At 70.9% G+C, this 114762-nt stretch carries 100 protein-coding genes, 4 tRNA genes and 2 pseudogenes (2 of these 106 running past the window's edge); 61 read left to right on the top strand and 45 right to left on the bottom strand.

Translation table 11 applies throughout. From position 1 onward, the window contains the following. On the bottom strand, positions 1–1201 hold the 5' portion of the coding sequence (locus ACGF2V_RS03670) for an MFS transporter (protein WP_362620659.1). The gene continues 410 nt to the left of window position 1, outside the view; the window shows 1201 of its 1611 coding nt (coding positions 1–1201); the start codon lies at positions 1199–1201; the stop codon falls past the left edge of the window. Between the two features lie 331 nt (positions 1202–1532). On the opposite strand from ACGF2V_RS03670, the gene ACGF2V_RS03665 reads away from it, so the two are divergent. The 7 genes from ACGF2V_RS03665 to ACGF2V_RS03635 all read left to right on the top strand — a co-directional run bounded on the left by ACGF2V_RS03665 (position 1533) and on the right by ACGF2V_RS03635 (position 8727). Beyond that, positions 1533–2192, top strand: coding sequence for a TetR family transcriptional regulator (locus ACGF2V_RS03665; RefSeq protein WP_362620682.1), 660 nt, complete (start codon positions 1533–1535; stop codon positions 2190–2192). Between the two features lie 323 nt (positions 2193–2515). After that, positions 2516–3727 (top strand): alpha/beta hydrolase, encoded by a 1212-nt coding sequence (locus ACGF2V_RS03660; protein WP_362704433.1) that lies wholly within the window; start codon positions 2516–2518, stop codon positions 3725–3727. 97 nt (positions 3728–3824) lie between these two features. Then, positions 3825–4820, top strand: a complete 996-nt coding sequence (locus ACGF2V_RS03655) for a DUF4429 domain-containing protein (RefSeq protein ID WP_362704431.1) — start codon at positions 3825–3827, stop codon at positions 4818–4820. 144 nt (positions 4821–4964) lie between these two features. Further along, positions 4965–6365 carry a sensor histidine kinase gene (locus tag ACGF2V_RS03650; protein WP_392910625.1) on the top strand — a complete coding sequence of 467 codons (1401 nt, stop codon included), beginning with the start codon at positions 4965–4967 and terminating at the stop codon, positions 6363–6365. Positions 6366–6400: 35 nt separating this feature from the next. Then, positions 6401–7084 carry a response regulator transcription factor gene (locus ACGF2V_RS03645; RefSeq protein WP_362704426.1) on the top strand — a complete coding sequence of 228 codons (684 nt, stop codon included), beginning with the start codon at positions 6401–6403 and terminating at the stop codon, positions 7082–7084. 274 nt (positions 7085–7358) lie between these two features. Continuing rightward, positions 7359–7895: a VOC family protein gene (locus ACGF2V_RS03640; RefSeq protein WP_362704424.1), complete on the top strand. Its 537-nt coding sequence runs from the start codon at positions 7359–7361 to the stop codon at positions 7893–7895. Then, positions 7879–8727 (top strand): MerR family transcriptional regulator, encoded by an 849-nt coding sequence (locus ACGF2V_RS03635; protein WP_392910621.1) that lies wholly within the window; start codon positions 7879–7881, stop codon positions 8725–8727. The genes ACGF2V_RS03640 and ACGF2V_RS03635 overlap by 17 nt, the downstream gene beginning before the upstream one ends. A 192-nt stretch (positions 8728–8919) precedes the next feature. Here the strand turns inward: ACGF2V_RS03635 and ACGF2V_RS03630 are convergent, their stop codons facing one another. From ACGF2V_RS03630 to ACGF2V_RS03620, 3 genes are all read right to left on the bottom strand, one after another. After that, positions 8920–9939, bottom strand: a complete 1020-nt coding sequence (locus ACGF2V_RS03630; RefSeq protein ID WP_362704419.1) for an aldo/keto reductase — start codon at positions 9937–9939, stop codon at positions 8920–8922. After that, complete coding sequence (locus tag ACGF2V_RS03625) at positions 9939–10400, bottom strand: MerR family transcriptional regulator (protein WP_362620650.1); 462 nt, start codon at positions 10398–10400, stop codon at positions 9939–9941. The genes ACGF2V_RS03630 and ACGF2V_RS03625 overlap by 1 nt, the downstream gene beginning before the upstream one ends. 169 nt (positions 10401–10569) lie before the next feature. After that, complete coding sequence (locus ACGF2V_RS03620; RefSeq protein WP_362704416.1) at positions 10570–13686, bottom strand: BTAD domain-containing putative transcriptional regulator; 3117 nt, start codon at positions 13684–13686, stop codon at positions 10570–10572. Between the two features lie 159 nt (positions 13687–13845). On the opposite strand from ACGF2V_RS03620, the gene ACGF2V_RS03615 reads away from it, so the two are divergent. The 6 genes from ACGF2V_RS03615 to ACGF2V_RS03590 all read left to right on the top strand — a co-directional run bounded on the left by ACGF2V_RS03615 (position 13846) and on the right by ACGF2V_RS03590 (position 19146). After that, complete coding sequence (locus ACGF2V_RS03615) at positions 13846–14037, top strand: hypothetical protein (RefSeq protein WP_362620647.1); 192 nt, start codon at positions 13846–13848, stop codon at positions 14035–14037. 427 nt (positions 14038–14464) lie between these two features. Continuing rightward, complete coding sequence (locus tag ACGF2V_RS03610) at positions 14465–15013, top strand: MauE/DoxX family redox-associated membrane protein (protein WP_362620645.1); 549 nt, start codon at positions 14465–14467, stop codon at positions 15011–15013. Between the two features lie 26 nt (positions 15014–15039). Beyond that, positions 15040–15606 (top strand): hypothetical protein, encoded by a 567-nt coding sequence (locus ACGF2V_RS03605; RefSeq protein ID WP_362620643.1) that lies wholly within the window; start codon positions 15040–15042, stop codon positions 15604–15606. Next, entirely contained in the window at positions 15603–17720 is a 2118-nt protein-coding gene (locus ACGF2V_RS03600; protein ID WP_362704414.1) for an ABC transporter ATP-binding protein, read from the top strand. The genes ACGF2V_RS03605 and ACGF2V_RS03600 overlap by 4 nt, the downstream gene beginning before the upstream one ends. Before the next feature lie 31 nt (positions 17721–17751). After that, a complete protein-coding gene (locus tag ACGF2V_RS03595) occupies positions 17752–18252 on the top strand; it encodes a S26 family signal peptidase (protein ID WP_362704412.1) in 501 nt (166 codons plus the stop codon). Between the two features lie 72 nt (positions 18253–18324). After that, positions 18325–19146 (top strand): serine hydrolase domain-containing protein, encoded by an 822-nt coding sequence (locus tag ACGF2V_RS03590; RefSeq protein WP_362704410.1) that lies wholly within the window; start codon positions 18325–18327, stop codon positions 19144–19146. On the opposite strand, the gene ACGF2V_RS03585 is transcribed toward ACGF2V_RS03590, so the two are convergent. Then, complete coding sequence (locus ACGF2V_RS03585; protein ID WP_362704408.1) at positions 19106–19600, bottom strand: ATP-binding protein; 495 nt, start codon at positions 19598–19600, stop codon at positions 19106–19108. The genes ACGF2V_RS03590 and ACGF2V_RS03585 overlap by 41 nt on opposite strands. Positions 19601–19687: 87 nt before the next feature. Between ACGF2V_RS03585 and ACGF2V_RS03580 the strand changes: the two genes are divergently transcribed. Together ACGF2V_RS03580 and ACGF2V_RS03575 are read left to right on the top strand one after the other, a co-directional pair. Continuing rightward, positions 19688–20536, top strand: coding sequence for a helix-turn-helix transcriptional regulator (locus ACGF2V_RS03580; protein WP_362704405.1), 849 nt, complete (start codon positions 19688–19690; stop codon positions 20534–20536). After that, positions 20496–20762, top strand: coding sequence for a DUF397 domain-containing protein (locus tag ACGF2V_RS03575; RefSeq protein WP_362704402.1), 267 nt, complete (start codon positions 20496–20498; stop codon positions 20760–20762). The genes ACGF2V_RS03580 and ACGF2V_RS03575 overlap by 41 nt, the downstream gene beginning before the upstream one ends. A 482-nt stretch (positions 20763–21244) precedes the next feature. On the opposite strand, the gene ACGF2V_RS03570 is transcribed toward ACGF2V_RS03575, so the two are convergent. Further along, a complete protein-coding gene (locus ACGF2V_RS03570) occupies positions 21245–21616 on the bottom strand; it encodes a beta/gamma crystallin domain-containing protein (RefSeq protein ID WP_362704399.1) in 372 nt (123 codons plus the stop codon). A gap of 572 nt (positions 21617–22188) precedes the next feature. Here ACGF2V_RS03570 and ACGF2V_RS03565 point away from each other — a divergent pair. Then, positions 22189–24015, top strand: a complete 1827-nt coding sequence (locus ACGF2V_RS03565; protein ID WP_362704397.1) for a LamG-like jellyroll fold domain-containing protein — start codon at positions 22189–22191, stop codon at positions 24013–24015. 145 nt (positions 24016–24160) lie between these two features. Here the strand turns inward: ACGF2V_RS03565 and ACGF2V_RS03560 are convergent, their stop codons facing one another. After that, complete coding sequence (locus tag ACGF2V_RS03560) at positions 24161–24865, bottom strand: pirin family protein (protein WP_362704395.1); 705 nt, start codon at positions 24863–24865, stop codon at positions 24161–24163. Positions 24866–25000: 135 nt separating this feature from the next. On the opposite strand from ACGF2V_RS03560, the gene ACGF2V_RS03555 reads away from it, so the two are divergent. The 5 genes from ACGF2V_RS03555 to fabF all read left to right on the top strand — a co-directional run bounded on the left by ACGF2V_RS03555 (position 25001) and on the right by fabF (position 29901). After that, entirely contained in the window at positions 25001–26200 is a 1200-nt protein-coding gene (locus ACGF2V_RS03555; protein WP_362704393.1) for a helix-turn-helix domain-containing protein, read from the top strand. A gap of 89 nt (positions 26201–26289) precedes the next feature. Beyond that, the gene (locus ACGF2V_RS03550; protein ID WP_362620679.1) at positions 26290–27204 is read left to right on the top strand and encodes an ACP S-malonyltransferase; all 915 of its coding nucleotides are present in this window, start codon (positions 26290–26292) and stop codon (positions 27202–27204) included. A gap of 13 nt (positions 27205–27217) precedes the next feature. Beyond that, a complete protein-coding gene (locus tag ACGF2V_RS03545; protein ID WP_362704391.1) occupies positions 27218–28249 on the top strand; it encodes a ketoacyl-ACP synthase III in 1032 nt (343 codons plus the stop codon). A 63-nt stretch (positions 28250–28312) separates the two neighbouring features. After that, entirely contained in the window at positions 28313–28561 is a 249-nt protein-coding gene (locus tag ACGF2V_RS03540) for an acyl carrier protein (RefSeq protein ID WP_072483507.1), read from the top strand. 77 nt (positions 28562–28638) lie between these two features. Next, the gene (fabF, locus tag ACGF2V_RS03535; protein ID WP_362620622.1) at positions 28639–29901 is read left to right on the top strand and encodes a beta-ketoacyl-ACP synthase II; all 1263 of its coding nucleotides are present in this window, start codon (positions 28639–28641) and stop codon (positions 29899–29901) included. A 164-nt stretch (positions 29902–30065) separates the two neighbouring features. On the opposite strand, the gene ACGF2V_RS03530 is transcribed toward fabF, so the two are convergent. Then, positions 30066–30560 (bottom strand): DUF3145 domain-containing protein, encoded by a 495-nt coding sequence (locus tag ACGF2V_RS03530; protein ID WP_362620620.1) that lies wholly within the window; start codon positions 30558–30560, stop codon positions 30066–30068. Positions 30561–30950: 390 nt separating this feature from the next. Between ACGF2V_RS03530 and ACGF2V_RS03525 the strand changes: the two genes are divergently transcribed. Then, entirely contained in the window at positions 30951–31865 is a 915-nt protein-coding gene (locus ACGF2V_RS03525) for an SGNH/GDSL hydrolase family protein (protein ID WP_362620618.1), read from the top strand. A 122-nt stretch (positions 31866–31987) separates the two neighbouring features. Further along, positions 31988–33007, top strand: coding sequence for an aldose epimerase family protein (locus ACGF2V_RS03520; RefSeq protein ID WP_362704387.1), 1020 nt, complete (start codon positions 31988–31990; stop codon positions 33005–33007). Between the two features lie 189 nt (positions 33008–33196). On the opposite strand, the gene ACGF2V_RS03515 is transcribed toward ACGF2V_RS03520, so the two are convergent. Then, entirely contained in the window at positions 33197–35686 is a 2490-nt protein-coding gene (locus ACGF2V_RS03515; RefSeq protein ID WP_362704385.1) for a glycoside hydrolase family 3 C-terminal domain-containing protein, read from the bottom strand. Between the two features lie 263 nt (positions 35687–35949). Between ACGF2V_RS03515 and ACGF2V_RS03510 the strand changes: the two genes are divergently transcribed. Beyond that, positions 35950–36564 (top strand): helix-turn-helix domain-containing protein, encoded by a 615-nt coding sequence (locus ACGF2V_RS03510; protein ID WP_362620613.1) that lies wholly within the window; start codon positions 35950–35952, stop codon positions 36562–36564. 106 nt (positions 36565–36670) lie between these two features. Further along, the gene (locus ACGF2V_RS03505; RefSeq protein WP_362620610.1) at positions 36671–38656 is read left to right on the top strand and encodes an FAD-dependent oxidoreductase; all 1986 of its coding nucleotides are present in this window, start codon (positions 36671–36673) and stop codon (positions 38654–38656) included. A 105-nt stretch (positions 38657–38761) separates the two neighbouring features. Here the strand turns inward: ACGF2V_RS03505 and ACGF2V_RS03500 are convergent, their stop codons facing one another. After that, entirely contained in the window at positions 38762–39598 is an 837-nt protein-coding gene (locus ACGF2V_RS03500; protein ID WP_362704383.1) for an EI24 domain-containing protein, read from the bottom strand. Between the two features lie 153 nt (positions 39599–39751). After that, positions 39752–40771 (bottom strand): NADP-dependent oxidoreductase, encoded by a 1020-nt coding sequence (locus tag ACGF2V_RS03495; protein WP_362704381.1) that lies wholly within the window; start codon positions 40769–40771, stop codon positions 39752–39754. A gap of 160 nt (positions 40772–40931) precedes the next feature. On the opposite strand from ACGF2V_RS03495, the gene ACGF2V_RS03490 reads away from it, so the two are divergent. From ACGF2V_RS03490 to ACGF2V_RS03475, 4 genes are all read left to right on the top strand, one after another. Next, the gene (locus ACGF2V_RS03490) at positions 40932–41381 is read left to right on the top strand and encodes a MarR family transcriptional regulator (RefSeq protein WP_362704378.1); all 450 of its coding nucleotides are present in this window, start codon (positions 40932–40934) and stop codon (positions 41379–41381) included. Between the two features lie 168 nt (positions 41382–41549). After that, entirely contained in the window at positions 41550–42116 is a 567-nt protein-coding gene (locus ACGF2V_RS03485; RefSeq protein WP_362704376.1) for a hypothetical protein, read from the top strand. 184 nt (positions 42117–42300) lie between these two features. After that, on the top strand, positions 42301–43338 hold the full coding sequence (locus ACGF2V_RS03480; RefSeq protein WP_362620600.1) for a rod shape-determining protein: 1038 nt from the start codon (positions 42301–42303) through the stop codon (positions 43336–43338). 22 nt (positions 43339–43360) lie between these two features. Beyond that, positions 43361–45115: a GAF domain-containing protein gene (locus ACGF2V_RS03475; RefSeq protein WP_362704374.1), complete on the top strand. Its 1755-nt coding sequence runs from the start codon at positions 43361–43363 to the stop codon at positions 45113–45115. A gap of 90 nt (positions 45116–45205) precedes the next feature. On the opposite strand, the gene ACGF2V_RS03470 is transcribed toward ACGF2V_RS03475, so the two are convergent. Next, positions 45206–45637: an Lrp/AsnC family transcriptional regulator gene (locus ACGF2V_RS03470; RefSeq protein ID WP_362620596.1), complete on the bottom strand. Its 432-nt coding sequence runs from the start codon at positions 45635–45637 to the stop codon at positions 45206–45208. Positions 45638–45947: 310 nt separating this feature from the next. On the opposite strand from ACGF2V_RS03470, the gene ACGF2V_RS03465 reads away from it, so the two are divergent. After that, on the top strand, positions 45948–47432 hold the full coding sequence (locus ACGF2V_RS03465) for an AMP-binding protein (RefSeq protein WP_362704371.1): 1485 nt from the start codon (positions 45948–45950) through the stop codon (positions 47430–47432). A 63-nt stretch (positions 47433–47495) separates the two neighbouring features. On the opposite strand, the gene ACGF2V_RS03460 is transcribed toward ACGF2V_RS03465, so the two are convergent. Next, positions 47496–48830, bottom strand: a complete 1335-nt coding sequence (locus ACGF2V_RS03460) for an MFS transporter (protein ID WP_362704369.1) — start codon at positions 48828–48830, stop codon at positions 47496–47498. 18 nt (positions 48831–48848) lie between these two features. Beyond that, on the bottom strand, positions 48849–50777 hold the full coding sequence (locus ACGF2V_RS03455; protein ID WP_392910594.1) for an ABC transporter ATP-binding protein: 1929 nt from the start codon (positions 50775–50777) through the stop codon (positions 48849–48851). A 673-nt stretch (positions 50778–51450) separates the two neighbouring features. On the opposite strand from ACGF2V_RS03455, the gene ACGF2V_RS03450 reads away from it, so the two are divergent. The 6 genes from ACGF2V_RS03450 to ACGF2V_RS03425 all read left to right on the top strand — a co-directional run bounded on the left by ACGF2V_RS03450 (position 51451) and on the right by ACGF2V_RS03425 (position 59969). Continuing rightward, positions 51451–51909, top strand: coding sequence for a hypothetical protein (locus ACGF2V_RS03450; protein WP_362704367.1), 459 nt, complete (start codon positions 51451–51453; stop codon positions 51907–51909). 83 nt (positions 51910–51992) lie between these two features. After that, entirely contained in the window at positions 51993–53633 is a 1641-nt protein-coding gene (locus tag ACGF2V_RS03445; RefSeq protein ID WP_362704364.1) for a multicopper oxidase family protein, read from the top strand. Between the two features lie 263 nt (positions 53634–53896). Then, entirely contained in the window at positions 53897–55963 is a 2067-nt protein-coding gene (locus ACGF2V_RS03440) for a discoidin domain-containing protein (protein WP_362620586.1), read from the top strand. A 329-nt stretch (positions 55964–56292) separates the two neighbouring features. Further along, positions 56293–58353: an alpha-galactosidase gene (locus ACGF2V_RS03435; protein WP_362704361.1), complete on the top strand. Its 2061-nt coding sequence runs from the start codon at positions 56293–56295 to the stop codon at positions 58351–58353. Next, positions 58350–59612, top strand: coding sequence for an MFS transporter (locus ACGF2V_RS03430; RefSeq protein WP_362704359.1), 1263 nt, complete (start codon positions 58350–58352; stop codon positions 59610–59612). Before ACGF2V_RS03435 ends, ACGF2V_RS03430 begins: the two co-directional genes overlap by 4 nt. A gap of 111 nt (positions 59613–59723) precedes the next feature. Further along, positions 59724–59969 carry a hypothetical protein gene (locus ACGF2V_RS03425; protein WP_362704497.1) on the top strand — a complete coding sequence of 82 codons (246 nt, stop codon included), beginning with the start codon at positions 59724–59726 and terminating at the stop codon, positions 59967–59969. A 14-nt stretch (positions 59970–59983) separates the two neighbouring features. Here the strand turns inward: ACGF2V_RS03425 and ACGF2V_RS03420 are convergent, their stop codons facing one another. Then, positions 59984–60619 (bottom strand): TetR/AcrR family transcriptional regulator, encoded by a 636-nt coding sequence (locus tag ACGF2V_RS03420; RefSeq protein WP_362620580.1) that lies wholly within the window; start codon positions 60617–60619, stop codon positions 59984–59986. A gap of 61 nt (positions 60620–60680) precedes the next feature. Here ACGF2V_RS03420 and ACGF2V_RS03415 point away from each other — a divergent pair, with 61 nt between their 5' ends. The 3 genes from ACGF2V_RS03415 to ACGF2V_RS03405 all read left to right on the top strand — a co-directional run bounded on the left by ACGF2V_RS03415 (position 60681) and on the right by ACGF2V_RS03405 (position 64826). Next, positions 60681–62015, top strand: a complete 1335-nt coding sequence (locus ACGF2V_RS03415; protein ID WP_362704356.1) for a GH1 family beta-glucosidase — start codon at positions 60681–60683, stop codon at positions 62013–62015. Positions 62016–62956: 941 nt separating this feature from the next. Continuing rightward, positions 62957–63409, top strand: coding sequence for a hypothetical protein (locus ACGF2V_RS03410; protein WP_362704491.1), 453 nt, complete (start codon positions 62957–62959; stop codon positions 63407–63409). A 109-nt stretch (positions 63410–63518) separates the two neighbouring features. After that, on the top strand, positions 63519–64826 hold the full coding sequence (locus ACGF2V_RS03405; RefSeq protein WP_362704353.1) for a VanZ family protein: 1308 nt from the start codon (positions 63519–63521) through the stop codon (positions 64824–64826). A gap of 247 nt (positions 64827–65073) precedes the next feature. Here ACGF2V_RS03405 and ACGF2V_RS03400 read toward each other — a convergent pair whose 3' ends face one another. The 5 genes from ACGF2V_RS03400 to ACGF2V_RS03380 form a co-directional block, all read right to left on the bottom strand. After that, a complete protein-coding gene (locus ACGF2V_RS03400; protein ID WP_362704350.1) occupies positions 65074–65397 on the bottom strand; it encodes a hypothetical protein in 324 nt (107 codons plus the stop codon). After that, positions 65394–65537, bottom strand: a complete 144-nt coding sequence (locus ACGF2V_RS03395) for a hypothetical protein (RefSeq protein WP_362620570.1) — start codon at positions 65535–65537, stop codon at positions 65394–65396. Before ACGF2V_RS03395 ends, ACGF2V_RS03400 begins: the two co-directional genes overlap by 4 nt. A gap of 474 nt (positions 65538–66011) precedes the next feature. After that, positions 66012–66410 (bottom strand): hypothetical protein, encoded by a 399-nt coding sequence (locus tag ACGF2V_RS03390; protein WP_362620568.1) that lies wholly within the window; start codon positions 66408–66410, stop codon positions 66012–66014. A gap of 429 nt (positions 66411–66839) precedes the next feature. Next, positions 66840–67124, bottom strand: a complete 285-nt coding sequence (locus ACGF2V_RS03385; RefSeq protein WP_362620566.1) for a helix-turn-helix domain-containing protein — start codon at positions 67122–67124, stop codon at positions 66840–66842. Positions 67125–67973: 849 nt separating this feature from the next. After that, positions 67974–68057, bottom strand: a tRNA-Ile gene (locus ACGF2V_RS03380). A gap of 211 nt (positions 68058–68268) precedes the next feature. On the opposite strand from ACGF2V_RS03380, the gene ACGF2V_RS03375 reads away from it, so the two are divergent. After that, entirely contained in the window at positions 68269–68964 is a 696-nt protein-coding gene (locus ACGF2V_RS03375; protein WP_362620564.1) for a hypothetical protein, read from the top strand. Between the two features lie 39 nt (positions 68965–69003). Here the strand turns inward: ACGF2V_RS03375 and ACGF2V_RS03370 are convergent, their stop codons facing one another. Further along, positions 69004–69399, bottom strand: coding sequence for a hypothetical protein (locus ACGF2V_RS03370; RefSeq protein WP_362620676.1), 396 nt, complete (start codon positions 69397–69399; stop codon positions 69004–69006). 149 nt (positions 69400–69548) lie between these two features. Here ACGF2V_RS03370 and ACGF2V_RS03365 point away from each other — a divergent pair, with 149 nt between their 5' ends. The 6 genes from ACGF2V_RS03365 to ACGF2V_RS03340 all read left to right on the top strand — a co-directional run bounded on the left by ACGF2V_RS03365 (position 69549) and on the right by ACGF2V_RS03340 (position 73832). Then, positions 69549–70778: a helix-turn-helix domain-containing protein gene (locus ACGF2V_RS03365; RefSeq protein ID WP_362620562.1), complete on the top strand. Its 1230-nt coding sequence runs from the start codon at positions 69549–69551 to the stop codon at positions 70776–70778. A gap of 56 nt (positions 70779–70834) precedes the next feature. Continuing rightward, entirely contained in the window at positions 70835–71275 is a 441-nt protein-coding gene (locus tag ACGF2V_RS03360; RefSeq protein ID WP_362620560.1) for a hypothetical protein, read from the top strand. Then, entirely contained in the window at positions 71272–71463 is a 192-nt protein-coding gene (locus ACGF2V_RS03355) for a hypothetical protein (RefSeq protein WP_362620558.1), read from the top strand. Before ACGF2V_RS03360 ends, ACGF2V_RS03355 begins: the two co-directional genes overlap by 4 nt. Positions 71464–71596: 133 nt before the next feature. Next, positions 71597–72058 carry a hypothetical protein gene (locus ACGF2V_RS03350; protein ID WP_052270267.1) on the top strand — a complete coding sequence of 154 codons (462 nt, stop codon included), beginning with the start codon at positions 71597–71599 and terminating at the stop codon, positions 72056–72058. Between the two features lie 85 nt (positions 72059–72143). Next, positions 72144–72938, top strand: a complete 795-nt coding sequence (locus tag ACGF2V_RS03345) for a phosphotransferase (protein ID WP_362620555.1) — start codon at positions 72144–72146, stop codon at positions 72936–72938. A gap of 78 nt (positions 72939–73016) precedes the next feature. After that, complete coding sequence (locus tag ACGF2V_RS03340) at positions 73017–73832, top strand: hypothetical protein (protein ID WP_362620553.1); 816 nt, start codon at positions 73017–73019, stop codon at positions 73830–73832. On the opposite strand, the gene ACGF2V_RS03335 is transcribed toward ACGF2V_RS03340, so the two are convergent. From ACGF2V_RS03335 to ACGF2V_RS03300, 8 genes are all read right to left on the bottom strand, one after another. Continuing rightward, positions 73829–74572, bottom strand: a complete 744-nt coding sequence (locus ACGF2V_RS03335) for a hypothetical protein (protein ID WP_362620551.1) — start codon at positions 74570–74572, stop codon at positions 73829–73831. The genes ACGF2V_RS03340 and ACGF2V_RS03335 overlap by 4 nt on opposite strands. 30 nt (positions 74573–74602) lie before the next feature. Beyond that, the gene (locus ACGF2V_RS03330) at positions 74603–74995 is read right to left on the bottom strand and encodes a hypothetical protein (protein ID WP_362620549.1); all 393 of its coding nucleotides are present in this window, start codon (positions 74993–74995) and stop codon (positions 74603–74605) included. Further along, positions 74992–75381 (bottom strand): helix-turn-helix domain-containing protein, encoded by a 390-nt coding sequence (locus ACGF2V_RS03325; protein WP_362620675.1) that lies wholly within the window; start codon positions 75379–75381, stop codon positions 74992–74994. Before ACGF2V_RS03325 ends, ACGF2V_RS03330 begins: the two co-directional genes overlap by 4 nt. 119 nt (positions 75382–75500) lie before the next feature. Next, entirely contained in the window at positions 75501–75824 is a 324-nt protein-coding gene (locus ACGF2V_RS03320) for a hypothetical protein (RefSeq protein WP_362620547.1), read from the bottom strand. Further along, positions 75824–76183 carry a hypothetical protein gene (locus ACGF2V_RS03315; RefSeq protein WP_362620545.1) on the bottom strand — a complete coding sequence of 120 codons (360 nt, stop codon included), beginning with the start codon at positions 76181–76183 and terminating at the stop codon, positions 75824–75826. The genes ACGF2V_RS03320 and ACGF2V_RS03315 overlap by 1 nt, the downstream gene beginning before the upstream one ends. A 261-nt stretch (positions 76184–76444) precedes the next feature. After that, the gene (locus ACGF2V_RS03310) at positions 76445–77542 is read right to left on the bottom strand and encodes an AAA family ATPase (RefSeq protein ID WP_362620543.1); all 1098 of its coding nucleotides are present in this window, start codon (positions 77540–77542) and stop codon (positions 76445–76447) included. After that, positions 77539–78432, bottom strand: coding sequence for a bifunctional DNA primase/polymerase (locus ACGF2V_RS03305; protein ID WP_362620541.1), 894 nt, complete (start codon positions 78430–78432; stop codon positions 77539–77541). The genes ACGF2V_RS03310 and ACGF2V_RS03305 overlap by 4 nt, the downstream gene beginning before the upstream one ends. A 199-nt stretch (positions 78433–78631) precedes the next feature. Then, on the bottom strand, positions 78632–78829 hold the full coding sequence (locus ACGF2V_RS03300) for a hypothetical protein (protein WP_039657137.1): 198 nt from the start codon (positions 78827–78829) through the stop codon (positions 78632–78634). A gap of 106 nt (positions 78830–78935) precedes the next feature. Here ACGF2V_RS03300 and ACGF2V_RS03295 point away from each other — a divergent pair, with 106 nt between their 5' ends. Beyond that, positions 78936–79688, top strand: a complete 753-nt coding sequence (locus ACGF2V_RS03295; RefSeq protein WP_362620539.1) for a helix-turn-helix transcriptional regulator — start codon at positions 78936–78938, stop codon at positions 79686–79688. An 8-nt stretch (positions 79689–79696) separates the two neighbouring features. After that, a pseudogene (locus tag ACGF2V_RS03290) lies at positions 79697–80842 on the top strand (tyrosine-type recombinase/integrase); the annotation flags it as partial. 260 nt (positions 80843–81102) lie between these two features. Here the strand turns inward: ACGF2V_RS03290 and ACGF2V_RS03285 are convergent. The 3 genes from ACGF2V_RS03285 to ACGF2V_RS03275 form a co-directional block, all read right to left on the bottom strand. After that, a tRNA-Ile gene (locus tag ACGF2V_RS03285) sits at positions 81103–81176 on the bottom strand. Positions 81177–81540: 364 nt separating this feature from the next. Next, a tRNA-Asn gene (locus tag ACGF2V_RS03280) sits at positions 81541–81613 on the bottom strand. A gap of 5 nt (positions 81614–81618) precedes the next feature. Further along, positions 81619–81691 (bottom strand) — tRNA-Asn (locus tag ACGF2V_RS03275). A gap of 193 nt (positions 81692–81884) precedes the next feature. Between ACGF2V_RS03275 and ACGF2V_RS03270 the strand changes: the two genes are divergently transcribed. The 4 genes from ACGF2V_RS03270 (at position 81885) to ACGF2V_RS03255 (ending at position 87701) form a co-directional block, all read left to right on the top strand. Then, positions 81885–82190 (top strand): YtxH domain-containing protein, encoded by a 306-nt coding sequence (locus tag ACGF2V_RS03270; protein WP_362620537.1) that lies wholly within the window; start codon positions 81885–81887, stop codon positions 82188–82190. 114 nt (positions 82191–82304) lie between these two features. After that, positions 82305–83750, top strand: a complete 1446-nt coding sequence (locus tag ACGF2V_RS03265) for an FGGY family carbohydrate kinase (RefSeq protein WP_362620535.1) — start codon at positions 82305–82307, stop codon at positions 83748–83750. Positions 83751–84036: 286 nt separating this feature from the next. Then, positions 84037–85770 carry an ABC transporter ATP-binding protein gene (locus ACGF2V_RS03260; protein ID WP_362704346.1) on the top strand — a complete coding sequence of 578 codons (1734 nt, stop codon included), beginning with the start codon at positions 84037–84039 and terminating at the stop codon, positions 85768–85770. Beyond that, the gene (locus tag ACGF2V_RS03255; RefSeq protein WP_362704343.1) at positions 85770–87701 is read left to right on the top strand and encodes an ABC transporter ATP-binding protein; all 1932 of its coding nucleotides are present in this window, start codon (positions 85770–85772) and stop codon (positions 87699–87701) included. Before ACGF2V_RS03260 ends, ACGF2V_RS03255 begins: the two co-directional genes overlap by 1 nt. A 377-nt stretch (positions 87702–88078) precedes the next feature. On the opposite strand, the gene ACGF2V_RS03250 is transcribed toward ACGF2V_RS03255, so the two are convergent. The 4 genes from ACGF2V_RS03250 to ACGF2V_RS03235 form a co-directional block, all read right to left on the bottom strand. Next, complete coding sequence (locus tag ACGF2V_RS03250) at positions 88079–89224, bottom strand: RNA polymerase sigma factor (RefSeq protein ID WP_362620529.1); 1146 nt, start codon at positions 89222–89224, stop codon at positions 88079–88081. Between the two features lie 242 nt (positions 89225–89466). Further along, the gene (gene dnaG, locus ACGF2V_RS03245) at positions 89467–91389 is read right to left on the bottom strand and encodes a DNA primase (protein ID WP_362704341.1); all 1923 of its coding nucleotides are present in this window, start codon (positions 91387–91389) and stop codon (positions 89467–89469) included. An 83-nt stretch (positions 91390–91472) separates the two neighbouring features. Beyond that, complete coding sequence (locus ACGF2V_RS03240; RefSeq protein WP_362620525.1) at positions 91473–92732, bottom strand: FAD-dependent oxidoreductase; 1260 nt, start codon at positions 92730–92732, stop codon at positions 91473–91475. Positions 92733–93031: 299 nt separating this feature from the next. After that, positions 93032–94573: a deoxyguanosinetriphosphate triphosphohydrolase gene (locus ACGF2V_RS03235; RefSeq protein ID WP_362704339.1), complete on the bottom strand. Its 1542-nt coding sequence runs from the start codon at positions 94571–94573 to the stop codon at positions 93032–93034. Between the two features lie 145 nt (positions 94574–94718). Between ACGF2V_RS03235 and ACGF2V_RS03230 the strand changes: the two genes are divergently transcribed. Then, entirely contained in the window at positions 94719–95450 is a 732-nt protein-coding gene (locus ACGF2V_RS03230; protein WP_362704337.1) for an ElyC/SanA/YdcF family protein, read from the top strand. A gap of 473 nt (positions 95451–95923) precedes the next feature. Here ACGF2V_RS03230 and ACGF2V_RS03225 read toward each other — a convergent pair. Then, positions 95924–96025, bottom strand: a pseudogene (locus tag ACGF2V_RS03225) (hypothetical protein); the annotation flags it as partial. Positions 96026–96036: 11 nt separating this feature from the next. Between ACGF2V_RS03225 and ACGF2V_RS03220 the strand changes: the two are divergent. The 3 genes from ACGF2V_RS03220 to ACGF2V_RS03210 all read left to right on the top strand — a co-directional run bounded on the left by ACGF2V_RS03220 (position 96037) and on the right by ACGF2V_RS03210 (position 99086). Further along, positions 96037–96837, top strand: coding sequence for an aminotransferase class IV family protein (locus tag ACGF2V_RS03220; protein WP_362620521.1), 801 nt, complete (start codon positions 96037–96039; stop codon positions 96835–96837). Positions 96838–97532: 695 nt separating this feature from the next. Beyond that, complete coding sequence (locus ACGF2V_RS03215; protein ID WP_362704335.1) at positions 97533–98198, top strand: hypothetical protein; 666 nt, start codon at positions 97533–97535, stop codon at positions 98196–98198. Between the two features lie 324 nt (positions 98199–98522). Next, positions 98523–99086, top strand: coding sequence for a class F sortase (locus tag ACGF2V_RS03210; RefSeq protein WP_362704489.1), 564 nt, complete (start codon positions 98523–98525; stop codon positions 99084–99086). A gap of 35 nt (positions 99087–99121) precedes the next feature. Here ACGF2V_RS03210 and ACGF2V_RS03205 read toward each other — a convergent pair whose 3' ends face one another. The 5 genes from ACGF2V_RS03205 to dusB form a co-directional block, all read right to left on the bottom strand. Next, positions 99122–99913, bottom strand: coding sequence for a TSUP family transporter (locus tag ACGF2V_RS03205; protein WP_362620517.1), 792 nt, complete (start codon positions 99911–99913; stop codon positions 99122–99124). Between the two features lie 181 nt (positions 99914–100094). Beyond that, on the bottom strand, positions 100095–100508 hold the full coding sequence (locus ACGF2V_RS03200) for a VOC family protein (RefSeq protein WP_362620515.1): 414 nt from the start codon (positions 100506–100508) through the stop codon (positions 100095–100097). A 216-nt stretch (positions 100509–100724) separates the two neighbouring features. Then, entirely contained in the window at positions 100725–101699 is a 975-nt protein-coding gene (locus ACGF2V_RS03195; RefSeq protein WP_362620513.1) for a helix-turn-helix domain-containing protein, read from the bottom strand. A gap of 719 nt (positions 101700–102418) precedes the next feature. Then, positions 102419–105166, bottom strand: coding sequence for a pyruvate, phosphate dikinase (ppdK, locus tag ACGF2V_RS03190; protein WP_362620511.1), 2748 nt, complete (start codon positions 105164–105166; stop codon positions 102419–102421). An 857-nt stretch (positions 105167–106023) separates the two neighbouring features. Beyond that, a complete protein-coding gene (dusB, locus tag ACGF2V_RS03185) occupies positions 106024–107172 on the bottom strand; it encodes a tRNA dihydrouridine synthase DusB (RefSeq protein WP_362620509.1) in 1149 nt (382 codons plus the stop codon). Between the two features lie 237 nt (positions 107173–107409). On the opposite strand from dusB, the gene ACGF2V_RS03180 reads away from it, so the two are divergent. After that, positions 107410–108894: an MFS transporter gene (locus tag ACGF2V_RS03180; protein ID WP_362620508.1), complete on the top strand. Its 1485-nt coding sequence runs from the start codon at positions 107410–107412 to the stop codon at positions 108892–108894. Between the two features lie 242 nt (positions 108895–109136). On the opposite strand, the gene ACGF2V_RS03175 is transcribed toward ACGF2V_RS03180, so the two are convergent. Together ACGF2V_RS03175 and ACGF2V_RS03170 are read right to left on the bottom strand one after the other, a co-directional pair. After that, positions 109137–109385, bottom strand: a complete 249-nt coding sequence (locus ACGF2V_RS03175; RefSeq protein ID WP_362704333.1) for a DUF6243 family protein — start codon at positions 109383–109385, stop codon at positions 109137–109139. A gap of 350 nt (positions 109386–109735) precedes the next feature. Further along, positions 109736–111118 (bottom strand): glycine--tRNA ligase, encoded by a 1383-nt coding sequence (locus tag ACGF2V_RS03170; RefSeq protein ID WP_362620505.1) that lies wholly within the window; start codon positions 111116–111118, stop codon positions 109736–109738. Between the two features lie 152 nt (positions 111119–111270). Here ACGF2V_RS03170 and ACGF2V_RS03165 point away from each other — a divergent pair, with 152 nt between their 5' ends. From ACGF2V_RS03165 to ACGF2V_RS03150, 4 genes are all read left to right on the top strand, one after another. After that, the gene (locus tag ACGF2V_RS03165; protein WP_362704330.1) at positions 111271–112248 is read left to right on the top strand and encodes a metal ABC transporter substrate-binding protein; all 978 of its coding nucleotides are present in this window, start codon (positions 111271–111273) and stop codon (positions 112246–112248) included. Between the two features lie 110 nt (positions 112249–112358). Then, positions 112359–113141 (top strand): metal ABC transporter ATP-binding protein, encoded by a 783-nt coding sequence (locus ACGF2V_RS03160; RefSeq protein WP_362620501.1) that lies wholly within the window; start codon positions 112359–112361, stop codon positions 113139–113141. 2 nt (positions 113142–113143) lie between these two features. Then, positions 113144–114037, top strand: coding sequence for a metal ABC transporter permease (locus ACGF2V_RS03155; RefSeq protein ID WP_362704328.1), 894 nt, complete (start codon positions 113144–113146; stop codon positions 114035–114037). A gap of 59 nt (positions 114038–114096) precedes the next feature. Further along, positions 114097–114540 carry a Fur family transcriptional regulator gene (locus ACGF2V_RS03150; protein WP_362620498.1) on the top strand — a complete coding sequence of 148 codons (444 nt, stop codon included), beginning with the start codon at positions 114097–114099 and terminating at the stop codon, positions 114538–114540. 51 nt (positions 114541–114591) lie between these two features. Here ACGF2V_RS03150 and ACGF2V_RS03145 read toward each other — a convergent pair whose 3' ends face one another. After that, positions 114592–114762, bottom strand: partial view of an isoprenyl transferase gene (locus tag ACGF2V_RS03145; RefSeq protein ID WP_362620496.1) — the 3' portion only. It continues 654 nt past the right edge of the window; 171 of the gene's 825 nt are visible here — the last part of the coding sequence; its start codon lies off the right edge, out of view; the stop codon is at positions 114592–114594.

Raw genomic sequence — 114762 nt, 5'->3', positions numbered from 1 at the left:
CCTCGGTGGCGCCCACCATCACCGGGGCGAGGCCGAGACCGAGCAGACCGAACCAGATCGACATGGTCAGGGTGCCGGTGCCGACCTCCAGGCGGGACATCCCGAACATGGCGATCGCCGTGAACACCATGCCGCCGACCAGCGGAACCCGCGGGCCGAACTTGGTGATCATCGCGCCCGCGACCGGGGAAGCGACGATCATCATGCCGGTCAGCGGCAGCAGGTGCAGACCACTGTCGACGGGGCTCAGGCCGTGCACGTTCTGGAGGTAGAACGTGACGAAGAACAGCCCGCCCATGAAGGCGAAGGCCATCAGCACCATCAGGACCGTGCCCGCGGTCAGCGGCAGCGACCGGAACATCGTCAGCGGGATCAGCGGCTCCCTGACGTTCTTCTGGGAGAGGGCGAAGACCACGAACAGGACCACGGCGCCGCCCAGGAAGCCGAGCGTCTTGTAGTCGCCCCAGCCCCACTCGGCGCCCTTGATGAGCGCCCAGATCAGGCAGAACATCGCCTGCGACAGCAGCACGATGCCGCCGATGTCGAACGAGCGCGGCGCGTTCTCGGCGCGGTGGTCCTTGAGGATCACCAGGCCCAGCAGGAGCGCTATCACCCCGACGGGCACGTTGATGAAGAAGACGGACTGCCAGTTGACGTGCTCGACGAGCACGCCGCCGAGGATCGGACCGCCCGCGGTCGAGGCGCCGATCACCATGCCCCAGATGCCGATCGCCATGTTCAGCTTCTCGGCCGGGAAGGTGGCGCGCAGCAGGCCGAGCGCGGCGGGCATCAACAGGGCGCCGAAGAGACCCTGGAGCACGCGGAACACGATCACCAGGGCGACGCTGTCGGAGAGTCCGATGGCACCCGACGCCGCGGCGAAGCCCACGACACCGATCAGGAAGGTCTGGCGGTGGCCGAACCGGTCACCGAGCTTGCCCGCGGTGATGAGGGACACCGCGAGGGCCAGCATGTAGCCGTTGGTGATCCACTGGACGTCGGCGAGCGAGGCTTTCAGGTCGTGCTGGATGGCCGGGTTGGCGATCGCGACGATCGTGCCGTCGAGCGCGACCATCATCACGCCGATGGCCACGGAGAAGAGCGTCAGCCAGGGGTGGCCGCGCAGCCCCTTGGCAGGTGCGGGCACAGCCGTGTTCTGCGGCTCCCGCGACGCTTTTTCGACGGTGGTCTGACTAGTCATACCGGGGACTCTAGTGTCAGTGTCTGACAGTTGACGAACCATTTCACTAGCGTGTAACTGTCACGTAGCTCACAGGTACGCTGAGCTGGCCAAAGGCAGAAGAAAGAGGACCACTTCAGTGACCGAGGGGCAGCGGGCGGCGCGCCCGGCCGGGCCGCACGAGAGTCCGGTGCACGGGCCGGGGGGCGGTCCGGCGGCGGCCGGGCCGCGCGAGCACCCGGCCGAAGGAGCGGACCGTCCGGCCGAACGGGGCGGGGCTCCGGGCGGACCGGACCGGACCAGGACCGAGCGTGACCGGACTCCGGTCGCACGGGGCGAGCGCCCGCCCGGGCTGCGTGAACGGAAGAAGCGCCGCACCCGGGACGCCCTGCTGCACGCCGCCCTCGACCTCTTCACCACGCAGGGGTACGAGCAGACCACCGTCGACGAGATCGTCGACGCCGTGGAGGTCTCCCAACGCACCTTCTTCCGCTACTTCGCCAGCAAGGAGGAGGTCGCCTTCGCCATCCAGGAGATGGTGGAGTCCCACTTCCTCTCGGAACTGCGCCGGCGCCCCGCGTCGGAGGCGCCGTTCGAAGCCATACGCCGCGCGGTCCTCTGCGCCTGGAACAGCCTCGGTGACACGATCGACGCGATCATCACGGTCGAACTCCACATGCGCACGTACCGGATGATCGAGTCGACACCGTCGCTGCTCGCCGCCCACCTGCGGCGCAGCATCGACCTGGAGAACCAGGTAGCGCTGCTGATCGCCGAGCGCGAGGGCCTCGACGTGGAGAAGGACCCCCGGCCCAGGGTCGCCGTCGCGGCGTTCTGCGGGGTGATGCGGGTGACGGGCCAGCTCTGGTGCCGCGGAAGGGACGCCAGCATGGAGTCGCTGCGCGTGCTGACCGAGCGGTACCTGGACCAGCTCGGTCCGGCGCTGGCGGGGAACTGGCGGTCGGGTACGGAAACGGAAGCGGGAGCCGGGACCGGCCGCGCGTCCGGCTGACGGCATGCGTGTACGGAGTCCGGGCGCCGACACCGTCCACGCTCCCGCCGACGCCATGAGCTCCCTCCCGATGTCCCGCACGTCTTGATGTGCCGCATGTCTCGATGCGTCGTACGTTTCGGCACACCGCACGACCGACCTCACAACGGCCCCCCGACAGCGGCGTGCGACGCCCCGGAGCCGCTTCCCCGGCTCCTCGCGCACCTCAGCGTGCGTACCGCACCAACACAGCGTGAAACAGCGGGACTTGAATTCCCGACAGCCGGGTGATGTGTGTCACCCTGCACGCGGGTGTCGTGGCGCGTCTCCTAGTGTGGGCCGGAGTGACTTCCTTCGACTCCTCTCCCACCCTCGCCGCGTGGCGCGCGCTGCTCGCCGTCGCGGTGGTGTTCGTGATGCTGGCGACCACGGGCTGGACCGCCGTGCGCCACCAGAGCCCCGACGAGCCCCGCGCGGTCGCGCTCGCCGCCTGGGCGCGGGGTCGGCTCGCGGGGCACCCGCTGCCGGACGCCGACGCGCCACCGCGCCGCATGGCCCGGTTCTTCGCCACGCTCAGGGCCGAGCAGCGCACCGCCCTCGCCGACAGATACCCGCTGGTGGTGGGCAATCTGAACGGAGCCCCGGTCGCCCTGCGCTACCGCGCCAACCGGCGGGCCCTGGCGGACGCGCGAGCGGTCGAGCAGAAGCGCGCGCACGACGTCCGGCTCTCCCCCGACGGCCGGGCCGAGGCGCTGCGCCGACTGGACCGCTTCCGGTCGATGCTCGCGGACGGCCGGCACATCCTCGCCTTCGACCCGTCCGGAAAGGGGCGTGCCGCGGAGGTGTTCGGCGATCTCGACCGGGCCGAACGGATCTCCGTGGTCGTCCCCGGCGTCGACACCACGGTGCTGACCCTGGAACGGCCCGCGCCCAAGGGGAACACCGCCCCGGTCGGCATGGCGAAGTCGCTGTACGCGGCGGAACGCGCCGCCCGGCCCGGCATCCGTACCGCCGTCATCGCCTGGGCCGACTACACCGCGCCCGCCGGTATCGGCGTGGACGCGGCTCTGGGCAACCTCGCCGCACGCGGTGCCGTGCGTCTGAAGGCGCTGGTGGACGGGCTGCCCGGCGGCGCCCCCGTCTCGCTGTTCTGCCACAGCTACGGCTCGGTGCTGTGCGGCGTCGCGGCGCACGAACTGCCCGCCAGGGTCGCGGACATCGCGGTCGCGGGCAGCCCCGGCATGCGTGTGGAGCGCGCCGATCAATTGCGTACCGGGGCCAGGGTGTGGGCGACGCGGGACCGCGGCGACTGGATCGAGGACGTCCCGAACCTGGAGTTCGGCGGGCTCGGTCACGGAGCCGACCCGGTCGAACCCGCGTTCGGCGCACGCGTCGTCGCGGCCGGCGACGCACTCGGGCACAGCGGCTATTTCGAGCCGGGCACCGAGAGCCTGGGCAACTTCGCGGCCATCGGTGTGGGCGCCTACGGTTCGGTGAGCTGTGCGACTTCCGACCGCGCCTGTCGTGCCGGCGTCGCCCACGACAGCACGGCCTGACCGGGATCCGATCGGGTGCATCGCACCGTATCCGGTCACATATCGGGGCTTGCTCCAGGGGGGACGTGAAGGGCAAGTGCCGCATACGATGAGGCACATGGGTGATGTGCTGGCCGGAATTCATGCCACCTGGGAGTTCGACCACGACTCCGTGCTCATCCGCTTCGAACGGGGGATCCGCACACCGAAGCTCTTCCAGAGCCTGCGTGAGCGCCGTGTACCGCACGCGGCTCTGTCTTCGGTGACGCTGGCCCCCGGCAAGCGGGGCACGGTGGTCCTGCGCGCGGTGCCGAGACCGGGCGCCGACCCGCTGCTGGAGGCCGCCGCCGGGCAGCTGAAGGACAGCCACGACCCGTACCGGCTGGTGCTCCCCGCCGAGCGCGAGACGCTCGCCGAGTACTACGCGGACGAGTTGCGCGCCCGGCTCGGCCCGGACGCCTCGGAGCCCGCCGACCGATTCCTGGTCGCCGCCCCCGAGGCTCCGATGCAGTTCAAGGCGTACGACGGCCGGGCCGGCTTCGACGGCGAGCGGGTGTACTTCCGCTGGTTCTGGACGGGTGCCTCCACGGCGAAGTGGAAGGCCGGCGACCAGACGTTCCCGGTGGCGGAGCTGAGCGGCGTCGAGTGGCGTTCGCCGGACGTCTTCGACGGATATCTGCGGCTGCTGCCGCGCGGCGCGAAGGGCGCGGTCGCGGCGTCCGGCCCCGCCATGGGCGCCCCCATGGGTGCGGCCACGTCCGCGTGCACGGACACCGAGCCGGTGGCCGATCCCGGTCCGTGCACGGCGCCGGGCGGTGCCCTGCCGACGGCCGCCGCCGGTCCCACCCGCGCCGATCAGGACCCGGCCGCGGTGGTGTTCGGGCTCGGCTACGGTCCGGTGCACGAGTCGTTGCCGTTCGCCGCGGCAGTGCTGGACTCCGTGCGCAGAACGCAGCCCGCGCACACCCCGGGCCCCGTCCTGGTCGGCGCGGGGCGGCGCGACCCCGCGGACATCGCGGAGCGGATCCGCCATCTCGGGGAGCTGCATCAGGCGGGGTTGGTGACGGACGACGAGTTCAGCGCGAAGAAGGCCCAACTGCTCTCGGAGCTCTAGCGGTTGGGTGGCCGGTCTCCTGTTGTGGCGGGGCGCGGAGGCGTGGCCCGGCTCGTCATGTCCTGCTCCGTCCGTCGCTCTCCGCGCCTCCCGCCCCGTCATACCCTCGTACGAGACGGGGCGGCCGCGGATCGAAACCCGGGTATGACGCCATCGGGCGGGTCCGCTGCCTACGCTGATGCGGCCATGACCATTCCCCCGCCGCACGTCGAATCCGAAGCGCGACACGACCTGTCCGAGGGCCCGCGCATCGCGTCCGAAGCGCCGCCCACCGTCGACGGCCTGGTGCGTGCCGCGCGCCGCACTCTGCGCCGGGTCGCCCACGATCTCGGCCACCCCTCCCCTCCCTCGGCGCCCGCCCCGCCGAACGCTCCCCGGCGCTGGCAGCGGCTGCTTGCGCACGCGGCCGTCCTCGTCCTCTTCGCGATCTTCTTCCCGGTCACCATCGGGGTCCTGACCAACCAGTACAGGTTGGACGGGGGGATCGCGGGGTTCCTGGCCGTCACCCAGGCGACACCGCTCCTGATGCTGGCGCACCGGCCCTTGCAGGCATGGTGGATCATCCTCCCCGCCGATGTCCTGGGCGCACTGGTCCTGCTCGGGTACCCGCCCGCCTCGTACGACGTGTGGCCGTGGGCCCCGCCCGCCCTGCTCGGCCATCTCTTCCTGCTGCTGGCGGTGGCCCTGCGCGAACCCCTGCAGACCGCGGTCGCGGTCTGGACGGTGACGGCGACGGCGAGCCTGGCCCTGCATCTGGTCGACCCGGCGCGCAGCAACGGCAGCGCGGTGCTGCTTCCCGTCCTGGGCGCGGTGTTCGCGGTGATCGGTGCGGTGGTACGGGAGCGGGGCGTCGCGCGGCGACGTCTGGTCGAGCAGGAGATCATCAGCGAGGCGGAGCGCGCGCGGCGGACCCTGCTGGAGGAACGCGCCCGGATCGCCCGCGAGTTGCACGACGTGGTCGCGCACCACATGTCCGTGATCACGGTCCAGGCCGACTCCGCGCCCTACCGCGTCCAGGGGCTGTCCGAGGAGGCGCGCGAGGAGTTCGGCGCGATCGCGGCGAGCGCGCGGGAGTCTTTGACGGAGATGCGGCGGCTGCTGGCGGTGCTGCGCAGTGACGGCACGGACGGCGAGCGGGCGCCGCAGCCGGGGCTCGACCGGGTGCAGCAACTGGTCGAGGCGACGGTACGGGCAGGGCTTTGGGCCGAACTGTCGCTGGCCGCGGACCTGCCGGACCTGCCGCAGGCGGTGGATCTGTCGGCGTACCGGATCGTGCAGGAGTCCTTGGCCAATGTGGTGCGGCACGCGCCCGGGGCACGGACCCGGGTGTCGGTCACGTCCGACGACGGGCACCTGACCGTCCTGGTGGTCAACGGCCCTGCGGCGCAGGCGGGTTCACCGCTGGAGACCAACTGCACCGGGCACGGGCTGGTCGGCATGCGCGAACGCGTACGGTTGACCGGCGGCACGCTGGACACCGGTCCGCTGCCCGACGGCGGTTATCGGGTAGCCGCCCGCCTGCCGTTGAAGCACTCGGTGAGCTGACGCCCACCACGCCCTGACGCCGCCCCGGAGGAACCTTGACCATCCGCGTGATCATCGTCGACGACCAGGCCATGGTGCGCGCGGGGTTCGCGGCGCTGCTCGCGGCGCAGAGCGACATCGAGGTGGTCGGTGAGGCGCCGGACGGGCGCCGGGGTGTCGACGTCAGCCGGGAGGTGTGCCCGGACGTGGTCCTGATGGACGTCCGGATGCCCGAGATGGACGGCCTGGCGGCGGCCCGCGAACTGCTGAACCCGCCCGCGGGGGTGGAGCACCGGCCGAAGGTGCTGATGCTCACCACGTTCGACGTGGACGACTACGTGTACGAGGCGCTGCGCGCCGGGGCGTCCGGCTTCCTGTTGAAGGACGCGCCGCCCTCGGACCTGATCGCGGCGGTGCGGGTGGTGGCGTCCGGCGAGGCGCTGCTCGCGCCGTCCGTGACGCGGCGCCTGATCGCGGACTTCGCCCGGCAGGGCCCCTCCGGCGCGACCCGGAGCGGACAGGCGCTGCGGCTGAAGGGGCTGACCCCGCGCGAGACGGAGGTGTTGGAGCTGATCGCGCGGGGGCTGTCCAACCAGGAGATCGCGGCTCGGCTGGTGCTGGCCGAGCAGACGGTCAAGACCCACATCGGACGCGTCCTGGCCAAGCTCGACCTGCGGGACCGCGCACAGGCGGTGATCTTCGCGTACGAGGCGGGGCTGGTGGTGCCGGGCGAGGCGTGAGGGACCGGGGCGCCGGCCGGGCTCCGGGCCCCGGTGCTGGCGTCCGCGCTGCGGAAGACCTCCGCCGCCGACTCTCCGGTGCCGACGGGAAGCCAGTCGTCCTCGCCGCCGCCCGGCGTCCTCGGCAACAGGGTTCGGGGCCCGGGGACTTCGCTCATGCCGGCCACCTCAGGCGGATGCCCCGGCCACCGCACCGGTCCGCATCATCGGGGCGGGGCGAGATACACGGACTCGACTTGACCCTCACGTCGCGTGAGGCTGGAAGGTGGGGCGCATGAGCGATTACTACAACGCGTTCGAGACGAGTCCCGTGCCCGCCCCCGGCCCTGATGCGGTTCCGCCGGAGCCGTTCCACGGCATCTATGGCATGCCCGCGTTCGTGACGATCCCCACGAGCGATATGGCGGCGTCGGTGGACTTCTGGATTCGGGGTCTCGGATTCTTCGAGCTGTTCAGCATCCCCGGCACGCTTGTGCATCTGCGCCGCTGGGCGTTCCAGGACGTACTCCTCGTCGCGGCGGCGAGCGAGCCGGAGCAGGCACCGGCGATGAGCGTCAGCTTCGCTTGCGTGCTCAGCCAGGTCGATCCCCTGGTCGAGGCATGCCGTGCGGTGCGCCCGGACTCGGTCGACGGTCCGCGGGATACTCCTTGGAACACCCGCGATGTGGAGGTGATCACCCCCGAGAACGCACGGATCGTCTTCACTGCGGCGAAGCCCTTCGATCCGGCCAGCGAGGAGGCGCGGAACCTTGAAGCCATCGGGATCACCCCACCGGGCGTCGGTCGCGACGACCATGGGGAGCATGCCTGATACCACCGACGCCGACACCGACGCCGACACCGACACCGACACCGACGCCGACAGCCTGACCGTCGGCCAGGTCTCGACGTGTCTGGGCGTGACGGTCCGCGCCCTGCACCACTGGGATGAGATCGGCCTGGCACGACCGTCGCTGCGCACGGCTGCCGGATACCGGCTTTACACCGCCGCTGATCTGGAACGTCTGCACCGCATCGTCGTCTACCGTGATCTCGGTCTCGGCCTGGACAGGATTCGGGCCGTCCTGGACGACTCGACCGCGGACGTGCCCGGCGCCCTGCGTGCGCAGCGCACCCAGGTCGCTGAACGGATCGACCGCCTCCAGCAGCTCGGCGCCGGACTGGACCGGATGATCGACGCCCACGACCGCGGCCTGCTGCTGACCGTCGAGCAGCAGGCCGCGATCTTCGGCCCCGAGTGGAACCCGGACTGGCCCGCCCAAGCCCGTCAGCGCTACGGAGACACGCCGCAGTGGCGGCAGTACGCCGAACGTTCGGCCGCTCGCGGTCCGGAGGAATGGCAGGCCGTCGCCGACGCCGTTGCCGACCTCGACCGCGCTCTCGGGGATGCGATGGACGCCGGTGTCCCACCTGGTAGCCCGGAAGCGAACGAACTCGTCGAGCGGCACCGCGAAGTCTTCGCTTCGTACTTTCCCCTCACCAGGGAGATGCAGGTCTGCCTCGGCCGCATGTACGAGGCCGATCCGGCATTCACTGCCCACTACGACGGCATCCGTACCGGCCTCGCCACGTGGTTCCGCCACATCGTCGACGCCGCCGCACGCGCCCACGGCATCGACCCCGACACCGCGACCTGGCAGTAGAGCGCGGGGCCGCGCGGGGCCCGGCTGGTGAACTGGTTCAGCGTCGCCTGTGGACTCCAGCGCGACTGGCGGTGTGACATCGAGGGACTGGGTCTCCGGTTGCGGATGGTCATGCCGCCCTGATGCGCATGGCGCACCGCCCCGCCGGTACGGCCCAAAACCGGCCCGTACCGGCTGGTGCCGCTCCCGGGACTACCGCTCGCGGGCCGTGGCCGTGTTGCTCATGTCCGGGTAGCGGTCGCCCGCCACCTGTCCGGCGATCGGCTCCAGCAGCGCCAGTTCCTGGTCCGTCAGCGTGATCCGGGTGGCGGCCACGTTCTCCAGCAGGCGGCTGCTCTTGCGGGTGCCGGGGATCGGGACGACGGTCAGACCGTGCACCTGGGCGCGCTGCTGCACCCAGGCGAGGGCGATCTGCGCGGGGGTGGCCCCGTGCACCTGGGCGATCTCGCGCACGGGCGCCAGCAGCGCGGCGTTCGCCTTCGCGTTGTTTCCGGTGAAGCGCGGCTGGTACCGGCGGAAGTCGCCGTCCGGCAGGTCCTTGGCGGCGTCCGTGAACGCGCCGGTGAGGAAGCCGCGGCCGAGCGGCGAGTACGGCACGAGGGCCACCCCCAGCTCGACGGCGGCGGGTACGGCGCTGCGCTCCGCGTCCCGGCTGAAGAGCGACCACTCCGACTGGAGTGCGGCGATCGGGTGCACCGCGTGCGCCTCGCGCAGCTCGGGCCCGGTCACCTCGCTCAGTCCGAGGTGCTTGACCTTGCCCTGCCGGACCAGTTCGGCCATCGCTCCGACGGACTCGGCCAGTGGGACGAGGGGATCGCGGCGGTGCATGTAGTAGAGGTCGATGACGTCGGTGCCGAGCCGGCGCAGACTGCCCTCGACGGCCTGCCGGATGTACGCGGGGTCGTTGCGCACGCCCCGGTAGTGCGGGTCGTCGGCCCTCCGCTCGATGGCGAACTTCGTGGCGAGGGTGATCGCGTCCCGGTGCGCCGCGACGAACGGGGCCAGGAACTCCTCGTTGGCGCCGCTCCCGTAGACGTCGGCGGTGTCGAACAGGGTGACGCCCGCCGCCAGCGCCGTCTCCAGCGTCTCGCGGGCGGCGGCCTCGTCGGTCTCCCCGTAGAACTCGCTCATCCCCATGCAGCCGAGACCCTGCACGCCGACCCGGGGGCCGCCGGTGCCGAGCTCCACAGTGGCGATCTTGTCGTCAGTCATCAGGCACAGGGCCTTTCCGGCGCCCGTCGGGCACCCGCGTAGAAATCGATCTTGTGGTCGAGGACGGCGAGCGTGTCCTGGAGCTCCGCGATCCGCGCCTTCACGTCGCGGCGGGTCGCCTCCAGCAGCTCCTGCCTTTCCTCGAAGGTGTGCTCGCCCTCGCGCAGCAGCTCCGCGTACCGGACCATGCCGGCGACCGGCATCCCGGTCAGCCGCAGCTTGCCGACGAACGCCAGCCAGTCCAGGTCCCGGTTGGTGAACCGGCGCTGGCCGGTGTGCGACCGGTCGACGTGCGTCATCAGCCCGATCCGCTCGTACCAGCGCAGGGTGTGCGCGGTGAGCCCGGTGAACGCGGCGACCTCGCCGATGGTGTAGCGGTCCTGCCCGTCGGGGCGCGGGTACGCCTTGGGTGCCGACGCGCCGACGTCCGTCCTCGCGGAAGTGGTCTCCATCACCGTCATGCCCTCCACGCTAAAACCTTCGAGTGCACTCGAGGCAAGCGCGGGCCGAGGGGCTTCCGGTCATCGGTGAGGGCCATTGGTGTGAGTCCGTTCTCCGGAACGACGACGCGGCGGCGCCGCGTCGTGTCCGCTCCGGCGTCCGGTCCGGTGTCCGGTCCGGTGTCCGGTCTCAGTCCTCGGGACGGGATTCGCCCAGCGCCGCCCGCAGCCGCGCGGCCTCCTCGCGGGCGCGGCCCGCGGCCGAGGCGTCGCCGAGCAGGTCGCGGGCCCTGGCCAGGGTGTCGAGGCCCACGGCCAGCCAGCTCCGGGAACCGATGCGGCGCCACAGCCCGACGGCCGCTTCGGCACGCCGGACGGCCGGCACCGGCCGTCCGGCGGTGAGCTGCGCCTCCGCGAGCGCGTAGAGCGTCGCCGCCTCGCCCCACAGATTGCCGAACTCCCGGTAGGTCCAGAGAGTACGGGCGAGGAGCCGGCGGCCCTCCCGTTCGGCGCCGCCCTTGACCAGGACGTCCCCGAGCCAGCAGGTGGCGTGCGCGGCGGTGAGCCGGTCGCCGAGGACCTCGCTGATCGCCGCGGCCCGCCGGAAGCACTCGGCGGCCTCCGCATGGGCTCCGAGCGCCCGGTGGCACTGCCCCAGGCAGCGCAGCGCCTGGGCCTCGCCCGGGCGGTAGCCGGCGTCCCGGCTCTCCCGCAGGCACTGGGTGAACCGCTCCATGGCCGCCTCGGTGCGCCCTTGTTCCAGGTCGATGACGCCGATGCCGTTGGTCGCGTAGACGAGGCAGTTGACGTTTCCGGCCAGGCGGGCGAGCTCCGCCGCCCGCTCGAAGTGGCGCACCGCCGTCGTGTAGTGGCCGAGCAGGCGGTGCACGTAAGCGAGCCCGGCCGTGGCACTGGCCAGGTGGGCCGGGCCCTCGCCGTCGCCGAGCTCCAGCGCCTGTTCGAAGTGGCCCACTGCCTCCGGATAGCGGTCGAGGATGGTGGTGAGCTCGCCCAGGCAGCGGTGGAGCTGGGCGGCGCTGCGTCGGTCGCCACCGCTCAGGGCCGCCTTGAGGGCCCGGTTCTGGAGGCGTTCCCAGTCGTCGAAGTGGCTGCCGATCTGGAAGAGGGTGGTCAGCGTGGTGGCCAGTGCCGCCGCCGGGGCGGTCTCGTCCCTGTCGAGTGCCTGGTCCACCACGTCGATGAGGAACCGGCGCTCGTCGTTGAACCAGGCCAGCGGGTCCGCGAGGACGCGGTCGGCGTCCTGTGCGGACAGCCGCCAGGACGCCAGGGCGGCCTGCGAGATGCCCTGGAAGTCGACGCTGAGGGTGTCCGCGGCCAGGTCGGCCAGGTGCAGGCCGGCCCCCAGCAACCGGGCGAGCGCGGCGGCGCGTTCATGCGGCGGGACCTCCCGTTCCGCCCTTTCGCGGCCCAGCAGGCGCACCAGATCGTGCAGCCGGTGGCGCATGCCGGACGCCCCGGTCGTGGCGGCCTCCACCAGGTGGACGTCGGTCAGGTCGTCGAGCAGGGCCTCCGCCCGGCGCAGGTCGAGGTCCAGGAGCGCGGCCAGGGACCAGACGGAGAGGTCCGGCCCGGGGAGCAGGGCCAGCATCCGCAGGGCGTGCTGGTTCGCGGGCGGCATCGCCTGGTAGGTCAGTTCGAGGCTGGCCCGTACGGCGACGTGGCCGACGGCCAGTTCGTCGAGCTTGCGCTGTTCGTCGGCCAGCGCGTGGGCGACCTTTCCCAGTGGCCAGTTCGGCCGGGCCGCCAGCCGTGCTCCGGCGACCCACACCGCGAGCGGAAGACCCTCGCAGGTCTCCACGATGGCCCGGGCGGCGTCCGGCTCCGCGAGGGTCCGGTCGGTTCCGAGCATCTCCCGCAGCAGGGCGAGTCCGTTCGCGGGGTCCAGGACTCCCAGCGGGAGCCGGGCGCCGTCGAGACCCGCGAGGGAAGTGCGGCTGGTGACGACGGCGGCGCAGCGGGCGCCGCTGGGGAGGAGGTCGTCCACCTGGAGGGCGTCGGCGGCGTTGTCCAGGACGACGAGCGCTTTCCGCTGGGCCAGCAGGGTGCGGTAGAGGTGGACGCGGCCGGTGTGGTCCGGCGGTACCGTGCCGCCGCGCACACCGAGCGCCCGGAGGAAGGCGCCCAGGATCGTGAACGGTTCGGCCGGCCCGTCTCCGAAGCCCTGCAGGTCCGTGTAGAGCTGGCCGTCCGGGAACCGGGAGGCCAGCCGATGTCCCAGGCGTACGGCGAACGCCGTCTTGCCGACCCCGGCGGGGCCGGTGACCAGCAGGGGGAGCGGCCCGGCCGTCTTCCGGGCCAGCAGCCGACAGGCTTCGGACGTCTCCCGCTCCCGGCCCACCAGCAGGGACGGGGACGGCGGCAGCAGGCGGGGGCACGGAGTCGTCCCACCCGGCCCGCCCGGCGCGCCCGGTCCGCTCTGGCTCTCGCGGCCGTCCCCGGCGGCGTCGGCGGGGCCGTTCCCGGCGGCGGATCCGGGGGCCCCGTCGGGGCCGGAGGTTCCGGCAGGACGCGGGCGGGAGGCGGTGACCGCCGGGGAGGGCACGGAGAGGTCCGGGGAGTCGGTGAGGATCCGCTGATGCAGCCGACGCAGCTCCGGACCCGGGTCGATGCCCAACTCATCAGCCAGATGGCGACGTTGAGCCTCGTAATGGCGTAGGGCGTCGGAGGCCCGCCCGCTGCGGTACAGGGCGAGCATGAGCTGCCCGGCCGCCCGCTCGTCCAAGGGGTGACGCTCCGTCAGGGACACGAGCCGGGACAGGAGCGCGCCGTGAGCCCCGAGACGCAGTCGGGCGTCGTTGAAGTCCAGTTCGGCGGCGAGCCGTTCCCGCAGCAGTGCCTCACGCAGTGAGTCGAACCACGGGGTGGCGCATGCCGTGAAGGGCTCTCCCTGCCACAGGGCCAGCGCCTGTTCGAAGAGCCGGGCGGCGCGTTCCGCGTCCTCGGCGGCACGGGCCTGACGGACCAGGGTGTGGAAGAGGTGCAGGTCCACGAGGTGCGGGGCGGTCTGCACGGCGTATCCGCCGGGGCGTCGGGCGATGGCCGCTTCCTCGCCCGCCGGTTCCAGGGCCCGCCGCAGCAGGGACACGTATCCGTAGAGCGTGCCCTTGACGCGCTGCGGTGCGCGGTTCTCCCAGACCCGTTCGACGAGTTGCGCGGCCGTCACCGTGCGCGGGGCGTCGACGAGCAACGCGGCGAGTACGGACCGCTGTTGCGGAGGACCGAGCGCCACGGCCGCACCGTCGATGTGCGCCGTGATGTCACCGAGCACGCGGAACCCTACCGCCATGGCACCTCCCTGACCCCGCGCCCAGCTTGCCGAGACGGGCTCCATCAGCCAATTCGAGATCGCGCCAAGGTTCCGCCAAGGGTGGTGCGGGACGGTGATGAGCACGGCCCGGGACCGCCGGGCACGACCAGAGAACGTGTTCCGGAAGGGGACGGCGTCATGAGGAGTATGCGTGGGATCGCGGACCGGATGCTGGAGCGTCTGGTTCCGAGCGAGACGGCCGGTGCGTGCGAGTGGTGGTACCGCTGCATCCGCAACCAGCCGTGTGCGAACTACAACCAGTACACACAGCGCGTGTGGTCGTGCGACCTGAACAGGCGCGAGTTCGTCCGCTGCGGCTGCACGTCGTAACCGCGGCTGGCGTTCTCCGTCGGGCGGCCAGGGCGTGTTTCGAAAGGAGCGTCGTCCGCCCGCAGGGCGGGGTCGGGGGCGACTGGTACGTGCGATCGCAAGGCGGAGGGAGGAGAGCGCAGCGGGCTGCGCCGACGACCGACAACGCAGCGAGAGTGGGGTCTCCCCTGTTCGAGCGAAAGCCGAGAACTTGGGGAAGTACCAGACGCCCCCGACCAGACGGGACTTTCGAAACACGCCCTAGCGGCGGCGGGCGGCCCGCACCCCGCCGTGTCCTGTCCGGACGCTCGGCACGTCGGCGGGCGAGGACGTTCCCGCGCCGCCCCGGCCCCGGGCACGGCTTCTCCCAGGAGCGACAGCTCCCGGGCCGACATCTCGTCCGGGGAGCGACGGCTCTTCCCGGGACAACAGCTTCTCGGGAGTACGCGTGGAACTTCTGTCCGCGACCTGTCATGCCGTGCTGACGCTGGTACTCGGCGCGGCCTTCCTCGGCAAGGTGCGCGACGCGGCCGCGTTCGACGCGTTCGCCGAGGCCACCACCGCACTCGTCCGGCTCCGCACGGGGGGAGCCGGGCGTCGGCTCGCCAGGGCGGTGCTCGCCGTCGAGGCGGCGGCCGTCGTGTTGCTGGCCGTTCCCCCGCTGCGCGGCATCGGTCTGCTGCTGGCGGGTGCTCTGCTGGCCGCGTTCACCGGAGTCGTCGCCCGGGCGGTCGGTTCGCGTACGGCGGTGTCCTGCCACTGCTTCGGTACGTCGGCGGTCCCCGTCGGCGCCCCGCAGCTCGTGCGCAACGGGCTGCTGCTCATGGTCACCGCCCTGGCCGTGCCCGGTGTGCTTCATCCGGCGCCGCTGCCGTGGCAGGCGTGGTTCGCCGTCTGGCTGACCGGGGCCGTGGCCGCTCTCGTGCTCGTGGTGGGCGACGAGTTGGTCCTGCTGCTGCGCGCACGGCCCGCCGCCCGGATCCGCCCAGGTATGTGACCGTCCCGACTGGAGGGGACCGCGCCATGTTCTATCTTTCCGTCGCCCTGGCAGCCGTCGCCGCGCTGTGCGCGCTGGATCTGATGCTGACGCTCGCCGTCCTGCGGCGGCTCCGCGACCGGCCGGACGGGCCGGCCGCGGCCGGGGCCGAGGAGGGCGGTCTCCCGGTGGGCGCGACCGTGGGCGCGTTCACGACCGTCGGCACCGACGGCGTCGAGATCACCGAGCACGACCTCGGCGACGACTGCGTGGTGGCGTTCTTCTCCGCCGGCTGTCCGCCCTGCCGACGAAGGCTGCCCGTCTTCGTGAAGCAGGTGGCCGCCCTGCCGGAGGCGGACCGTCGTGCCGTGGTCGCCGTCGTCGTGTCCGGGGGCGACGGATCCGACGACTTCGCGGAGTCTTGGGAGATGGCCGAACGGCTGGCGCCGGTGGCCCGGGTCGTCCGCGAGGAACCGGACGGTCCGGTCACGACCGCGTTCGGGGTGCAGGCGTTCCCCTCCCAGTTCGCCGTCAGGACAGGGTTCGGGGCCGCGCCCCGGGTGACGGCGGTCGGTCGTGCGGCGCTCGCCGCCCAGCCCGTGGGCTCGGCGTGAGCGCGGCCACCGCCCCCACGAACGCCCGAGCGGGATTCGCCCATGTGGTCGCGACGGCACTGAAACTGGCGTTCCGCTCCGCACGCGGCGTCCTGGTGGGTCTTCTGGCAGTGGCCCTGGTGACGGCGGCCGCACCGGTCGCCGCCACCTGGCTGGTCAAGGACGTCCTGGACGTCCTGGCCACGGAACCCACGGTGCGGGCGATCGCACAGCCCGCCTGCGCCCTGGCCGCGATCAGCGCGGTCATGGCCGTCACCCCGCAGATCAGCGGCTACCTCCGCGCCCGGCTGACCCGCGCCACCGGGCTGCGGGCGCAGGCGCGGCTGCACGCCTCGGTCGACACGTTCACCGGGCTGCGCCGCTTCGAGGACCCGGCCTTCCTGGACCAGTTGAGACTGGCCCAGCAGGCCGGGGGCCTCGCACCGTCCCAGGTGGTCGAAGGTGCGGCCGGGATCGTCCGGAGCATCGTGCTGCTGGCCGGTTTCATCGGGTCCCTCGCCCTGCTCCATCCCTTGCTGGCCGTGGTGGTGACCGCGTCGGGGGTGCCGGTGCTGTGGGCGGAGGTGGCGCTGAGCCGCCGACGGGCCCGGGCGCTGTGGGACATCAGCCCCACCGAACGCCGGGAGATCTTCTACGCGACGCTGCTGACCAGCGTGGAGGCGGCCAAGGAGATACGGCTGTACGGCGTCGGGGCGTTTCTGCGCGAGCGCATGCTGGGCGAGCGCCGCACGGCGGACGCCCAGCGAGAACTCCTGGACCGCAGGGAGCTTCGGGTCCAGTCCTGCCTTCAGATCACTTCGGCGCTGCTGGCCGGTGCCGCACTGCTGTGGGCGGCGCGGGCCGCCGCGCAGGGCTCGATGACGGTCGGCGACGTGTCCATGCTGCTGACCGCGGTTCCGGCCGTGCAGAGCGGCATCGGCGGGCTGGCCGGCGAAGTGGGCCAGACCCACCACTCGCTGACGCTGTTCCGGCACTACGTCACCGTGGTCGGCCTCGACCCCGACCTGCCCGCCCCGAGCCACCCGCGTCCCGCCGCCCCGCTGGCGGACGCGATCGAGTTCCAGGACGTCTGGTTCCGCTACGGGGAAGGGCTCCCGTGGATTCTGCGAGGCGTCACGCTGCGGCTGGAGCGCGGCTCCGCCGTCGCGCTGGTCGGCGTCAACGGCTCCGGGAAATCCACCCTGGTCAAACTGCTGTGCCGCTTCTACGACCCCACTCGGGGCCGCATCCTGTGGGACGGCACCGATCTGCGCGACATCCCTGCGGCCGAGCTGCGGACCCGGATCGCCGCCACGTTCCAGGACCCCATGCGCTACGAACTCCCGGCCCTGGAGAACATCGCCCTCGGTGAGCTGAGCGCGCTGCGGGACCCCGGGCGCTGCGAGGAAGCGGCGCGCTTCGCCGGTGTGCACGACGACATCGCCCGGCTGCCCCACGGGTACCGGACGCTGCTGAGCCGTACGTTCCGTACCGCCGAGGAACACGGGCCGCACGCCCCGGCCGACACGTCCGAAGCGGAGGGGAAGCGCACCGTGGCCGACACCGCCGAAGCGGAGGGGAAGCGCACCGTGACCGACACCGCCGAAGCGGAGGGGACGCACGGGCCCGGCGGTCGGCCGCTCGCCGGACCCTCCCCCGCCGAACCGCCCTCGGGCGAACAGTCCTCCGGTGTGCAGCTCTCCGGCGGGCAGTGGCAGCGCATGGGGCTCGCCCGCTCGTTCCTGCGGCAGGACGCGGACGTACTGATCCTCGACGAGCCCAGCTCGGGCCTCGATCCCCTCGCCGAGTACGAGATCCACACCCGCCTGAGACAGCACCGGACGGGCCGGACCAGCCTGCTGATCTCCCACCGCCTGGGCACGGTGAAGGACGCCGACGCCATCGCCGTACTGGAGAACGGGCGGATCACCGAACTCGGCGACCACCACCAGCTCCTCGCCCGACGCGGAACGTACCACCGGTTGTTCACCCTTCAGTCCCGCGGCTACGTGGAGGAGCACCCCGCACCGGAGGCCACCACGGCCGTCACCCCGGCCGCCCCGGGCGCTCCGGCCACCACGAGCACGGCGGAACGCGACGGCGCGCCGCCGCTCGCCGCCCGCGCCGGTTCCTGATCACGTCCCGTCCACGCACCGGAGGCCACCCGTGCCCGACCCGATCCTGCTGTTCCTGACCGGCACGGCGGCGGCCGTCGCGGCGCTGGCCGTTCCCGCGGCCCGCAAGTACCTCCTGCTGCTCGACGTCAGCGGCGGCAGCATGACGCCCACCTACCAGGACGGCGACCGTCTCCTGGCCGTCCGGGCACCGTCGCGGCTGGTGCGCCGCGGCACCGTGATCGCCCTCCGCCTGGAGCCCGGCCCGCCGGACCGCACCGATGCCGACCGGCCCGCCCCCGACCGCCCTGCTCCCACCTGCATGATCAAGCGCGTGGCGGCACTGGGCGGCGAACGGCCGCCGACGGAGACGGTTCCGGACCGCCCCGCCTCCATGGGCGTCGTCCCGCCCCGCCATGTGTTCGTCGTCGGCGACAACCGGGCGAGTAGCTGGGACTCCCGCCACACCGGCCCGGTCCCGCTCACCCGGCTGACCGGAATCGTGCTGTTCCGGGTGCGGTCGGCCAGCCGAACCGGTCCGGGAAGGCGGTGAAGTGCTTTCTCCGCGCTGAGCGGGACCACGGCCCCGCGAGGCCCCGAACACCCGCCCGTTACGCTCGTAGGCATGCAGAGCCTGGCGATGATCGACAACTGGCCCGTCCCCACCGCGGCGGCTGCCGTCGTACGAGCGGACGGCACCGTCGTCGGTACGCACGGCCCGACCGCACACCGTTTCCCGCTCGCCTCGGTCACCAAGCCGATCGCGGCGTACGCGGCGCTCGTGGCGTACGAGGAGGGCGCGGTCGAGCTGGACGAACCGGCCGGCCCCGAGGGGTCGACCGTACGCCACCTGCTCGCGCACACCAGCGGGCTCGCGTTCGACGAGCACCGGACCACGGCCGCGCCCGGCACCCGCCGGCTCTACTCCAACGCCGGCTTCGAGGCACTGGGCGACCACATAGCCAAGGTCACCGACATCCCGTTCCCCGAGTACGTGCGCGAGGCGGTGCTGGAACCGCTGGGGATGACGGCGACGACGGTGGACGGCTCGCCCGCCAAGGACGGCGTCTCGACCGTCGACGACCTCGTACGGTTCGCGGCGGAGCTCCAGGCGCCCCGGCTGCTCGACCCGCGCACGGTGCTGGCCGCGCAGACCGTCCAACACCCCGGCCTGAAGGGCGTGCTGCCGGGTTACGGCCACCAGAACCCCAACGACTGGGGCCTCGGCTTCGAGATCCGGGCCCACAAGTCGCCGCACTGGACGGGCGGTTCGTCCTCGCCCGCCGCCTTCGGTCACTTCGGGCAGTCCGGCACCTTCCTGTGGGTCGACCCGGTCGCGGGCGCGGCGTGCGTCGCCCTCACCGACCGGGCCTTCGGCCCGTGGGCGGTGGAGGTGTGGCCCGCGTTCACGGACGCGGTGCTCGCGGAACTGCGCCCGGGCCACTGAGGCACGCCGCCGTCTCCGCCCGCTCCGCCTTCTTCACGGGCAGGCACTCGAACCACACCGTCTTCCCCGCACCGTCGCGGCGGGATTCCGCGCCCCAGCGGTCGGTGACGGCGTCGACGAGGACCATCCCCCGCCCGTCCTCGGCCAGCGCGTCACCGACCGTCACACACGGCAGTTCGGCGCACTCGTCCGCGACCTCGACGCGCACGCCCCCGTCCGGGAGCCGGAAGATGAACGTCTGGCAGATGCTGCCGGGCACGTGCCGTACGACGTTGGCGATCAGCTCGGTGAGCGCCAATTCCGCCCCGTCGGCCACGTCGAGAAGCCCCCAGTTGGTGAGGTACAGGCGCAGGATGCGTCGCAGATGCCGGGCGGAGTGCTCGCTCATCGCGAACGCGGCGCGGTAGGTCGGCTCCAGCGGTTCCCCGGTTCGGGGCTCAGTTACGTGATTCACGTCACCAGAGTGCAGCGGCGTGACTACCGTCGGCCACGTACGGAAACGAACGCCGCGAGGCGTTGAACGCCGGAGGTGCCGCCCGCCGTGGCCAACATCCAGAAACTCGACCCCTGCGCTTCCCCGTTGGACTACTACGGCTCGGAGTTGCGCCGCCTGAGAGAGGCCAACAGCCTCAAGCAAGGGCAGCTCGGCGACATCATCTTCTGCACGGGGTCGCTGATCGGCCAGATCGAGACGACGAAGAAGGTCCCCACCCGCGACTTCTCGGAGCGGGTGGACGCGGCCCTCGGCACGGACGGGGTGTTCTCCCGGCTGATCGGACTGGTCCTGCGCAGCCAACTGCCCACCTGGTTCCAGCCGTACGCCGAGATGGAGTCGCGCGCCGCCTACATCTCCACGTACCAGGCGCAGTTGGTGTACGGGCTGCTGCAGACGGGCGACTACGCGCAGGCCGTACTGTCCACCGGCATGCCGGACGACCTCGAAGGTCTGGTGGCAGCCAGGTTGGAACGCCAGCGCATCCTGGAACGGGAACGGCCGCCGCTCACCTGGGTCGTGCTCGACGAGGCCGTGCTGCACCGGCCGATAGGAGGTCGTGAGGTGATGCGGAAGCAACTCCAGCGGCTGTTGGACCTCGCCGACCACCGCTGGATGCGGATCCAGGTGCTGCCCTTCGCCGCCGGTGAACACGCAAGCCTCGCTGGCTCGTTCACCACGATGCGCTTCGACGACGACCCCGACATCGTCTACACGGAGGACGTCATCTCCGGCCATATGACCGCCAACCCTGACACCGTCAGGGAGGCCGCCCTCCGTTACGCTCACTTGCAGGCCGCAGCCCTTTCCGTCGAAGACTCCGCGGCCCTGATCGCCCGCGTGATGGAGGAGCGTTATGCAGACCCGGCCCGACCTGAGGAACGCGCGATGGCGTAAGTCCAGCTACAGCGGAAACACCGGCGGCGAATGCGTCGAGTGCACCGTCGTGGGCGGTGCGACCTGGCGCAAGTCGACGTACAGCGGCACCAACGGCGGCGAATGCGTCGAGGTAGCCGACGGCCTCCCCTGCGCCGTCCCCGTCCGCGACAGCAAGAACCCCGACGGCCCCACCCTCACCATCGGGGCTGCTGCCTGGCAGCACTTCGTCGACGGGCTCCGCTGACCCCGTCGCAAGCGCGGAACGGAAGGGGGCTCGGGTGATCAGTGGTCACCCGAGCCCCCTTTCTCGCAAGGGCGGCGACTGATCATTTCGGAACGAGGCTTGAAGCCGCCTCAAGCGGATGAGATCGCAGGCGAGTTGGGGCAGGCCGAAGTGGAGGCCGACGCGTATCTCGTAGCGGGTCCGCAGTAGTTTGAATCGGCGGAGTCGGACGAAGTCGGCTCGACGCCCCAGCGGTCTTTTCCAGGCCGGAGCCGCGGGCGATGCCCTTGCGGGCGTTCTTGGGGGCCGCAGGTGTACTCCACCGCCCCACCCACAGCCAATCCCTCGCCGAAATAATTCCGAAACGATCAGTTATCGAAACGGCCTGAGATGGAAAACCGGACAGAATTCGCACGCGGCGTCGATTCGAATAGCTACCACAAAAGAAGAAGGGGACACCCCGAAGGGCGTCCCCTATTCAACAGGCTTCACCCTCGGCGAACTCAGTGAATCTGGACCGAAATGACCTTGTGGACATGCCCGGGGTTCCACACGTTCCACTTCTGAAGGGTGACGGTGTCGAGCCTCGGGTTGTTCATGTCCTGCTGGTACTGGAGGGTCACGACGTTGTTCCCTGATTCGACCCAGTTGACGCCGTAAATAGCGACGGGCATGGATCCGGCGTTGGCGAAACAGAGCGTGTCACGGCCGCCGTTATTGTGGATCGCCAGGTAGCCGCTTTCGTTACAGGCCGTACGGTTGATCAAGACGCCGACGCCCGAGGAAGGCGCGGCCGCGACGGGAACGGCTGTGGCGACCAGTGCAGCCACAGAGGCGGCAGCGACACCGACGAAACGACGCACGGGCAGCTTCATTTCTTCCCTTTCTCCTACGGTGCGGGAGCCCTCACTCTCGCACGTGCAGCCGCGACCCGGGAGTGCGCCTCTCAGCCAATTTCACGTGCCAACGACCTCTTTTCGCCCTCCGGTCGAATCTCGCCAGTCGATGGCGGATTAGCGATTCCTCCGAGGAGCGGAATTTCAACCAAGAGAACCGTTTCCACGGAGTTTTCAAGGATTGTTCACCCGGCTGATGTTGACGTGTCCGGTTCCGTCCGTTGCTCCCTCACCTTCCCTGCGGCAGCACCGCCGCGGTCCCAGCGGGGTGCCGTGAGGGCACCCCGCCGGGCCAGGGGAAGTCCGGAGTGTCAGCCAGGACACCGCCCACCGCCGGCCCGAGGAATCGCTCTCTGGTTTCCACGCCTTCCTCAACCATGCGTACCTACGAGGAACTTGCGCTGTCCGCTGTCACTCCTGCGCCCCGTAAGCTGCGGTGGTCCGGTAACGACCTGGGGGCGATAAGGAGTGGATCAGGGAGCGTCACAGGTCGGCGCGAGCCCGCTCCCTGTCGGCCCCCAGGTCGTAAGTGCGTGCGGGAGGGGTTCGTCGTGGTGCAGCCGTTGGAGCAAGGGGATCCGAGCTTCCTGGGTGACTACCGGGTGGTGGGTCGCCTGGGTGAAGGCGGGATGGGGCGGGTCTTCCTGGGGCGTTCACCGAGCGGGCGGTCCGTGGCGATCAAGATGGTGCACGCGTCGCTGGTGCACGAGCCGGAGTTCCGGGCCCGGTTCCGTAGCGAGGTTCAGGCGTCGCGAGCGGTCGGGGGAGCCTTCACCGCCCCGGTGGTCGACGCCGACACGGAGGCCGAACAGCCCTGGATGGTCTCCAGCTACATCGCCGGTCCTTCGCTCCACCAGGCGATCGTCGACCAGGGGGCCCTGCCGCCGGTGACGCTGGCCGCGCTGGCCGCGGGCCTGGCCGAAGCCCTGGTCTCCATCCACCGGGCCGGGCTGGTGCACCGCGATCTGAAGCCCTCCAACGTGCTGCTCGCCGACGACGGCCCGCGCGTCATCGACTTCGGTATCGCCCGGGCGCTGGACGCCACCAGCCTCACCAGGACCGGGGTCACCATCGGCTCGGCGGGCTTCATGTCCCCCGAGCAGGTCAACGGCGGCGAGATCACCGCGGCCAGCGATGTCTTCTCCCTGGGCGCGGTACTGGCCTTCGCGGCCCTCGGCGTCGGTCCGTTCGGCGTGGGGTCGGCGCCCGCCATGCTCTACCGCGTCGTGCACGAGACCCCGGACCTCAAGGCCGTCCCGGACCCCGCGCTGCGTGCCCTGCTGGCCGACTGTCTGGCCAAGGAACCGGCGCTCCGCCCCACTCCGCAGCAGATCCTCCGGCGGGTGGCCCCGGCCCTTCCCTGGGCCGGTCATCTGCCGGCGGCCGACCACTCTGCCGCCGGCGGACAGGCCGGCGTGCCCACGCGGCGCGCCACCCTCGCGGAGATGTTCACCGAGTACAGCGGGACGCAGCTCTCCTCGTCGGTGGCGTCCGGCGGGCAGTCGCCCGCGCCGGATGACCCCCGCCTGTCCGTACGCCGCGACGCGACGGCCCCGGCCGCCGGGATCGCGGAGGCAGTGGTTCCGGCCGCCTCCCGGGTTCCGCGCAGCTCTGCCGGAGCCTACGAGAAGGTGACGGCCCCCGTGGCTCCGTCCCCCACGCCCGGGTCCGGGCCGGTGCCCGGGTCCGCGCCGGTACCTGCGGGGTCCGTGCCGGGGCCCGCGCTCGGGCCAGGGCCTGGGGCCGGGTCCGGGCCGGTGCCCGCGGGGCCTCGCCCCGTCGGGGCCTGGCGGCTCGACGAACGTTCCGGAGTACGGGCGATGGACGTCACCGGACGCCACCACGCCACGGCCACGGCGGTCAGGTGGGGAACAAGCCACGGTGAGGGCGCCGAGTTCAACGGGTTCAGCAGTGAAGTGGCCACCGATTCCGCGGTGATCGACACCGCGCGCGGCAGCTTCACCGTAAGCGCATGGGTCCGGCTCGGTGTGATCCCGCCGCACTTCGTGACCGCGGTCAGCCAGGACGGTGAGGAGACCAGCGGCTTCTACCTCCAGTACTCCTCCGACGAACGCCGCTGGGCCTTCGCCCGCCCGGATCTGCGCGTCGCTTCGAGGACCGAGCCGGTCGCCGGTGAATGGACCCATCTCACCGGTGTCTGCGACAGCTTCGCCGGGGAGCTGCGTCTCTTCGTGAACGGCGTCCAGGAGGGTTCGGTCCGCGACAGGATCCTGATCGTGTCCGAGGGGCCCTTCGTCATCGGCCGCGCCCGTTACGGCAGGAGACCGGTCGATCACTTCCCGGGCGGCATCAAGGACGTCATGGTCTTCGACCGTGCCCTCACCGCGGCGGAGATCGGCGGCCTGCTCCGGGCGTGATGCGGCTGGAAGGGTCTTGTTCCACGACCTGGACGGCAACAGGCCGCCCGCGTGACGCCGCCTGACACCTGATCAGGTGCGCCGGACGGAGGCCGGGCACGTGGGGCTCGCCGTCGAGTGGCCCGCCGCCTGCCGGCCCGGGGATTCAGGCCGGCAGCTCCCAGAGCAGCACTTCGGCCCGTCCATCCTCGGCCGGTTCCTCCTCGGCCGGCCCCTCCCCGGCCAGGCCCGCCGTCGCCGTCAGCTCCAGACCCGTCTCGCCCGTGATCCGCGCCGCATCGCCCGGTCCGAGCGTCTCGTCGCCGATCCGGACGGTTCCGGCCACCATGTGGACGTACACCCGTGGCGCGTCCGGGAGCGGGGTGCGCTCGCCGGGGGCGGGTCGGCGCACGTGCAGCACGGCGCCCGCGGCCGGGACGGCGTACGGGGTGTCGTCGGCGACCTCCGGGACGATGGTGTACGCGGGGTCGCCGCCCGGTTTCAGCGGGGTCAGCCACATCTGGACGAACGTCAGCGGTCCGGAGCCGTCGTTGCGTTCGACGTGGCGGACGCCCGCCGCAGCGCTCAGGTGCTGGAGGCCGCCGGGCCGTACGACCGTGGCGCGGCCGGTCGAGTCGCGGTGGGTCAGCTCGCCCTCGACGACCCAGGTGACGATCTCCGTGTGGCTGTGCGGGTGTTCGTCGAAGCCCGCGCCGGGGGCCAGCCGTTCCTCGTTGCAGGCCACGACCGGACCGAAGTGCAGGTTGTCGGGGTCGTAGAAGGTGCCGAAGGAGAAGGCGTGCCGCGTCTCGATGCCGGCCGCCTCGTCCCCGCCCCTGGCCCGGTCCTCGGAACGCTGTACGGAGATCATCCGCCCACGGTAGCCCGCCGGTACGCGATCGCGGACCGTCCCGCCGCGCGGACCTGCGGCCTCGCGGCCCCGCCGTACGACCCGCCACCGCCCCGGCCCTCCGAGCACGTGGCCGGATAAGGCAGTCTTGTGTGCGTGTCCCGACCCGATCCTGAGCAGCCCGCTGCGCACGACGCCCACCTGCACGCCGCGACCCTGAAGCGGCTGGAGCAGTCCTCCGGCCGCCTGGCCGCCAACGCGATCGCCCGCATGGACGAGACGCTGCCGTGGTACCGGGCGATGCCCCCGGAGAACCGGTCCTGGATCGGCCTGGTGGCCCAGGCCGGGATCGCGGCGTTCACCGAGTGGTTCCGGCATCCGGAGACCCCGCAGGCGATCTCCACCGATGTGTTCGGCACCGCGCCGCGCGAGCTGACCCGGGCGATCACCCTGCGGCAGACCGTCGAGATGGTGCGTACCACGATCGAGGTCATGGAGGCCGCGATCGAGGAGGTCGCCGCGCCCGGTGACGAGTCGGTGCTGCGCGAGGCGCTGCTGGTGTACGCGCGGGAGATCGCGTTCGCGACCGCCCAGGTGTACGCGCAGGCCGCGGAGGCCCGTGGCGCCTGGGACGCGCGGCTGGAATCGCTCGTCGTGAACGCGGTGCTGTCCGGCGAGGCCGACGAGGGCGCCGTCTCGCGCGCCGCGGCGCTCGGCTGGAACTCGCCCGAGGACGTCTGTGTCGTCCTCGGCACTGCCCCGGACGGTGACAGCGAGCTGACCGTGGAGGCGATCCGGCGGGCCGCCCGGCACGCCAAGCTCCAGGTCCTGACCGGGGTGCTCGGCAATCGTCTGGTGGTCATCGCGGGCGGCAGCGACAACCCGTTGCAGGTCGCGAAGGCGCTGATCGGGCCGTACGCGGCGGGGCCGGTCGTCGCCGGGCCGGTGGTCCCCGACCTGCTGGCGGCCACCCGGTCCGCGCAGGCGGCGGCGGCCGGGCTGAAGGCGTGCCGGGCCTGGCAGGACGCGCCGCGCCCGGTGCTCGCCGACGATCTGCTGCCGGAGCGCGCGATGGCCGGCGACCCCGCCGCGCGGGATCAATTGGTGGAGGAGATCTACAGACCGCTGGAGGAAGCGGGGTCCGCACTGCTGGAGACGCTGAGTGTGTATCTGGAGCAGGCGAGCAGTCTGGAGGGCGCGGCACGGATGCTGTTCGTCCACCCCAACACCGTGCGCTACCGGCTCCGACGTGTGACTGACGTCACCGGGTGGTCACCCTCGGATGTCCGCTCGGCGTTCACTCTGCGAATCGCCCTGATTCTGGGGCGCCTGGCTACCGGGGATACGCAGTCCTAAACTTTTGTCGGACGTCAACAATTCCCCCTACGGTTCTTCGTCCCTGTCCTCACGGGCGCGGCGAACCGTTCACAAGAGAGAGTGTGAGGGTGCTCGTACTCGTCGCTCCCGGCCAAGGCGCTCAGACGCCCGGCTTCCTGACCCCCTGGCTCGATCTGCCCGGTGCCGCCGACCGCATCGCGGCCTGGTCCGAGGCCATCGGGCTCGACCTCGTCCACTACGGCACGAAGGCCGACGCGGAGGAGATCCGCGACACCGCGGTGGCGCAGCCGCTGCTGGTCGCCGCGGGCCTGCTCTCCGCTGCCGCGCTCGACGCTTCGCCCGACATCGTCGCAGGTCACAGCGTGGGTGAGATCACTGCGGCGGCCCTCGCCGGGGTCATCGACGACGAGGCGGCGCTCCGTCTCGTACGGGCCCGCGGGCTCGCCATGGCCGACGCCGCCGCGATCACCGAGACCGGTATGGCGGCGCTGCTGGGCGGCGACCCGGAGGTCACGGTCCCGCACCTGGAGAAGCTCGGGCTGACCGCGGCCAACGTCAACGGGGGCGGCCAGATCGTCGCCGCCGGCACCGCCGAGCAGCTCGCCGTGCTGGCCGAGGACAAGCCGGAGGGGGTGCGCCGGGTGGTGCCGCTCAAGGTCGCCGGCGCCTTCCACACGCACCACATGGCTCCCGCCGTCGAGCGGCTGCGCGAGGCGTCGTTGGAGCTGAAGATCAGCGATCCGACCGTGGTGTACGTCTCGAACGCCGACGGCAGGTCGGTGGCGACCGGTGACGCGGTCGTCTCCCGGCTGGTCGGCCAGGTGGCGAACCCGGTCCGCTGGGACCTGTGCATGGAGACCTTCAGGGAGATGGGCGTCACCGCGCTCATCGAGGCATGCCCCGGCGGCACACTCACGGGTCTCGCCAAGCGCGCCCTGCCCGGCGTGCAGACGCTCGCGCTGAAGACCCCCGACGACCTCGAAGCGGCTCGCGCGCTCCTCATCGAGCACGCGGGCGCCTAAGGAGCCCGAGAGCATGTCGAAGATCAAGCCCGCCCAGGGCGCCCCGTACGCGCGGATCATGGGCGTCGGCGGCTACCGTCCGACCCGTGTCGTGCCCAACGAGGTGATCCTCGAGAAGATCGACTCGTCCGACGAGTGGATCCGCTCGCGTTCCGGCATCGTCACCCGTCACTGGGCGAACGACGAGGAGACCGTCTCCGCGATGTCCGTGGAGGCGGCCGGGAAGGCCCTCGCGGACGCCGGGCTCAGCCCCGACCAGGTCGGTGCCGTGGTCGTGTCCACCGTCTCGCACTTCGCGCAGACGCCCGCGATCGCCACCGAGATCGCCGACAAGCTGGGCACCGGCAAGGCCGCCGCGTTCGACATCTCGGCGGGCTGCGCCGGCTTCGGCTACGGTCTGACGCTGGCCAAGGGCATGGTCGTCGAGGGCTCGGCCGAGTACGTCGTCGTCATCGGCGTGGAGCGGCTGAGCGACCTGACCGACCTGGAGGACCGGGCGACGGCCTTCCTGTTCGGTGACGGCGCGGGCGCCGTCGTCGTCGGCCCGTCCGAGGAGCCCGCGATCGGCCCGACCGTGTGGGGCTCCGAGGGCGACAAGGCCGGCACGATCAAGCAGACCGTGCCGTGGGACAAGTTCCACACCGGCGACGTCACCGAGCTACCGCTCGACTCCCAGGGCAATATCAAGTTCCCGGCCATCACGCAGGAGGGCCAGGCGGTCTTCCGCTGGGCCGTCTTCGAGATGGCGAAGGTCGCCCAGCAGGCGCTGGACGCGGCCGGGATCAGCCCGGAAGACCTGGACGTCTTCATTCCGCACCAGGCCAATATGCGGATCATCGACTCGATGGTGAAGACCCTCAAGCTGCCGGAGCACGTCACGGTCGCCCGTGACGTGGAGACCACCGGCAACACGTCCGCCGCCTCGATTCCGCTCGCGATGGAGCGGCTTCTGGCGACCGGTCAGGCCAAGAGCGGCGACACCGCGCTCATCATCGGCTTCGGGGCGGGTCTCGTGTACGCCGCGACGGTCGTTACCCTCCCCTAGACACACCAGGCCACTTTGGCCCGGACGTCCGAACCCTGCAGAAACATGTGAAGGAGCGCCAACATGGCCGCCACCCAGGAAGAGATCGTCAAGGGTCTCGCCGAGATCGTCAACGAGATCGCCGGTATCCCGGTCGAGGACGTCCAGCTGGACAAGTCCTTCACCGATGACCTGGACGTCGACTCGCTGTCCATGGTCGAGGTCGTCGTCGCCGCCGAGGAGCGCTTCGACGTGAAGATCCCCGACGAGGACGTCAAGAACCTCAAGACGGTCGGTGACGCTGCCGACTACATCCTCAAGCACCAGGGCTGACGGGCCCGGTACCTGTGTCGCCACCCGGCGGTGGCGCCGCTGATTCACGACCCTCTACACGTGGAGAAGAATTTCCAGTGAGCTCGACCAATCGCACCGTGGTCGTCACCGGTATCGGCGCAACCACTCCGCTGGGTGGCGACTCGGCGTCGACCTGGGAAGGTCTGATGGCCGGCCGTTCCGGCGTCAAGCCTCTCGAGGGCGAACGTTTCGCTGAACTGCCCGTCCGGATCGCGGCCGTCGCGGCCGTGGACCCGGGCGACGTACTGCCCCGCCCGCTCGCCCGCAGGCTGGACCGCTCGGCGCAGTTCGCGCTGATCGCGGCCCGCGAGGCGTGGGCGGACGCCGGCTTCACCGGCAAGGCCGGCGAGGACGGCTCGGTCCGGCCCGAGCGGCTGGGCACGGTCATCGCCTCCGGCATCGGCGGCGTGACCACCCTGCTCGATCAGTACGACGTGCTGAAGGAGAAGGGCGTACGCCGGGTCTCCCCGCACACCGTGCCCATGCTCATGCCGAACGGCCCGGCGGCCAACGTCGGCCTGGAGGTCAACGCCCAGGCCGGTGTGCACACGCCGGTCTCCGCCTGCGCCTCCGGCGCCGAGGCGGTCGGGTACGCCATCGAGATGATCCGTACCGGCCGGGCCGACGTGGTCCTCGCCGGTGGCACCGAGGCGGCGGTCCACCCGCTGCCGATCGCCGCGTTCGCCAACATGATGGCGATGTCCAAGAACAACGACGAGCCGCAGAAGGCGTCGCGTCCGTACGACACGGGCCGTGACGGTTTCGTGCTCGGCGAGGGCGCCGGCGTCGTCGTCCTGGAGTCCGCGGAGCACGCCGCCGCGCGCGGCGCCAAGGTCTACTGCGAGGTGCTGGGCCAGGGCCTGTCCGCGGACGCCCACCACATCGCGCAGCCCGAGCCGAGCGGTCGCGGCATCGCCGCCGCGCTGCAGAACCTGCTGGACCACTCGGACGTCAAGCCGTCCGAGGTCGTGCACCTCAACGCGCACGCCACGTCGACACCGCAGGGCGACATCGCGGAGCTGAAGGCGCTGCGCAAGGTCCTCGGGGACGACCTCGACCATGTCGCGATCTCCGCGACGAAGTCGATGACCGGTCACCTCCTCGGTGGCGCGGGCGGCGTCGAGACCGTGGCCACGGTCCTGGCACTGCACCACCGCACGGCTCCCCCGACGATCAACGTGGACCACCTCGACGAGGACGTGGAGGCCGACATCGTGCGCGACGAGCCCCGGCCGCTGCCCGACGGGCCCATCGCCGCGATCAACAACTCGTTCGGATTCGGTGGCCACAACGTCGTCCTGGCGTTCCGCAGCGTCTGACCCACGCCCGACCCGCGCCTGACCCCGTGTCCGGCCCGCGACGACGTCCGGCCCCGGCCGGGAGCGACGACGCCGGGAGCAACGACGGAGCCCGCCTCCCCCTGTGGGGAGGCGGGCTCTCGCGCTGTACGTGCCGCAGGAACCGCCTCCGGCACGCGCGTGCGTCACACCACCTGGTGCAGCCACCGCACCGGCGCGCCCTCGCCCGCGTGCCGGAAGGGCTCCAGCTCGTCGTCCCAGGGCTTGCCGAGCAGCTTGGCGATCTCGTCCTGCAGATCGCTCTCGCCCCGCATCGACCGCGCCAGCGCCGCGCGCAGCCGGTCCTCGGGCACCAGGATGTCGCCGTGCATGCCGGTGACGGCGTGGAAGATGCCCAGCTCGGGCGTGGAGCTGTAGCGCTCTCCCTCCGACTTGGGGCTCGGCTCCGCCGTCACCTCGAAGCGCAGCAGGTCCCAGCCGCGCAACGCGGAGGCCAGCTTCGACGCGGTGCCCGGCCGGGCCTGCCAGGAGAACTCGGACCGCCAGGTGCCGGGCGCGGCCGGTTGCCGGACCCAGTCCAGCTGTACGCGTACTCCGAGGACACCGGCCACCGCCCATTCGACATGGGGACAGAGCGCGCGCGGTGCGGAGTGAACGTACAGGACTCCACGTGTCGTCACCGGGACCTCCAGTGTGGGACGAAGTTCGCCTTCCCCAGCGGCCTCGCGCCCGCACCATCACTTCTCGGCCGGATCCCGAGGTTGTCATCAGTAAACAGCATCGGGCTGAATCTCCCGAAAAGGGGCAGTATGTGACGTGATGTGATTTACGGAAAGCCACCCGAGTGGAGCCGGGCGAGGGAACACGCGCCGTGGTTCGACGAGGAAAAGCTACCGCGACACGACGCCCCGGGGGTGACGTACGGTCGGTCCCGGGCACATCATTCGCCCGGCCTTCGCCCTGCGGGCACCCGAGGCCCTCCACCCGGTACCACCCGGTGCCACCGGGGAATGCCGGGGAATGCCGGGGAATGCCGGGGAATGCCGGGGCACGACCGAAGGGAGCACAGCATGCGGAACCGTTCCGCCCGTCGCCGTTCGCGGATGGCGGCCGCCGTGGTGGCGGCGGTCTCGGTGCTGGGCTCCGCCGTACTGTCGGGCTGCGACTCCGAGACAGACAGCACGACGAAGGGGGCGTCCGGAAAGCGGAAGCCGTCCGCCGCGGCCGGTCCGGTCTGGGACCGCAGTCCGAAGTCGCTGGCCGCTGTCGGGGACTCCATCACGCGCGGCTTCGACGCCTGTTCGGTGCTGACGGACTGTCCGGAGGTGTCCTGGGCCACCGGCACGGACAGCGGGGTGCGCAGTCTCGCGGTGCGCCTGCTCGGCGAGTCGGGGGCCGTCGCGCGCAGTTGGAACCATGCCCGGACGGGGGCGAGGATCGCCCAACTGCCGGAGCAGATGGCGCTGGCCGCGAAGGAGAAACCCGGTCTGGTGACGGTGATGATCGGCGCCAACGACGCCTGCCGGGACTCGGTCCGGTACATGACGCCGGTGGCCGATTTCCGTTCCTCCTTCGAGGCGGCGATGCGCCAGTTGCGCGCCGGGGCGCCCAAGGCGCAGGTATACGTGTCGAGCGTGCCGGACCTGATGCGGCTCTGGTCGACGGGGCGGGACAAGGAGCTGGTCAAGCGGATCTGGAGCCTGGGGGTCTGCCGGTCGATGCTGGGCGACCCGGACGACATGGGCGCGGAGGCCGTGGCCCGGCGCGCCTCGGTGCACCAGCGCGTCGTGGCGTACAACGAGGTGCTGCGGGACGTGTGCGCGAAGGACACGCGGTGCCGCTACGACGGCGGGGAGGTCTTCGCGTACCCGTTCACGGGCGCGCAGCTCAGCCCGTGGGACTGGTTCCATCCGGGGCGCGACGGGCAGGCCCGGTTGGCGGAGATCGCGTACCGGAACGTCACGGCGGCACGGCCTCCGGCCTGAGCCCGGCCCAGGGCGCGGGGCCGGGGCAGGTGCTCGGGGAGGGCGTGCGGGGCGGGCATGTGCGCGGGACGGGCGGGTGCGCGTGCGGCGGTCTTCACACCGGGCCCCTAAGGTTGGCGATCATGGACACGAGTTCGGGCACGGTGGTCCGTGCGGAGGAGTTCGGCACCCTGGCGGACGGCGCCGTCGTGCACCGCTGGACGCTGGAGCGGGACGGCACGCGGGTACGCGTCCTGACGTACGGCGGCATCGTGCAGTCGGTGGAGCTGCCCGACCGGGACGGGGTGCGGGCGGGGGTGGCGCTCGGGCTGCCGGATGCCGCCGGGTACGAGGCGTTCCCCGGTCCGTACCTGGGCGCGCTGGTCGGGCGGTACGCGAACCGGATCGGCGGGGCGTGTTTCGAACTGGACGGGCGCACGCACCGGCTCACGCGCAACGAGGGGCGCAACCATGTGCACGGCGGCGCCAGGGGCTTCGACAAGCGCGTGTGGCGGGCGCGGGAGGTGGCGGGGGGTGTGGAGCTGTCCCTGGTCTCCGAGGACGGCGAGGAGGGCTTCCCAGGGCGTCTGACGGTCTCGGCGGCGTACACCCTGGACGAGCGCGGGGCACTGCGGATCGCGTACCGGGCGACGACGGACGCCCCGACCGTGCTGAACCTGACGAATCACACGTACTGGAACCTCGCGGGCACGGGTGCGGGGGCGAGCACCGGGGACGGCGGCGGCGCGCTGGGGCAGGTGCTGCGGATCGCGGCCGGGCGGATCACGCCCGTGGACGGCGAGTCCCTGCCGACGGGCGAGTTCCTGCCGGTGGACGGGACGCGGTTCGACTTCCGCGAGCCGAGGCCGCTCGCGCCCGGCTACGACCACAACTTCGTGCTGGACGGGCCCGGCGCGGGTCCGGTGGCCGAGCTGTACGACCCGGGGTCGGGGCGGTTCCTGACCGTCACCACGACGGAGCCGGGGCTCCAGCTCTACACGGCGGACCACTTCGACGGGCGGCCGTTCGGGCCGTGCGCCGGGATCGCGCTGGAGACCCAGCACTTCCCGGACTCCCCGAACCGGCCCGGGTTCCCGAGCACGGTGCTGCGGCCCGGCGAGGAGTTCGTCTCGACGACGGTGTACGGGTTCGGGGTGCGCTGAGAGCCCATCGGGTGCCTTCGACCGGGCGGGCCACGCCCTGTAAAGGCCACTCGACAGGCTCTGAGCCCCGCAGCCGAGGGCGGGTGCCGATCCGGGGCCCGTCATCGCGTGACGGGGAGCGAGCCGCGCGCCGGTGGCCCCGCGCACCGGGACCACCGGCGCGCGGGGTGTACGGGCCGGGTCCGGCTGCTACGCGTCGATGTCCACGGCGGCCGTCAGGCGTACGTCGTCGAGGGAGTGGGCCGCCCGCAGCTCGTACCTGCCGGGGACGAACTGCCAGTCGTACGCCTCCTCGTCCCAGATCTCGTACGCGCGCCGGTCGACCGGGATCACCACCTCGGCGGACTCGCCCGGCGCGGCCTCGACGCGTGCGAAACCGGCGAGCCGACGGGCGGGGCGGTCGGCGGTGGGGCGGTGGGTGGCGAGGTAGATCTGGACGGTTTCCGCGCCGGGGCGGGTGCCGGTGTTGCGGAGTCGGACGGTGGCGCTCTGCGGGGCGGCCGTCAGGCTCTCGTACTCCCAGGTGGTGTAGCCGAGCCCGTGGCCGAACGGGTACGCGGGCGCGGCTCCGGCCCGGTCCCAGGCCCGGTAGCCGACGAAGACGTCCTCGTCGTAGTGGAGTTCACCGCCGGTGGGGGTGGTGTTCGAGACGGGGACGTCGGCGAGCGCGGCCGGCCAGGTGGTGGGGAGGCGACCGCCCGGTTCCTCGGCGCCGAGCAGCACGTCGGCCAGGGCGTGGCCGGCCTCCTGACCGGGGAACCAGCCGAGCAGCACCGCGGCGACCTCGTCGCGCCACGGGAGCTCCACCGGGGAACCGGAGTTGACGATCACGACCGTGTGCGGATTGACCGCGGCGACCGCCCTGACCAGGTCGTCCTGGTGGCCGGGGAGCTTCAGGGAGGTGCGGTCGAAGCCCTCCGACTCGACGCGTTCGGTGGTGCCGACGACGACGATCGCGGTGTCCGCCGTACGGGCCGCCTCGACGGCCTCGGCGATCAGTTCGGCCGGGTCGCGGCGCGGGCCGAGGTGGCAGAAGGAGAACGAGACGCCCGGGATGGCCGCGTCGTCGCCCAGGGTGTCGGGGACCTGCCGCAGCGAGACCTCGACGGGTTCGCCCGCGGTGAGGACGATCCGGCCGCGTTCCACGGGATTGCCGAAGAACGCCTCGCCGGGGTCGGCGGAGCCGGTGACCCGGTGCACCTCGTCGTACAGGGTCCGGCCCGCGACGGTGAGGCGGAACGCCCCGGTGCCGCGGGTGCCGAAGACGTGCTCGCCACTGTCGCGCGGGACGAAGGTGCCGGTGATCTCGACGCTGTGCAGCGTCTCGCGGGTGACGCCCTCGGGGAGGCCGTCGCCGATCCACTGCACGGTGCCGTCGTGCAGCGGGGCCGTGCCGAGGACGGTGCCGGAGGCGTCGTGGCAGACGGCCCTGAGCTCGAAGCCCTGGTGGGCGGGGACGAGTTCGTCGTTCGGGTCGGCGCCGACGCGGTAGTCGAGAACCCCCTCCGGGAGGGCGGCGGCGAGGCCGTCGAGCGGCGAGACGACGTGGTGCGGGAAGACCTGGGCGGAGCCGCCGCCGAGGACCCGGGCGTCCCGGGCGAGCGCCCCGCTGAGCGCGATCCGGCGGCCGTCCGCCGGATCGACGGGGAGCGCGGCGCGGCCGGTGTTCCCGACGGGCTCGTTGCGCACGAGGACGAAGGAGCGGCGGGCGATCTCGCGGGCCAGCGCGTCGCCGTCGACGAGCTCGGGCCGGTCGGCCGGGCCGACGGCGGGCGGGGCGCCGTCCAGGACGCCGACGCGGGCGGCGAGCCGCAGCACGTTGCGTACCGCCCCGTCGACGACGGACTCCTCGACCTCACCGGCCCGCACCGCGTCGGCCAGCGCCTTCCCGTACACGGTCTTCGGCCCCGGCATGGCGACATCGAGTCCGCCGCGGACGGCGGCGACGGTGGAACGGGCGGCCAGCCAGTCGGAGACGATGAAGCCGTCGAAGCCCCATTCGCCGCGCAGCACCGCGTTCTGGAGGTAGCGGTGCTCGGTCATGCTGGAGCCGTTGACCTGGTTGTAGGCGGACATGACGCCCCACGGATGGGCGTTCTTGACGATGCGTTCGAAGGGGGCGAGGTAGATCTCGCGCAGGGCGCGCGGGGAGACGATGTTGTCGACGGTGAAACGGTCGGTCTCGGCGTCGTTGGCGACGAAGTGCTTGACCGTGGTGCCGACGCCGCCGTCCTGCACGCCGCGAACGTAACCGGTGCCGATCTCGCCGGTGAGGTACGGGTCCTCGCTGTACGCCTCGAAGTGACGCCCGCCGAGCGGGGACCGGTGGAGGTTCACGGTCGGGGCGAGGAGGACGTGCACCCCCTTGCGGTGGGCCTCCTGGGCCAGCAGCCGGCCGGCCCGGCGGGCGAGGGCCGGGTCCCAGGTCGCGGCGAGCGCGGTGGGCGAGGGCAGCGCGACGGACGGGTCGTCGGCGCTCCACGCGGCCCCTCGGACGCCGATGGGCCCGTCGGACATCACCAGGGAGCGCAGGCCGATGGCGGGGAGCGCGGGCAGCGACCACATGTCCTGTCCGGCCAGCAGCCGGGCCTTGTCGTCGAGGCCGAGGGCGGCCAGCGCCTTCTCGACCGCGACCTCCCGGGCCGCGTCGGGGTGGATGGGGGCGGGCGTGTCTGCCACGGCCGGATCTCCTCGTCGATGTCCTGAATAGTGCTGTTTCCCATAGTCGCCACATGACCGACTGATCAGTAGGTTTCGTTATGTTTCCGTTACGCAAACGAATGGCGTACGGTCCTCGGAGCGGGGCCGGTACGCGGGGGCGGACATATCGCGGACGGACACACCGGAGTGAACATTCCGCGGCGGGCACTCGGGGACGGGGCTCCGGACGGGCACCCGGGGACGGGCCCGGGACGGACGCAGCACCGAAAGGGGCCGGGACGATGGCGCGGGCCAGAAGCGCGGAGCGGCGGGCGGAGATCATCCGTGCCGCGTTCGAGGTGATCGCCGAGCGCGGCTATCGCGGCGCCTCGCTGAGCGCCGTGGCCGAGCGGGTCGGCCTCAGCCAGCAGGGGCTGCTGCACCACTTCCCGACCAAGGAGGCGCTGCTCATCGCGGTGCTGGAGGAACGCGACCAGTGGGACCCCGGCGGCGTCGCCCGCAGCGGCGGCACCTGGCGCACCGAACTGCTGGACTCGCTCGTGGAGTACAACGCGATGCGGCCCGGGATCGTCCAGACGTTCTCGGCACTGCTCGGTGAAAGCGTGACGGAGGGCCACCCGGCCCGGGATTTCTTCACCGGCCGCTGCGCGCAGGCGCGCGCGGCCATGGCGGCGATGCTCCGCGCCGAGTTCGGCGAGCGGCTGCCGGGCGGACTGACACCCGAACGCGCGGCGCCGCTGCTGGTGGCCGTGATGGACGGGCTCCAGTACCAATGGCTGCTGGATCCGGGGGCGGTGGACATGCCCGCCGCGTTCCGGGACTTCCTGGCGCTGCTGCGTCCGGCGCGGCCGGAGGGCGAGGAGGAAACGCGGCCGCCGCGCCCCTCCCCGGAATAGCACGGCGCGTCAATTCACTTCCGTGAAAAGGAATTTGGGCCACACCTGCGGGTGATTTACGGGCGGCCCGCGCACGTGCGGAACGAGGGGGGACCAGGGTGGGCGCATGACTTCCGAACCCACCGGGCCCTCCTGCGGCCTGCCCGCCGGAACCGCGTCCGGCCCGCCGTCCGGGCCGCCTTCCCGCCGCCACGTGATCGCCGGTGCCGCGGCCGGCGCCGCCGCGCTCGCCACGGCCGCCGCCGGCCCCGCGAGTGCCGCCGCTCCCGCCGCCGTCGACGCCGCGTCCGGAACCGCGCTCGCGCCCGCGGCGGCCGGAACGGACTGGGCCACCTGCCTGGACGTCGCCCGCGCCATCCTGGTACGCGGCGAGGACGACCGGCCGCTGGTCCCGTACTACAAGGACGTCCTGCTGTCCAAGGGCCTGCCGCGTGGTCGCAAGCCCCCCAAGAAGGTGCTGGTCGTGGGCGCGGGCCCGGCCGGGCTGACCGCCGCCCGGCTGCTGCGCGATGCCGGGCACACCGTCACCGTGATCGAGGCGAACGGCAACCGCGTCGGAGGCCGTGTCAAAACGTTCCGCCGGGGCGGCCACGAGCGCGCGCGGGCGCCGTTCGCCGACCCGAAACAGTACGCCGAGGCCGGCGCGATGCGAATCCCGGACAGCCATCCCCTGGTCACCGGCCTGATCGACGGTCTCGGGCTGAAGCGCCGCCGCTTCCACCTGGTCGACGTCGACGCCCAGGGCCGCCCGGTCAACCACACCTGGATCCGCGTCAACGGCATCCGGATGCGCAAGGCGGACTACGCGGCCCGGCCCCGCGCGATCAACCGCTCGTTCGGCGTCCCGGCACGGTTCGAGGACAAGCCCGCCGCCACGATCCTGCGGGAGGCGTTCGCGCCCGTACGGGGGGAGTTCGAGGGCAAGCAGGGCCGCGAACTCGTCGAGGGCTGGGCGCGGGTCGTCCAGCGCTACGGGCACTGGTCGATGTTCCGCTTCCTGACCGAGGCGGCCAAGCTCGACGAGCGCACCGTCGACCTCGTCGGCACGGTCGAGAACCTCACCTCGCGCCTCCACCTCTCCTTCGTGCACAGCTTCATCGGAGCGTCCCTGATCAGCCCGGACACGGCGTTCTTCGAACTGCCGGGCGGCACCGGCACACTCGCCGACGCGATGTACGAGAAGGTCAGGGACCTGGTGCGGCTGGACCGCCGCGCCACCCGGATCAGCCACGGGAAGGACGGCGTCCGGATCGAGACCATCTCCGAGGGCCGCGACGGCAGACCGCTGGTGCGCGAGACGTTCACCGGCGACCGGGCCATCGTGACCGTGCCGTTCTCCGGGCTGCGCCACATCCCCGTCAGTCCCCTGCTGTCGTACGGGAAGCGGCGCGCGATCACCGAGATCCACTACGACGCGGCGACCAAGGTGCTGCTCGAATTCAGCCGCCGCTGGTGGGAGTTCGAGGAGAAGGACTGGAAGAGGGAGCTGGACCGGATCAGGCCCGGTCTGTACGACGCCTACCGGCTGGGAAAGGCACCGGCCGACGGCTCGCTGCTGGGCGCCCACCCGTCCGTGCCGTCCGGCCACCTCCCGCCCCATCAGAAGGTGCACTACGCGGCGCACCGGGCCACCGCCCGCAACCAGCCCGAGGCGGCGCACGTCATCGGCGGCGGTTCGGTCACCGACAATCCCAACCGTTTCGTCTTCCAGCCGTCCCATCCGGTCGAGGGCAGCGCGGGAGGGGTGGTCCTCGCCTCGTACAGCTGGGCCGACGACGCGCTGAAGTGGGACTCCCTGGACGACGACGAGCGCTACCCGCACGCGCTGGGCGGGGTCCAGGACGTGTACGGGCAGCGCGTCGAGGTCTTCTACACGGGCGTCGGCGCCACCCAGTCGTGGATGCGCGACCCCTACGCGTACGGCGAGGCGTCGGTGCTGCTCCCGGGCCAGCACACCGAGCTCCTCGCCCACGTGCGGTCGGTCGAGGGGCCGCTGCACTTCGCGGGCTGCCACACCTCGGTGAAACCCGCCTGGATCGAGGGGGCCCTGGAGTCGGCGGTCAGGACCGCGCTGGAGGTGCACACCGCCTGACCGCACCGGACGTGCGAGAAGTGCACACCGCCCGACCGCCCCGGACGTGCGAGAAGTGCACACCGCCCGACCGCACCGTGGCGGCCCCGGGGCGGTCCTCCTCCGTCAGCCCCGGCCGGGGGTGTACGGGGCGGGGGCCGCCCCCGCGGCGCCGGGGCCCGCGCCCCCCTGCCTCTCCTCGTCGGCGTCGCCCTCGCCGTCGCCCTCGGGTGCCACCAGGTCCCGGGCCAGCAGGGTGGCCCCGGCGACGGCGCCCGGCATCAGGAACACGGCGACGAACGGGACGAGGAAGGCGAGCCCCAGCGGCACGCCGAAGCCGAGGGCCAGCATGCGGCGGCCGCGCAGCAGGGCGAGCCGGTCCTTCAGGACCATGCCGCGCCGCTGGAGCGCGACGGCGGTGAGTTCCTCGGAGAGGAAGTAGCCGGTGACGCAGAAACCGATCGCCGGGACGACGGTCTGCCCGATCACCGGCACGAATCCGAGGGCGAACAGCAGCAGCGAGTACAGCCCCACCCGCACCAGGATCCGGACGCTGTCGACGGCGGATATCCACAGCTCCCGCCACAGCGGCAGCCCGGACTCGGGGACGTCACCGCCCTCCGTGCGGTCGACCTGCTCGGACAGCGACTCGTAGAAGGGCTGGCCGACCAGCAGCGTCACAGCGGTGAACGTGATCACGGCGAGGAAGAGCCCGAAGGCGAAGACCAGCACGGTCAGGGTGGTGCGGAGCAGCCCGAGCCACGGCGACGACCAGTCGTCGGCGAACGGCGTCGCCCACGCCACCAGGTCGTCGGCGCCGTAGCCGAGACCGACGAGCGCCGCCGCGTACAGGACGAGGGTGACGAGTCCGGGCAGCAACCCGAACCCGAACCAGCGGCCGTGCCGGCCGACCCATCGCTGTCCCGCCACCAAGTAACCGAAACCCGCCCTGAGATCACGCATGGCGTCAGAGTACTGGTGGGAGGACGGCCCCCGGGACGGCAGAGGGCCGTGCTGTGCGCCGCGACCCGCTCCCACGATCGCGACGGCCAGACACACGGGCCCGGCGCCCTCACGGCACCGGGCCCGTGTCTGCCGGGTGCGCCGTGGCGCCCGTCAGACGAGGGAGACGATCATCTTTCCGGTGTTCTCGCCGCGCAGCAGGCCGAGGAAGGCGTCGAAGCCGTTCTCGATGCCGTGGACGAAGGTCTCGCGGTACTTCAGTTCGCCGGAGGCCAGCCATCCGGCGACGTCCTCGACGCATCGCGGCTGGAGCGCCTCGTGATCGCGGACGAGCATGCCCTGGATGCGCAGCCGCTTGCCGATGACCAGGGCGAGGTTGCGCGGGGCGGGGGTCGGCTCGGTGGCGTTGTACTGCGCGATCATGCCGCAGACGGTGACCCGGCCGTGCACGTGGAGGGAGGAGATCGCCGCCTCCAGGTGCTCGCCGCCGACGTTGTCGAAGTAGACGTCGATGCCGTCGGGAGCCGCCTGGCTCAGCTGCTCGGCGACCGGGCCGTTCTTGTAGTTGAAGGCCGCGTCGAAGCCGTACTCCTCCACGAGGAGCCGGACCTTCTCGTCGGAACCGGCCGAGCCGACGACCCGCGAGGCGCCCTTGATCCGCGCCATCTGCCCGACCTGGCTGCCCACCGCACCGGCCGCACCGGACACGAACACGGCGTCGCCCGCCTTGAACGAGGCGACCTCGAAGAGTCCCGCGTACGCGGTGAGGCCGGGCATGCCGAGCACGCCCAGGTAGGCGGAGAGCGGGGCGAGCGACGCGTCGACCTTCACCGCGTGCCCGGCCGGGACCTCCGCGTACTCCCGCCAGCCGAGACCGTGCAGCACATGGTCGCCGACCGCGAAGCCCGCCGCGTTCGAGGCGATGACCTCGCCGACCGCGCCGCCGTCCATGGGCCGGTCGAGCGCGAAGGGCGGGGCGTACGACTTCACGTCGTTCATCCTTCCCCTCATGTACGGGTCGACCGAGAAGTGCAGGTTGCGCACGAGGACGCGGCCCTCGCCGGGTGCGGTGACCGGCGCCTCCCGCAGCGCGAGGTCCTCGGCCTTCGGCCAGCCGTGGGGGCGGGCGACGAGGTGCCATTCACGGCCGGTCGTGGGAAGTGCTGCGGACATGGGCTCGGGTTCTCCTCAATGCGTCACGGGTGGGGGGAAGCTTCGCCCGGGGGCTGGTGGGCCACGAAAGCGAAAATGCTTCAGGATAATGCTTCAAGACATGAAACAACGATGACCCTAGATATTTCACGTTGTCAAGTAACTGGGTATCCTGGGCGCCATGTCCACCACCCGTTCAGATCCTCTGACCCTCGAAGTCGTCGAGCTCATCGGCACCGTCGTGGCGCGCTACTACGAGGAGTACGACGAGGCCGCGGCATCCCACTCCCTCACCGGCGCCCAGGCGCGCGTCCTCGGGCTGCTCGCCCTGGAGCCGATGCCGATGCGCCGGATCGCCCAGAAACTGAAGTGCGAGCCGTCGAACGTCACCGGGATCGTCGACCGGCTGGAGTCGCGCGGTCTGGTGGAGCGCCGTCCGGATCCGGCCGACCGCCGGGTGAAACTGGCCGCCCCGACGGAGCGGGGCACGCGCACGGCTCAGGAGCTGCGCGATTCGCTCACCTTCGCGCGGGAGCCGCTGGCCGGGCTGTCGGACGCGGACCGGACGATGCTGCGGGACCTGCTGCGGCGGATGCTGGGCGAGGCGGGCCCGGCGGACGGCCTCCGGTGACTGCCCCGGCGGATGCTGCTGCTCCGGCTGCTCCGGCTGCTGGGTGAGGCGGGCCCGTGACTCCCTCCTCGGCTCCTGCTGCCGCTCCTGCCGCTCCGGCTGCTCCGGCTGCTCCATCGTGCGGCGGCGGGGACGGCCGCTCCCCGTCGGCGTGGGACCGTTGACCCCATGAACGCGGCGATCCCGTTCGGTCCCCGCGAATTCCAGCTCGTCCTGCTGCGCCGGATGGCCGACCACCAGCCCGGTCTCGTCGAGGAGGCCCGACGCGAGCTGTGCGCCTCGACCGCCGAGATACGGGAGGCGAACCGCCGTTGGCAGGCCATGGTGCGGGCGCCGCGGGGGCGGGGCGCACTGCGCCGTTACCGTTCCGTGCTGGGCGAGCCCGAGTCGTCGGCGCGCCGCGTGATCGGGGATCTGGAGTGCGACGCGTTGCGCTGGCCGGTGCCGCTCTGGCCGGAGCTGCGGTTCGAGGTGATGGTCGCTCCAGGCGGGGCCGTGTGGAACGAGTGGCTGGTCAGGGCTCCGGGCGCGGCGGGCCCCGAACTGCGCGCGGTCGAGGACCTGCGCCCCTGGTCGGCCACGGTGGACGAGGTGGCGCGGGCCTTCGCGCCGGCCCGTCCGATGGAGGGCGGCGCGCCGACCCGGTCGGCGCTCGCGATCACCGCGCCGGGGACGGGCGAGCGGCATGTCGCCGAATTCACCTGGGGACTGTTCCAGCGGCTGCTGCCCGGGTGAGCCCGGCCGGGAGGGGACGGCGGGCCCGGCGCGCCATGTCCTCCCGCCGCCCCGGCCCCGTCACTCCAGCGGCCCCGTACCCCCTACGGCTCACTCGGCGCGCGACATGACTCCGAACGGCGCACGATGCGAGGAGGGCCGGCCGCCGCCGGCACCCCCCACCGTGCTCCCGGGAGAAGCCGCCGTGACCGTCAGCCTTGAGCAGTTGCGCCGTTGCCATGTCGCCGTCGACCTCGGGGCCGCCCGGACCCGCGTGTACGTCAAGGGACTGGGACTCGTCGTCGACGAACCGAGCGCTGCCGCCGTGAACACCCGTACCGGCTCGCTCATCGCCGTCGGTGAACTCGCGGAGCAGATGACGGGTCGCACCCCCGACTACATCCGGGTGGCCCGTCCGGTCACCGGCGGGACCGTCATCGACATCGACATGGCCCAGCGGATGCTTCGTCAGCTACTGGGTGAGAAGCTCCGCCGCCAGCTGCGCCGCAAGCCCCGGCTGCGGGCCGCCGCCTGCACTCCGCACGACAGCGATCCGCTCGCCCAGCGGGCCACCGTGGAGACCCTGGTCGGGCTGGGCGCGCGACGGGTGGAGCTGGTCGACACCCTGATCGCGGCGGCTGTGGGCTGCGGACTTCCCGTCGAGCAGCCGACGGCCACCATGATCATGGTGTGCGGGGCGGCGACGACCCAGATCGCGGTCCTCTCGCTGGGTTCGATCGTGACCGCCGCGCGCGTACCGGTCGGCGGCGACGCCATCGATCACGCGGTGATCCAGCATCTGCGGCAGCACCACGAGCTGATGCTGCCGAGCCAGGCCGTGCGACCGCTCCAACTGGCGCTCAGCGGCACCGGGCCGGCCTCGCGGGCCCCCTCGATGACCGAGATCCACGGCCGGGACGTGGCGACCGGACTGGCCCGTTCGGTGCGGGTGGACACGGACTCGATCCGGCAGGCGATCCACGCCCCGCTGACCTCGGTGCTCGACGGTCTGGGCAAGGTCCTGCGCGAATGCCCGCCCGATCTGGTGGCCGACGTCACCGACTGCGGGATCATGATGGTCGGCGGGAGCGCACTGCTGCCCGGTCTCGACCGGATGCTGCGGAAGGCGACGGGCGTGCCGGTGCACATCGCGGAGCGGCCCGACGTGTGCTCCGTCCTGGGGCTGGGTGCGATGCTGGACGGGAAGATCGAACCGTTGGTTCTCGACCCGATCGCCTGCTGATCAACGCAGGGGGGGTGCACGCATGACCGAGGAATCAGCGAATCCGGAGGACGTGACCGACCAGGACACGACCGGACAGGACGCGAGCGGCCAGGACACGTCCGGACCGGGCACGGCCGCCCCGGACGCGCGAGGCGCGGGCGAGGGGCCGGGCGCGCCCTCGTCCGTCCCGGGACCGGGGGCGGCGGCGGCCGGGCCGGGACCGGAGGCAGCGGAGGCCGGCCCGGGACCGGAGGCAGCGGAGGCCGGGCCGCCGGAGGGCTCGCCGTCCCCGTTGCCGACGTTCCTGGAAAAGGTGCTCGGCGTCGGCAACGACCTCGAACTGCGCGCCACCCTCCAGCAGGTCGTGGACGCGGCGACCGCCCTGACCGGAGCCCGGTACGGCGCGCTCGGCGTGCTCGATCCCGGGCTCGGCACCATCGGCGAGCTGTTCACCTCGGGCATCGACGACCTCCCGGACGGCCGCACGGGGATGCTCGGCGCCCTCGTCGCCGAACCGCGCACGCTGCGCTCCGACGACCCGCCCGCCGACCCGCGCTCCAGCGGCGTACCGCCCGGCCATCCGGGGACGCGCTCCTTCCTCGGAGCGCCGCTGCGCGTCGAGGACCAGGTCTTCGGCAACCTCTGCCTCACCGAGAAGAGCACCGGCCGTTTCACCGACACGGACATGGCGCTGCTGCGGGTGCTGGCCTCGCGCGCCGGGACCGCGATCGGCAACGCGCGGCTGTACGAGGAGGCCCGGCAGCGGGAACGCTGGATCGAGGGGGCGGCCGCCGTCACCACCACCCTGCTGACCGGGGGCAACGCGGCCGACGCGCTGATGACCGTCGCCGAGGCGGCCCGGACGCTCGCCGACGCCGGCGCGGGGGTGATCCTCCAGCCGACCGAGGAGGGCGGCATGGAGATCGTCACCGCGTCCACGCGCGACGACCCGGCCGGGATCGTCGGCACGACCATCGAGCCCGGCTCCGCCGTACTGGTCCACCTGTTGGGCGGCGAACCGGTGTTCATCGACGACTCGGCGACCGACCCGCGGATGACGACGCATGTGCGGTCGCGGTTCGGGCCCAGCATGATGCTGCCGTTGCAGAGCGGCGGGCGGCTGATCGGCACACTCGCCCTGCCCCGGCGGCGCGGCGGCCCCCCGTACACGGCTCTGGACCGGCAACTGGCCTCGCAGTTCGCCTCCCAGGCCGCGCTCGCGCTGGTCCTGGCGGACGCGCAGCACAACCGGGAACAGCTCGCGGTGTACGAGGACCGGGACCGGATCGCCCGCGATCTGCACGACCTCGTCGTCCAGCGGCTGTTCGCGACCGAGATGATGCTGGAGTCGACCCGCCGCAGGGCTCCTTCGCCGGAGACGGACGAGTTGCTCGACCAGGCCGTGGACGAACTGGACTCCACCATTCAGGAGGTGCGGACGGCGATCTTCGCCCTCCAGCAGCCACCGGCGGAGGTTCCCACCACCTTCCGCGGCCGGGTGCTGAGGGAAACCGGGGGCGCCGCCGCCGTCCTCGGTTTCCAGCCGTCGGTGCAGTTCGACGGGGCCGTCGACGCGCTGGTGCGGGAGCCGGTGGAGCGGGAGCTGCTCGCCGTGCTGCGCGGCGCGCTAGCCGCCGCGCACCGGCGTACGGGCGTGTCGGCGATCGAGGTCGAGGTGGACGCGACAGCCGTGGAGCCGGACGGGCGCCCCGCGGTGCGGCTGGTGGTGGCCGACGACGGCCGCGAGGAGGACGGCTCGCGCTCGTCGACCGTCACCTGGCAGGCGCCGCTCTGAGCGAACCGTCACGGATGCCGGGCGGACCGTCACCGGACGGCGGGACACCGGTCCGGGCTGCCCGACGCAGGCGCCGCCCCGAACGCCGTCTCACCGGGCGGGCGCCGCCCTGAGCGCGACCCGGGTGTTGGAGTGCGCGACACCGGCCTCCCGCTTGAGCCTGCGCAGCAGACCGTCCAGGGCGGCGGTGTCGGCGACGGTGGCCCGGACGAGGTAGTCGTGGCCGCCGGTCACGTGCACCACCTCGGTGATGCCGGGAAGGGCGAGCACGGCCCGTTCGAACGTTTCGTTCGTCGTGTCGATCCGCAGTGTCACGTCGATGAACACGACCAGGCCCGTACGGGTGTCGGCGGCCGGGTCGATGATCACGGTGAATCCGCGGATCACACCGTCGCGCCGCAGTCGGCGCACCCGGTCCGCGGCGGCGTTGGCGCTGAGCCCGATCCGTGCGCCCAGATCGCGGTACGAGATCCTGGCGTCCTCCTGGAGGATGCCGAGGATTTCCCTGTCCAGACGGTCCATACCGCGATTGTCCCAGGCTTTCCCCCGATTGAGCCCGTACAAGGCATTTCGCAGCATTCCCTGGGTTTTCTCCCCAGCCTCCAAGGCATCGGTTCATCGGTTCATGTGGTGAAGAAACGACGTCCAAGGTCCCCGGCCGCTCCGGGAGCCTGTTCCGGAGCGGCCGTCGCGGGGCGGGCGCCCGGCATGGCGGCCCGCGGATCGCCGCGCACGGCGCCGACCCGCCGTTCCTGGCGGTCGTGGCGGCGCCCGTGGTCCACGCGGCGCGAGCCCGCTCCCTATGGGCCCCCAGGTCGTTAGGGTCGGGCAAATGACCCCTCTTCTGCCGCTGCCCGCCGACGCCTCCGTACGCGAGGCCGTCCGGTTCGGCGCACATTCGTTGACGTACGAACGGCTGGACGCCGCCTCCGCCCGGCTCGCCGCGCGGCTCGCCGGAGCCCGGCGGGTCGCCGTCTGGGCCACCCCCACTCCACAGACCGTGGTCGCCGTCGTGGCGGCGCTGCGGGCCGGGGTGCCCGCCGTGCCGCTCAACCCGAGGACGGGGGCGCGCGAACTCGGACACATCGTGGCCGACAGCGAGCCCGGCGCCGTGCTGGCCGGGGCGGACGACGCGCTCCCGCCCGTACTGGACGCGCCGGTCCGTATCGACGTCGACGCCGAGCCGTACGGCGACGGCGCGGCACCCGGCGTCGAGGGCGGCGCCGCGACCCCGTTCCCGGAGCCGTCCCCCGAGTCCCCCGCGCTGATCGTCTACACCTCCGGCACCACGGGCCCGCCCAAGGGCGCGGTCCTGCCCCGGCGGGCGATCGCCGCCTCGCTGGACGCGCTGGCGGACGCCTGGCGGTGGACCGGCGACGACGTGCTCGTCCACGCCCTGCCGCTGTTCCATGTGCACGGGCTGATCCTGGGCGTGCTGGGGCCGCTGCGCCGGGGCGGGTCGGTGCGGCACCTGGGCCGGTTCTCCACCGACGGGGTGGCCCGGGAGCTGTCGTCCGGCGGCACGGTGCTCTTCGGCGTGCCGACGATGTACCACCGGCTGGCCGAGGCCCTGGACGGCTCCGGTCCGGGGGCGGCCGGGCTGGCGAAGGCGCTGGCCGGGGCCCGGCTGCTGGTGTCCGGATCGGCGGCGCTGCCGGTCCACGACCATGAGCGGATCGCGGCGGCGACCGGCCGCCGGGTGATCGAGCGCTACGGCATGACGGAGACCCTGATGAACACCGGCGTCCGGGCCGACGGCGAGCCGCGCCCCGGCACGGTCGGCGCGCCCCTGGCCGGTGTCGAACTGCGCCTGGTCGAGGAGGACGGCACCGTCCTCGCGGGCAGCGGCCCGGACACCATCGGCGAGATCCAGGTGCGCGGCCCGAACCTCTTCACCGGCTATCTCAACCGCCCCGATGCCACGGCCGCCGCGCTCACCGCCGACGGCTGGTTCCGCACCGGCGACATGGCCACCCGGGACGCCGACGGCTACGTACGGATCGTCGGCCGCAAGGCCACCGACCTGATCAAGAGCGGCGGCTACAAGATCGGTGCGGGGGAGATCGAGAACGCGCTCCTCGACCACCCCGGCGTCCGCGAGGCCGCCGTCACCGGGGAGCCGGACCCGGATCTGGGCGAGCGGATCGTCGCGTGGGTGGTGCCGGCCGACCCCGCCGCTCCCCCGGCCGAGGCCGAGCTCGCGGACCACGTCGCCGCGCAGCTGGCCCCGCACAAGCGCCCGCGTGCGGTCCGCTATCTGGAGGCGCTGCCCCGCAACGACCTGGGCAAGGTCATGAAGCGGTCGCTGCACCCCTGACCGGCGGCCGGCCGGGGCCGTGCCCGCGCCCCGCGACCCGGCCCTCCGCGCCGACCCCCGGTGTCACGGGCGCGGGTCCTTCGCGTCGTACCGGGCGAATCCGCGCCACCGCATTCCCAGCAGTGACACGGCGAGGACACAGGCGATCCCTCCCCCGGTCACGGCCACACCGGGCGAGGCCAGGTCGCAGACCGAACCGGCCAGGAAGTCACCGAGCCTGGGCCCGCCCGCCACGACGACGATGAACACGCCCTGCAGCCGTCCGCGCATCTCGTCCGGCACCGCCGCCTGGAGCATGGTGTTCCGGAAGACCATCGAGACGGTGTCCGCGCATCCGGCGAGCGCCAGGAAGAGCAGCCCGAGCCAGAGCTGACGGGTCAGCCCGAACAGGGCGATGGCGGTGCCCCAGCAGGCGACGGCGAGGAGCACGGCGAGACCGTGGCGGCGCACACGCCCCAGCCATCCCGAGAACACCCCGCCCAGCAGTGCCCCCAGTGCCGGGGCCGCGACCAGCAGACCGGTGGTCCTCGCGTCGCCGCCGTACCAGGCCACGGCGACGACGGGGAACAGCGCCCGGGGATGGGCCAGCACCATGGCGCACAGGTCGGTGAGGAACGTCATCCGCAGATTGGGCCTGGCACCCAGGAACCGCAACCCGTCCGCGACGGAGGCCCTGTTCCTGCCCGCACCCGTGCCCGTGCCCGCGCCCGTGCCCGTGTCCGCCTCCCGGTCCCGCGGCATCGACCGTTCCGGCAGCATCGAGGGCAGCCGCCACATCGCGTACAGGGATGCGGTGAAGGTGACGGCGTCGACGGTGTAGGCGGCGCGGTATCCCCACCAGCCGACGAGGAGACCGCCGAGCATCGGCCCGAGCAGGGTGCCGGTGGTGCTGGTGAGGGAACTGAGCGCGTTGGCGGCGGGCAACTGCTCGGGCGGCAGCAGCCGGGCGATCATCGAACTGCGGGCCGGTGAGTTGACCGCGAAGCAGGCCGCCTGGAGCGCGACGACCGCGTACAGCAGCCCCACCTCTTCCACCCCTGCGACGGCGGCGGCGAGCAGCACGACGGAGAGCACGAACGACCCCGCCGCGCTGACCAGCCCCAGCTTGCGCCGGTCGAGGGTGTCGGCGACAGCGCCCCCGTACAGCCCGAAGACGACCAGCGGCAGGAACGAGCAGAAGCCGATGAGCCCGACGGAGAAGGCGGACCCGGTGATGTCGTAGACCTGGAGCGAGACGGCGAGCGCCGTCATCCCCTGCCCGATCCAGGAGACCGTGTTGCCGAACCAGAGCCGCCGGTAGTCGGGGGACGTGCGCAGGGGGGTCAGGTCGGCGAGTATGCGGCCACGGCGGACGGGCTCCTCGGCCGCCGCTTCGTCCTTCGGGGCTGTTTCGGTCACAGAGGATGGTAGCGACTGTCATGCACCCGCCGGGCGGGGTCCCTCCTTGCCGGGGTGCGGGTGGTGGCGGAAAAGGGTGGTGTAGAGCCCCTGGCGGTGGAGGAGCTGGGCGTGGGTGCCCGATTCGACCAGGCGTCCTTCGTCGAGGACGAGGATGCGATCGGCGTCGGGGGCGAGGGTGAGGTCGTGGGTGATGACGAGGGTGGTGCGGCCGTGGGCGAGGCGTTTGAGAGGGGTGATGATGCGTTGCACGGCGAGGGTGTCGAGGCCGGTGGTGGGTTCGTCGAGGAGGAGGACGGGGGCGTCGCGGAGCATGGCGCGCGCGATGGCGATGCGCTGGAGCTGGCCGCCGGAGAGGCGGGAGGTGCCGGGGGAGATGACGGTGTCGTAGCCGTCGGGCAGGGCGCGGACGAAGCGGTCGGCGTCGGCGGCGCGCGCGGCGGCGACGATGTCGTCGTGGTGGGGTGTGCGGTCGTGGCCGCAGGCGATGTTCTTCGCGATGGTGTCGTGCAGGACGAGCGTTTCCTGGGGCAGGAGGGTGATGTTGGCACGCAGACGGGCCAGGGGCATGCGGTCGGCGGGGACGCCGTCGAGGCGGATGGTGCCGGCGTCGGGGTCGTAGAACCGCAGGAGAAGCGCGGCGAGGGTCGACTTGCCCGCACCGCTGGGGCCGGTGATGACGACGAGTTCGCCGGGGCTCGCGGTGAACGAGAGGTCCCGCAGCACGGGTTGGTCGCCGCCCGGATAACGGAACCGGACGCCGCACACCTCCACCTCGCCCCGCGCCCGGCCCGGAAGCACGGCGGGCAACGCGCAGTCGGCGCCGGGGGCGGGATCGGTGACCGTGGGCGAGGTGTCGAGGATCTCCAGGAGGCGTTCGGCCCCGGCGGTCGCGGCGGTGGCGGTCAGGCCGAGCTGGCCCAGGGAGCGGATGGGCGGGTAGAGGTAGCCGACGAACGCGGCGAACGCCAGCAGTTGTCCCAGGGTCATCCGCCCCTCGGAGATCTCCCACGCGCCCAGGCCGATGATGGTCAGGACGCACAGCGTCTCCAGGACCTCGACGAGTTGTTCGTAGAACTCGGTCAGCCGCACCGCCCGCACGGACGTCCTCAGCCGGATGAGCGCCCTGCCGAGCAGCCGTTCCTCCTCGGCGCGCTGCCGGTTGTACGCCTGCGTCATGACGACGTTGACCAGGGTCTCCTCGACCACCGCGGTGATCGCCCCGTCCGCCGCGCGTCCGCGCCGCGACACCGCGCGCAGCGGCCCGGCGAACCGGCGGGTGGTGAACCAGAACAACGGGACCATGAGGAAGGTGGCCAGGGCCAGGTCCCAGCGCAGCCACAACGCGGCCGCCGCGTAGAAGACGGTGCTGAACAGGGCCGAGGCCGCCCCCACGATCCCGGACACCACCAGCGCCTCGATCGCCTCCACATCGCCCGTCAGCCGTTCGACCAGGTCACCGCGCCGGTTGGCCTGGTAGAAGTGCGGTGGCAGCGTCTGCAGATGGCCGAAGACCCGCGCCCGCAGCCGGAGTACGAAACGCTCCGCGGTCCACGCCGCCAGCGAGTTGCCCAGATACCCCGTCACGGCTCCCGCGAACGCCACCGCCAGCCACAGCCCCGCCGGCCGCCAGAACGCGCTGACCGATCCCTGCCCCAGTGCCGTATCGGTCAGCTCGGCGAACAGCAGCACCGTCACCGTCTCCGCGACGGCGGACAGCACCGCGCACACGAAGACCAGCACCAGCCACCCGCGATCCCCCCGCGTCAACGGCCAGAACCGCCGGAACGCCATCCAGACGCCGATCGGGTCGGTGCGGACCGGGACATCCGACACCGCGTCCCCGGCACGCCCCGCGCCTGTGGGGAGACCGTCGTCCGGGGGAGGTCCGTCGTCGGGGATGGAGTCGTCGTCGGGCACCGAACGGCCCGCGGAACCACGCAGCATGAGCGTCACGTCGCACGTACACCGGGGCTATGGACCGACTCCATAGACATGGACCCATAAAACGAGAGGAGACGAGGAGACACGGCCCGAAAAACGGGAGGCCGACCCGCGCCGGAGCACGAGCCGCCTCGAATCGGGGATGGAGTCAGGGAAGCGGGTCAGTACCAGCCGCGTCCGTCGCGCCTGTAGCCGCCGTGGTCACGGTCTCCGCGCCCACGACCGCGTCCGCGGTCCCTTCCGCGCCCATAGCCGTGGTCATAGCCATGGTCGTGGTCCCTGTCCCTGTGGTCGAAGATGCTACGAACCTTCATCTTTGCCTCCTTCGGAGGACTTGCTGTCGCACCGCTCCCTGCTTCTGCAGCGGCACTACCGACACTACGACGCCCCCCTACGACCAACAAGTCATAGAAGCCGCTATCCGACCAAAGGTGAAAAATGCCGCGAATCGCCAGGCGTTCATCAACGGAACGCCACCGCGCGTCACGCTCCGCGGACTTGCCTGGTCGGCATGCCGACGGTCTTTCAGCCGCTTCACCTTTAGCCAGGACAACGGTTCGACAGTTCCCGGTGACGGCACTCGCACCGCACCGGCCTCCCGGCGACTCGGATACCCCCACCCCGTACCATGGCCGGGTCCGGACGCCGCAGAGCCGGACGGGGAACGGAGACCGACGTGGCAGCGTGCCGAAAGCCCGCGACCTGGCTGGGCCGGTGCGTGCTCGCCGTCGCGCTGCTCTTCGGCATCGTGATGATGCACGCACTCGGCCATCCCGGTGAGCACGCGGTCGCCAAACTGTCCGACGGTCACATCACGACCGCGTCCCACGCCTCCGCCACACCGGCGCAGGCATCCCACGCCTCCGCCGTACCGGCACACCGGCCGGTCGCCGCCGAGCCCTTCCGCACGACCGATCCCGCACCCGCGCACGGGGCGGGGGTCACCACCACCGTGTGTCTCGCCGTGCTCGGCGCGGGCATCGGCGCCCTCCTGCTCGCGCGCGCCGTTCCCGGACGGCCCGCCCGCGCCGTCGGACCGCCGGCGACGCGGCGGTTCGCGTACGCGCTCCTCGCGATCCCGCCGCCCGGCCCGCCCGGATCCCTCCTGAGCCGTCTGTCGTCGCTGCGCATATAGGAAGCCCGGCCGCTCCTCGCCATGAGCGGAACGTCGTCTTCCTCATGTTCTTCCGCAACGACTCCTCAAGAGGTTTCACCGTCATGACCGGACTCACCCGTCGTACCGTTCTCGGCGCCGGATTGGCCGCCGCCGGTACCGGCCTGTTGACCGCCTGCTCGGATTCGACGAGCGGCATGGACCACCCCTCCGGCGCGAACGGCACGTCACCGACCGCCGATTACCTCGCCCCTGACGGCAAGGAGGTCGCCGCGGCCGAGGCCCGCCGCGCGCCCGGCCCCGAGCGGAAGGTGAGGCTCACCGCCGTCGAGACCCGGCTGGACCTCGGCGGCGGACGCACGGTCCGCTCCTGGGCGTACGGGGACGACCTCCCCGGCAAGGAGATCAGGGTCACCGCGGGCGACACCCTCGCGCTCACCCTCGCCAACAACCTGCCCGAGGCCACGAGCGTCCACTGGCACGGGCTCGCCCTGCGCAACGACATGGACGGAGTGCCGGGCCTCACCCAGCGGAGCATCAAGGCCGGTTCCTCCTTCGACTACCGCTTCGCCGTCCCCCACCCCGGCACCTACTGGCTCCACCCCCACTCCGGCGTCCAGCAGGACCGCGGTCTGTACGCCCCGCTCGTCGTCGAGGACCCCAAGGAGCCCCTGGCGTACGACAAGGAGTGGGTGATCGTCCTCGACGACTGGGTCGACGGTGTCGACGGCTCCACCCCCGACGCCGTGCTCGCCGAACTCTCCAAGGGCATGGGCGGCATGCACCACGGCGGCTCCGGGGGTTCCGGCGGCATGGACCACGGTGGTCCGGGCGGCATGGAGGGCCACGACATGTCGAACATGTCGATGACGGCGCCGCGGACGAGGAGGGCACCGTCCCCCACCCCCTTCGGCCCCTCCCGGATGCTGATGGGCGCGAGCAGCGATCTGCTGGGCGGCGACGCCGGGGACGTCGGCTATCCGCACTACCTGATCAACGGCCGTACGCCACAGGCCCCTTCGACCTTCACCGCGAGGCCGGGCGACCGGATCAGACTGCGTGTCATCAACGCCGGTGGCGACACCGCGTTCCGGGTCGCACTCGGCGGCCACAGGTTCACCGTCACGCACGCCGACGGCTTCCCCGTCCGGCACGCCCGGGCCGACGCGCTGCTGCTGGGCATGGGTGAGCGGATCGACGCCCTCGTCACCGCCGGGGACGGCGCGTTCCCGCTCACCGCGCTCGCCGAGGGCAAGAACCGCACCGCCCTCGCCGTCCTGCGCACCGGCGGCGGCGCCGTGCCCGCCGCCTCCGTGCGCCCCGGAGAGCTGAGGCGCCAGGTCCTCCACGGCGGCCGGCTGAAGGCGGACGATTCCGTACGGCTGGACGCGAAGCGCCCCGACCGCACGGTCGAGTTCAGGCTCACCGGCTCGATGGCGACGTACGACTGGGCCATCAACGGCAGGACGTACGACCCCGCGCAGCGCTATCCGGTCCGCTCCGGCGAACGCGTCCGACTGTCGTTCGTGAACAGCACGACGATGTGGCACCCCATGCACCTGCACGGCCACACCTTCGCGCTCGCCGACGGCGGCGCGCGCAAGGACACCTCGATCGTGCTGCCGGGCAAGCGGCTCGACGTCGACTTCGACGCCGACAACCCCGGGCTGTGGATGGTCCACTGCCACAACGTGTACCACGCCGAGTCCGGGATGATGACCGTCCTCGGCTACCTGAAGAAGTAGCCGCACCGGGCGACCCGCCGCAGGGCGGGTGTGTCCCGGCCGGGGATCTCCGGCCGGGACACACCCGTCGTCACCGCGATGCGGGTCGGACACCGAAAGGGCGGCCGGACCGGCTCGGTGCCGGGGGCGCGCGCACCCCGTCTCCCGGGGCGCACTCTTCCCGTTTCCCGGCGATAGCCCTCGTCGAGGGGTTGGCGTTGCGGGCTCGGGTACCTAACGTATGAGCGGAACGTGAGCCCAACTCACATTTAAGGATTCATGTGATGAGCACGGTTCAATCTCCGCACCACAGACTCAGATCTCTCACGGTGGTGTCACTGCTCCTCACCGTGATGGCCCTGGTGCTCGGCCCGATGCCCAGCTCCGCGGCGGAGCCCGGCTGGTGGAATCCGGCCGCGCGGCCCGCGCCCGACTCGCAGATCAACGTCACGGGCGAGCCCTTCAAGGGCACCGACGCCCAGGGGCGTGTCAGGGGCTTCGTCGACGTCCACGACCACATCATGTCCAACGAGGGCTTCGGCGGCCGGCTGATCTGCGGCAAGCCGTTTTCGGAGCAGGGTGTCGCCGACGCGCTCAAGGACTGCCCCGAGCACTACCCGGACGGCAGCCTCGCCATCTTCGACTTCATCACCAAGGGCGGCGACGGCAAGCACGATCCCAACGGGTGGCCCACATTCAAGGACTGGCCCGCCCACGACTCGCTGACCCACCAGCAGAACTACTACGCCTGGATCGAGCGGGCGTGGCGCGGTGGCCAGCGGGTGCTGGTCAACGACCTGGTCACCAACGGCGTGATCTGCTCGGTCTACTTCTTCAAGGACCGCGGCTGCGACGAGATGACCGCCATCCGTCTCGAAGCGCAGAAGTCGTACGACATGCAGTCCTTCATCGACAGGATGTACGGCGGTCCCGGCAAGGGCTGGTTCCGGATCGTCACCGACAGCGCGCAGGCCCGCGAGGTCATCGAGCAGGGCAAGCTGGCCGTCGTCCTGGGGGTCGAGACCTCCGAGCCGTTCGGCTGCAAGCAGATCCTGGACGTCGCGCAGTGCGGAAAGGAGGACATCGACCGCGGCCTGGACGAGCTGTATGAATTGGGCGTGCGCAGCATGTTCCTGTGCCACAAGTTCGACAACGCCCTGTGCGGGGTGCGCTTCGACTCCGGCGCCCTCGGCACGGCCATCAACGCGGGCCAGTTCCTGTCGACCGGCACCTTCTGGAAGACGGAGACCTGCCGCGGCCCGCAGCACGACAACCCCATCGGTAACGCGAAGGCGCCCGAGGCGGAGAAGCTGCTGCCGGCGGGGGTGTCCGTCCCGACGTACGCCTCGGACGCGCAGTGCAACACCCGCGGGCTGACCGACCTGGGTCAGTACGCGGTGCGCGGCATGATGAAACGCGGCATGATGCTGGAGCTCGACCACATGAGCGTCAAGGCCGCGGGTCGGGCCTTGGACATCCTGGAATCCGAGTCGTACCCGGGCGTCATCTCCTCGCACAGCTGGATGGACATGGGCTGGACCGAGCGGCTCTACAAGCTCGGCGGATTCGCCGGCCAGTACATGAGCGGCTCCGAGGCGTTCAGCGCGGAGGCCAGGCGCACGGAGGCGCTGCGCGAGAAGTACGGGGTCGGCTACGGCTACGGCACCGACATGAACGGTGTCGGCGGCTGGCCGGGCCCGCGGGGCGGGGACACCCCGAACCCGGTGAAATACCCCTTCCGCAGCACGGACGGCGGCTCGCTGATCGACAAGCAGACCACCGGCGAGCGCACATGGGACTTCAACACCACGGGCGCCGCGCACTACGGCATGGTCCCGGACTGGATCGAGGACATCCGGATCGTCGGCGGCCAGGACGTCGTGGACGACCTCTTCGCGGGCGCCGAGTCCTACCTCCGCACCTGGGGGAACTCCGAGAAGCACAAGTCCGGGAGGAACCTTGCCTCGGGCGCGGCAGCCTCGGCGTCCTCATCGGAGTGGTGGAACCCGTTCGTCAGCTTCGCGCCCGGCCGGGCCGTGGACGGCGACACGGGCACCCGCTGGGCCAGCGAGTGGAACGACGACCAGTGGCTGCGGATCGACCTCGGATCCGCGAACCCGGTCAAGCGCGTCACCCTCGACTGGGAGGAGGCGCACGCGAAGTCGTACCGTGTCGAGCTGTCGGAAGACGGCACGAACTGGAAGACGGTGTGGTCCACGGCCGCCGGTGACGGCGGCCTGGACACGGCGCGGTTCGCCGGAACCCGCGCGCGCCATGTGCGGATCCAGGGGCTGGAGCGCGGCACCAAGTGGGGCTACTCGCTCCGCGAGGTCGGCGTCTACGGCGACTGACGGCAGCGGTGCTGCGGTGCCCAGGCCGGGGCCGGCCGGATCAGCTCTCCTGATCCGCCCGGCCCCGGTCGGCTTCCCGGCGCGTTCGCCGCCCGCGCCGCGCAGAGCGCGGGAAATCGGAGCGCGGGGAATCACGCGCCGCGCACTCGGTCACCGTCCCTCCCCGAGGGACCCGCACGCCGTACAGCCGGAATCGGCGTCCCTCCTCCCGGACGCGCGAGGCCCCGCTGGAGCGATCTTCGACAGCCCCCGTCAGGGGGTTGGCGTCGGGGGCTCGCTTGCCTAACGTATGAGCCAAACATGAGCCAGACTCACATTTAAGGATTCGCGTGATCGCTCACCACTCCGAAGCCCGCCTCTGGCTCCTGAGTACTCCCGGCACCTCCTACGCCTTCCAGTTGGACGCCGACGACGTCCCCCGGCACGTGCACTGGGGCCGGCCACTGACCCTGGAGCAGGCCGTCGTGATCGCGGCCGACCTGCCCGCCGAGGACCCCGGTGGCGACGACCCCGGCCGTGAGGAGTACGCGGTCGAGGGCGGCCTGCGCTTCGGGGCGCCGTCGCTGACCGTCCGGTTCGACGACGCCGTCCGCGGCTTCGAGTGGCGGTTCGTCTCGCACACGGTCGAGGACGACCGGCTCACACTCTCCTTCACCGACCGTGTCCGCTCCCTCGGTCTCGACCTGCACTACCGGATCCGGGACGGCCATGACCAGATCGAGCGCTGGGCCGTCCTCACCGCCAAGGAGCCGGTGGACGTCCTGCGGTTCGACTCCGCCGCCTGGACGCTCCCGGCCCGCGACGACTACCGGGTCAGCCATGTGGTGGGGGAATGGGGCCGGGAGTTCCAGCTCCGGCGCGACCGGGTGCCCGTCGGGGAGACCGTCTTCACCAGCCGCCTCGGCATCACGGGACAGCACGCCGGACCCTGGCTGATGCTCGACGCGTATGACGCCGCCGAGGAGCACGGCGAGGTCTGGAGCGCGGCCCTGGCCTGGAGCGGCAGCCGCCGGATCACACTGCGCCGCGACCCCTACGGCCGCGCCTCCTGGACAGGCGGGTTCGGCCACGAGGGTCTGGTCTGGAAGCTGCTCCCCGGCGAGCGTCTGGAGACCCCCGTCTTCACCGGGCTGTACGCCCCCGACGGCTTCGGCGGCACCAGCCGCCGCTGGCACGCCTACGTCGAAGACGAGGTGCTGCCCGCCCGGCCGGCCGAACGCCCACTGATCTTCAACTCGTGGGAGGCGACCGAGTTCGACATCACCGAGCAGCAGCAGACCGAGCTGGCCGAGCTGGCCGCGGGTCTCGGCGTCGAGGTCTTCGTCGTGGACGACGCCTGGTTCGGCGCCCGCACCAGCGACATGGCCGGGCTCGGCGACTGGTGGCCCAACCCCGACCGCTTCCCGGACGGCCTGGGCCCGCTCGCCGACCACGTCCGCGCGCTGGGCATGGGCTTCGGCCTGTGGGTCGAGCCCGAGGCGGTCAACCCCGACAGCGACCTCTTCCGTGCGCACCCCGACTGGATCCTTAGCCAGGACGGCCGTACCCGCACGCAGCGTCGCAACCAGCACGTGCTCGACTTCGCCCGCCGGGACGTCCGCGAATGGGCGGTCGAATGGCTGGTCAGGACCGTCACCGAGCTGGACGTCGTCTTCCTCAAATGGGACATGAACCGGCCCTTCAGTGAGGCGGGGCAGCCTGGGGCCGCCGATCCCGACCGGGTCTGGATCGAGCACACGCGAGGCGTCTACGAGGTGATGGAACGGCTGCGCGCCGCGCGTCCCGGCCTGTACCTGGAGTCGTGCGCGAGCGGCGGCGGCCGGGCCGACCTGGGCGTGCTGGCCTACGCGGACCAGGTCTGGACGTCCGACAACACCGACGCCGCCGACCGGGTCGCGATCCAGCACGGACACGGCCAGTTGCTGCCCGCCCGGACCATGGGTGCCTGGGTCACCGACAGCCCGAACAGCTTCACCGCCCGCCCGACCTCGATCCGGTACCGCTTCCACGTCTCGATGGCCGGGGCGATGGGCATCGGCGGCGACCTGCGGAACTGGAGCGAGGAGGATCTGGCGTGGTCCCGGATGCTGGTCGAGCAGTACAAGCGGATTCGGCCCGTGGTGCACGGCGGCGTCCAATACCGCTTGGATCACCACGCCGTGCAGTACCTCACCGAGGACGAGGTCGTCGTCTTCCAGTTCCAGCCGTCCGCGCTGACCCGCACGGCCGCCCGTACCCGCCTGAAGGGCCTTGACCCCGACGCCCGCTACCGGGACGAGGCCACCGGCGCCGTGCACGAGGGCGCCGTCCTGCTCAGCCACGGTCTCCCGCCGCTGCTGTCCTTCGACTGGACGAGCGAGCTCATCCACCTCAAGAGAGTGCCCCGGTGACCCTCGCCCCCGAAGGGCCCGAGGCCCTCGCCGAGCCGACCCGCAAGGTCGGCTCCGGCTGGATCGCCCTGTACGTCCTGGCCAACATCGGGCTGTTCGTCCCGATGCAGGCGCCGACCACGTTCCTGATGCCCGCGCAGATCGCCCAGATCGACCCGGCGGGGAAGGTCGGCAGTTACGCCTGGGTCAGCATGATGGGCGCGATCGCGGGAATCGTCATCGCGCCGCTGGCCGGCGCGCTCAGCGACCGCACCACCAGCCGGTTCGGCCGCCGACGACCGTGGCTGATCGCGGGCTCGCTGGCCTGCATGGCGGCGCTGGCCTGCCTCGGCGTCCAGACGACGGTCGCCGGAGTCGCGCTCGGCTCTCTCGTGCTGTCCGCCTCCTTCATGGTCATCGGCGCCGGGCTCTCCCCGGTGGTGCCCGACCGGGTCCCGGCCGGACAGCGCGGCGTGGTGCTGGGCTGGGCCATGGTCCCGCAGGCCGGCAGCATGATCGCGGGCGGTCTCCTGCTCGGGCTGGTCACGGGCTTCCCCGCGCAGTACCTGCTGTTGGCCTCGTTGCCGCTACTGGTCATGCTGTTCGCGACCGCCATGAAGGACCCGCCGCTCCCCCGCCGGCACCGCGAGCCGTTCTCGCTGCGCACCTTCCTGGACGGCTACCGGATCAGCCCGCGCGAGCACCCCGGCTTCGTCTGGGCGATGAGTTCCCGGTTCATCATGGGGCTGGGCTACGGCCTGGGCACGCTCTACATGCCGTACTTCCTGGACGACGTCCTGCACTACGAGCGGTTGTTCCCCGGCCAGTCCACCGAGGACGGCCTGCTCATCGTGATCGGCGTCAACTGCCTGGCCACGATCTCGACGGTCGTCCTCAGCGGCTGGCTGTCCGACAAGCTGGGCAAGCGCCGCATGCTCGTCTTCCTCGGCGGCGTCACGATGGCCGTCGCCGCGATCCCACTCGCGCTGTCGCCCACGTGGACCATGACGCTGGTCGCAGCCGTCATCCTGGGCCTGGGCTACGGCGTGTACCTGGCCGTCGACACCGCCCTGGTCACCGAGGTGCTCCCTGCCTCGGCGGACCGCGGCAAGGACATGGCCCTGGCCAACCTGATGACTTCCCTGCCCTACGTTCTGGCTCCCCCGATCGCCTCGATCGTGCTCAGCAGTCCGGGGGGCTATCGCTCGCTCTTCCTCTGCTCCGCGGCCATGTCCGTGCTGGGCGCCGCATTGGTCTGGAAGGTCAAGAGCGTCCGTTAGCGCTCAGGAAGGCGGCGGCGCCCTCCGGCAGCGCGTCGGTGATGCGCTCGACGTGGCCACGACAGCGCCCGAGCGGCCCAGCCGTTCGCGCTTTCGGCCGCGAAACACGCCTTGACCACCACCTCGCTCTTCGCCGCGGGCATGCCCTGCACGGACAACAACACCACCTGGGCCCGCCGCCAGGTCACCTCCGAACCGGTGCCTCTACGGATGATCCGCGGCAACTGCCCGCGCCTCGTCGTCATCGATCTCCCGGACCCGCACACGTTCGGCCGTGCGATCATTCCGGCCGCCCGGCGCAGCAATCAGGCGATGCCTCACGACGGGGCGAACGTTGCCGGATGCGGTACTAGCTAGTGCCGTGACCGGCACTAGTTGCCAGGGGGCCGGATTCGATCGTTCAGATAGCTGTTGAGGACTCGTTTGCACTCGGCGATCAGCTGGGAGTCGCCCTGCGGATCGGTACGGAAGGCCAGTTTCAGCACGCTGTCCGCGCACTCCAGGGCCACGCGCACAGCGATCTCGAGTTCGGCGTCGCCCTGGACCCCGGTCAGGGTGGCGGTCAGTGCGCGCAGCCGTTCGGCGACTGCGGTGTTGTTGTCCAGGACCGGCTCCAAGATGTGGTCCTGTCCCGCCGCGCCGAAGTCGACCACGCCGAAACCGGTGATCGTCCGGCGCATGGTGACGAACTCGTCGACGGTCACATCCACGATGCCCGAGATGTCTTCGGGCTCCTCGTGCTCCAGCCGGGCCGCGACCCGCTCCAAGAAGGTCTCCAGATTGCGGGCGGCGAGCGCGCCGATCAGCCCTTCCCTGTCGGAGAAGAACTGGTAAAGGGTGCCGATGGGCACCTCGGCTCTGCGGGCCACCTCCTTGGTGGTCAGCGCGGCATAGCCGACCTCGTCCAGGAGTTCGGCGCAGGCGTCCAGCAGCCGTTCGAAGCGTTCGACGCTGCGCTTCTGGACCGGCAGCCGGCGCAGCGTCCCTGCGGTGCGAGCTTGATTCACGCTTCCATCATCCCATCGGACGGACTAACATGAGCCCTACTCATGTTTCTGGAGGTTGGGCGTGACACTGGACCATCTGCCTGCGGACTTCATCTGGGGCGCCTCGACGGCGTCGTATCAGATCGAGGGCGCCACCAAGGAGGACGGCCGCGGACCATCGGTATGGGACACCTTCACCGCCCGCCCCGGTACGGTCCGCGACGGGCACACCGGTGACGTGGCCTGCGACCACTACCACCGGTACGAGGAGGACCTCGCGCTGATGGCCGAGGCGGGCCTCACCGGCTACCGCTTCTCCATCGCCTGGCCCCGGATCCAGCCGACCGGTAGAGGTGAGGTCAACCCCCAGGGCCTGGACTTCTACGACCGGCTGGTCGACGGCCTGCTCGCACGCGGCATCGAACCCGTCCCGACCCTGTTCCACTGGGACCTCCCCCAGGGCCTCGAGGACGGCGGCGGCTGGCTGAACCGCGACACCACGCACCGCTTCGCCGAGTACGCCGCCATCATGGCCGACAAGCTGGGCGACCGCGTCCAGAAGTGGATCACGCTCAACGAGCCGTTCATCCACATGGTCTGGGGCTACGGCCTCGGTATCCACGCGCCGGGCCGCACCCTGTTCCTGGACTGCCTGCCGGTCGCCCACCACCAGCTGCTCGGCCACGGCCTGGCGCTGAGAGAGCTGCGGGCACGCGGCCTCCAGGTGATGATCGCCAACAACTGCACCCCGGTCTGGCCCGCCTCGGACGCTGCCGCCGACCGCGCCGCCGCGCAAACCTATGACAACCTGCACAACCGCCTGTTCAACGACCCGATCCTCACGGGCACCTACCCCGACCTGTCGGCCTTCGGCGCGGACACCACCCTCGGCGGCTCCGTCCGGGACGGTGATCTCGAACTGATCTCGGCCCCCCTGGACGCGCTCGGCATCAACTACTACAACCCGACCCGGATCCAGGCGCCGACGTCCGAGGGTCTGCCGTTCGAAGAGGCCCCCATCGAGGGCTACCGCCGCACCGCCTTCGACTGGCCCGTCGTCCCCGACGGTCTACGGGAACTGCTCGTCGGCCTCAAGGAGCGCTACCCGGCACTCCCGCCGGTCTACATCACCGAGAACGGCTGCTCGGTCGAGGACGTCATCACCGCGGACGGCACCGTTCCCGACCTCGATCGCATCGACTACTTGGACACCCACCTCCAGGCCGTCGACGCCGCCGTGGCCCAGGGCGTGGACGTGCGCGGCTACTTCACCTGGACCCTGATCGACAACTTCGAATGGGCCGAGGGCTTCCACCAGCGCTTCGGTCTCGTCCACGTCGACCACGACACCCAGGTCCGCACCCCGAAGGCGTCCTTCGCGTGGTACCGCGACCTCATCCGCGCTCAGCGCGGTTGAGCCGACCGCCGAACTCGCCCGGATTCCGTACGCGCCCCTGCGGATCCCGGCTGCCGCACTCGCACCCGAGCCGGATCGGCAGGAATGTCACGTCCCTCTGCAAAGGCGATGACGAGGCGGAAGTCGTCAGCCGGGACCGGGACCGCCATGTATGTGAACGGGCGGTGTTGTGGCAGGGCTGGTCGGCAGTCGGGTTGATCTTGTATGGAGGAATTGGCCTTGGTACAGCAGGCAGTGGCGACCTTTGGGACTGTCATGGGATCCTTCGTCCGTCGGCGGTTCCGTCCCGCTGACAGGTGGCCGCCGTAGCGGGGCGGCGGCCTTTTCGCTGGCCTGGTGAAGCTGGTTTGATGAATCGGCTGCACGACGAGGACGAGCAACTGCTGTGCATGTAGGTGGCGAGCGACCCTCGCCTGCGCGGGTCGGCGAGGTAACGGCCCCGCGCAGGACCGGCGAATTCGAGGGGTCGTTGCAACACGTGGTTGTTTTGATCAGGTGCTGAGGCGGCAGGAGCGCCAGCGGTGGCCGGTGCGGCCGATCAGTCCGCGGGCGACGGCCGAGCTGGTAGGTGACGGAGCTGGTGCTGGACAGATAGGCCAGTCAGTTCGCCGATCTGACGGACGGAAGGGCTCTCGCCGGTCTCGGCGATCCAGTCCCGGGTTGTGCGCAGGATCGCTTCCAGCCACCCGTACCTGTAACACAGGTCGGAGATTTACCGATCTATGGGCTGGATCATGACAGCTCAACGGGCAGTTTGAGGCAAGCCTCAACCAGGGCCTTGATCGTTTAATGTGGCGCAACATAGCGTCGTAATCACCGGTTGCAACCAACCGGCTGCGGGGAGGCCCATACAAGGCTTTGTCATGCCTTGGTGAGCATCTATGCCTCTCTCCGCTGCCCGCATACCTGCGGGTCCAACGACTGACGAAGAGGTGGCAGCTATGAATGCGGTCACCCACAAGATAGCCCGCAGTGCAGTAGTCGTCGGCCTGATGGTCGGAGCCATGGGCGCAACCGGATCTGCAAACGCAACGACTTCGGCGCCCAGCGGTGACGTCTCGGTCAAGGAGACCTGCCCGGACAGCGGCCAGATCGGCTACGGCCGCGTTTGCACCACGCTCTCCAGCGGTCGGCTCTTCCACGACAAGACTCAGGGATCCGGGCCGGTGAATGTCAGAACCTGGTACGAGAAGTCGAGCGGCGGCACCATTTCGGCGAAGCTGGGATTCAACTACGCTGGCACGACCACCTGGGGTTCCCAGTTCAGCCAGGCCGCAGGGACCACCAAGAGCTCCTCCTGGGACCGCAACTGGTCCTCGGACTGCTACTCCACGAACGGGCTGCTGTTGGTGAGCGGGCAGGGAACGTTCCAGACTCCTTCCGGCACCTGCTGACACTGACCCATTTCCCGTAGCGCCCCGTCCTTGCGGTCATGCAGGGACGGGGCAATCCCGTCGAAGGCGTTGCGCACCAATGCTGCAAGCTGTTTTCAACGGTCGAGGCATGTTTGTCTTGATCGCCGTTACTGTCGTGATCATTGCGGGCCTGCTCGGCTTTCTGGGCGCGAGGAGGCATCTCCAGCGTCCGTGGTCATACGCCGGGTTCGCGGCCGTCCTGGCAGCGGAGCTGAGCGTCACCATTTTCCTCCCTTCACCCGGGCACGTGTCCGGTCAGTGTGTTCTCAACCGCAACTACGGTGAGTCCTTCGCTACGGAGCAGGGCCTGCTCAACTTGGCGATGTTCGTGCCCATCGGGTTCTTTGGAGTCCTTGCCGTCCGGCGTGTGCTTCCCGTCTTTCTTGGGGGAGCTCTGCTGTCGGTGGTCACCGAGCTATGTCAGGCGCTGGCCCCCTGGGTTGGTCGGAGCTGTGACAGCAGTGACGTCCAGATGAACGTTCTCGGCGCAGGGCTGGGAACACTCACTGCTTGGGCCTCGGTTCGTGCCACTCGGGGTGAGATCCTCCCCGCGCGGGCCACGTTGAAGCCGACCGCCATTATTTTTGGGGCCGGATTCCTCGCATGTGCTGTGGTGTGGAAGCTGTGGATCACACCGCTTGCCCTGGACTCGACGAGCCTGCAGATCGCAGGCGGGGACGAGAAGGCGCAGGCGCGGCAGGTACTCGCGACCGCCTTCGACGATCACTTCGACATCGCGAACGTGCAACTGCAGTCCGGGCAGAACGGCGCCTCCGACATTCTGTTGATCACGCTGGAGACAGGATTCGCCGAACTGAGCTGGCCGGACAAGGAACAGCTCACGGTCAGTCTGGAAAGTTCAAGCAGGCCAGGTCCCGGCAGCTTCCCCGTGACAGGGGCCTCGTCAGCCCCCAAGAACGCCGACGACGCGCTTCGGATAGCAAAGAAGTACGTGGCCGAACGGTTCCCGTGGGGACTGGAAGACTCTCACGTGAAGACTTTCCCCGTCGGTGACAGGGCGGAGTTCGGCTGGATGATCAGCTGGCGCAGCCGGATCGACGGAGTGCTCATGCCCATGCGTCTGGACGTACAGATCAACAGGGCAGGACGGGTTTCCCAGCTGCTCACCCGCCACTCAGAAGGACCGGTGACTCTGCCCCCTCGCCGAGTGGACGAGAAGCAGGCCGTCGCTGCGGCATCCAAGTACTCGCAGGGAGCCAAGACGGGCACAGGCAACCTTCTGGCGATCCGGCGCGAAGGGGAGTGGCGAGCACAGTGGGCGGTGACTGTCTACGCCGGAGACGACGCGTACCCGGTGTACGTCGACGCCGAAACAGGCAGGGTGGACGAGAGGGCTTCTCCCCTCCAGGGGCTGCCTTCGACCCCTCCCAGTTGAACGGCTCACGCCTCGGCGAGTGTCAGGACGGCGAACCAGACGATCTGCATCACAGATCCCGAAACCCGGGGGGTGGTTCACTACATCGTCGGTGTGCTGGTGCACAGGAAGGTCACGGGGCGGCCGACTCCGATCTGGAGGTCGCGCGGCGGCTGGTGGTAGCCAGTCCGTAAGCTAAAAGCGCATCCATACGGCCAAGCCCTCAGCCACGCTGGGGGCTTGGCCGTTTCTGCACTGTGCGGACCTCTCAGGTGTCTCTGTTCGTTTCGTGGCCGCAGTGGGCGGCCGTGCTGGGAGCGGGCTGCGGGTCAGGTGCCGGCTGCTGCTGGGCCTTCCACGCGTGGTAGTTGGTCCAGGTCCGGCGGGGCCGGGTAACGAAGAGGCAGGCGGCTGCGGTGAGGACGACTGGGAGGGTCACCCAGAACCGGAGCGAGCGGGTGGGCGCACTCGCCAGTTGCCAGTCGGCCCATGCGACGAGGGCCTTCACGACGCGGCCCCGGCCGGTGGCGTAGCCGCCGATCCACATGCAGGCGAGCGCGAAGTAGACCAGCAGCGAGTCTGGTTCGGTCACGGCCGCTCGGTGGCGCTGTTGGCGGTCGTGCAGACGCCCAGGGTTTCGCCGAGGCTGCGGTGGCAGCGCGGCCCGTCCTGCTTCGGCTGCGGGCTGCGGGTGAAGCGGGGCGCGTGGGCGGTCCCGGGCTCCTGCCGCACGATGCAGCAGGGGCGAGGGGCAGCGGTGTCTCGCCGAGGTCGGCGTGCGCGTGCCGGGCGGCCTCTTCGGCGGCACGGCCGCCGACGGCGCGCTCGTGGTCCGCCGTCCAGGCGAGGACCACGGAGCCGAACAGGAAGCAGACGACCGGCACCATGTAGCCGCCGTCGTCGAGGCCGAAGGTCACCGTCGACCAGGCGGCGACGGCGACGCCGGCGAGGGCGAAGCACACGGCGCCCGCGGTGAGGGTGCGGGCGTGGCGGCGGTGGGTGGTCACAGGCGGATCTCTATCTCGTGCGGGGGGACGGTGTCGGCGAGCTGCTGGTGGAGGAGCTGAACGCGGGCTATCGCAAGGTGGTCGCGGACGGCCAGCGCGCGCCGGGCGTCGGCGGGGAGGGCGTCCCAGCAGTCCCAGCACAGGTATTAGCCGACCTTGCTGGGCCTGCCGCAGTCGGGTGCGGGGCAGGTGAGTGCGGTCATGGGTAGTTCTCGTATCCGGTAAGTGCGGAGTCGTGGCGGAGTGGGGCCCCCGGTTGGGTGCTGCGTCCGCAGGCGGCCTGGGCGCGGGCGACGGCGCGCGGTCCGTGGCGGCGTACGGCTTCGGTCTCGCCGTGCTCGGCGAGGGTGCGGGCGACGTCGCCGAGCGCGGGGGCGACGGCTGCGGCCTGGAGTTGGGCTCGGTGGCGCCGGCCGCGGCACAGCAGGCACAGGCCGTCGGTCGGGTCGGTCGGTCCGGTGGGGTGGTCGGCGCACCTGCTGATGGAGGGGCCCTTCGTGGCGTCGAGCAGGCGGCGTGCCTCCTTGTGCCGGAACAGGTGTCGACGGGTGCGGCACAGCTGGCAGTCGCCGAGCGGCGGCTGGGCGGCCGGTGTCATCGGCCACCCCCGAGGGCCCGCGGGGCGGACGCCATGTCGGCACGCCCCCACCGGTTTGCCAGGGTCTGCCGTTGCCCCGGGGTGAGGCGGACGGCACGGCTGTAGACCGACAGCCCCGGGCGGACTCGCACGTCCACGTCGGGAAGGGGTCCTCGGTGGACTCCAGGACCTCCCCGGCCGGTTCGACGACGTACAGGTCACCGAGCCACACCTTCGACGCGTAGAAGCGGGCGTACTCGCGGTCGGTGGTGATGTAGACCTGGTCCGGGCGGCCGGTCGGCGGGTCGATGACCCGGCCGTGCTCGTCGGTGTACGTCTGGCCGTTCGCACGGGCCGTGCAGATCGGACAGCCGTCGACTACAGCCGGCGGGTGCGGCTTGACCAGGTCGCCCGGTGCGAGGCCGGGAACTCCACCGTGCCAGTAACGGGTCACAGTCCAGCCGCCTTTCGGGGCCGTCCCTGCCGGTCGCGGAGCTCGGGGGCGACGCGTGCTCGTATGAACGCGGACCCGTAGCCCGTGCGCGCCTTGATGGCCCGCAGGCTCAGGTCACGCCGGTACAGGCCGGCCAGGTAGTCCAGCGGGCGGCCCCCGCTGGGGCGGAGCTTCACCCCGGCCCGGTGGAGCTGGCGGCGGACGTTCGAGTAAGGGAGGCCGATGCGCTCGGCCACGGCACGGATGCTCTGAAGCTCGTCGTAGAGGGCGACGACGTCCACAGGCGAGAACCTTTCTGCTGAGGGGTGCCCGAGGGTGTTCAGATCCACAGGATGAGGGCGACGGACAGGCCGAGGACGGGCGCCCAGGGCCGATGGCTGGGATGAACGCGGTAGCGGCCCAGGCAACGAAGCCGCTGGCGAGGCCGACCATGAATTTGCGGAACGTCTGCACGTGACCGTCCTTCGAATGCGTGAGAGGGGCCGCGGGGTCGAGGGGACGGGCGCGGCCCGCAGGAGGGTGTTCGGGGGGTCAGTCGTCTGCGCGGGGGACGGGGAGTTGGGCCCGGTCGGCGTACACCTGCACGGCGTGCGCCTGTTGCTGGGCCCGGCGCGTCTCCGCGCAGACCTTGTGGGACGGGCGGCCTTCCTCGTCGCGGAGGTTCGTCGGCCCCTTGCAGTACCGGCACGGCCGCCGTCTGGGACCCCAATGCCGTTTCGCGTCGGACCAGTCGAGGACTCCGCTTGAGCAGGCAGAAAAGACCCCTGCCCGCCGCGGGGGTCTTTGCGTTCCACCAGGAGCCACTCGGCCGGGCAGCTCCCCGCCGACCGCGCCCGCCGTGCCGAGGCCGAACGTCGACCGTCCGGAGACTCGGGGGTTGAGGAAGAAAGGCGCCGAATCGTGGTCGGCCTCGGCAACGAAGTCGAGATCGAACGCATCAGCGATCGGATCACCAGGGTGCCGCCGACTTCTGGGCTCGGGGGCTCGGCGACTGACGGTCTTCGGTCCGTCAACACTTCGGGCGAGCAGCGGGCGAGCAAACGATCTTGAGAGGCGAAAAAAGGCCCCCGCCGAGGCGGGGGCCTTGCCATATATGCAGGTCAACTGGGTGAACCTGTGGCGTGCTGCGGTGGGGCGGGTGGGACTCGAACCCACGGCCGACGGATTATGAGTCCGATCGAGGACGATCCGGAGGATGCCGCCGGATGATCCACTCTGCCGTTCTGGCTGGTCACGGCCCCCGTGCGCCGCCTCAGCGTGACGCCCCCTGCCGCCTCATTCTGGCGCGTCCGTTCCCATCGGGTTCCCAGCCCGTTCTCAGGACGCACCAGTGCTGAGCAGCCATGATGCGGCGCCGCCCCGGCCTTCGGCGGCGCCGCTCGGCCACCCTGAGGCCGCGACGCCCCGCTGTGCGATCATCTGCCAATGCTGGAGATCGCAGGTTACGAAGACGGCCCGCTGGTGGACGGTACGAGGTTCCTCGACCTGCCTCTCTTCTGGCCCTGCCACCTCGGCTCAAGCCTGTGGGGAGAGGACGCACAGGCCGTCGCCTTCGGCCCCGACTGGGACGACGCTCAAGAGCTGTACAGGACGCTCTCGTCCCCTGATGAGTGGCCGACGTTCACCGTGCCCCTGCACTCCGGGTATGCGCTCCATGTCGTCTATCGCAATTTGGAGGGCGAGCACGGCGTCGACTACCTGCTCTCTCACCCCGACTGGACGGAAGCAGCCACCCTCGCCACCGACGACGGCCACTTCATGGGGCCCGGCCTGTCCTGGCCTGAGCTGGAAGCCTCCGCCGACCAGGGCGCCACATCCGGGGTCACCGACCCCAACGCCCGCCTGCTGCTCCTCTTCCCCATGCTTGGGGATGCCGACGTACCTGAAGCCGCGGCGCCCCGCCTCGCCTCAGCACTGGCGGAACTCACGATCGTCGAGGACCCCGCCGAGGTCGCTCGCGTGCTCCTCGAAAATCAAGGCCAATGGACTCCGGCGAGCTGGCGCGAAGCCGATGGCACCTGGATCTGCGACGGCTCGCACAGCTTCCGCAACCCCGAGAACCACTTCGCGCTGCCCGCTCCGCGGCTGGCCGCAGCCAGCAATGCACTACGCGAGAGGTAAGTCGGGGCCGGATCGGAGGGCGGCCGGGGCGCATCCCCGTCAGCGAAGCTCTTGCCCCGGGGCAAGCAGTCGATCCGCGGTCCCAGAGGAGTCGGTGTCTCCGTTCGGCTCCACGGTCACCGGCGTCGCGCCGCCCTGCGAGCTGATGAGCCACGCCAACACCGGCTGAGTGAGCGGAGCACCGCCTTCGTCCTCCCAATGCGCCCGCCACCCACCACCGGGAACCACTCCCGCTATCCGGTGGACAGGCTCCAGATGAGAGAAGTCCTCGAAATCCGTTACGGGCCTAAGCGCGCCTCGGTCCGGGTCCACGATGAGAGCAGCGCCGGTGGTGGGGTGCCACGCCTCGACACCACGCTGGCGACCCACCTCGGTTTCAGTGCCAGAAAAGAAGGCCATCCAGCCTGTCTCAGTGAAGTAGTCCACGCCAGCCATTCTCATAGATGTGCTCACGAGCATGTCGCTCGCTCCCCACTGGGCAGCACGCATCGGTACGGTTCTGGGAGATGAGCACGAACGGATGAGCCGTGACGCCCTGCTCCTGCCACGCGTCTGCGGCCCACCACCACCTTGGGGGTGCGCTGATGTTGGAGGAAGCCGAGGAGATCGGTCGTCGCGTCCGACGGGCACGGCTGCGGCTCGGGATGCCGCAAGCCGACCTCGCCGCCGCCCTGGGCAAGACCCAAGGCTGGGTCTCAAAGATGGAGCGCGGCCTCATCGAGCTTGACCGGGTCGGGTTGTTGAACCTCGTCGCCGCCGAGCTACATGTGCATCCCAATGACCTGATCGGCCGGCCGTACGCGAGCAGCCCCGCCGAGAATCAGTGGCAGGTCTCGGCGGCATCCATCCTGCGCGAGCTGCGCCGCTACGACCTCACGCCGATCTTCGATGGCGCCCCGCGCGCGTCCGGCGAGCTGTGGCGGGACATGACCCGCCTGCACCGCCTACGGGACGCCGCCGCGAATACGGCGATCCTCGCCACCCTCCCCGACCTGCTGCGCGAAGCTCGCGCCCTGGCCGAGGCCGCGACGGGCCACGAGCGCGAGGAGGCATTCGCGATCTACGCCGTGGCGTGCAAGTTCGCCCACACCGCCGCGCACGCGCTCGGGCACCCCGAACTCGTCGCCATGGCGGCGGAGCGCGCCGCATGGGCGGCCCGCCTCTCGGCCGACCCTGTCATGCCCGCCCTCGCCGACTGGATGCGTGTCTGGGACATGTGGGCGACGGCCGATTGGGACGACTCGCTCACCTTGTCCGACAAGGCCATCGCAAGCGTGCAGCGCGAGTACGAGCTCGGCGAGCCGCTCGCCCTACGGATGTGGGGCACGCTCCACCTGCGCGCCGCCGTCGCCGCGGCCCGTGCTGGCCGACCGGCCGAGGCCTACGAGCGGATCAACCACGCCCGCGACGCTGCCCGCCGGATGGCAGGCCACCACAACCCGCCGATCTACGACCGGCACTCGGTCACCTTCTCCCCCGGCAACGTACAGATCCACGCGATCAGCGTCGCCCTGGAGACCGGCGAGCAGACCAAGGCCCTCGCCATAAACCGCCGCACGGCCCCCGGGCTCGTCGCAGCCCTTCCCAACTCCCGCCAGGGTCACCACCACATGGACCTCGCCCGCGCGTGGCTGTGGGACGGCAACCGCGACCGCGCGCTCGCAGAGCTGGAGACCGCAGAGCGGATCGCCCCTCAGCTCGTACGGAACCATCCGATCGCCCGGTCGACCCTCCGCGGCATCGTCTACGCCGAGCGCATCGCCACCCGCGAAAAGCTGCGCCGCATGTCAGACCGCTTCCACCTGGACGGATGAGGGCGGTATTCCTCCGATTCATATTGGGCCCCTGACGAGCCCCTAACTTCTGGGGCATGACAGGACGACCAACACCCCATCTCCCTTCACAGGGTGGCGAGTTAGGGACGGCCGGACCGTTCTACCCACGACTCGGCGACCTCGTTCGCGACACCGCCAAGGACGGCCGAATCGGCGTCGTCGTGACGCTGCCCAGAGTGGGAGCCAGCACGTACCACCTGCGTCCGCCGGGCGGTGGCGACGAGTGGTCGGCGCCGGCCGACGGAACTACCCTGCGCCCCGTCCCGGCACAGGCCACATACGTGACCCCGATGCGACGCGACGCCGTGTACGACCACCGGGCCCAGCAGAGCGCGCTGCCGGTTCTGGTCCACTACGACGACGGCGGTACGGCCGAGTCCCTGCTCGTCCTCACCCCGGACCAGGTCGAGTTGTACGCGATCCAGTTCGAGCGACTCATCGCCCTGCGCGAGCAGGCACAGGGGAACGCAGCATGACCGCGCGCCATGCTGCGCAGCGCGGGGCCGCGTCCGGCGATCCGGTGGGCCGCTTCCTGAGCTGGATATGGGTGCTCGGCACCGCCGCGGGATTCACCGCGCTCGCCACCATGACCACTGGTGAGCTCGGCCACCGCGACGCACCTTCGGCGATAGCCATCCCCGATGCCGGATTCCCGGCGCTCTGATCTCCCCGCCCGCTCGGATGACCCGACAGATCCCGGGCGGGCGGGGCACGCCTCGGTCGGCACCGTCCCAGTCTCGCCGGCCGAGGCGCTTCACAGCACGTCCCATGCACCACTGACCAAGGAGGCAAGGACCGTGACCGCAATCCAGGAACGTCCCGCGACCGACGCGCGGAATCTGATCGGCGCCAAGCTGCGCGCGACGCTCGTGTCCAACATGCAGGCCAAGTTCCCCGAGCTGACCGACGACAAGGCCGACCGCGGCGTCGGCCAGATGATCGCCTTCCTCGCGGCCGGCGCGTACAGCGACACCCCGCTCAGCCCGTCGCCGCTCGTCGATGACTTCTGGCACGCCTTCCTGCTGCACACGCAGGCGTACCAGGACTTCTGCTCGGGGACGATCGGCAAGTTCGTCCACCACCAGCCCGGATTCCTCGACAAGGAGGAGCACGGCGGCGGCAAGGCCCTGCGCGCCCGGACGGTCGAGGCGATCGTCGCGTCCGGGTTCGTGATCGACATGGAGTTCTGGCCCGAGCTGGACCTCGCCGACTGCTCGCAGTGCCACGCCAACTGCCACAACAGCCCCAAGTACGCCTGACGTACCGCCTGCGGCCGGTCCTCGGCTTGTGCCACTCTGTGGCCGAGCCGGGGACCGGCTTCCGTTCTGCACGAGGAGTAAGCGGGTGGACCGCACCGCATGGCTTGAACTCCCACCCGAGGCCCGTAGCGCCGTCGAGACCTACACCGGCCCCGTTGAGCACGCCGAGACCGCCGAGACCGGCGTCATGGCCCGTCTCGCCTGCACCCTCCACACCGCCGCCGGGCCGGTCTTCGTCAAGGGCACCCGCAGCGACGAGCCAACAGCGTGGATGTACGACTACGAGGCGCGCGTGACCCGAGTCGCACCACTCGCCCCCCGCGTGCTCTGGCAGGTTGACGCCGGCGGGTGGCTGCTCACCGGGTACGAGTACCTCGTCGGCCCGCACCCGGATCTCAGCCCCGGCTCACCCGACCTCGGCCCCTTCCTCGACGCGCTTGTCACCATGTCCGAGGCGCCATGGCCTGAGCAGGTACGCAAGAAGCCACTGCACGTCCGGTGGGCAGGCTTCTTCCCTCCGGAACACGCTCTCGGCCTAGAAGGGCGAGCCCTCGTCCACTCCGACGTGTCGCCGCTGAACATGCTCGCCACCGGAGACGGCATCCGTGTTCTGGACTGGGCTCTTGCTTGTCCAGGTCCGCCGTGGGCTGACACTGCGTTCGCTATCCCTAGGTTCATCCACGCTGGCCACACAGCCGAGGAGGCCGAAGGAATCGCTTGGGCAGTGCCCGCCTACCGTTCAGCCGATCCCGCAGCCCTTGCTTTGTTCGCACGCACGCTGTGCTCCGTTTGGGAGGCACGTGCGGCTACCAACCCGGCGCCACACCGTGCTCCGCTCATCGCCGCTGCACGTGCGTCGTTGACCTATCGCAGGCCGTGAGGAGCGGACCTACCTGCGGCACGAGCCTGCGAGTTCGGCACCTGGCCATTTGAGCTCGAACGCTGGCATGCTGTCGGGATGGCCAAAAGTCCGATAGGTAGCCGCTTCCTGGCAATTGCTCCGATAACGCTCCCATGGGCAGTCGACGAAATCGTGCGCGCGCTGAGCGCCGATGACCTCAAGAAAATCAAGATCACGGCCGGCGAGCATCTTGCAGCGATCTTGGCTACGACGTTCCTGGGTACAGCTCCGGTCGGAGTGGAGCCGGACGGTGGCCCTGATCTCGTCTTCGATCTGACGAACACAGAACGCAAGGACGACGAGGCGCGAATCCTGGGTGTCAGCGGAGCCACACGTGTGGCCTTCGAGGTTAAGTCCCTGGCTGGCGGATTTCGGAAGTTCGATGCTGGCATCGACAGGGCCGTGAGCAACGGGCTTCCCCCGGACGGGAGGGAGCACTGGTCTCGCGTCACGACCCTCGATGAGGCGTTCCGAGAGCACGGACTTCCCATGATCGAGCGCGCACGAGAACAGCTTGAGAAGAAGGCTACCCAGGGCGAGTCTCGACACGTCTTCCTGGTCGCGCACATCTTGGATCACCCCGCCATTGAACTGCTCGAATTCCCCTTCATGGCCCACGAGCTCGCCCCCCTCACGCAGGTGACTGGGGTTGACGCTGTCTGGCTCCTTTGGGCTCCGGGGCATCTCGCAATCTGGTCGGCTGAGCGAGAGGAGTGGACCAATTTGCTCTTCGATCTCCAGGCCGATGGCCACCCCTCCCGTCACGAAGACCTCTCAGCACTTCAGGAGGTCGAGGCACTTTTCCTCGATGCGGTCAGCTACACGAAGGGTTCTCCCTACTACTTCGTGCTGAGCGCTGGACGAGCCGACTAGGCAGCCAGCCGCGCTGCTTCAGCATCTGCCAAACGCGCAGCGACAGCGCTGCGCAAACCATTGTTGGCATCGGCCGTGCCGCTAGCCGCTCGACGTAGGCCGGCGATAGTTTCACGCAGGCCGGGCTCTGCCTGGTCGAGGTCGAGGCGGATACGCAGGGCTGCGCCCTGGTCCTTCGGCAAGTGGTCGACGAGGGCCCGGTCGATGGTGCGCAGGACCGGGGCCGGGTCCGCTTCGGTCCAGCCGAGGTCGGCGAGACCCTCGGGCTTGGCGGCACGGGTGGCCAGGTAAGTCGGCAGCTCGACGCGCAAGGCACTCAAGGTGTCAATGTCGGCCGAGGCGATCACGTCGGCGGTACTGCGACCGGCGTCGAGAAGGGCGCGGGCACGGTCCCACGCGCGCCCCCGGCGGGTCTCGGCGAGGAGCTGCTCAGTTGCGTCGCACGCGGTCGGCGTCGAGGTGCGTTCGGCGTATGCGCGGATCTGCTCGGCTGCCGCTTTGGTCTTGCGCTCGATGGCGTCCAGTTCCGTGCTTGCCCGCTCGCGGGCGGCACGTTCCATTTCCGCCCGGCGACGGGCGTTCGCCTCGTCGGTGAGGTCGGGGTCACGGAAGGTTCGGGCCTGGCTGAGCCCGTCGTCGAGGCGCCGACGCAGTCCGGCGAGGTCGGCTTCGCGGGCACGGCGGACGGCGGCGAGGGAGAGCTGTGCGTCGATGATGCTCGGGTCGGTGAGGCTGGTCATGGTGTGGGGTCCTTCAGCGGCGGGGGCTGGTCAGTAGAAGCGGACGAGCAGGGGCTGGCCCTGCTCGTCGCGCGGCAGGGGGCGGGCCGGCCCCAGGGTGTGCAGCTCGGCGTATCGGCGCATGGCCTCGACCTGGGCGCGGTGCTCGGCTGGCGCACCGTCCGGGGCTTCTTCGACGACGATCTGCTGCCCGCTCTGCTGCGCCTGCTCGCGGACGTGCCCGAACCAGCGGGCATTGTCCGTGTAGAGAGTGCCGTCGACCCACCACGGCGCGGTGTGGACGAATCCCCGGTCTGCCATGACGGGATGCGTACTGACGGGGCCCGAGCGGGCTTCCGGGGCCGTGATCCTCTTCCAAGGGATCTTGCGGTCGTCAGGTGTGGTGTCCTCCCACTGGGAGCGGTCGACGTCGGCAGTGGTCATAGGGCGGTTCCTCCTTGGCGGTAGTTGTCGAGACCTGCTCGGTCGACGAGCCACAGACGCTCGCCAGCCCGCCGGGCGGGCAGGCGCCCGGCTTTGATCAGGGACCGAATCCAGCGCGGCGAACACTCCATGAGCGCCGCCGCCTCGGTCACAGTCACCTCGACCGTGCCAAGGTCCGCCGAGGTACTTCCGGTAGCGGCGGGCCGTACGGGCTTCTCAGTCGCATGCTCGGCGCCGACTTGTAGTGCGACAAGGAGGCGCCGAGCTTCGGTGGAGAGCTCGCCCCCATCTGTACGCACCCGTGCGTCAAGGTGACCCGCGAGGATGCGGACGACCTCACTCGCCAGTGCGGGTGGCACAATCACCGATCCATCGAGCCGGAGCATCGAACTGCCCGGTCGTGCCCGATCCAAGCCATCGAACCGGCGGATTTGGTATCCGCTACGGGCGTCATCGGCGCAGGTCGCGAGGGGGTTGGGAACGCTCTGGGAACGGTCGTGAGCGTTCATACGTCGCTGTCCCGAACTGCCTCCTTGGCAAGCGCCACGACAGTACGGCCAAGCATCGACGTCTCTGAGCCTTCGGCCACGCGAGCGAGCAGCCGTATCTCGTGAGTCAACGTCAGTCGGGGCGGTCCCAACGACCGCTCGTCATCGTCCTGATCAGCGTCGACGGGGAAGCCGAAGAGCTCGGCGAGCGCGTCCACGACGGTGAGTACGGGAAGAGCGGTAGTGGTGCCGTCTTCGAGGGTGAGCTGCCACATGCCCTGGCGGGACGCGTCTTCGAGGCGGGCGAGGCGGTCAGCGAGCTTGTTCTTCCTGCGGGCCATCAGTGCGCGTCACCCCCGGCTGCTTCGAGGGCGGCGAGACGCTGTTCGAGGTCGAGGGACTCGCGCAGGGCGAGTACGGCGTCGAGCAGCACACGGGCAGCCTGTACGCGGGCCTGGCCCTTCTCGTTGTCGAGTGCGTCGACGAGGGTGGCCACGGCCTTGGTCGAGGCGGCGGCGAGCTGCCCGACTGCGAGCTGTAGCAGCTCGGTTCGGGTCGCAGTCACCTCCCGGCCGAACTCGGCTTCCTCCATCCAACGGCGGATGGTGCGGCCGGAGACGCCGGCCTCGCGGGCAGCCTGCTCGGCCGTGTTGCCGCGGGCCAGGGCGACCACAGCGGCGGGGCGATTCTTACTGGTCATCTCGGGGTCCTTCTCTCCTCGCGCGCGTGAGGACGTAATGAGGCGTGTGTGGGCATTCCCAGCGACAGCAGGGAGACCGGAGGAAGCGACATCCGGGCATCTGGTGGTCAGGGAGACGCTGAGCGTGTCCCGAGGGTGAGTGCGGGCCGTGAGTGTGGCCCGGTTGACCGTGTCCCTTATAGGGACACTGGGACACGGTCATACGGTCGGGGCCACCGTGGCCGGGGAAGCGGTCGGCCACGGTGGGACACGGTCGTACGGTCAGTCGGTGGAGTCGGTGAACGGGCGCTTCAACTCGTGAAGCTGAGCGTTACGGGCGCCGGGCGTCTGGCCCACGAATCCCTCGTCGACGAGCAGCGCGAGCGCACGGCGTACGGCGTCCTGTTTGCCGGAGACGCGTTCGAGGACGCCGCGGACGCTGAGCGGTTCCCGTGCCGTCGCGAGCGCGTCCGATACCCGCTTCATGAGCATCGTCGGCCTGAACGGTCCCTCGTGCTGCGCGGGCGCAGGCAGACTCACGAGCGCCGAGCCGTCGAGCTGGGACTCGACAATGAAGTCGGCGAACCAGTGAAGCGCCCCGTTGCTGCCCGGTAGAGCGTTCTTGCGGACCTGTCCGGGGCGGTCCTTGGCAACGCGTACGCGGGATTTGCCCGTCTGCCCGGGGGCAAGGGGCGTGATGTTCTCCAGTACGAAGGCGCACCCGTTGAGTCCGGAGAGCTTGTGCTGCGAGCCGGTCGCCCAGCGGCCCCGGTTCTCACGGTCCTTGTTGACGTGGTCGAGCAGCAGCACGGCCGGGCCCTGCTCGGCGAGCCATCGGGGCAGGATGCGCCAGAAGCCGGCGACGTCGGTGTCGTCCTTCGGCTTGAGACCGAAGAGCCCCATCGCTTCGGTGACGCCGTCGATGACGGCGAAGGTGGTCGGGCTGGTGAGGTAGGGGGCCAGGGCCGCGCGGCCGGCGTCGCCGAGCGGCCCGTCGGGGCGGAAGTAGTGGAAGCGTTCAGAGATGGCGGCGGACGGGGCTCCGAGGGCGAGCAGGCGCGAGACGATGCCGCCTTCCTCGTCCTCGAAGTCGAGGTACATCACGGCATTGCCGAGGGCGAGTTCCGCGGTCGCGACGGTGAGCGCGAGCCATGTCTTCATAGCCTCGGGCTCGGCGAAGATGCTGTGCAGGCGACCGGGGTAGAAGAGACCGGCACCGTCGTCGCGGCGGCCGATGGTGGGCTGAGGCGCGGTGTGAGTGCCGTCGAGCACGGGGCCGAGGTCGACGCGCTGCCATGTGGTGCGGTCGGGCATGGCGGCCTCGCTCGGTTGGGCCGGGACGGCGGCGAGAATGCGCTCACGCGCGGTCGGGGCGTTCATTCGGCGGCCCCTCGCGGGTGGTGCATCCCGGAGCGCAGGCCCGAGGTGATGGTCTTCTCCGTTTCAGTCGGGCCGAGGCCGTTGGCTGCTGCCGCGGCGAGGAGCTCGTCGACGATCTCGGCGGGGGTGAGGTCACCGCGGCCGGCGAGTGTGCCGAGCTTGAACGCGGCCCGGTGCAGGGTGTCGTTCCGGGTGCCGGGGGCGGCTGTGCGGACGGCGTCGGCCTCGGAGCGCAGCGCGGCGGCGGCGTACCCCGGGCGGGTGGTGCGCGGCGGGGTCAGCGGCAGCACTACCGCGTGCACTGGCTCGGGCCTCGCCGGGGCGGCGAGCTCGCCGAGCCACTCGGGCAGGGCGAGGATCTCGGCGTCGAGTCCGGTCAGCCATCGGTACGGGGCTCCGTTCGCGGTTGAGGGCGGGGCGACGACGTACCCTCCGACCGCGCGTACGTCGATCTTCCACCCGAGGCGGCCGGCGCTGTTGCGGATCTCGCCGTCGACCGGCGCCCGGTAGTAGAGGTGCTGGCCGCCCGATGCGGTGCGAACCGCGGGGGTGGTGCCGAACGGCCACCGAGCCCCGTGGCGGGCATGCAGCTCGGCGAGAACGTCGGCGCCGTCGGTGATCCCGGGCAGGGTCCACTCGCCGGGCGGGGTGTCGCCCTTGGCTGTGTCGAGGTCGACCACGACGAGACCGGAGGGACCACAGGCGATGCCGACGCCGTACGGCTCGTGCGACCACGCCCGTACGATCGCGTTCTTCTCGGTCGTGGCCCGCTGCTGCCACTCCTTCACGGCGGGCCGCTTGTCGTCGGGGCGGAGGGGAAATACGTGCATGCCGTGGCTGGCGAGGTCGAGCACCTGCTCGACCCGCCGCGCCGTGTCGGTCTCGTTCATCGGGCGGCCCCGGACAGGCAACCGGTGGGCAGGTACGGCAACGAGCGATGCGCGCGCTCAGTAGCCTGGGACATGAAGCTTCCTTACTGGCGGCGCAAGGTGGTGAGAGACCTCGCGCTCGCCGTGACTGTTCAGAGCTGGGCAGTGCTGAGGGGCTTCGGGGCCTCGGCTCGGTGTTAGCTCACCGGCCGGGGCCCGCCTATTCCGGCTGAACGCCGAGGAGTTCAAGCAGTTCGGCCGTGACCACGCGGTAGGCGCTGCCCAGGCGCAGTGTCCGTACGGGCATCTCGCCACGCTGGGCCAGTTGGTAGACCTTGCTGCGCCCCAGACCAAGTGCGCGACCTGCTGTTACGAGGTCCACCGCGGGCGGGAGAGCCAGGAGATCGGATCGGGTCATGCTGGGCTGTGTCACTGAGTCACTACCTCTTCGGTTTTGGTGACAGGTGAGCACAGAATGCACTTCGATGCTGGACAGTGTCAATCAACTTGAATACTGTGCTTCCATGACACAAGAGGAATGGCCTGCTCGACTTGCCCGCACGATGGCCACTGAGGTCCGGCGCTTCCGCCAGGTACGCGGAATGAGCGCGCAGCAGCTAGCAGACCGCTGCGCCGAACTCGGCATGCCCATCGCGCGATCTGTACTGGCCAACTTTGAGAGCGGTCGGCGTCCGACCCTCTCTGTTGCCGAGCTCTTGGTCATCGCGCAGGCCCTGCGCGTACCACCGGCCGCCCTCGTCTTCCCTGTGGGCTACCAGGCAAGGGTTGAAGTGCTGCCTGGCCGAAAGATCGACACGTTTCAGGCCACCCAGTGGTTCGGCGGTGAGGGGCTGGAGCACAATCACCCCGAAGCCTGGCACGCAACCGAGGAAGAGCGGGAACTCTTCCGCAGCGCGCCTGTCGGTGCGGACCTGGTCCGCGAGCACGAGCGGCTAGTACGCGCCCTCGTATCGCACCAGCTGCGGGCCGACGAAAAGATCAAGCGAGCCGCCCAGCTAGTCCACGACTTCGACTCCGAGCTTCGTGGCGCACTGCTTCAAGTAGCCGACGCGATGACGGACACCACGTACAGGACGGCCGAAGAGGTTGAGGAGATCAGGGCCGCGATTCGCGCCTTGGGCATGGAGCCCCCTGAACTCCCGTACTACCTGGCTCCCTACTTCAAGGAAAAGATCGAACCACCGCCCACAGCCGAGGAGCTCCTCGCCATGGCCGATGCTCCGACCGACCCAGAGCCCCCCAAGGAGGCAGATTGAAGGGCCACGTGTTCAAGCGGTGCCAGTGCCCCGCCCAGTACGACGCCAAGGGCCGGCGCAAGAACTGCAAGAAGGCCCACGGTTCCTGGTACTACGCCGCCGACACCGGAATCGAGAAGGACGGCAAGCGGCAGCAGCTCAAGAAGGGCGGGTTCGCCACGGCCGACGAGGCCGAGCGCGAGCTGAGCACGGTCCTCGCCCGGATCAGTGAGGGCAGCTACACCCACGACGACGGGCAGACCGTCGAGCAGTGGCTCAAGAAGTGGATGGAGCTCAAGGAGCGGGCGGGCCGGCGCCCGACGACGCTCCGCTCGTACCGGCACCACATCGACGACTACCTCGTGCCGCACCTCGGCCGCATACGCCTGCGCGACCTGCGGCCCTCGCACGTCGACAAGCTGCTCGCCGAGGTCAACGATGGCAAGCGGAAGACGGCGACCGTGCGCCGGATTCACGCGACGCTGCGCAGCGCCCTGACGACCGCGGTGAAGCAGCAGCTCATCACCTTCAACATGGCGAAGAACGTCGAGCTGCCGACCTCTCAGCGCCCCAAGGTCATCCCGTGGGAGCCGGCCGAGCTCGGTGCCTTCCTCGACCACATCGGCACGCACCGCCTCGGCGCCCTCTTCGAGGTGATCGCCGGAACGGGCCTGCGCCGCGGCGAGGCGTGCGGGCTCCGATGGGAAGACGTCGACTTCGCCCGGCGGGTGATCGTCGTGCGGCAGCAGATCGTGCAGGTGTCCGGGCTCAAGAAGCGGGACATGCCGCCCGTGGCGTGCCCGTACTGCGAAGAGGGACACATCGGTCTGATGTTCTCCCGGCCCAAGACGGCGAGCGGCGAGGATCGGATCATCGACCTCGACGAGCTGACCGTCGGTGCGCTCCTGAGTCACAAGCTGCGGCAGGAGGAGGAGCGCCGCAAGTGGAAGTCGGCGTACCGGGACCACGGGCTCGTGTTCGCCCATGAGGACGGCGTTGCCCTGCGCCCGGATCACGTCTCCAAGCTCTTCGGTGGGCTAATCGACGCCGTCCGGTTCGAGGACGACGCGCACCTGCCCGACGGGGAGCGTCGGCGGCTGCGGCGGGTGCGGCTGCACGACCTGCGGCACGGGCAGGCGTCGCTGATGCTCGCTGCCGGGGTCGACATGGCGATCGTGTCGAAGCGCCTTGGGCACTCCACGGTGACGATCACCACAGACCTGTACTCACACCTGCTGGGTGGAGTCGGGCGCGACGCGGCCGAGAAGGCGGCGTCTCTCGTGCCGCGCCGGCGGCGCGAGCAGGTCCAACCGGGGGACTCTCGTTCCCAGGTGGTTCCCAGCCAAAGGCTTGAGCTCGGCTCGCCTGATGGCACAACAGACCCTGGAAACGCCAAAGCCGCAGGTGAGAACGATTCTGCACCTGCGGCTTGCGGTGGGGCGGGTGGGACTCGAACCCACGGCCGACGGATTATGAGTCCGCTGCTCTAACCGGCTGAGCTACCGCCCCTCTTCGGCGTGGCGCGTACAAGTGTGCGCGCCGTCTGCCGCAGCATAGCCGGTCATACGATCTCTCGCTCCGCATGGTCGGCTTCGCGTGACCTGGAAGACTCCGCCACCTCCCTGCCCGGTTCCGGATGGGGCGAAGTACACGCGAAAGAGTCACGTGCGTCCCAGCCTCATCACCGGAACCAGCGAAACCACCAGCCCCAGCGGCCCCAGGACCGAACGGCACCGGGCCCGCCGGCCCGAACGACCGCCGACGCGGACGAGCAGCCACCGACGCGGGCATGAACGCGCGGTCCGGGACACGTGGTGGCGGCATGCCATCGCGGGCATACGAAAAGGACCCCGTAGGGTCCTCTTCCGATCAGCTCCCCCGACTGGACTCGAACCAGTAACCCTCCGGTTAACAGCCGAATGCTCTGCCAATTGAGCTACAGGGGATCGCGCTCCCCCGACTGGACTCGAACCAGTAACCTGCCGGTTAACAGCCGGCTGCTCTGCCAATTGAGCTACAGGGGATTGCTGCATCTGCACCGGGCCCTGCCTACCTGGCTGCTGCCGGGCGGCGCGTGCTCGCTGCGACACATACATTAGCGCAAGCAGGGGGGTGCTTTGCCAATCGGTATCGCTCGGGGTGATCTCGGGTGCCTGCGGGTAGGCGGGCAGCACATGTCGCGCCGAGCGGCGCACTGAGCCAGGAAGGGTGGCAACCATGCGGTACCGGCTCACGTTCATCGCCGGACTCGCCCTCGGATACGTGATCGGGACACGGGCCGGGCGTGAGCGTTACGAGCAGATGAAGAAGTCCGCACTCCAGTTCGCCCAGAACCCCGCCGTGCGCAATACCGCCGAGTCCGCGGCGCAGACCGGCCGCCATCTTGCGGGCCGGGCTTATCACACCGTGAGCGACAAGGTCGGCGAGAAGGTGCCCGCCTCGGTGACCGCCCGGGTGCGCTCGCTGCGGGACCGGAACGGGGGATGGAACGGCGAGGACGACTGGGGCACCTCCAACACATAGCCGGGCCCGCATCCTCCCGTGCGCGGACGGCCCGCCCCCACGCGGCCGGACCGCCCGCGCGACTGCCGCGCCACCGGTACGGAAACACTCCGGCGGTGCGGCAGAATCTTGGGCATGGGGATAGTCGCCGGCTTGGACAGCTCTTCCGCCTTCACTCACATCGTCGTCTGCGACGCGGACACGGGAGCCGTGCTGCGCCGGGGTTACGCCGCCCATCCCGTCGAACCGAAGGCCACCGAGGTCGACCCGCAGGCGTGGCTGCTCTCGCTGGGCGAGGCGGCCGACGGGGGGCTGCTCGAGGGCGTACAGGCCATCGGCGTCTCCGCGCAGCAGCACGGGCTGGTGCCGCTGGACCACCAGGGCAATCTCGTGCGCCCGGCACTGCTCGGCAACGACAAGCGGGCGCAGGCCGCCGCGGCCGATCTGATCGACGGACTGGGCGGACGCCAGGCGTGGGCCGAGGCGGTCGGGTCGGCCCCGCAGGCCGCGCAGCCGGTGGCGAAGCTGCGCTGGCTGGCGCGCAACGAGCCGGAGGCGGCCCAGCGGGTGGCCGCGGTGCTCCAGCCGCACGACTGGCTGGTGTGGCAGTTGCTCGGGCGGCCGGCCCGGCGGATCACCGACCGGGGTGCCGCGTCCGGTACCGGCTACTGGTCGGCGGGCACAGGTGCGTACCGCCCCGATCTGGTGGAGCTCGCGCTGGGGCATCACGTGGCGCTGCCCGAGGTGCTCGGCCCCTGCGACACGGCCGGGACGACGCCCGAGGGGCTGCTGATCTCCGCGGGGACGGGCGAGACGATGGCGGCGGCGTTCGGGCTCGGGGTCGGGGTCGGCGACGCGGTGGTGTCGCTGGGGGCCTCGGGCTCGGTGATGGCGGTGCACCACGAGGCGCTGTCCGACCCCAGCGGGACGATCACGTGTCTCGCGGACGCGACCGGCATGCATCTGCCGGTGGTGTACACGTCGAACGCGGTACGGGCATTGCGCGGGACCGCCGAAATGCTGGGCGCGGAGAACCTGGAGGACCTGTCCGCGCTGGCGCTGAAGTCGACGCCGGGCGCCTCCGGGCTGGTGCTCCTGCCGTACCTGGAGGGCGAGCGCACCCCGCACCTGCCGCACACGGCGGGAACGCTGTGCGGGCTGCGGCGCGAGTCGATGAAGCCGGAGCACCTGGCGCGGGCGGCGTTCGAGGGGATGCTGTGCTCGCTGGCCGACGCGCTCGACGTGTTGCGCGGCCGGGGCGTCGAGGTGCGGCGGGTGTTCCTGCTGGGCGCGGCGGCCGAGCTGCCCGCCGTGCAGGCGATCGCGCCCGCGCTGTTCGGCACGCAGGTGGTCGTCCCGCAGCCGGCCGAGTACGCGGCACTGGGCGCGGCCCGGCAGGCGGCCTGGGCGCTGGGGGTCTCGCAGGGGACGGCCGATCCGCACACTCCCCCGGCCTGGCAGGGCGCGGCGGCGCAGATACTGGAGCCCGGCGAGGAGCTGGCGGTCGGTCAGGCGGTCCGCCAGCAGTACGTGGCGACGCGGGACCAGATCCATCCGGGGGCGTTCACCCCGGCGCCCTGATCCGGACGGCGCGCGGCGGCTGATCCGGGTCTGTGTGCCGTGCCCTGATCCGGTCCGCGTGCACCCCTTCGATCCGGTCCGCGTGCGCCCCTTCGATCCGGTCCGTGCGCGGCGCGCGGTGGGGGCGAAGAACAGCACGGCCGGGTGCAGGTGACCGAGGCCCTCCCCGACCACATGTACTCGGTCTGTTTTTTTACCCGGTCTTGGATAAAAACGTTCGCGGCTCCCGCACGGGGTACCGGAAAATGGGTCGCCTCCCGACCTCCGCCGACTCCGAGAGACACGCGTGCTCATAAAACTCCTGCGGGCCCATCTCGGTCCGTACAAGAAACCCATCCTGCTGCTCGTCCTGCTCCAGTTCCTGCAGACCTGCGCCACCCTCTACCTGCCCACCCTGAACGCCGACATCATCGACAACGGTGTCGTGAAGGGGGACACGGGCTACATCCTGGAGTTCGGCGGCATCATGATCGCCGTCAGCGTCATCCAGGTGGCCTGCAACATCGGCGCGGTCTTCTACGGCTCCCGCACCGCGTCCGCGCTCGGCCGGGACGTCCGGGCGGCGGTCTTCGACCGGGTCCAGTCGTTCTCCGCGCGCGAGGTCGGGCGGTTCGGTGCGCCCTCGCTGATCACACGCACGACCAATGACGTCCAGCAGATCCAGATGCTGGTGCTGATGACGTTCACGCTGATGGTGTCGGCGCCGATCATGTGTGTCGGCGGCATCGTCCTGGCGCTCGGCCAGGACGTCCCGCTGTCGTCGGTGCTGCTCGCGGTGGTGCCGGTCCTCGGTATCGCGGTGGGCCTGATCGTGAAGCGGATGCGCCCGCTGTTCCGCACCATGCAGGAGCGGGTCGACACCGTGAACCGGGTGCTGCGGGAGCAGATCACCGGCAACCGGGTCATCCGTGCCTTCGTCCGCGACGACTACGAGAAGAAACGCTTCGGCGTCGCCAACCACGAGCTGACCGACGTGTCGATGTCCACCGGGCGGCTGATGGCGCTGATGTTCCCGACCGTGATGACGGTCGTGAACGTGTCGTCGATCGCCGTGGTGTGGTTCGGTGCCCACCGCATCGACAGCGGCGGCATGGAGATCGGCGCGCTGACCGCGTTCCTCGCCTATCTCATGCAGATCGTCATGTCGGTGATGATGGCCACCTTCATGTTCATGATGGTGCCGCGCGCCGAGGTGTGCGCCGAGCGCATCCAGGAGGTCCTGGCGACCGAGTCCAGCGTGGTACCGCCCGTCGCACCGGTCCGTGAGCTGCACGCCCGGGGCCACCTGGAGATCCGGGGCGCGGACTTCCGCTACCCGGGCGCCGAGGAACCGGTGCTGCGGTCGGTGGACCTGGTGGCCCGCCCCGGCGAGACCACCGCGATCATCGGGTCGACGGGCAGCGGGAAGTCGACGCTGCTCGGACTCGTACCGCGCCTGTTCGACGTGACGGACGGCCAGGTGCTGGTCGACGGCACGGACGTGCGGACACTGGACCATGAGCTGCTGGCGAGGACCGTGAGTCTCGTCCCGCAGAAGCCGTACCTGTTCTCCGGGACGGTCGCGTCCAACCTGCGGTACGGGAACCCGGACGCGACGGACGAGGAGCTGTGGCACGCGCTGGAGGTCGCGCAGGCCAAGGAGTTCGTCGAGGCGCTGGAGCACGGCCTGGAGGCGCCGATCTCGCAGGGCGGCACCAATGTCTCGGGCGGGCAGCGGCAGCGGCTGGCGATCGCCAGGACGCTGGTGCGGCGGCCGGAGATCTACCTGTTCGACGACTCGTTCTCCGCTCTCGACTACGCCACCGACGCCGCCCTGCGCGCGGCGCTGACGCGGGAGACGGCCGGGGCGACCGTGGTGATCGTGGCGCAGCGGGTGTCCACCATCCGCGACGCGGACCGGATCCTGGTGCTCGACGAGGGCCGGGTCGTGGGCTGCGGCACCCACCACGAACTGATGGACGGCAACGAGACCTACCGGGAGATCGTGCTCTCCCAGCTGACGGAAGCGGAGGCCGCGTAATGGCCGGGCCTGGCGGACGCATGATGGCGGGCGGCGCACCGACCGACCGGTCCATGGATTTCAAGGGGTCGTCGAAGCGGCTGCTGAAGCGCTTCGGAAAGGAGAAGTCCTCGCTGTACGCGATGCTGGCAGCGGGGGTGCTGAGCGTCGGCCTGTCGGTGGTCGGGCCGAAGATCCTCGGCCGCGCGACGGACCTGGTGTTCGCCGGGGTCATCGGCCGGCAGATGCCCGAGAACACCACGAAGGAACAGGCCGTCGAGGGCCTGCGCGAGTCCGACAGCGGGCTGGCCGACATGCTCTCCGGGGTGGACTTCGTCCCCGGTCACGGCATCGACTTCGGTGCAGTCGGCGACGTACTGCTGCTCGCGCTGGTGGTCTACGTCGCGGCCGGGCTGCTGATGCTGGTGTCGACCCGGCTCTCGATCCGGATCATCAACCGGGTCGTGTTCCGGCTGCGCGAGGACATCCAGTCGAAGCTGTCCCGGCTGCCGCTGTCGTACTTCGACCGGTCGAAGCGCGGCGAGGTGCTCAGCCGGGCGACGAACGACATCGACAACATCTCGCAGACGATGCAGCAGACCTTCGGTCAGCTCATCAACTCCCTGCTGACCATCATCGGCGTGCTGATCATGATGTTCTGGATCTCGCCGCTGCTGGCGCTGGTCGCGCTGGTGACGGTGCCGCTCTCGGTGGTCGTGGCGACGAAGGTCGGCAAGCGCTCGCAGCCGCAGTTCGTGCAGCAGTGGAAGGTGACCGGCAAGCTCAACGCCCAGATCGAGGAGATGTACACCGGGCACACCCTGGTGAAGGTCTTCGGGCGGCAGGAGGAGTCCGCGAAGGACTTCGCCGAGCAGAACGAGGCTCTGTACGAGGCCGGGTTCAAGGCGCAGTTCAACAGCGGGATCATGCAGCCGCTGATGATGTTCGTGTCGAACCTGAACTACGTGCTGATCGCCGTCGTCGGTGGTCTGCGGGTCGCTTCGGGTTCGCTGTCGATCGGTGACGTGCAGGCGTTCATCCAGTACTCGCGGCAGTTCTCGATGCCGCTGACCCAGGTCGCCTCGATGGCGAACCTGGTGCAGTCGGGCGTCGCGTCGGCCGAGCGGATCTTCGAGCTGCTGGACGCCGAGGAGCAGAGCGCCGATCCGGCGTCCGGCGAGGCCGAGCGCCCGAAGGAGCTGCGGGGCAGCGTCGCTCTGGAGAAGGTGTCGTTCCGCTACGACCCGGACAAGCCGCTCATCGAGGATCTGTCGCTGAACGTCGAGCCGGGGCACACGGTCGCCATCGTCGGCCCCACCGGCGCCGGCAAGACCACGCTCGTCAATCTGCTGATGCGGTTCTACGAGGTGACGGGCGGACGGATCACTCTCGACGGCATCGACGTGGCGAAGATGTCGCGCGACGAGCTGCGGGCGGGCATCGGCATGGTCCTCCAGGACACCTGGCTGTTCGGCGGCACGATCGCGGACAACATCGCGTACGGCGCTTCGCGCGAGGTCACCCGGGAGGAGATCGAGGAGGCGGCCCGGGCGGCCCACGCCGACCGCTTCATCCGTACGCTGCCGGACGGTTACGACACGGTGATCGACGACGAGGGCTCCGGCGTCAGCGCGGGCGAGAAGCAGCTGATCACCATCGCGCGGGCGTTCCTGTCCGACCCGGTGATCCTGGTGCTCGACGAGGCGACGAGCTCCGTCGACACCCGTACCGAGGTGCTGATCCAGAAGGCGATGGCGCGTCTGGCGCACGGGCGCACCAGCTTCGTGATCGCGCACCGGCTCTCCACCATCCGGGACGCCGACGTCATCCTGGTGATGGAGAACGGCTCGATCGTCGAACAGGGCACGCACGAGGAGCTGTTGGCGTCCGGTGGCGCGTACGCCCGGCTGTACTCGGCGCAGTTCGCGCAGGCGGTCGCCGAGGTCGACTAGGGCGTTTTTCGAAAGTGGCGTCGTCCGCCCGAAGGGCGGGCCGGACGGGACTTCGGAAACACGCCCTGGCCGTGACCGGCGCACCGTTTGCCCGGAAGGAGCGTCGTCCGGTGCGTGCGAACGCACGGCGACCGGAACCTCTCGGACGGGGGTTCCCCTGCTCGAGCGAAGTCGAGCGCTTGGGGAAGGGCTGCGTGGGCTTTTGGCCCATGCCGCGAGCGTGCGTGCCGGACCCCGCGAGCCCGGCCTGATCCGAACGAGAGGCGCTGGCGCCCCTCCCGGCACCAGTGCCGCTCAGGGGTGGGGGAGCCGGTCGGCGGGAGGGCCGCCGGCCGGCTCCGCCGTGCCTTGTCCGCCCACCGGCTCCACCGGCCCTCTCAGTCGAGGTAGCCGCGGAGCTGGTCGGCGAAGGTGTGGTCCCGCAGCTTGCCGAGGGTCTTGGACTCGATCTGGCGGATGCGCTCGCGCGTCACGCCGAAGATCCGGCCGATCTCCTCGAGCGTGCGAGGCCGCCCGTCGACCAGCCCGTAGCGCAGCTGGACCACTTTCCGTTCGCGCTCCCCGAGCGTGGACAGCACCGCTTCCAGGTGCTCGCGCAGCAGCAGGAACGCGGCGGACTCGACCGGGGACGCGGCGTCCCCGTCCTCGATCAGGTCGCCGAGGGCGAGGTCCTCCTCACCGACGGGGGCGTGCAGCGAGACGGGTTCCTGGGCGAGCCGCAGGATCTCGCCGACTCGTTCCGGGGTGAGGTCGAGGTCTTCGGCGACCTCCTCGGGCGTCGGTTCCTGACCGTGTTCCTGGAACATCCGCCGCTGGACCCGTACGACCCGGTTGATCAGTTCGACGACGTGGACCGGAACCCGGATCGTCCGCGCCTGGTCGGCGAGGGCGCGGGACATGGCCTGGCGGATCCACCAGGTCGCGTACGTGGAGAACTTGTATCCCCGGGTGTAGTCGAACTTCTCGACCGCCCTTATCAGTCCGAGGTTTCCCTCCTGGACCAGGTCGAGCATGGTCAGCCCGCGGCCGACGTAGCGTTTGGCGACGGAGACGACCAGGCGGAGGTTGGCCTCGATGAGGCGGCGCTTCGCCATCCGTCCCATGACCACCAGCCGGTCGAGGTCGACGGCCAGCCGGGTGTCCGGATCCGGGGTTCTCGCGAGCCGTTCCTCCGCGAAGAGCCCGGCCTCGACCCGGCGGGCGAGCTCCACCTCGTCGGCGGCGGTGAGCAGCGGGATGCGGCCGATTTCCCGCAGGTACTGGCGGAAGAGGTCGGCGCAGGGCCCGGTGGTCTCCGGACGGCCGCGCGGCTCCGGTGCCTCGGGGACCCGCGACAACTCCTGCGCGAACACCTCGGACAGACCGGACGGCTCGGGTGTCACGGCCGTCCCGGGGGGTTCGCGCGGGGCGGACGCCTCGGGCGGAATCTGGGGCTCCACCCCGGCCTCCGGATGGCGCACGGCCCGGTTCTGCGCGGGGATGGCCGAGACGGTCTCGGTCGTGGTCACGGTCCGGGTCTGCACAGGGCGACCTCCAGGTGATCGCTGCCGGACCGCGGGGACGGGACCACCGCGAGGTGGACCGGCCGCGCTCCGATGACTCAGGCACCGCCCCCAGTGTGGGGGAAGACACATGGCTGTCACGAGGGGCGTGCGAGGACTTTCTGAGTCCGGACCGTGACCGGTCGGTTACGCGGGTGGGGAGGTCCGAACGGGTACGCGCCAGCGCGCGCCGGGGTCGGCCCGCCGGGTCAGCGCGCGCCGGGTCAGAGCGCGTCAGCTCCGTTGTTGCGCAGGGATTCCGCGTACTGCTGGAGGACCCAGACCTCGTTCTGCGCGGCCGCCAGCTGCTCCGGGGCCACATGACTGCCGAGGCGGGCCAGACTGCCCTGGACCTCGTCGATCCGGCGGTCGACGGCGCGCAGCCGGACCTGGACGAGCTGCATCCCGGCGTAGGTCTCGTCGATGGTCCTGCCGTGGAAGACCTCCACCGCCAGCTCGGTCACGAGGTTGCGCACCGTGTCGTCGGGGGCCGCGTCCAGCACCCGGGCCAGGTAGTCGCGGGTCTCCGGGAGGCCCGTCTCGGCACCGCCCGCGTCCGCGATGCACTGGCGGACCGCGGCGTACGGCGGGGCGGTGAACTCGTCGACCCCATAGGCGTCGAAGGCCGGTGAGACGAGGACGGGCTTCTGGAGGGCGAGCTTCAGCAGTTCGCGTTCGGTGCGGTGGGCGGGGCTGCGCAGATGGAGGGCAGGTCCCGAGGAGGAGGGTGCCCGGACCTGCTCGTGCCGGGCGCCGCCGGGGCCACCGGGGCCGCCACGGGAGGGGGCCGGAGCGGGGCCGCGCCGGTCGCCCCGTTCGCGGGCCCAGCGGGCGAGCTGGGCCACCCGCTTGACCACGAACTGGGTGTCCAGGATGCCGAGCATGCCGGCCAGTTGCACAGCGACCTCGTGCTGCGAGGAGCTGTTCTTGATCCGGGCGACGACGGGCGCCGCCTCGTCGAGCGCGGCCCCGCGCCCGGCCGGGGTCTCCAGGTCGTAGCGCCCCACGATCTGGCGCAGCGCGAACTCGAAGAGCGGGGTACGTGGTTCGACCAGGTCGCGGACGGCCTCGTCGCCCTTGACCAGGCGCAGGTCGCAGGGGTCCATGTTGTCCGGCGCGATTGCGATGTACGTCTCGGCGGCGAACTTCTGGTCGTCCTCGAAGGCGCGCAGCGCGGCCTTCTGTCCGGCGGCGTCGCCGTCGAAGGTGAAGATCACCCGGGCGCTGCCGTTGTCCATCAGCAGACGGCGCAGGATCTTGATGTGGTCCCCGCCGAAGGCCGTGCCACAGGTGGCGATGGCGGTGGTGATCCCGGCGAGATGGCAGGCCATGACGTCGGTGTAGCCCTCGACGACGACGGCCCGGCTGGTCTTCGCGATCTCCTTCTTCGCCAGGTCGATGCCGTAGAGCACCTGGGACTTCTTGTAGATCGCGGTCTCGGGGGTGTTGAGGTACTTCGGTCCGTTGTCGTCGTCGCGCAGCTTGCGGGCACCGAAGCCGACGACGTCGCCGGAGGTGTCGCTGATCGGCCACATGAGCCGGCCGCGGAAGCGGTCGATGGGGCCGCGCCTGCCGTCCTGGGAGAGGCCGGAGGCGATCAGCTCCCTGTCGCTGAAGCCCTTGCCGCGCAGATAGCGGGTGAGGTGGTCCCAGCCCGCCGGGCTGTATCCGATGCCGAAGTGGACGGCGGCGTCCTGGTCGAAGCCGCGCTCGGCGAGGAATTTCCGGCCGATCTCGGCCTCGGGGCCGTTCAGCCGCTCGCGGTAGAAATCGGCGGCCGCCTTGTGCGCCTCGACCAGCCGGATGCGCTCACCGCGCTGGTGGGAGGGGTTGTACCCGCCCTCCTCGTAGCGCAGGGTGATGCCCGCCTTGGCGGCGAGCCGCTCGACCGTCTCGGAGAACGAGAGATGGTCGATCTTCATCACGAAGGCGATCGTGTCGCCGCCCTCCTGGCAGCCGAAGCAGTGGAACAGGCCCTTGCTCGGGCTGACCTGGAAGGAGGGGGACTTCTCGTCGTGGAACGGGCAGAGACCCTTGAGGTTGCCGCCGCCCGCGTTGCGCAGCTGGAGATACTCGGAAACGACGGCGTCGATCGGGACCGCGTCCCGTACCGCCTTCACGTCCTCGTCATTGATCCTGCCTGCCACGGGTGAATTCTACGGGCGGGGTACGACAGTTCTGCCGCCCGCCGCTGTGATCCGGGGTACCCGGCCAAAGACCCCGGATCGCCTCAGCTCAGAGAGGTCAGCGGTACCGACGGATCGGCCAGCGCGTCCGGGTCGGTCTGCCGGCCGGACCGGACCAGCTCCTGCACGCTCTCGGTCACGTCCCACACGTTGACGTTCATCCCGGCCAGTACCCGCTGGTCCTTCAGCCAGAAGGCGATGAACTCGCGCTTGCCCGCGTCGCCCCGGATGACCACCTGGTCGTAGCTGCCCGGCGGCGCCCACCCCGAGTACTCGAGGCCGAGGTCGTACTGGTCGGAGAAGAAGTACGGCACCCGGTCGTAGCTCACCTCCTGGCCGAGCATGGCCCGGGCCGCGGCCGGACCGCTGTTCAGCGCGTTCGCCCAGTGCTCCACGCGCAGCCGGGCGCCGAGCAGCGGGTGGGCCGCGTTGGCCACGTCCCCGGCCGCGTAGATGTGCGGGTCGCTGGTGCGCAGCGAGGCGTCGACGGCGATGCCGCCGCCGTCCTTGCGCGCGGCCATGGCGAGCCCGGCGGTCTCGGCGAGCGCGGTGCGCGGGGCGGCGCCGATCGCGGCGAGCACGTCGTGGGCGGGGTGTTCCTCGCCGTCGTCGGTGCGCACGGCGAGGACGACACCGTCCTGGCCGACGATCTCGGTGAGATGCACACCGAAGCGGAAACGCACGCCATGGTCCTGGTGCAGTTCGGTGAAGATCTGCCCGAGCTCGGGGCCGACCACATGGTGCAGCGGGGTCGGTTCCGGCTCGATGACGGTGACCTCGGCCCCGTAGCCGCGCGCCACCGCCGCGACCTCCAGGCCGATCCAGCCGGCCCCGGCGATCACCAGATGGCCGTTGTCGCGGCCGAGGGAGGTCAGCACCTTGCGCAGCCGGTCGGCGTGGGCGAGGCGGCGCAGGTGGTGGACACCGGCCAGGTCCGTGCCCGGGACGGGCAGGCGGCGCGGCTCGGCCCCGGTGGCGAGCAGCAGCTTGTCGTAGTGCACGACGGTGCCGTCGCCGAGCCGTACGGAGCGGTCCACCCGGTCGAGGGCGGTGACGGGCTGGCCCAGGTGGAGCTCGATCTCGGCACCCGCGTACCAGGCAGGCTCGTGGACGAAGACGCTGTCCCGCGCCTCCTTGCCGGACAGATAGCCCTTGGACAGCGGAGGCCGTTCGTACGGATGGTCGCGTTCGTCGCCGAGAAGGATCACCCGGCCGCTGAAACCCTCCGCCCGGAGCGTCTCGGCCGCCTTCGCTCCTGCCAGTCCTCCGCCGACGATGACGAAGGTCTGATGTGCGTCGACCACTTGTTGCCTCCTCGATGCTCGCTGCAAGGGGCCCGACTGCGAGCCTCCCGCACGCGGCGTGAGGGCGAAAGGCGGTGTACCCCGATCAGGTCATGCCCGAGTCGTACCAGGTTCGCGACGGGGTGCCTGGGACGGGGCCGGGATGTGCTTGAGGTGTGCTCGGGGGCGTGCCGCCTTGCCGGGCGCCGAGAGCGGGTCCCGGGGTCGGGTCCCTGGGTCGGGTCCCTGGGTCGGGTCCCGGTCCGGCGGGAACGGAGGCTCGGGCGGCGGACACGGACGGGGTGCGGGGGCGGGGCCGGTCAGCGGCCCGGTGCGGTGAGCGCCTCGTGCAGGGAGCGCGCCGAGACATCGGTCAGGGCGGCGATCTGGTCGACGAGGACCCGTTTACGGGCGCGGTCGTCGGGGGCGGCGTCGAACAGCGCCCGGAACTGCGGCTCCAGCCCCTCGGGCGCGCGGGCGGTGAGGGCGGCGGCCAGTTCGGCGATGACGACCCGCTGGTCGGCACGGATCGCCTCCTGCTCGGCGCGCTGCATGACGTAACGGTCCGCGACCGCCTTGAGCACGGCGCACTCGTTGCGCGCCTCGCGGGGGACGACGAGTGCGGCCGTGTACCGGCCGAGCCGGCCCGTGCCGTACGCCCGCCGGGTGGCGTTCTCGGCGGCCAGACAGAACCGGCCGATCAGCTGGCTCGTCGCGTCCTTCAGCCGGGCCTGGGCGACGGCCGATCCGTCGTATCCGTGCGGCCACCAGTCCTGGGCGATGAGCCGGTCCAGGGCTTCGCCCAGTTCGTCGGGAGCGGTGTCCGCCGGGACATAGCGGCCGATGGCGACCGCCCAGATCTCGTCCCGCTCGGGCTCGGCGTACAGGCAGTTGGGGTCGATGTGCCCGGCGTGCAGCCCGTCCTCGAAGTCGTGCACCGAGTACGCGACGTCGTCGGACCAGTCCATGACCTGGGCCTCGAAGCACGTGCGGTTCGCCGGGGCGTCGCGGCGGATCCACTCGAACACCGGCAGGTCGTCCGTGTACACCCCGAACTTCGGCGTGTACGGGTCGCCGGACCGTCCACCGCGCGGCCACGGGTACTTGGTGGCGGCGTCCAGGGAGGCTCGGGTCAGGTTGAGCCCGACGCTGACCAGCGCCCCGGTCCGGGTGTCGGGCACGAACCGCTTCGGTTCCAGCCTGGTGAGCAGGCGCAGCGACTGGGCGTTGCCCTCGAAGCCGCCGCAGTCGGAGGCGAAGTCGTTGAGCGCCTGCTCGCCGTTGTGGCCGAACGGCGGATGGCCGAGATCGTGGGCGAGACAGGCCGTCTCGACCAGGTCGGGGTCGCAGCCGAGGGCCGCCCCGAGCTCGCGGCCGACCTGGGCGCATTCCAGGGAGTGCGTGAGCCGGGTACGGGGGCTGGCGTCCCAGGCCCGGCTGCGGGTGCCGGGGGTGACGACCTGGGTCTTCCCGGCGAGCCTGCGCAGCGCGGCGGAGTGCAGTACGCGGGCGCGGTCGCGCTGGAAAGCGGTGCGGCCGGGCCGTTTGTCCGGCTCGGCGTCCCAGCGCTCGGCGTCGGCAGGGCGGTAGGGGGTCGGGCCCCGGCCGGGCACGCCCGCACCCGTGCCCGGCGACTCCCACGGGCCGTCCGGGCAGTCCGGGCAGTCCGCGTCGGCCTCGCGGTCCGTACGGTCCTCGACCTCCGCACGGTCCGCTGCGGCGCCCGTGCGGTCCGGGCCGTCGTCAGGGTCCGGACCGTCCGTGCTGTCCGTCCTGTCCGTACGGTCCATGTCGTCCACGCCGCCCACGCTGTCCGTGCCGTTCGTACGGTTCGTACCGTCCATGCCGTCCATGCCGTCCATGCGTCCGACAGTAGACGGCCGGGGCGACGGGTTCGGAAACGGTGACGAAGTCGATCGAATCGGATAGTGGCGAACCCTTTCTCCCCCTTCTGTCGTCCGATCATGTGAGACATCAGCGACGGGGCGCGGACTTGAGGAGACACCGATGCGGGAACGACGACCGGGACGGCCGGCGCGGTGGCTCGGGCGCCTGCGGTCCGTGCGGCTCAGCCGTCCGTGGCCGCGCACCCGGCGGGGGCAGCGGCGTCTCGTCCAGACGGTGATGCTCACGTGTGCGGCGGCGCTGGCGCCCGCGGCCTGGACGTACACCGTCGCCGACGACCGGGTGAGAACCACCGCGGACGTGCCCGCGCGGCAGGTCGCCGTGGTGTTCGGGGCGGGGCTCTGGCAGGGCGGACCGACGCCGTACCTGGCGCACCGGCTGGACGCCGCCATCGATCTGTACCGGGCCGGGAAGGTGAAGGTCGTGCTCGTGACCGGCGACAACAGCCGGGAGGAGTACGACGAGCCGGACGCCATGCGCACGTACCTGCGCGCGCACGGAGTGCCGGACGGGCGGATCGTGAGCGACTTCGCCGGTTTCGACACCTGGGACTCGTGCGTGCGGGCCAGGAAGATCTTCGGGGTCGACCGCGCGGTGCTGGTGACCCAGGGGTTCCACATCCGCCGGGCGATCGCGCTGTGCCGGAGCGCCGGCATCGACGCGTACGGGGTCGGCGTCGACGCCGTGCACGACGCGACCTGGTACTACGGCGGGACGCGAGAGGTGTTCGCGGCGGGGAAGGCGGTGCTGGAAGCCACGTTCAAGCCGCACCCGCGCTTCCTGGGCCGGCGGGAGCCCGGCGTGGCGCGGGCGCTGGCCGCGGACGACCAGTAGGTCGACCGGCACAGGGCGACGCAGACGGGGCGACCGACAGGCCGACGCAGACGGGGCGATGCAGGCAGGCCGATGCAGGCAGGGCGACAGGCGGAACGCGCACCCGTGGACCGCACGTCTGTGGACGGCGGGGGACGTTGCGGTACAGCGGTACCTCTGTGGACGGTGCGCCCGTGGAACGGTCGGGACCGTGACGGGACGCGCGGCGGACGAGTGCACCGGGACCAGTGCCCGGGCGGGCACCGGTGACGCTCGGCGCGATTCCGGGCGTCAGGTCCCGTACGCACGCACAGTCTTGGCGTCGCGCAGGCGCGTCCCCACCGGACCGGCTGATCGAGCAGAGCCTTGGCCGCCGCGTCGCGGCCGACGGAGTCCCGGTGCCCGGCCTCGTCGTCGAACCGGGCGCCCGCGCAGGCGAACGACACCGTCTCGCGGGCGCCGACGGCGTGCAGGTGCGTGAAGACCTGCCGCAGGTGCTCGACGGCGCGCAGCCCGCCGAAGACCCCGCCGTGCGAGACGAATCCGGCGGGCTTGGCCCGCCACTCGTCGCGGGCCTCCGTCCGCCCCCGCCGCATACGGTGGACGTATGACGACGTCCACTCCCGCTCCCTTCCCCTACGCCGAGTTCGACGGGCACCCGGCAACCGAGGCGGATCTGCGGATTCCGGCCTTCCTCGGCTACGGGCACTTCACGGCCATGCAGGTCAGGGACGGGAAGGTACGCGGCCTCCCCCTGCATCTGGCCCGGCTGGACTCCGCCAACCGGGAGCTGTTCGAGCGCCCGCTGGAGGGAGACCGGATCCGCGGGCTGATCCGGCACGCGCTGGACGGCGCCCGGGTACGGGACGCATCGGTCCGGGTGCACGGCTTCCTGCCGCCGGACGGCGAGGAGACGACCGTCATGGTCACGGTGCGCGGACCGGCCCGGAAGCCGACGGCACCGTACCGCCTGATGTCCGTTCCGTACGCCCGGACCGTGCCACACATCAAGCGGCCCGGCGAGTTCGGCCAGACGTACTACGTGAGGCTCGCCGCACGCTCCGGTTGCGACGAGGCTCTGCTGACCACGCCGGACGGCACGGTGACGGAGGGGGCGGTCCACAACGTCGGCTTCTGGGACGGGACCTCGGTCGTCTGGCCCGACGCCCCGGCCCTGCTCGGCATCACCATGGTCCTGCTCGAACGGGAACTGCCCGGCGCGGGGCTGGAGTCCGTACGGCGTCCGGTGACGCTGGACGGGCTGGGCGCCTTCCGGTCCGCGTTCCTCACCAACTCGCAGGGCATCGCACCGGTCCGGCGCATCGACGACATCGAGTTCACGGTGGACGAGGAGCTGATGAAGCGGATCGGGCAGGTGTACGACGCCGCCCCCTGGGACACCGTCTGACACCTCCATCGCCCCCGCCCCCGGGGCACCGCCGCTCCCGGGCAGTGCGCGAGCAGAGGCGACGACCGGAAGCGGCGGGCCGGAAAGCGACGGTGCCCGGAAGCGGCGACGTCGGAAAGCGACAGTGCCCGGAAGCAGCGGCTGATGAGGCGGGACAGCCCTTCGTCGCCGGGCGAGTTCTCCCCCGGCGACGAAGAGGCAACGCGGCCCCGGCGTGCTGGTTCAGCCGGATCGCGACGAAGACCACGGCGAGGGCCGCCTCGATACACCTCGACGCACTCCGGACACGGAACCGCCCCGCCTGTCCGGAGGGCTGAGCCCGGTGGACCGGCGGGGCGGGGGGCGGTCGTATGCGCCGTCCCGTGGGGGGTGACTGACATGTGCCCGGCACCGGGGAGGTCATGCGTGTGACGTACGCCACTTTCCTGGCGGCGGCGTCACCCATTCGGCACCCATTTCCGCAAAACGACCGCCGGTTCGCTCGACCACCGCCACGACCTGCGCGAATCCGGTTTGGCAAGAGGGCCACGCCGCGCCGTTCGGGTGGGACCTGACTTGGTGTCAGCAGGCATGGGAAGCACACCGCCCGTTAGCTCGGAGTCAGAACACAGCTGCTCGCGAAACAGCTGCTCAGCCGCCCGACTGCTCGGCCACTCGCGGGACAGCCGCTCGCGCTCATCGCCGGAGGAACCCCCATGCGTCCTGCTCGCCCAGTGACCGCTGCCGCCATCGCCGCGTTCTCCATAGCCGCGCTCGCCCTCTTCACCGCAGGGCAGCCCGCGTACGCGGGTGTCACCAGCACGGCACGGACCGGCGCGGTGGCCACAGCGCCCGTCCCCGACATCCCCCGGGAAAGCGGCGTCCTTCAGGAAGGCGGCCCCCTCCTGGAGAGCAGCGCCCTCCTGGAACAGGGCGTCCCCCAGGAACAGGGCGAGGGGGACGGATCGGCGGGGGCCGGGCGCGACGCCCCCTCCGGCGGCCTCAACATCCCCTCGCTGGTCGACTCCGTCGGCGGGCTCAACGCCGTCTCCGGACTCGGGACCGCCAGGAACAACGAGGGTTCGAATGATCGCGGCAACCACAACTCGAGCGAGGACGGCGGCTCGTCCCGCCACGAGGAATCGTCCGGACGCGACAACGGGTCGGGGAGCGACAGGACCTCCGGGCGCGACGACGGATCCGGACACGGTGACTCGTCGGGGTCCGACGCTCCGCGCGGGCACGTCAAAACTGGTGTCGGCGGCAGTGTCCGTTCCGACACCACCCAGATCGCGGCGGGAGCCGGCGTCCTCGCCGGAGCCGCCGCCGGCGGAGCCTGGCTCCTGCGTCGTCGGGCGAGCGGCACGCAGGAAGCCGGCTGACGGAGACGGATTCACGTCTCCGTACCCGCCTCGCTCCCGTCCCGGTGGTCGCGCGCCACCGGGGCGGGACCGTACCCGTGTCCGCGCCCGTCACGTAGGTCCGTGCTCGCCCCGTATCCGTGCCGGCCCCTCTCCGTACCCCCTGCCCCTCCCCCTTCCCCGGCCCCCGCCCCTCCCCCGTCCCCGTTCCGTCGTTCGTCCCCGTTGCGTCGTTCCGTCTTCGATCCGTCGTTCCGTCTACGATCCGTCACCCGGAGGACGACCGTGTCCCAGAAGGGCAAGGGCTGGCTGCCGGCCATCGCGGCGCTGGCAGGTGTCTGGCTGATGTGCCATGGCGCCGACACCCAACTGATCCCGCCCCAGCCGACCACCGCGCAGGCGTTCGCAGGTGGCCCGGCGCCGCTGCCCGGATCGCCCGTCGCGGAACCGCTGAAGCCCTCGGCCCCCGTGCGCATCCGGATCCCGAGCATCCGCGTCGACGCCCCGATGATGCGGCTCGGGCTCGGCGCCGACCGAAGTCTCGACGTGCCACCGGCCGAGGACCGCAACGTCGTGGGCTGGTACGGGGGCGGCACTCCCCCGGGCTCCAAGGGCAGCGCGATCGTCGCCGGTCACGTCGACAACGCGCAGGGGCGGTCGGTCTTCTACGACCTGGGCGCCCTGCAGAGGGGCAGCACGGTGGAAGTGGTCCGCCGGGACGGGCGCACCGCCGTCTTCGCGCTCGACGCGATCGAGGTCTACGACAGCGACGACTTCCCCGACGAACGGGTGTACGGCAACTCGCCCTATGCCTCGCTCCGACTGATCACCTGTGGTGGCGGGTTCTCGGAGAAGACCGGCTATCAGGGCAATGTGGTGGCGTACGCGCATCTCACCGAGGTGCGCTGAGAACGCTCACGACCGGCCCGCTCGCGACCGGCCGCTCACGCCACCCACTGGTCGAACGCCAGCTTCGCGACCAACGAGAACACGACGACCAGCAGCACGGCGCGGACGAAGCCACTGCCCCTGCTGAGCGCCATCCGCGCCCCGACGAGGCCGCCCACCAGGTTGAACACCGCCATCAGCGCGCCCAGTCGCCACATGACGTTGCCCTGGTACGCGAACATCGCCAGCGCCCCGCCGTTGGTGCAGACATTGACGATCTTGGCGTTGGCGGACGCCGTCACCAGGTCGAGGTGGAGCACCGCGGTCAGGGCCAGCACCAGAAACGTTCCGGTGCCGGGGCCGAACAGCCCGTCGTAGAAGCCGATGCCGCCGCCGACCAGCAGGATCGCGGTGACGGTACGGGCGCGGGTGACCTCCCGCCGCGCACCGTCGTCGTCCGCCGCCCTTCCGAACGACGGCCGCAGCATCACGAACGCCGCGACCGCCAGGAGCACCACCATGATCACGGGACGCAGCACATCGCTGCTGATGCCGGCGGCGAAGAACGCGCCGGCCATCGATCCGGCCAGGGCCGCGATCCCGATCCGCACGGCCGTCCAGAGCCTGACCGGCGCCTTGCGCAGGTACGTCGCGGCGGCACCTGTCGTACCGACGATGGCGACCGCCTTGTTGGTGCCGAGGACCTGCGCGGCGGGGACATGCGGAAGACCCAGCAGCAGAGCCGGCAGCAGGAGCAGTCCGCCACCGCCGACCACCGCGTCGATCCAGCCCGCGGCAGCCGCGGCGAGACAGAGAACGACCAGGGTGGTGAGTGCTATGTCGGCCATGATCGCGACCCTAAGGACACGATCATGCCCCCGTCCAACCGCTCGGGCCGGTTCCCGGAAAAGCTGAGCAGGATCTGAGTTTTCCCGGCCCGCCGGGCTCCCCGGCAGGGCGCCTCGGCCCGCCCGTCCGCCGCCCGCCCCGCCCCGCCGGCTCCCAGGGCCAGGGCTGGGCGGCCCGGACTCAGCCCTGCTGCGCCGCGACGGCGGCCGGGTCCATCCACATGACCTCCCAGATGTGCCCGTCGGGGTCCTGGAAGGAGCGGCCGTACATGTGGCCGAAGTCCATCGGTTCGTTGGCGGGCGATCCCCCGGAGGCGAGGGCGGTATCGGCCATCTCGTCGACCTTCTCACGGCTCTCCGCGCTCAGCGCCAGGATCACCTCGGTGGTCCGGGAGGCGTCGGCGATGTCCTTCTTGGTGAAGTCCTGGAACCGGGACTCCGTGAGGAGCATGACGAAAATCGAGTCGCTGATAACGAGGCAGGCAGCGTTCTCGTCGCTGAACTGCGGGTTGCACGAGTAGCCGAGCTCGCCGAAGAACGCCTTGGCCGTTTCGAGGTTCTTGACCGGAAGGTTCACGAAGATCATCTGAGACATGTTCGTTTCACTCCATCTGATGTTCGAACGCTTTACGACAGGAAGACCGCACGGCCGCGCGGAACTCATCGGTGTCCGCGAAAAAACTTCTCTTCCGCGAGGCTCGGTGAGCTGCCCTTGTCGCGAGGCTCCGTGAGGCGATCCTCCCCGAGCCTCCGCGCGCGGCGGGCACAGCCACCGGAGCGTGGGCGCGGCGTGCGGGCAGACGGGCGACGGTCAGGACATGGCGAGGGGCGCGCCGCCCCGGAGCAGCGATCCGCCCAACGGGGTCAGTGTGTGCAGGACCGAGCTGCCGTGTCGCAGTGTGTGGATCAGACCGGCCTCGCGCAGCACACAGGCGTGCTGGCTCGCGGAGGCGAGCGATATGCCGGCCCGGAGGGCGAGTTCGCTCGTCGTGCAGCCGTTGCCGATGGCTCGCAGCACGGTCGAGCGGGTGTTTCCGAGGAGTCGGCCGAGCCAGGGCCCCGGTTCGGCGAAGACCGGGGCGCGGGAGTGGGTGACCGGGTAGACGAGGACGGGCGGGAGCCGCTGGTCCCGGTAGACGACCGGGGTGACCCGGCAGAAATAGGACGGCTGGAGCAGCAGCCCCCTGTCGTTCAGATGGATGTCGCGGTCGAAGGGATAGTCGGCCTCCAGCACGGGCGGTCGCCAGCGGATCATGGGCGGGAGGGAGGCGAGCAGTTCCTTGGTCCCGCCGTCCAGGAGGGCACGGCCACGGACGGCGCGGTCGGCCTCGATGCTGGACCGGATGTGCGGCCAGTACGGTTCGATCGCGGCACGATGGTAGGCGCGCAGGGCGTCGGCGATCCGGCCGAGCGGCTCGACCCGCCCGTCCGGGACACGACCCGGCACACGGCGTCCGGCGTCCAACTGGGCCAGTTCGGCGCGTATCCGGCCGGGCGGGGTGTCGCGCAGCGCCTCTAATCCGGCGTCGATGGTGTACGGATCTCCGCTTTCCTGAGAAGGTGTCAGGAAGTCCGGGAAATAACCGCGCGGTGGAATCACGGCGGCCAGCAGGCGTACTTCATTACTCAACCGCGGCCGGGTTTCCGCACGCCATTCCCCGAACACCGTCGAACCGCGCCGGTCACGCAGCCGATGGAAACTCAAAGTGGTTTCCCACAGCGCGTCCGGCCGAGTGGCCATCCGCACCTTGGACAGGTCCACTCCGGACATGTGGATACGCAGCACCGGGCCCCCACCTGTTGCACGTGCAATTACCCCCACTCAAGGGTAGGTGACCCGTAACAGCACGTCACCACGGGGTTTCGGCCAGAGGTGAAACGTCTCGCCTCCACTCGTCGCCACCGGAAAGCTGTACGGCGTCGGGTGCGTATCCGGAGCCACCGGAAGAGCGAGTGAAGGCCGTGGGGGGTTTTGCTCGTTCGGCGGCGGTCGGCGACGGTGCGGCTCCGCACCCGACAGGGTAAGCCGGGGTGCGGTCCGTGGGTGGGGATCCACGGACCGTATCCCCGGTCCGTTACGGGTGTCCGCTCGCCGCGACACCATGGCCCTTGCGGCCCTATCGCCCCGTTCCCGCATCGGTTGCAGCAGCCTGCTCCGTTACCGGTCCACGCCTTTGTAATCGAACAAACCCTGCGTATCGAACAAAGAAATGGCACAGAATCGCACAACCATTTCGCCGCCCCCGCAGGAACAGCCACGCAGCACGCGGGCACAGGTCCCACGGGCACGCAGACGTGCAGACGCGCAGCCGGAAGGGGCCGCGCACAGCCGGCGCGGAACGAGGCGGCGGCCCCGCACAGGGGCGCCGCCTCGGAAGCTCCGGGCCCGGGTGGTGCCTGGCTCCCGGCTCCCGGGTCCCGGTGCCGGAAGTTCCGGGACCGCCGCCGGACCGCTGAAGGGACGAACCGGCGGGCGGCGGTCCCGGGCTCAGGGGACGGACCGCGTCAGCGACTGTCGCTGCCGACGGATTCCGCCGCCGCCCGGCCCGCTTCGAGGCGGGCGACGGGAATGCGGAACGGGGAGCAGGACACGTAGTCCAGACCCACCTCGTGGAAGAAGTGCACCGATTCCGGGTCGCCGCCGTGCTCGCCGCAGACGCCCAGCTTCAGGTCCGGGCGGGTGGCCCGGCCGGCCTCGACGGCGCTGCGGACCAGCGAGCCGACGCCGTCCTTGTCGATCGTCTCGAACGGCGACACCCCGAAGATGCCCTTCTCCAGGTACGCGGTGAAGAACGATGCCTCCACGTCGTCCCGGGAGAAGCCCCACACCGTCTGGGTCAGGTCGTTCGTGCCGAAGGAGAAGAACTGCGCGGCCTCGGCGATCTGCCCGGCGGTCAGCGCGGCGCGCGGCAGCTCGATCATGGTGCCGATGGTCAGCTTCAGCTGGGTGCCGGTGACCGCTTCGACCTCGGCGATGACGTGGTCGGCCTCCTCACGGACGATCTCCAGCTCCTGGACCGTGCCGACGAGCGGAATCATGATCTCGGCGCGCGGGTCGCCCTTGGCGTTCTTGCGCTCGGCCGCGGCCTCCGCGATCGCCCGAACCTGCATGGCGAACAGCCCGGGGATGACGAGGCCGAGGCGGACCCCGCGCAGACCGAGCATCGGGTTCTGCTCGTGCAGCTTGTGCACCGCCTGGAGCAGCCGCAGGTCGTTCTCGTTGGCGTCCTGACGAGCCTCGGCGAGCGCGACCCGTACCGAGAGCTCGGTGATGTCGGGCAGGAACTCGTGCAGCGGCGGGTCCAGCAGCCGTACGGTGACGGGCAGTCCGTCCATCGCCTCGAACAGCTCGATGAAGTCGGCCTTCTGAAGCGGGAGCAGCTCCGCCAGCGCGGATTCGCGCTCGTCGTCGGTGTCCGCGAGGATCAGCTTCTCGACCAGCCCGCGCCGCTCACCGAGGAACATGTGCTCGGTACGGCACAGGCCGATGCCCTGGGCGCCGAAGCGGCGGGCCCGCAGCGCGTCCTCGGCGTTGTCGGCGTTGGCCCGCACCCGCAGCCGGCGCACCCGGTCCGCGTAGGCCATGATCCGGTGCACGGCGGAGACCAGCTCGTCGGCATCGTCGGCGCCCGCGTGCATCCGGCCCTCGAAGTACTCGACCACCGGGGACGGCACGACGGGCACCTCGCCCAGGTACACCTTGCCGGTGGAGCCGTCGATGGAGACGACGTCGCCCTCCTCGACGACCCGGCCGCCCACCGTCATCCGGCGGCGCTTGGTGTCGACCTCCAGCTCCTCGGCACCGCAGACGCAGGTCTTGCCCATGCCGCGGGCGACGACGGCGGCGTGCGAGGTCTTGCCGCCGCGCGAGGTCAGGATGCCCTCGGCGGCGATCATGCCGTCGAGGTCGTCGGGGTTGGTCTCGCGGCGGATGAGGATGACCTTCTCGCCGGACCGGGACCACTTCACCGCGGTGTACGAGTCGAACACGGCCTTGCCGACCGCGGCGCCGGGCGAGGCGGCGATGCCCCGGCCGAGCAGTTCGGTGTCCGCCTCCTCGTCGAAGCGGGGGAACATAAGCTGCGCGAGCTGCGCCCCGTTGACCCGCTGGAGCGCCTCGGCCTCGTCGATCAGGCCCTGGTCGACGAGCTGGGTCGCGATCCGGAAGGCGGCACCGGCGGTGCGCTTGCCGACCCGGGTCTGCAGCATCCACAGTCGGCCGCGCTCGATGGTGAACTCGATGTCGCACAGGTCCTTGTAGTGCGTTTCGAGCGTCTCCATGATCTGCATCAGCTGGTCGTACGACTTCTTGTCGATCGACTCCAGATCGGCGAGCGGCACCGTGTTGCGGATACCGGCGACGACGTCCTCTCCCTGCGCGTTCTGCAGGTAGTCGCCGTAGACGCCCTGGTGGCCGCTGGCCGGGTCACGGGTGAACGCGACGCCCGTCCCGGAGTCGGGGCCGAGGTTGCCGAAGACCATCGAGCAGACGTTGACGGCCGTGCCGAGGTCGCCGGGAATGCGCTCCTGACGGCGGTAGAGCTTGGCCCGGTCGGTGTTCCACGAGTCGAAGACCGCCTTTATGGCCAGGTCCATCTGCTCGCGCGGGTCCTGCGGGAAGTCGCGTCCGGCCTCGCCCGAGACGATCTTCTTGAACTGCTTGACGAGCTTCTTCAGGTCGGCCGCGTCGAGATCCACGTCGACCGTGACGCCCTTGGCCTCCTTCGCCGCCTCCAGCGCCTCCTCGAAGAGGTCGCCGTCGACGCCGAGCACGGTCTTCCCGAACATCTGGATGAGACGCCGGTAGGAGTCCCACGCGAACCGCTCGTCGCCGGCCTGCGTGGCGAGACCGGCCACGGACTCGTCGGAGAGACCGATGTTGAGGACCGTGTCCATCATGCCGGGCATCGAGAACTTCGCACCGGAACGGACCGAGACCAGCAGCGGGTCGTCCTCCTGGCCGAGCTTCTTGCCCATCCGCGACTCGAGTGCGTCGAGGTGCGCGCTGACCTCGTCGCGCAGCTCGGCCGGCTCCACGCCGCTCTCCAGGTAGACCTTGCACGCCTCGGTGGTGATGGTGAAGCCCGGGGGAACGGGGAGACCGAGGTTGGTCATCTCGGCGAGGTTCGCGCCCTTCCCCCCGAGGAGGTCCTTCAGATCCTTGTTGCCCTCGGTGAAGTCGTAGACGAACTTCTGGCCCTGGGACTCCCGGGAGTCCGGGGTGGATACCTGGGGATCTTTGTTTTCCGACACGGTCTCGACTCCTCGAAGACGCGGTGGCTGCCCTGACGGCGAGGAACATACCCAGATCGAAGGTGTCTGGGTACGTCCACTTACGCGTCATGGGGGCTCAGCCACTCGTCCGCCAGCAGATCGAAAGTGACACAGCCCGTCCTCCGACGAAAGAAAAGCGTTCACTTCTTGAACGAGTAACCACTCGTCGCAGCCAATGTTCCCCCTTTTGGCAACTCTGCGCAACGGAAGCGTCGATCGATCAAAATGTGAGGCGCTGGCACCGAGTGCCATCATTTGAGAAATGCAGCCCACACCATTGCGCTCATTTGAGCGGGCTGGCTCTCAAGGTGGCGAGAATCACTCTATGGCCGACGCTCAGATGTCACCATTCGGACAGATGAAAAGCGACCGACGGTCACCCCTCGGTCAACAAGTCAATGCTCAGCGTGAGCAAACCCGCTTCACGGCACGCTTGACGAGTGCCTGAGGGGTGCCTTTCTGGCTGAATGCCGCCGAACCTGGCCGGATCTCACGCTCAAATGAGTGCGCCCTCCGCTGCGGCACGCGGTGCCTCAGGGGCGAGAGGGGCACGAGCATCGGGAGGGGCGCCAGGTCACTCAGTGTGCCCACGCCGAACCGCGCGGACGCGAGGGCGCGCCCTCGACCCAGCGGCCCAGCGGCACGGGCGACGAGCCCGGGACGAGGGACCCCGGCCGCACGACGGGGCGGCGGAAGCGAAGAGGGATACGCGAAGGGCCCGCCGGGGGTGCACCACCCCGACGGGCCACTACAGGACCGGCCGCCGACTGCCGTCACTCACCCGGACCGGCCGTCGGCCGACCGAACCACCCGGTCGCAGGTCGGCCGCTCCCGGCTCAGCCGCCCGATGTGTCCAGTTCCGCGTCCGCGCTCACGCCCGCGCAGTCGTACGGGTCCTTCAGCCAGCCGTCCGGCAGCACCACGCGGTTGTTGCCCGAGGTGCGCCCGCGCGGCCCGTCCGCGCCGTCCGGCCACGGCTGATCCAGGTCCAGCTCGGTCAGTTGCGCACCCAATTCGTCGAGTGACGAGGTGACCGCCAGCTTCTTGCGCATCTCCGAGCCGACCGAGAAGCCCTTGAGGTACCAGGCGACGTGCTTGCGGAAGTCGATCACGCCCCGCGCCTCGTCGCCGAGCCACTCCCCCAGCAGCGTCGCGTGCCGCAGCATCACGTCGGCCACCTCGCGCAGCCGGGGCGCCCGCCTCGCGCCCGTACCCTCGAACGCGCTCACCAGGTCGCCGAAGAGCCAGGGGCGGCCCAGGCAGCCACGCCCGACGACCACGCCGTCGCAGCCGGTCTCGCGCATCATCCGGTGGGCGTCGTCCGCGCACCAGATGTCGCCGTTGCCGAGCACCGGGATCTCCGGGACGTGCTCCTTGAGCCGGGCGATGGCGTCCCAGTCGGCGCTGCCGCCGTAGTGCTGGGCGGTCGTCCTGCCGTGCAGGGCGACGGCCTTGACACCCTCCTCGACGGCGATCCGGCCCGCGTCGAGATAGGTGAGGTGGTCGTCGTCGATGCCCTTGCGCATCTTGATGGTGACCGGCAGATCGCCCGCGTTGGAGACCGCCTGGTTGAGGATCGCGCGCAGCAGCGGCCGCTTGTACGGGAGCGCGGAGCCGCCGCCCTTGCGGGTCACCTTGGGGACCGGGCAGCCGAAGTTCAGATCGATGTGGTCGGCGAGGTCCTCGTCGACGATCATGCGAACGGCCTTGCCGACGGTGACCGGGTCCACCCCGTACAGCTGGATGGAGCGCGGGGTCTCGCTCGCGTCGAAGTGAATCAGCTGCATGGTCTTCTCGTTGCGCTCGACCAGCGCCCGGGTGGTGATCATCTCGCTGACGAACAGCCCCTTGCCCCCGGAGAACTCCCGGCACAGAGTGCGGAACGGGGCGTTGGTGATGCCGGCCATGGGGGCGAGCACCACCGGCGGCTGCACCGTGTGCGGGCCGATCCGGAGCTGTGGGAGCGAGGGGGCGAACGTGGTCATTGCTCCATTGTCGCGTACGACGCCCAGCGGTCTGCCGCCGTGTACGGCGCGGAACGCGCCACCGGCGGACCGCACCCGCACAGGAGGGAGCCCGCGGGAACCAGCGGGAACGGACGGGAGCGGTCGGAGAGGGCCGCGGCCTGCTCGACCGGAGCCGGTCGACCGGACGCGACCCGACTCGACCCGAACGGTCCCGGCCGCTCGGCGGGATTCATTAGTTAACCGTACTATCGATGCATGCCCGAGCTCAGCCGCCGCCGACGGCAACTGGTGCTGGCGATCTGCTGCATGAGTCTGCTGATCGTCAGCCTCGACAACACCGTCCTGAACGTCGCCCTTCCCTCCATCCAGAAGGAACTGCACGCCGACGTCGCGGGCATGCAGTGGACGATCGACGCCTACACCCTCGTCCTGGCCTCGCTGTTGATGCTCGCGGGTTCCACCGCCGACCGGATCGGTCGGCGCAGGGTGTTCCAAACCGGGCTGGTCCTCTTCACCCTCGGCTCGCTGCTCTGTTCCCTGGCACCGAACCTGGAGTCGCTGGTGGCGTTCCGGATGGTGCAGGCGGTGGGCGGTTCGATGCTGAACCCGGTGGCGATGTCGATCATCACCAACACCTTCACCGAACCGCGCGAGCGGGCCCGCGCCATCGGGGTGTGGGGTGGCGTGGTCGGCATCTCCATGGCGGCGGGTCCGCTGGTCGGTGGGCTGCTGGTGGACTCGGTCGGCTGGCGGTCGATCTTCTGGGTCAATCTGCCTGTCGGCCTCCTCGCGCTGCTGCTCACCTGGCGCTACGTCCCCGAGTCCCGCGCCCCGAAGCCGCGCCGCCCGGACCCGGTGGGGCAACTGCTGGTGATGGCGCTGCTCGGCTCGCTGACGTACGTGATCATCGAGACGCCGACGGCGGGCTGGTCCGCGCCGCACGTTCTCGGACTCGCCGTACTCGCCGCCGCCGCCCTCGCCGGGCTGCTGCTGTACGAGCCGCGGCGCGCCGATCCCCTCATCGACCTGCGGTTCTTCCGCAGCGCCCCGTTCAGCGGGGCCACCGCCATAGCGGTCTGCTCGTTCGCCGCGCTGAGCGGGTTCCTGTTCCTCAACACGCTGTACCTGCAAAACGTGCGCGGGCTGAGCGCGCTGCACGCCGGTCTGTACATGCTGCCGATGGCGGCCCTGACCTTCGTCTGCGCCCCGCTGTCGGGGCGGCTCGTCGGCAGCCGGGGCCCGCGGCTGCCGCTGCTCGTGGCCGGGACGGCCATGACGGCGTGCGGGCTGATGTTCGCCGCGTTCGAGGCGGAGACGGACAACGCCCTGCTGTTCACCGGGTACGTGCTGTTCGGCATCGGCTTCGGCATGGTGAACGCGCCGATCACCGACACGGCCGTCTCCGGCATGCCGCGCACCCAGGCCGGTGTGGCGGCCGCGGTCGCCTCGACCAGTCGGCAGGTCGGCGGCACGCTCGGGGTCGCCGTGATCGGCGCGGTGCTCGCGGCGGGCGTGGCCGGGACCGGGTCGCCGCGCGGCTCCGCGTACGCGGCCGCCTTCGTGGACGCGGGCAGGCCCGCCTGGTGGATCATCACCGGCTGCGGGCTGTGCGTGCTGCTGGTGGGGGCGCTGACCAGCGGACGCTGGGCACAGGAGACGGCGCGTCGGACCGCCGCGTGCCTGGAGGACCGGACGGCCGGCCCCGCCGGGATTCAGCCCTCGGTGAGCTCCAGGGCCTGAGGCCGCTCCGGCCGCCGCCCGGTCACTTCGACGCGCCTGCGCTGCCGACGCACCTGGGCACCGACACACGGTTCCAGGAACCGAAGCGGCCCGTCCTGCGGTTCCCGCCCGCCCCGTGGCAGACGTTCGTGACCTCGGTTCGCCAAAGGGCGTTCGACGCTCCTGACCGTCGCCGGACAAGGGCGTGGGCCCGGATGCACTCAGGTGATCCGGGCCCACGGGGTACGGGGGTTGATGAGGTGTCAGTTCTGCGCCGCGCCGTCCTGCTCGGTCGCGTCCGGCTGGGTCGAGTCGTCCGACGACGACTCGTCGCGCGCGGCGTCCGGAGCCGGCCCCGTGCGCTCGCGCATCTTGCGCAGCAGTTCCTGCTTCTGGTCGGCTGCCGCCTTGCGGTCGGCCTGGCGCGCGGGGCCCATGCCCTGCTGATCGGCGCGGGACAGCTTCTTGCGCTGTCCGCCCACGCCGAGGAGGCTGTTGCGGCTCTTGGCCACGGTGTTCTCCCATTCATGGTGAAGGGCGAGAGGGGGAAGGAGGTCCGAGTCGGCCTCTGATCGATCCGGTGGGCGGCGGGTGCTCGGACCCGCCGCGCTCTCACTCGTAGATCTGGAAGAACGAAGAAGACATGGCGGCACCGTACTGCGGCCCCGTCCGCCGCCGCACCCGGTTTTCCCGCGCCGCGCCGCCCCGGACCGCCCGCACGCCGTATGCCGTCCGGGACCGTCCGGCCCCGGACGGCATACGACGGAGCCCCCGGCTCCTGCGCGCGGGGTGCGGGGAACCGGGGGCTCCGGCCGGTGCTAGTGCCGCATCAGGCAAACGGACCGAGCGGCGCGAGAAGGTGTCAGCAGCCGATCAGGCGGGCGCCGAGGTACGCCTGGATCTGGTCCAGGGAGACGCGCTCCTGCTTCATGGTGTCGCGCTCGCGCACGGTCACCGCGTTGTCGTCCAGGGTGTCGAAGTCGACGGTGACGCAGAACGGCGTACCGATCTCGTCCTGGCGGCGGTAGCGGCGGCCGATGGCGCCCGCGTCGTCGAACTCGATGTTCCAGTTCTGCCGCAGGTCGGCGGCGAGGCCCTTGGCCTTCGGCGACAGCTGCGGGTTGCGGGACAGCGGGAGCACGGCGACCTTGACCGGCGCGAGGCGCGGGTCGAGGCGCATCACGGTGCGCTTCTCCATGACGCCCTTGGCGTTCGGCGCCTCGTCCTCGATGTAGGCGTCGAGGAGGAAGGCGAGCATCGCGCGGCCGACGCCGGCTGCCGGCTCGATGACGTACGGGGTCCAGCGCTCGCCGGCCTCCTGGTCGAAGAACGACAGGTCGGTGCCGGACGCCTTGGAGTGCGCCTTGAGGTCGTAGTCCGTGCGGTTGGCGACGCCCTCCAGCTCACCCCACTCGCTGCCGCCGAAGCGGAAGCGGTACTCGATGTCGGCGGTGCGCTTGGAGTAGTGCGAGAGCTTCTCCTGCGGGTGGTCGTACCACCGCATGTTCTCCTCGCGCAGGCCCAGGCCGGTGTACCAGTTCCAGCGCTGCTCCATCCAGTACTCGTGCCACTTCTCGTCCTCGCCCGGCTTGACGAAGAACTCCATCTCCATCTGCTCGAACTCGCGGGTGCGGAAGATGAAGTTGCCCGGAGTGATCTCGTTCCGGAAGGACTTGCCCATCTGGGCGATGCCGAACGGCGGCTTCTTGCGCGAGGTCTGCTGCACCTGGCCGAAGTTGGTGAAGATGCCCTGGGCGGTCTCGGGGCGCAGGTAGGCGACGGAGCCGGAGTCCTGGGTCGGGCCGAGGTGGGTGGAGAGCAGACCGGAGAACTGCTTGGGCTCGGTGAACGTGCCCTTGTTGCCGCAGTTGGGGCAGTTGAGGTCGGTCAGGCCGTTCGCGGGGAGGTGGCCGTGCTTCTCCTCGTACGCCTCCTCCAGGTGGTCGGCGCGGAAGCGCTTGTGGCAGGAGGTGCACTCGGTCAGCGGATCGGTGAACGTGGCGACGTGACCGGAGGCGACCCACACCTCGGAGGCAAGGATGACCGACGAGTCGACTCCGACCACGTCCTCGCGCGAGGTGACCATGTAGCGCCACCACTGGCGCTTGAGGTTCTCCTTCAGCTCGACGCCCAGCGGTCCGTAGTCCCAGGCGGCGCGCTGACCACCGTAGATCTCACTGCAGGGATAGACGAAGCCACGGCGCTTGCTCAGGCTGACGATGGAGTCGATCTTGTCGGCGGCCACGGTGCTCTCTTCATTACGAGGACGAACGTCGAATGCTACAGATTACCGGCGGGCCCGCCCCTCGGATCAAATCGGTGGCGGTCCGATCGGCCGCGCGACCATCTCATCATCCTTGTTGACAATCGTTTCCAATTTCATTGAAAATGACTGTCATGAACGTCAGCCGCCTCATACCCACCACCACCCTCGTCGGAGCGGTCGCCCTCGGCCTCACCGCCCTCACGGCCTGCTCCTCCTCGGACGCCGCCGACCACAAGAACGGCGACAAGCTGAACGTGGTGGCTTCGTTCTATCCGATGCAGTTCCTGGCCGAGCAGATCGGCGGGAAGAACGTCTCGGTCACCACGCTGACCAAGCCGGGCGTCGAACCGCACGACCTGGAGCTCAGCCCGAGGCAGATCGGCGGGCTGAGCGACGCCGACTACATCCTCTACCTCAAGGGCATCCAGCCCGCCGTCGACGACGCCGTCGAGCAGTCCGGCGCCAAGAACGCCGTCGACGCCTCGAAGCTCACGAAACTGGAGGACCACGGCACCGAGACCGGCGGCGACGAGCACGACCACGCCGGGGACGACGAGCACGGTCACGAGCACCACGGCGACGTGACCGGAGGCGACCCCCACATCTGGCTGGACCCGGTGAAGTACGCCGAGGTCGCCGAGGGCGTCGGAAAGTCGTTGGAGAAGGCCGACCCCGACCACGCCGCCGACTACCGCAAGAACACGCGAGAGCTGGTCGGGAAGATCGACGCGCTGAACACGGCGTACGAGACGGGCCTGAAGTCCACCACGACCAGGACCTTCATCACCACCCACTCCGCCTTCGGATATCTCGCCGAGCGCTACGGCCTCACCCAGGAGGGCATCGCCGGCGTCGACCCCGAGGCCGAGCCCAGCCCGGCCCGGATCAACGAGATCCACACCATCGCGAAGAAGGAGAAGGTCACCACTGTGTTCTTCGAGACCCTCGCCAGCGACAGGACCGCGAAGACCCTCGCCCGGGACACCGGCCTGAAGACCGACGTCCTGGACCCGCTGGAGGGAATCACGGACAGGTCGAAGGGCGACGACTACCTCGAGGTCATGCGGTCCAACCTCGCCGCGCTGCAGAAGGCGCTCGGCGCGAAGTGACCCGCACGACCCAGACAGCACGAACGGCCCGCGCGACAGCCGCGTCCCACGTGGCGACCGCGGCGACCGTGGCCCACGCGACAACCGCCACAGCAGCATCGGAGGCTCTCATGCCCGAGTCCGGGAGCACCACGACCGACCCCGTGATAGCCCTCAGGGGCGCCACGGCCACGCTCGGCGCGCGTGCGGTGCTGCGCGGCATCGACCTGACGGTCCACCGCGGCGAGGTCGTCGCCCTGCTCGGCGCGAACGGCTCGGGCAAGTCGACCGCCGTGCGGTCCGTCATCGGCCAGGTCCCGCTCACCGGCGGCTCCGTCGAACTGTTCGGCACCCCGCTGCGACGCTTCCGCGCCTGGTCCCGTGTCGGCTACGTGCCCCAGCGCACCACCGCCTCGGGCGGCGTGCCCGCCACGATCCGCGAGGTCGTCTCGTCCGGGCGGCTCTCCCGTAGGCGGCTGGGCCCGCTCCGCAAGGCGGACCGGGCCGCCGTCGACCGGGCCATCGAACTGGTCGGCCTGAGCGACCGGGCCGGGGACTCGGTGAACGCGCTCTCCGGCGGGCAGCACCAGCGCGTGCTGATCGCCCGGGCGCTGGCCGCCGAACCGGAGCTGCTGATCATGGACGAGCCGATGGCCGGCGTCGACCTGGGCAGCCAGGAGATCCTCGCCACGACGCTCCGCGAACAGGTCGCCGCCGGTGCCACGGTGCTGCTGGTGCTGCACGAGCTCGGCCCGCTGGAGCCGCTGATCGACCGCGCCGTCGTGCTGCGCGACGGCTGCGTGACGCACGACGGGGCGCCCCCGAAGGCAGTGGGCCAGCACGCCCTGCCCGGACACGACCATGTACACCCCCACGCGGCCGCCGAGCCCGTCCGGACCGGACTGCTGAGCTGACCATGGAATTCCTCGATCCCCCCTTCATGCAGCGGGCCCTGCTCGCCGCCGTCCTGGTCGGCGTCATCGCCCCGTCCGTCGGCGTCTACCTCGTCCAGCGCCGCCAGGCCCTGATGGGCGACGGCATCGGCCACATCGCGATGACCGGCGTCGGCCTCGGCTTCCTGCTGTCCACCAGCCCGGTGTGGATGGCCACGGCGGTCGCCGTCGCCGGCTCCGTGGTGATGGAGCTGATCCGCTGGTACGGGCGCACCCGCGGCGACATCGCGCTGGCCATGCTGTTCTACGGCGGGATGGCGGGCGGCGTGCTGCTGATCAACCTCTCCGACACCGGCTCCAACGCCAACCTCACCTCGTACCTCTTCGGCTCGCTCGCCACGGTCTCCCCCGAGGACATCACGGCGATCTGCCTGCTGGCCGCCTTCGTCCTGCTGGTGACGCTGGGGCTGCGGCGGCAGCTGTTCGCGGTCAGCCAGGACGAGGAGTTCGCCCGCGTCACCGGGCTGCCGGTGCGCGCGCTGAACCTGCTGGTCGCCGTGACCGCGGCGGTGACCGTCACCGTGGCGATGCGGGTCGTCGGGCTGCTGCTGGTCAGCGCCCTGATGGTGGTGCCGGTCGCGGCGGCGCAGCAGATCTCCCGGTCGTTCCGGCTGACGTTCGTGCTGTCGGTCGTCATCGGCACGGCGGTGACCCTGGCGGGCACCGTGACCTCGTACTACCAGGACGTGCCGCCCGGCGCGACGATCGTGCTGCTGGCCATCGTGGTCTTCGTCACCCTGACGCTGCTCGCGACCCCGCTGGCCCGGCGGCGGGCCCGCCGGGGCGAGGAGGCGCCCGGCGAGTGCACCCTTGAAGCAGCGGCCGGCCGCCCCGCGCAGGACGAGCTCCGCGTGTGACCACGGGGCGGGCTGGCACAATGGCCCGACACAGGTACGGGCGACACGAGGAGGCGGCTGTGGCGACGGCGCCGATCAGTGGAACGAACGCGGCCCCGGTACGTGGCCGGTCGACCCGGCAGCGGGCGGCGGTGGCGGCGGCGCTCGACGAGGTGGACGAGTTCCGCAGTGCCCAGGAGCTGCACGACGTGCTCAAGCACCGCGGTGACTCGGTCGGGCTGACCACCGTCTATCGCACCCTCCAGTCCCTGGCCGACGCGGGCGAGGTGGACGTGCTGCGCACCACGGACGGCGAGTCCGTGTACCGCCGCTGCTCGACCGGCGAACACCACCATCACCTGGTGTGCCGGATGTGCGGCAAGGCCGTCGAGGTCGAGGGTCCCGCCGTGGAGCAGTGGGCGGAGTCGATCGCCACGCAGCACGGATACGTGAACGTGGCGCACACGGTGGAGATCTTCGGAACCTGCGCGGAGTGCGCCGAGCGCGCCGACACGAAGGAGTGAGGGCCCGGATGGCGGGGGCCGGCGCGGTGCGCGCCGGCCCCCCCCGTCCGCTCAGCCCTTCCCCGCTGCCGGAACGGTGTCCTGCGCGCCTCCGAACCGCCGGTCCCGCTGGGCGTACTCCAGACAGGCCCGCCACAGGTCGCGGCGGTCGAAGTCCGGCCACAGCACGTCCTGGAAGACCATCTCGGCGTAGGCGCTCTGCCAGATCAGGTAGTTGGACGT

The sequence above is a fragment of the Streptomyces sp. NPDC047982 genome, assembly GCF_043204165.1.
Taxonomy (GTDB): Bacteria; Actinomycetota; Actinomycetes; order Streptomycetales; family Streptomycetaceae; genus Streptomyces.
Note: the sequence above shows the minus strand (reverse complement) of the source record. Positions and strands in the feature narration are given on the sequence as shown.

Coding starts and splice junctions, on each gene's coding strand:
- ACGF2V_RS03305 (WP_362620541.1), bottom strand. CDS start 78,432: ATGAACGAGACCGACACGGCGCGGCGGGTCGAGCAGGTGCTCGACCTC.
- ACGF2V_RS03265 (WP_362620535.1), top strand. CDS start 82,305: ATGGGGATAGTCGCCGGCTTGGACAGCTCTTCCGCCTTCACTCACATC.
- ACGF2V_RS03300 (WP_039657137.1), bottom strand. CDS start 78,829: ATGACCCGATCCGATCTCCTGGCTCTCCCGCCCGCGGTGGACCTCGTA.
- ACGF2V_RS03470 (WP_362620596.1), bottom strand. CDS start 45,637: ATGGACCGTCTGGACAGGGAAATCCTCGGCATCCTCCAGGAGGACGCC.
- ACGF2V_RS03605 (WP_362620643.1), top strand. CDS start 15,040: ATGTTCTATCTTTCCGTCGCCCTGGCAGCCGTCGCCGCGCTGTGCGCG.
- ACGF2V_RS03510 (WP_362620613.1), top strand. CDS start 35,950: ATGGCGCGGGCCAGAAGCGCGGAGCGGCGGGCGGAGATCATCCGTGCC.
- ACGF2V_RS03575 (WP_362704402.1), top strand. CDS start 20,496: ATGCAGACCCGGCCCGACCTGAGGAACGCGCGATGGCGTAAGTCCAGC.
- ACGF2V_RS03560 (WP_362704395.1), bottom strand. CDS start 24,865: ATGATCTCCGTACAGCGTTCCGAGGACCGGGCCAGGGGCGGGGACGAG.
- ACGF2V_RS03365 (WP_362620562.1), top strand. CDS start 69,549: ATGTTGGAGGAAGCCGAGGAGATCGGTCGTCGCGTCCGACGGGCACGG.
- ACGF2V_RS03445 (WP_362704364.1), top strand. CDS start 51,993: ATGACCGGACTCACCCGTCGTACCGTTCTCGGCGCCGGATTGGCCGCC.
- ACGF2V_RS03235 (WP_362704339.1), bottom strand. CDS start 94,573: ATGGACGGCATGGACGGCATGGACGGTACGAACCGTACGAACGGCACG.
- ACGF2V_RS03540 (WP_072483507.1), top strand. CDS start 28,313: ATGGCCGCCACCCAGGAAGAGATCGTCAAGGGTCTCGCCGAGATCGTC.
- ACGF2V_RS03525 (WP_362620618.1), top strand. CDS start 30,951: ATGCGGAACCGTTCCGCCCGTCGCCGTTCGCGGATGGCGGCCGCCGTG.
- ACGF2V_RS03310 (WP_362620543.1), bottom strand. CDS start 77,542: ATGAACGCCCCGACCGCGCGTGAGCGCATTCTCGCCGCCGTCCCGGCC.
- ACGF2V_RS03620 (WP_362704416.1), bottom strand. CDS start 13,686: ATGGCGGTAGGGTTCCGCGTGCTCGGTGACATCACGGCGCACATCGAC.
- ACGF2V_RS03330 (WP_362620549.1), bottom strand. CDS start 74,995: ATGACCACTGCCGACGTCGACCGCTCCCAGTGGGAGGACACCACACCT.
- ACGF2V_RS03655 (WP_362704431.1), top strand. CDS start 3,825: ATGGGTGATGTGCTGGCCGGAATTCATGCCACCTGGGAGTTCGACCAC.
- ACGF2V_RS03485 (WP_362704376.1), top strand. CDS start 41,550: ATGAACGCGGCGATCCCGTTCGGTCCCCGCGAATTCCAGCTCGTCCTG.
- ACGF2V_RS03215 (WP_362704335.1), top strand. CDS start 97,533: ATGCGTCCTGCTCGCCCAGTGACCGCTGCCGCCATCGCCGCGTTCTCC.
- ACGF2V_RS03165 (WP_362704330.1), top strand. CDS start 111,271: ATGAACGTCAGCCGCCTCATACCCACCACCACCCTCGTCGGAGCGGTC.
- ACGF2V_RS03270 (WP_362620537.1), top strand. CDS start 81,885: ATGCGGTACCGGCTCACGTTCATCGCCGGACTCGCCCTCGGATACGTG.
- ACGF2V_RS03475 (WP_362704374.1), top strand. CDS start 43,361: ATGACCGAGGAATCAGCGAATCCGGAGGACGTGACCGACCAGGACACG.
- ACGF2V_RS03440 (WP_362620586.1), top strand. CDS start 53,897: ATGAGCACGGTTCAATCTCCGCACCACAGACTCAGATCTCTCACGGTG.
- ACGF2V_RS03455 (WP_392910594.1), bottom strand. CDS start 50,777: ATGCTGCGTGGTTCCGCGGGCCGTTCGGTGCCCGACGACGACTCCATC.
- ACGF2V_RS03355 (WP_362620558.1), top strand. CDS start 71,272: ATGACCGCGCGCCATGCTGCGCAGCGCGGGGCCGCGTCCGGCGATCCG.
- ACGF2V_RS03405 (WP_362704353.1), top strand. CDS start 63,519: ATGTTTGTCTTGATCGCCGTTACTGTCGTGATCATTGCGGGCCTGCTC.
- ACGF2V_RS03640 (WP_362704424.1), top strand. CDS start 7,359: ATGAGCGATTACTACAACGCGTTCGAGACGAGTCCCGTGCCCGCCCCC.
- ACGF2V_RS03590 (WP_362704410.1), top strand. CDS start 18,325: ATGCAGAGCCTGGCGATGATCGACAACTGGCCCGTCCCCACCGCGGCG.
- ACGF2V_RS03630 (WP_362704419.1), bottom strand. CDS start 9,939: ATGACTGACGACAAGATCGCCACTGTGGAGCTCGGCACCGGCGGCCCC.
- ACGF2V_RS03295 (WP_362620539.1), top strand. CDS start 78,936: ATGACACAAGAGGAATGGCCTGCTCGACTTGCCCGCACGATGGCCACT.
- ACGF2V_RS03465 (WP_362704371.1), top strand. CDS start 45,948: ATGACCCCTCTTCTGCCGCTGCCCGCCGACGCCTCCGTACGCGAGGCC.
- ACGF2V_RS03375 (WP_362620564.1), top strand. CDS start 68,269: ATGCTGGAGATCGCAGGTTACGAAGACGGCCCGCTGGTGGACGGTACG.
- ACGF2V_RS03490 (WP_362704378.1), top strand. CDS start 40,932: ATGTCCACCACCCGTTCAGATCCTCTGACCCTCGAAGTCGTCGAGCTC.
- dusB (WP_362620509.1), bottom strand. CDS start 107,172: ATGACCACGTTCGCCCCCTCGCTCCCACAGCTCCGGATCGGCCCGCAC.
- ACGF2V_RS03315 (WP_362620545.1), bottom strand. CDS start 76,183: ATGACCAGTAAGAATCGCCCCGCCGCTGTGGTCGCCCTGGCCCGCGGC.
- ACGF2V_RS03390 (WP_362620568.1), bottom strand. CDS start 66,410: ATGACACCGGCCGCCCAGCCGCCGCTCGGCGACTGCCAGCTGTGCCGC.
- ACGF2V_RS03635 (WP_392910621.1), top strand. CDS start 7,879: ATGGGGAGCATGCCTGATACCACCGACGCCGACACCGACGCCGACACC.
- ACGF2V_RS03220 (WP_362620521.1), top strand. CDS start 96,037: ATGACGACGTCCACTCCCGCTCCCTTCCCCTACGCCGAGTTCGACGGG.
- ACGF2V_RS03340 (WP_362620553.1), top strand. CDS start 73,017: ATGGCCAAAAGTCCGATAGGTAGCCGCTTCCTGGCAATTGCTCCGATA.
- ACGF2V_RS03360 (WP_362620560.1), top strand. CDS start 70,835: ATGACAGGACGACCAACACCCCATCTCCCTTCACAGGGTGGCGAGTTA.
- ACGF2V_RS03230 (WP_362704337.1), top strand. CDS start 94,719: ATGCGGGAACGACGACCGGGACGGCCGGCGCGGTGGCTCGGGCGCCTG.
- ACGF2V_RS03410 (WP_362704491.1), top strand. CDS start 62,957: ATGAATGCGGTCACCCACAAGATAGCCCGCAGTGCAGTAGTCGTCGGC.
- ACGF2V_RS03180 (WP_362620508.1), top strand. CDS start 107,410: ATGCCCGAGCTCAGCCGCCGCCGACGGCAACTGGTGCTGGCGATCTGC.
- ACGF2V_RS03545 (WP_362704391.1), top strand. CDS start 27,218: ATGTCGAAGATCAAGCCCGCCCAGGGCGCCCCGTACGCGCGGATCATG.
- ACGF2V_RS03325 (WP_362620675.1), bottom strand. CDS start 75,381: ATGCTCCGGCTCGATGGATCGGTGATTGTGCCACCCGCACTGGCGAGT.
- ACGF2V_RS03200 (WP_362620515.1), bottom strand. CDS start 100,508: ATGTCTCAGATGATCTTCGTGAACCTTCCGGTCAAGAACCTCGAAACG.
- ACGF2V_RS03505 (WP_362620610.1), top strand. CDS start 36,671: ATGACTTCCGAACCCACCGGGCCCTCCTGCGGCCTGCCCGCCGGAACC.
- ACGF2V_RS03625 (WP_362620650.1), bottom strand. CDS start 10,400: ATGACGGTGATGGAGACCACTTCCGCGAGGACGGACGTCGGCGCGTCG.
- ACGF2V_RS03570 (WP_362704399.1), bottom strand. CDS start 21,616: ATGAAGCTGCCCGTGCGTCGTTTCGTCGGTGTCGCTGCCGCCTCTGTG.
- ACGF2V_RS03160 (WP_362620501.1), top strand. CDS start 112,359: ATGCCCGAGTCCGGGAGCACCACGACCGACCCCGTGATAGCCCTCAGG.
- ACGF2V_RS03210 (WP_362704489.1), top strand. CDS start 98,523: ATGTGCCATGGCGCCGACACCCAACTGATCCCGCCCCAGCCGACCACC.
- ACGF2V_RS03335 (WP_362620551.1), bottom strand. CDS start 74,572: ATGACCAGCCTCACCGACCCGAGCATCATCGACGCACAGCTCTCCCTC.
- ACGF2V_RS03320 (WP_362620547.1), bottom strand. CDS start 75,824: ATGGCCCGCAGGAAGAACAAGCTCGCTGACCGCCTCGCCCGCCTCGAA.
- ACGF2V_RS03205 (WP_362620517.1), bottom strand. CDS start 99,913: ATGGCCGACATAGCACTCACCACCCTGGTCGTTCTCTGTCTCGCCGCG.
- ACGF2V_RS03255 (WP_362704343.1), top strand. CDS start 85,770: ATGGCCGGGCCTGGCGGACGCATGATGGCGGGCGGCGCACCGACCGAC.
- ACGF2V_RS03370 (WP_362620676.1), bottom strand. CDS start 69,399: ATGGCTGGCGTGGACTACTTCACTGAGACAGGCTGGATGGCCTTCTTT.
- ACGF2V_RS03500 (WP_362704383.1), bottom strand. CDS start 39,598: ATGCGTGATCTCAGGGCGGGTTTCGGTTACTTGGTGGCGGGACAGCGA.
- ACGF2V_RS03155 (WP_362704328.1), top strand. CDS start 113,144: ATGGAATTCCTCGATCCCCCCTTCATGCAGCGGGCCCTGCTCGCCGCC.
- ACGF2V_RS03520 (WP_362704387.1), top strand. CDS start 31,988: ATGGACACGAGTTCGGGCACGGTGGTCCGTGCGGAGGAGTTCGGCACC.
- ACGF2V_RS03615 (WP_362620647.1), top strand. CDS start 13,846: ATGAGGAGTATGCGTGGGATCGCGGACCGGATGCTGGAGCGTCTGGTT.
- ACGF2V_RS03495 (WP_362704381.1), bottom strand. CDS start 40,771: ATGTCCGCAGCACTTCCCACGACCGGCCGTGAATGGCACCTCGTCGCC.
- ACGF2V_RS03650 (WP_392910625.1), top strand. CDS start 4,965: ATGACGCCATCGGGCGGGTCCGCTGCCTACGCTGATGCGGCCATGACC.